Source organism: Pseudomonas fluorescens (genome assembly GCF_902497625.1).
Lineage (GTDB): Bacteria > Pseudomonadota > Gammaproteobacteria > Pseudomonadales > Pseudomonadaceae > Aquipseudomonas > Aquipseudomonas fluorescens_BQ.
In genome coordinates this window covers 113,229-227,523 of the sequence record NZ_CABVGX010000002.1, presented here as the reverse complement: position 1 = coordinate 227,523, position 114,295 = coordinate 113,229, and the positions used below count along the sequence as shown (strand labels likewise).

Annotated in this window: 105 protein-coding genes (2 of these 105 only partly in view); 53 read left to right on the top strand and 52 right to left on the bottom strand. The window is 60.3% G+C overall.

Going from position 1 to position 114,295, the window contains the following annotated elements; all coding sequences use genetic code 11:
* Window positions 1–361: the end of a LysR substrate-binding domain-containing protein gene (locus F8N12_RS02415; RefSeq protein WP_150579004.1), read on the top strand. The gene continues 524 nt to the left of window position 1, outside the view; 361 of the gene's 885 nt are visible here — the last part of the coding sequence; its start codon lies beyond the left edge, outside the window; the stop codon is at window positions 359–361.
* A gap of 79 nt (window positions 362–440) precedes the next feature.
* Complete coding sequence (locus F8N12_RS02410; protein ID WP_150579003.1) at window positions 441–1,361, top strand: LysR substrate-binding domain-containing protein; 921 nt, start codon at window positions 441–443, stop codon at window positions 1,359–1,361.
* Here F8N12_RS02410 and F8N12_RS02405 read toward each other — a convergent pair.
* On the bottom strand, window positions 1,282–1,878 hold the full coding sequence (locus F8N12_RS02405; RefSeq protein ID WP_150579002.1) for a DinB family protein: 597 nt from the start codon (window positions 1,876–1,878) through the stop codon (window positions 1,282–1,284). The genes F8N12_RS02410 and F8N12_RS02405 overlap by 80 nt on opposite strands.
* A 178-nt stretch (window positions 1,879–2,056) precedes the next feature.
* On the opposite strand from F8N12_RS02405, the gene F8N12_RS02400 reads away from it, so the two are divergent.
* Together F8N12_RS02400 and F8N12_RS02395 are read left to right on the top strand one after the other, a co-directional pair.
* Entirely contained in the window at window positions 2,057–3,058 is a 1,002-nt protein-coding gene (locus tag F8N12_RS02400; RefSeq protein ID WP_150579001.1) for a GlxA family transcriptional regulator, read from the top strand.
* 110 nt (window positions 3,059–3,168) lie between these two features.
* Window positions 3,169–3,465, top strand: coding sequence for a DUF2388 domain-containing protein (locus F8N12_RS02395; RefSeq protein WP_150579000.1), 297 nt, complete (start codon window positions 3,169–3,171; stop codon window positions 3,463–3,465).
* A 192-nt stretch (window positions 3,466–3,657) separates the two neighbouring features.
* On the opposite strand, the gene F8N12_RS02390 is transcribed toward F8N12_RS02395, so the two are convergent.
* Entirely contained in the window at window positions 3,658–4,335 is a 678-nt protein-coding gene (locus F8N12_RS02390; protein ID WP_150578999.1) for an HAD-IA family hydrolase, read from the bottom strand.
* A 51-nt stretch (window positions 4,336–4,386) separates the two neighbouring features.
* Window positions 4,387–4,830, bottom strand: coding sequence for a response regulator (locus tag F8N12_RS02385; protein WP_150578998.1), 444 nt, complete (start codon window positions 4,828–4,830; stop codon window positions 4,387–4,389).
* A 216-nt stretch (window positions 4,831–5,046) separates the two neighbouring features.
* Between F8N12_RS02385 and F8N12_RS02380 the strand changes: the two genes are divergently transcribed.
* Window positions 5,047–5,988, top strand: a complete 942-nt coding sequence (locus F8N12_RS02380; protein WP_150578997.1) for a class I SAM-dependent methyltransferase — start codon at window positions 5,047–5,049, stop codon at window positions 5,986–5,988.
* A 385-nt stretch (window positions 5,989–6,373) separates the two neighbouring features.
* On the opposite strand, the gene F8N12_RS02375 is transcribed toward F8N12_RS02380, so the two are convergent.
* Complete coding sequence (locus F8N12_RS02375; protein WP_150578996.1) at window positions 6,374–7,066, bottom strand: GNAT family N-acetyltransferase; 693 nt, start codon at window positions 7,064–7,066, stop codon at window positions 6,374–6,376.
* Between the two features lie 246 nt (window positions 7,067–7,312).
* Here F8N12_RS02375 and F8N12_RS02370 point away from each other — a divergent pair, with 246 nt between their 5' ends.
* The 4 genes from F8N12_RS02370 (at window position 7,313) to paoC (ending at window position 12,015) form a co-directional block, all read left to right on the top strand.
* Window positions 7,313–8,092 carry a carboxymuconolactone decarboxylase family protein gene (locus F8N12_RS02370; protein ID WP_150578995.1) on the top strand — a complete coding sequence of 260 codons (780 nt, stop codon included), beginning with the start codon at window positions 7,313–7,315 and terminating at the stop codon, window positions 8,090–8,092.
* A 151-nt stretch (window positions 8,093–8,243) separates the two neighbouring features.
* Window positions 8,244–8,867: an aldehyde dehydrogenase iron-sulfur subunit PaoA gene (paoA, locus tag F8N12_RS02365; RefSeq protein WP_150579036.1), complete on the top strand. Its 624-nt coding sequence runs from the start codon at window positions 8,244–8,246 to the stop codon at window positions 8,865–8,867.
* A complete protein-coding gene (locus F8N12_RS02360; RefSeq protein ID WP_150578994.1) occupies window positions 8,864–9,820 on the top strand; it encodes an FAD binding domain-containing protein in 957 nt (318 codons plus the stop codon). Before paoA ends, F8N12_RS02360 begins: the two co-directional genes overlap by 4 nt.
* Complete coding sequence (paoC, locus tag F8N12_RS02355) at window positions 9,817–12,015, top strand: aldehyde oxidoreductase molybdenum-binding subunit PaoC (RefSeq protein WP_150578993.1); 2,199 nt, start codon at window positions 9,817–9,819, stop codon at window positions 12,013–12,015. The genes F8N12_RS02360 and paoC overlap by 4 nt, the downstream gene beginning before the upstream one ends.
* A gap of 100 nt (window positions 12,016–12,115) precedes the next feature.
* Here the strand turns inward: paoC and F8N12_RS02350 are convergent, their stop codons facing one another.
* Window positions 12,116–12,592 (bottom strand): cupin domain-containing protein, encoded by a 477-nt coding sequence (locus F8N12_RS02350; RefSeq protein WP_150578992.1) that lies wholly within the window; start codon window positions 12,590–12,592, stop codon window positions 12,116–12,118.
* A 105-nt stretch (window positions 12,593–12,697) separates the two neighbouring features.
* Between F8N12_RS02350 and F8N12_RS02345 the strand changes: the two genes are divergently transcribed.
* Window positions 12,698–13,591: a LysR family transcriptional regulator gene (locus tag F8N12_RS02345; protein ID WP_150578991.1), complete on the top strand. Its 894-nt coding sequence runs from the start codon at window positions 12,698–12,700 to the stop codon at window positions 13,589–13,591.
* Between the two features lie 173 nt (window positions 13,592–13,764).
* On the opposite strand, the gene F8N12_RS02340 is transcribed toward F8N12_RS02345, so the two are convergent.
* Window positions 13,765–14,892, bottom strand: a complete 1,128-nt coding sequence (locus F8N12_RS02340) for a sensor domain-containing diguanylate cyclase (protein ID WP_150578990.1) — start codon at window positions 14,890–14,892, stop codon at window positions 13,765–13,767.
* Between F8N12_RS02340 and F8N12_RS27570 the strand changes: the two genes are divergently transcribed.
* Complete coding sequence (locus F8N12_RS27570) at window positions 14,809–15,033, top strand: hypothetical protein (RefSeq protein WP_191623099.1); 225 nt, start codon at window positions 14,809–14,811, stop codon at window positions 15,031–15,033. The genes F8N12_RS02340 and F8N12_RS27570 overlap by 84 nt on opposite strands.
* Here the strand turns inward: F8N12_RS27570 and F8N12_RS02335 are convergent.
* Window positions 15,024–17,519, bottom strand: coding sequence for a TonB-dependent siderophore receptor (locus F8N12_RS02335; RefSeq protein WP_150578989.1), 2,496 nt, complete (start codon window positions 17,517–17,519; stop codon window positions 15,024–15,026). The two genes, F8N12_RS27570 and F8N12_RS02335, sit on opposite strands and share 10 nt — an antisense overlap.
* 488 nt (window positions 17,520–18,007) lie before the next feature.
* On the opposite strand from F8N12_RS02335, the gene katG reads away from it, so the two are divergent.
* Window positions 18,008–20,272 carry a catalase/peroxidase HPI gene (katG, locus tag F8N12_RS02330; RefSeq protein ID WP_150578988.1) on the top strand — a complete coding sequence of 755 codons (2,265 nt, stop codon included), beginning with the start codon at window positions 18,008–18,010 and terminating at the stop codon, window positions 20,270–20,272.
* 287 nt (window positions 20,273–20,559) lie between these two features.
* Here the strand turns inward: katG and F8N12_RS02325 are convergent, their stop codons facing one another.
* Together F8N12_RS02325 and mqo are read right to left on the bottom strand one after the other, a co-directional pair.
* Window positions 20,560–20,769 (bottom strand): hypothetical protein, encoded by a 210-nt coding sequence (locus tag F8N12_RS02325; RefSeq protein WP_150578987.1) that lies wholly within the window; start codon window positions 20,767–20,769, stop codon window positions 20,560–20,562.
* A gap of 249 nt (window positions 20,770–21,018) precedes the next feature.
* Window positions 21,019–22,665: a malate dehydrogenase (quinone) gene (gene mqo, locus F8N12_RS02320; protein ID WP_150578986.1), complete on the bottom strand. Its 1,647-nt coding sequence runs from the start codon at window positions 22,663–22,665 to the stop codon at window positions 21,019–21,021.
* 383 nt (window positions 22,666–23,048) lie between these two features.
* On the opposite strand from mqo, the gene ilvD reads away from it, so the two are divergent.
* Both ilvD and sodC read left to right on the top strand, forming a co-directional pair.
* On the top strand, window positions 23,049–24,731 hold the full coding sequence (gene ilvD, locus F8N12_RS02315; RefSeq protein ID WP_150578985.1) for a dihydroxy-acid dehydratase: 1,683 nt from the start codon (window positions 23,049–23,051) through the stop codon (window positions 24,729–24,731).
* Between the two features lie 256 nt (window positions 24,732–24,987).
* Complete coding sequence (gene sodC, locus F8N12_RS02310; RefSeq protein ID WP_150578984.1) at window positions 24,988–25,509, top strand: superoxide dismutase family protein; 522 nt, start codon at window positions 24,988–24,990, stop codon at window positions 25,507–25,509.
* Window positions 25,510–25,533: 24 nt separating this feature from the next.
* Here sodC and F8N12_RS02305 read toward each other — a convergent pair whose 3' ends face one another.
* Window positions 25,534–26,292: a DUF72 domain-containing protein gene (locus F8N12_RS02305; RefSeq protein ID WP_150578983.1), complete on the bottom strand. Its 759-nt coding sequence runs from the start codon at window positions 26,290–26,292 to the stop codon at window positions 25,534–25,536.
* Complete coding sequence (locus tag F8N12_RS02300) at window positions 26,289–26,720, bottom strand: DNA methylase (RefSeq protein WP_150578982.1); 432 nt, start codon at window positions 26,718–26,720, stop codon at window positions 26,289–26,291. The genes F8N12_RS02305 and F8N12_RS02300 overlap by 4 nt, the downstream gene beginning before the upstream one ends.
* 158 nt (window positions 26,721–26,878) lie before the next feature.
* On the opposite strand from F8N12_RS02300, the gene F8N12_RS02295 reads away from it, so the two are divergent.
* Window positions 26,879–27,310: a nuclear transport factor 2 family protein gene (locus F8N12_RS02295; RefSeq protein WP_150578981.1), complete on the top strand. Its 432-nt coding sequence runs from the start codon at window positions 26,879–26,881 to the stop codon at window positions 27,308–27,310.
* 115 nt (window positions 27,311–27,425) lie between these two features.
* On the top strand, window positions 27,426–27,854 hold the full coding sequence (locus F8N12_RS02290; RefSeq protein WP_150578980.1) for a nuclear transport factor 2 family protein: 429 nt from the start codon (window positions 27,426–27,428) through the stop codon (window positions 27,852–27,854).
* Window positions 27,855–27,917: 63 nt separating this feature from the next.
* Here F8N12_RS02290 and F8N12_RS02285 read toward each other — a convergent pair whose 3' ends face one another.
* The gene (locus F8N12_RS02285) at window positions 27,918–28,916 is read right to left on the bottom strand and encodes a bile acid:sodium symporter family protein (protein WP_150578979.1); all 999 of its coding nucleotides are present in this window, start codon (window positions 28,914–28,916) and stop codon (window positions 27,918–27,920) included.
* Window positions 28,917–29,120: 204 nt separating this feature from the next.
* Between F8N12_RS02285 and chrA the strand changes: the two genes are divergently transcribed.
* The 8 genes from chrA to F8N12_RS02245 all read left to right on the top strand — a co-directional run bounded on the left by chrA (window position 29,121) and on the right by F8N12_RS02245 (window position 36,073).
* A complete protein-coding gene (gene chrA / locus F8N12_RS02280) occupies window positions 29,121–30,320 on the top strand; it encodes a chromate efflux transporter (protein WP_150578978.1) in 1,200 nt (399 codons plus the stop codon).
* Window positions 30,321–30,436: 116 nt separating this feature from the next.
* Window positions 30,437–30,787, top strand: coding sequence for a DUF6152 family protein (locus F8N12_RS02275; protein ID WP_150578977.1), 351 nt, complete (start codon window positions 30,437–30,439; stop codon window positions 30,785–30,787).
* Window positions 30,787–31,290 (top strand): DUF6644 family protein, encoded by a 504-nt coding sequence (locus tag F8N12_RS02270; protein WP_150578976.1) that lies wholly within the window; start codon window positions 30,787–30,789, stop codon window positions 31,288–31,290. The genes F8N12_RS02275 and F8N12_RS02270 overlap by 1 nt, the downstream gene beginning before the upstream one ends.
* A gap of 182 nt (window positions 31,291–31,472) precedes the next feature.
* On the top strand, window positions 31,473–31,877 hold the full coding sequence (locus tag F8N12_RS27755; protein ID WP_224787660.1) for a hypothetical protein: 405 nt from the start codon (window positions 31,473–31,475) through the stop codon (window positions 31,875–31,877).
* Window positions 31,878–32,050: 173 nt separating this feature from the next.
* On the top strand, window positions 32,051–33,574 hold the full coding sequence (locus F8N12_RS02260; protein WP_150578975.1) for a sensor histidine kinase: 1,524 nt from the start codon (window positions 32,051–32,053) through the stop codon (window positions 33,572–33,574).
* Complete coding sequence (locus F8N12_RS02255; RefSeq protein ID WP_191623095.1) at window positions 33,571–34,215, top strand: response regulator transcription factor; 645 nt, start codon at window positions 33,571–33,573, stop codon at window positions 34,213–34,215. The genes F8N12_RS02260 and F8N12_RS02255 overlap by 4 nt, the downstream gene beginning before the upstream one ends.
* Before the next feature lie 104 nt (window positions 34,216–34,319).
* Complete coding sequence (locus F8N12_RS02250; RefSeq protein ID WP_150578974.1) at window positions 34,320–34,694, top strand: response regulator transcription factor; 375 nt, start codon at window positions 34,320–34,322, stop codon at window positions 34,692–34,694.
* Between the two features lie 176 nt (window positions 34,695–34,870).
* Window positions 34,871–36,073, top strand: coding sequence for an NAD(P)/FAD-dependent oxidoreductase (locus F8N12_RS02245; protein ID WP_150578973.1), 1,203 nt, complete (start codon window positions 34,871–34,873; stop codon window positions 36,071–36,073).
* Window positions 36,074–36,305: 232 nt separating this feature from the next.
* Here F8N12_RS02245 and F8N12_RS02240 read toward each other — a convergent pair whose 3' ends face one another.
* Window positions 36,306–36,527: a hypothetical protein gene (locus F8N12_RS02240; protein ID WP_150578972.1), complete on the bottom strand. Its 222-nt coding sequence runs from the start codon at window positions 36,525–36,527 to the stop codon at window positions 36,306–36,308.
* 173 nt (window positions 36,528–36,700) lie between these two features.
* Here F8N12_RS02240 and F8N12_RS02235 point away from each other — a divergent pair, with 173 nt between their 5' ends.
* Window positions 36,701–39,088, top strand: a complete 2,388-nt coding sequence (locus F8N12_RS02235; protein ID WP_150578971.1) for a DUF3772 domain-containing protein — start codon at window positions 36,701–36,703, stop codon at window positions 39,086–39,088.
* 174 nt (window positions 39,089–39,262) lie between these two features.
* Here the strand turns inward: F8N12_RS02235 and F8N12_RS02230 are convergent, their stop codons facing one another.
* Entirely contained in the window at window positions 39,263–39,916 is a 654-nt protein-coding gene (locus F8N12_RS02230) for a peroxiredoxin (protein ID WP_150578970.1), read from the bottom strand.
* A gap of 100 nt (window positions 39,917–40,016) precedes the next feature.
* Entirely contained in the window at window positions 40,017–40,844 is an 828-nt protein-coding gene (locus F8N12_RS02225) for an AraC family transcriptional regulator (RefSeq protein ID WP_150578969.1), read from the bottom strand.
* 131 nt (window positions 40,845–40,975) lie between these two features.
* On the opposite strand from F8N12_RS02225, the gene F8N12_RS02220 reads away from it, so the two are divergent.
* Entirely contained in the window at window positions 40,976–41,494 is a 519-nt protein-coding gene (locus F8N12_RS02220; RefSeq protein WP_150578968.1) for a carboxymuconolactone decarboxylase family protein, read from the top strand.
* An 86-nt stretch (window positions 41,495–41,580) separates the two neighbouring features.
* Here F8N12_RS02220 and F8N12_RS02215 read toward each other — a convergent pair whose 3' ends face one another.
* From F8N12_RS02215 to F8N12_RS02205, 3 genes are all read right to left on the bottom strand, one after another.
* Window positions 41,581–42,225 carry a glutamine cyclotransferase gene (locus F8N12_RS02215; RefSeq protein ID WP_150578967.1) on the bottom strand — a complete coding sequence of 215 codons (645 nt, stop codon included), beginning with the start codon at window positions 42,223–42,225 and terminating at the stop codon, window positions 41,581–41,583.
* Between the two features lie 35 nt (window positions 42,226–42,260).
* On the bottom strand, window positions 42,261–43,481 hold the full coding sequence (locus tag F8N12_RS02210; RefSeq protein ID WP_150578966.1) for a helix-turn-helix domain-containing protein: 1,221 nt from the start codon (window positions 43,479–43,481) through the stop codon (window positions 42,261–42,263).
* A gap of 617 nt (window positions 43,482–44,098) precedes the next feature.
* Window positions 44,099–44,659 (bottom strand): MarR family winged helix-turn-helix transcriptional regulator, encoded by a 561-nt coding sequence (locus tag F8N12_RS02205; RefSeq protein ID WP_150578965.1) that lies wholly within the window; start codon window positions 44,657–44,659, stop codon window positions 44,099–44,101.
* A 120-nt stretch (window positions 44,660–44,779) separates the two neighbouring features.
* Between F8N12_RS02205 and F8N12_RS02200 the strand changes: the two genes are divergently transcribed.
* The 4 genes from F8N12_RS02200 to F8N12_RS02185 all read left to right on the top strand — a co-directional run bounded on the left by F8N12_RS02200 (window position 44,780) and on the right by F8N12_RS02185 (window position 47,226).
* Entirely contained in the window at window positions 44,780–45,520 is a 741-nt protein-coding gene (locus tag F8N12_RS02200; protein WP_150578964.1) for a hypothetical protein, read from the top strand.
* Window positions 45,520–45,780, top strand: coding sequence for a DUF2024 family protein (locus F8N12_RS02195; RefSeq protein ID WP_150578963.1), 261 nt, complete (start codon window positions 45,520–45,522; stop codon window positions 45,778–45,780). Before F8N12_RS02200 ends, F8N12_RS02195 begins: the two co-directional genes overlap by 1 nt.
* 4 nt (window positions 45,781–45,784) lie before the next feature.
* On the top strand, window positions 45,785–46,063 hold the full coding sequence (locus F8N12_RS02190; RefSeq protein ID WP_150578962.1) for a Rho-binding antiterminator: 279 nt from the start codon (window positions 45,785–45,787) through the stop codon (window positions 46,061–46,063).
* A 767-nt stretch (window positions 46,064–46,830) separates the two neighbouring features.
* Complete coding sequence (locus F8N12_RS02185; protein ID WP_150578961.1) at window positions 46,831–47,226, top strand: hypothetical protein; 396 nt, start codon at window positions 46,831–46,833, stop codon at window positions 47,224–47,226.
* On the opposite strand, the gene F8N12_RS02180 is transcribed toward F8N12_RS02185, so the two are convergent.
* The 3 genes from F8N12_RS02180 to F8N12_RS02170 form a co-directional block, all read right to left on the bottom strand.
* On the bottom strand, window positions 47,217–48,644 hold the full coding sequence (locus tag F8N12_RS02180) for a sigma-54-dependent transcriptional regulator (protein ID WP_150578960.1): 1,428 nt from the start codon (window positions 48,642–48,644) through the stop codon (window positions 47,217–47,219). The genes F8N12_RS02185 and F8N12_RS02180 overlap by 10 nt on opposite strands.
* Window positions 48,613–50,103: an ATP-binding protein gene (locus F8N12_RS02175; protein WP_150578959.1), complete on the bottom strand. Its 1,491-nt coding sequence runs from the start codon at window positions 50,101–50,103 to the stop codon at window positions 48,613–48,615. The genes F8N12_RS02180 and F8N12_RS02175 overlap by 32 nt, the downstream gene beginning before the upstream one ends.
* A gap of 285 nt (window positions 50,104–50,388) precedes the next feature.
* Window positions 50,389–51,861: a sensor histidine kinase gene (locus tag F8N12_RS02170; RefSeq protein WP_150578958.1), complete on the bottom strand. Its 1,473-nt coding sequence runs from the start codon at window positions 51,859–51,861 to the stop codon at window positions 50,389–50,391.
* 276 nt (window positions 51,862–52,137) lie between these two features.
* On the opposite strand from F8N12_RS02170, the gene F8N12_RS02165 reads away from it, so the two are divergent.
* The 4 genes from F8N12_RS02165 to F8N12_RS02150 are packed head-to-tail and all read left to right on the top strand — an operon-like array spanning window position 52,138 to window position 57,770.
* Complete coding sequence (locus F8N12_RS02165; protein ID WP_150578957.1) at window positions 52,138–53,484, top strand: hypothetical protein; 1,347 nt, start codon at window positions 52,138–52,140, stop codon at window positions 53,482–53,484.
* Window positions 53,485–53,519: 35 nt separating this feature from the next.
* Complete coding sequence (locus F8N12_RS02160; protein WP_150578956.1) at window positions 53,520–55,769, top strand: Ig-like domain-containing protein; 2,250 nt, start codon at window positions 53,520–53,522, stop codon at window positions 55,767–55,769.
* Window positions 55,770–55,828: 59 nt separating this feature from the next.
* Window positions 55,829–56,290: a curlin gene (locus F8N12_RS02155; RefSeq protein ID WP_150578955.1), complete on the top strand. Its 462-nt coding sequence runs from the start codon at window positions 55,829–55,831 to the stop codon at window positions 56,288–56,290.
* A gap of 28 nt (window positions 56,291–56,318) precedes the next feature.
* Window positions 56,319–57,770, top strand: coding sequence for a curlin (locus F8N12_RS02150; protein WP_150578954.1), 1,452 nt, complete (start codon window positions 56,319–56,321; stop codon window positions 57,768–57,770).
* 1,077 nt (window positions 57,771–58,847) lie between these two features.
* Here F8N12_RS02150 and F8N12_RS02145 read toward each other — a convergent pair.
* The 20 genes from F8N12_RS02145 to F8N12_RS02050 all read right to left on the bottom strand — a co-directional run bounded on the left by F8N12_RS02145 (window position 58,848) and on the right by F8N12_RS02050 (window position 81,564).
* A complete protein-coding gene (locus tag F8N12_RS02145; RefSeq protein ID WP_150578953.1) occupies window positions 58,848–59,714 on the bottom strand; it encodes a CsgG/HfaB family protein in 867 nt (288 codons plus the stop codon).
* A gap of 31 nt (window positions 59,715–59,745) precedes the next feature.
* Window positions 59,746–60,165, bottom strand: coding sequence for a curli assembly protein CsgF (locus tag F8N12_RS02140; RefSeq protein ID WP_150578952.1), 420 nt, complete (start codon window positions 60,163–60,165; stop codon window positions 59,746–59,748).
* Complete coding sequence (gene csgE, locus F8N12_RS02135) at window positions 60,162–60,551, bottom strand: curli production assembly/transport protein CsgE (RefSeq protein WP_150578951.1); 390 nt, start codon at window positions 60,549–60,551, stop codon at window positions 60,162–60,164. Before csgE ends, F8N12_RS02140 begins: the two co-directional genes overlap by 4 nt.
* Window positions 60,548–61,084: a type II secretion system protein gene (locus tag F8N12_RS02130; RefSeq protein WP_150578950.1), complete on the bottom strand. Its 537-nt coding sequence runs from the start codon at window positions 61,082–61,084 to the stop codon at window positions 60,548–60,550. Before F8N12_RS02130 ends, csgE begins: the two co-directional genes overlap by 4 nt.
* Window positions 61,059–61,433 (bottom strand): type II secretion system protein, encoded by a 375-nt coding sequence (locus F8N12_RS02125; protein ID WP_150578949.1) that lies wholly within the window; start codon window positions 61,431–61,433, stop codon window positions 61,059–61,061. The genes F8N12_RS02130 and F8N12_RS02125 overlap by 26 nt, the downstream gene beginning before the upstream one ends.
* A gap of 2 nt (window positions 61,434–61,435) precedes the next feature.
* Entirely contained in the window at window positions 61,436–61,909 is a 474-nt protein-coding gene (locus F8N12_RS02120; protein WP_150578948.1) for a type II secretion system protein, read from the bottom strand.
* A gap of 2 nt (window positions 61,910–61,911) precedes the next feature.
* Window positions 61,912–63,744 carry a secretin N-terminal domain-containing protein gene (locus F8N12_RS02115; RefSeq protein ID WP_150578947.1) on the bottom strand — a complete coding sequence of 611 codons (1,833 nt, stop codon included), beginning with the start codon at window positions 63,742–63,744 and terminating at the stop codon, window positions 61,912–61,914.
* Window positions 63,741–64,256 (bottom strand): hypothetical protein, encoded by a 516-nt coding sequence (locus tag F8N12_RS02110; RefSeq protein WP_150578946.1) that lies wholly within the window; start codon window positions 64,254–64,256, stop codon window positions 63,741–63,743. Before F8N12_RS02110 ends, F8N12_RS02115 begins: the two co-directional genes overlap by 4 nt.
* Window positions 64,256–64,804 (bottom strand): GspMb/PilO family protein, encoded by a 549-nt coding sequence (locus tag F8N12_RS02105; protein WP_150578945.1) that lies wholly within the window; start codon window positions 64,802–64,804, stop codon window positions 64,256–64,258. Before F8N12_RS02105 ends, F8N12_RS02110 begins: the two co-directional genes overlap by 1 nt.
* Complete coding sequence (locus F8N12_RS02100) at window positions 64,791–65,336, bottom strand: PilN domain-containing protein (RefSeq protein ID WP_150578944.1); 546 nt, start codon at window positions 65,334–65,336, stop codon at window positions 64,791–64,793. Before F8N12_RS02100 ends, F8N12_RS02105 begins: the two co-directional genes overlap by 14 nt.
* A gap of 1 nt (window position 65,337) precedes the next feature.
* Window positions 65,338–66,141 (bottom strand): hypothetical protein, encoded by an 804-nt coding sequence (locus F8N12_RS02095; protein WP_150578943.1) that lies wholly within the window; start codon window positions 66,139–66,141, stop codon window positions 65,338–65,340.
* Entirely contained in the window at window positions 66,122–67,828 is a 1,707-nt protein-coding gene (locus F8N12_RS02090; protein WP_150578942.1) for a GspE/PulE family protein, read from the bottom strand. Before F8N12_RS02090 ends, F8N12_RS02095 begins: the two co-directional genes overlap by 20 nt.
* 82 nt (window positions 67,829–67,910) lie before the next feature.
* Window positions 67,911–68,444, bottom strand: coding sequence for a response regulator (locus tag F8N12_RS02085; RefSeq protein WP_150578941.1), 534 nt, complete (start codon window positions 68,442–68,444; stop codon window positions 67,911–67,913).
* A gap of 221 nt (window positions 68,445–68,665) precedes the next feature.
* Window positions 68,666–69,619: a peptidylprolyl isomerase gene (locus F8N12_RS02080; protein WP_150578940.1), complete on the bottom strand. Its 954-nt coding sequence runs from the start codon at window positions 69,617–69,619 to the stop codon at window positions 68,666–68,668.
* A gap of 13 nt (window positions 69,620–69,632) precedes the next feature.
* On the bottom strand, window positions 69,633–71,183 hold the full coding sequence (locus F8N12_RS02075; RefSeq protein ID WP_150578939.1) for an ABC transporter substrate-binding protein: 1,551 nt from the start codon (window positions 71,181–71,183) through the stop codon (window positions 69,633–69,635).
* Between the two features lie 9 nt (window positions 71,184–71,192).
* Window positions 71,193–71,831: an SCO family protein gene (locus F8N12_RS02070; RefSeq protein WP_150578938.1), complete on the bottom strand. Its 639-nt coding sequence runs from the start codon at window positions 71,829–71,831 to the stop codon at window positions 71,193–71,195.
* Complete coding sequence (locus tag F8N12_RS02065; RefSeq protein ID WP_150578937.1) at window positions 71,828–72,484, bottom strand: SCO family protein; 657 nt, start codon at window positions 72,482–72,484, stop codon at window positions 71,828–71,830. The genes F8N12_RS02070 and F8N12_RS02065 overlap by 4 nt, the downstream gene beginning before the upstream one ends.
* Before the next feature lie 13 nt (window positions 72,485–72,497).
* Entirely contained in the window at window positions 72,498–74,462 is a 1,965-nt protein-coding gene (locus F8N12_RS02060) for a YncE family protein (RefSeq protein WP_150578936.1), read from the bottom strand.
* A 162-nt stretch (window positions 74,463–74,624) separates the two neighbouring features.
* Window positions 74,625–80,456 carry a manganese-oxidizing multicopper oxidase MnxG gene (gene mnxG / locus F8N12_RS02055; RefSeq protein ID WP_150578935.1) on the bottom strand — a complete coding sequence of 1,944 codons (5,832 nt, stop codon included), beginning with the start codon at window positions 80,454–80,456 and terminating at the stop codon, window positions 74,625–74,627.
* Window positions 80,457–80,955: 499 nt separating this feature from the next.
* Window positions 80,956–81,564 (bottom strand): lytic transglycosylase domain-containing protein, encoded by a 609-nt coding sequence (locus tag F8N12_RS02050; protein ID WP_150578934.1) that lies wholly within the window; start codon window positions 81,562–81,564, stop codon window positions 80,956–80,958.
* A gap of 195 nt (window positions 81,565–81,759) precedes the next feature.
* On the opposite strand from F8N12_RS02050, the gene gspG reads away from it, so the two are divergent.
* The 3 genes from gspG (at window position 81,760) to F8N12_RS02035 (ending at window position 84,584) form a co-directional block, all read left to right on the top strand.
* Window positions 81,760–82,194 (top strand): type II secretion system major pseudopilin GspG, encoded by a 435-nt coding sequence (gene gspG, locus F8N12_RS02045; protein WP_150578933.1) that lies wholly within the window; start codon window positions 81,760–81,762, stop codon window positions 82,192–82,194.
* Between the two features lie 14 nt (window positions 82,195–82,208).
* Entirely contained in the window at window positions 82,209–83,396 is a 1,188-nt protein-coding gene (locus F8N12_RS02040) for a type II secretion system F family protein (protein WP_150578932.1), read from the top strand.
* Between the two features lie 213 nt (window positions 83,397–83,609).
* Window positions 83,610–84,584 (top strand): alpha/beta hydrolase, encoded by a 975-nt coding sequence (locus tag F8N12_RS02035; protein WP_224787659.1) that lies wholly within the window; start codon window positions 83,610–83,612, stop codon window positions 84,582–84,584.
* A gap of 210 nt (window positions 84,585–84,794) precedes the next feature.
* Here the strand turns inward: F8N12_RS02035 and F8N12_RS02030 are convergent, their stop codons facing one another.
* A complete protein-coding gene (locus tag F8N12_RS02030; RefSeq protein ID WP_150579033.1) occupies window positions 84,795–85,133 on the bottom strand; it encodes a hypothetical protein in 339 nt (112 codons plus the stop codon).
* Window positions 85,134–85,320: 187 nt separating this feature from the next.
* On the opposite strand from F8N12_RS02030, the gene F8N12_RS02025 reads away from it, so the two are divergent.
* Window positions 85,321–85,557, top strand: coding sequence for a hypothetical protein (locus tag F8N12_RS02025; protein ID WP_150578930.1), 237 nt, complete (start codon window positions 85,321–85,323; stop codon window positions 85,555–85,557).
* On the opposite strand, the gene F8N12_RS02020 is transcribed toward F8N12_RS02025, so the two are convergent.
* From F8N12_RS02020 to F8N12_RS02005, 4 genes are all read right to left on the bottom strand, one after another.
* Window positions 85,554–86,282, bottom strand: coding sequence for a tRNA (adenine(22)-N(1))-methyltransferase (locus F8N12_RS02020; protein ID WP_318189645.1), 729 nt, complete (start codon window positions 86,280–86,282; stop codon window positions 85,554–85,556). The two genes, F8N12_RS02025 and F8N12_RS02020, sit on opposite strands and share 4 nt — an antisense overlap.
* A 181-nt stretch (window positions 86,283–86,463) precedes the next feature.
* Entirely contained in the window at window positions 86,464–89,361 is a 2,898-nt protein-coding gene (locus F8N12_RS02015) for an EAL domain-containing protein (RefSeq protein ID WP_150578928.1), read from the bottom strand.
* A 265-nt stretch (window positions 89,362–89,626) separates the two neighbouring features.
* Window positions 89,627–90,553, bottom strand: a complete 927-nt coding sequence (locus F8N12_RS02010) for a Gfo/Idh/MocA family protein (protein WP_150578927.1) — start codon at window positions 90,551–90,553, stop codon at window positions 89,627–89,629.
* 98 nt (window positions 90,554–90,651) lie between these two features.
* Complete coding sequence (locus tag F8N12_RS02005; RefSeq protein WP_150578926.1) at window positions 90,652–90,888, bottom strand: hypothetical protein; 237 nt, start codon at window positions 90,886–90,888, stop codon at window positions 90,652–90,654.
* A gap of 179 nt (window positions 90,889–91,067) precedes the next feature.
* Between F8N12_RS02005 and soxR the strand changes: the two genes are divergently transcribed.
* From soxR to F8N12_RS01990, 3 genes are all read left to right on the top strand, one after another.
* Complete coding sequence (soxR, locus tag F8N12_RS02000) at window positions 91,068–91,517, top strand: redox-sensitive transcriptional activator SoxR (RefSeq protein WP_150578925.1); 450 nt, start codon at window positions 91,068–91,070, stop codon at window positions 91,515–91,517.
* 89 nt (window positions 91,518–91,606) lie between these two features.
* On the top strand, window positions 91,607–92,032 hold the full coding sequence (locus F8N12_RS01995) for a RidA family protein (protein ID WP_150578924.1): 426 nt from the start codon (window positions 91,607–91,609) through the stop codon (window positions 92,030–92,032).
* A gap of 80 nt (window positions 92,033–92,112) precedes the next feature.
* Entirely contained in the window at window positions 92,113–92,565 is a 453-nt protein-coding gene (locus F8N12_RS01990; protein WP_150578923.1) for a thiol-disulfide oxidoreductase DCC family protein, read from the top strand.
* A 66-nt stretch (window positions 92,566–92,631) separates the two neighbouring features.
* Here the strand turns inward: F8N12_RS01990 and F8N12_RS01985 are convergent, their stop codons facing one another.
* The 4 genes from F8N12_RS01985 to F8N12_RS01970 form a co-directional block, all read right to left on the bottom strand.
* Window positions 92,632–94,254 carry an acyl-CoA synthetase gene (locus tag F8N12_RS01985; protein ID WP_150578922.1) on the bottom strand — a complete coding sequence of 541 codons (1,623 nt, stop codon included), beginning with the start codon at window positions 94,252–94,254 and terminating at the stop codon, window positions 92,632–92,634.
* 96 nt (window positions 94,255–94,350) lie between these two features.
* Window positions 94,351–95,901 carry an aminomethyl-transferring glycine dehydrogenase subunit GcvPB gene (gene gcvPB / locus F8N12_RS01980; protein WP_150578921.1) on the bottom strand — a complete coding sequence of 517 codons (1,551 nt, stop codon included), beginning with the start codon at window positions 95,899–95,901 and terminating at the stop codon, window positions 94,351–94,353.
* Complete coding sequence (gene gcvPA, locus F8N12_RS01975; protein WP_150578920.1) at window positions 95,898–97,301, bottom strand: aminomethyl-transferring glycine dehydrogenase subunit GcvPA; 1,404 nt, start codon at window positions 97,299–97,301, stop codon at window positions 95,898–95,900. Before gcvPA ends, gcvPB begins: the two co-directional genes overlap by 4 nt.
* Window positions 97,302–97,356: 55 nt before the next feature.
* On the bottom strand, window positions 97,357–98,574 hold the full coding sequence (locus F8N12_RS01970; protein WP_150578919.1) for an ATP-NAD kinase family protein: 1,218 nt from the start codon (window positions 98,572–98,574) through the stop codon (window positions 97,357–97,359).
* Window positions 98,575–98,732: 158 nt separating this feature from the next.
* Between F8N12_RS01970 and F8N12_RS01965 the strand changes: the two genes are divergently transcribed.
* The 4 genes from F8N12_RS01965 (at window position 98,733) to F8N12_RS01950 (ending at window position 103,038) form a co-directional block, all read left to right on the top strand.
* Entirely contained in the window at window positions 98,733–99,335 is a 603-nt protein-coding gene (locus F8N12_RS01965; protein WP_150578918.1) for a TetR/AcrR family transcriptional regulator, read from the top strand.
* 247 nt (window positions 99,336–99,582) lie between these two features.
* On the top strand, window positions 99,583–100,536 hold the full coding sequence (locus F8N12_RS01960) for a TAXI family TRAP transporter solute-binding subunit (protein WP_150578917.1): 954 nt from the start codon (window positions 99,583–99,585) through the stop codon (window positions 100,534–100,536).
* Window positions 100,537–100,618: 82 nt separating this feature from the next.
* A complete protein-coding gene (locus tag F8N12_RS01955; protein ID WP_150578916.1) occupies window positions 100,619–102,646 on the top strand; it encodes a TRAP transporter permease in 2,028 nt (675 codons plus the stop codon).
* Complete coding sequence (locus F8N12_RS01950) at window positions 102,643–103,038, top strand: DUF1850 domain-containing protein (protein WP_150578915.1); 396 nt, start codon at window positions 102,643–102,645, stop codon at window positions 103,036–103,038. The genes F8N12_RS01955 and F8N12_RS01950 overlap by 4 nt, the downstream gene beginning before the upstream one ends.
* A gap of 17 nt (window positions 103,039–103,055) precedes the next feature.
* Here the strand turns inward: F8N12_RS01950 and tspO are convergent, their stop codons facing one another.
* Together tspO and F8N12_RS01940 are read right to left on the bottom strand one after the other, a co-directional pair.
* Window positions 103,056–103,496: a tryptophan-rich sensory protein TspO gene (gene tspO, locus F8N12_RS01945; protein ID WP_150578914.1), complete on the bottom strand. Its 441-nt coding sequence runs from the start codon at window positions 103,494–103,496 to the stop codon at window positions 103,056–103,058.
* Between the two features lie 140 nt (window positions 103,497–103,636).
* Window positions 103,637–104,077, bottom strand: a complete 441-nt coding sequence (locus tag F8N12_RS01940; protein WP_150578913.1) for an Rrf2 family transcriptional regulator — start codon at window positions 104,075–104,077, stop codon at window positions 103,637–103,639.
* Window positions 104,078–104,219: 142 nt separating this feature from the next.
* On the opposite strand from F8N12_RS01940, the gene F8N12_RS01935 reads away from it, so the two are divergent.
* The 8 genes from F8N12_RS01935 to F8N12_RS01900 all read left to right on the top strand — a co-directional run.
* Window positions 104,220–105,104: an NAD(P)/FAD-dependent oxidoreductase gene (locus F8N12_RS01935; RefSeq protein ID WP_150578912.1), complete on the top strand. Its 885-nt coding sequence runs from the start codon at window positions 104,220–104,222 to the stop codon at window positions 105,102–105,104.
* 26 nt (window positions 105,105–105,130) lie between these two features.
* Window positions 105,131–105,808 carry a class I SAM-dependent methyltransferase gene (locus F8N12_RS01930; RefSeq protein ID WP_150578911.1) on the top strand — a complete coding sequence of 226 codons (678 nt, stop codon included), beginning with the start codon at window positions 105,131–105,133 and terminating at the stop codon, window positions 105,806–105,808.
* Between the two features lie 75 nt (window positions 105,809–105,883).
* Window positions 105,884–106,945, top strand: coding sequence for an SDR family oxidoreductase (locus F8N12_RS01925; RefSeq protein ID WP_150578910.1), 1,062 nt, complete (start codon window positions 105,884–105,886; stop codon window positions 106,943–106,945).
* Window positions 106,946–107,293: 348 nt separating this feature from the next.
* Complete coding sequence (locus F8N12_RS01920) at window positions 107,294–108,661, top strand: MFS transporter (RefSeq protein ID WP_150578909.1); 1,368 nt, start codon at window positions 107,294–107,296, stop codon at window positions 108,659–108,661.
* A gap of 42 nt (window positions 108,662–108,703) precedes the next feature.
* Window positions 108,704–110,056: a glucarate dehydratase gene (gene gudD / locus F8N12_RS01915; RefSeq protein ID WP_150578908.1), complete on the top strand. Its 1,353-nt coding sequence runs from the start codon at window positions 108,704–108,706 to the stop codon at window positions 110,054–110,056.
* 214 nt (window positions 110,057–110,270) lie between these two features.
* The gene (locus F8N12_RS01910; RefSeq protein ID WP_150578907.1) at window positions 110,271–111,299 is read left to right on the top strand and encodes a D-cysteine desulfhydrase family protein; all 1,029 of its coding nucleotides are present in this window, start codon (window positions 110,271–110,273) and stop codon (window positions 111,297–111,299) included.
* Window positions 111,300–111,481: 182 nt separating this feature from the next.
* Window positions 111,482–113,659, top strand: coding sequence for a TonB-dependent siderophore receptor (locus F8N12_RS01905; protein ID WP_150578906.1), 2,178 nt, complete (start codon window positions 111,482–111,484; stop codon window positions 113,657–113,659).
* A gap of 240 nt (window positions 113,660–113,899) precedes the next feature.
* A protein-coding gene (locus tag F8N12_RS01900; RefSeq protein ID WP_150578905.1) for a manganese catalase family protein crosses the window boundary here: on the top strand, window positions 113,900–114,295 show its beginning. Its footprint extends 486 nt past the window's final position; the window shows 396 of its 882 coding nt (coding positions 1–396); it begins with the start codon at window positions 113,900–113,902; its stop codon lies off the right edge, out of view.

Here is a 114,295-nt window from a genome sequence, read left to right as displayed (position 1 = left end):
GCATCATCCGCTGGCGCAGCAGTCAACACTGACACCTGCGGACCTGGCGCATCAGGAATGGATCGGCGTGCAGCATCGCCAGAATGCAGCCAGCCGCGACGATTTCTTCAGCGCCTGTATTCGCGCCGGTTTCACCCCGGACATCCGCATGGAGGCCAGCGAACCCTTTACCGCGCTGGGCCTGGTGGCGTCGGGACTCGGCGTCGCAATGATCCAGAAAGGCCTGAGCCGCAACGCACCGCCGGGTGTGGTCTTGCGGGAAGTGCCGTGGATTTCCTTCACCACACCCCTGTGGGCTGCGTGGCACCGGATCAATCTTCGACCGTTGGTGGAGACGTTTCGCAAGGTGTTGACGGAGTGAAGCCTGGTCATTCGAGCCTGCGTGACTGCGGGTTTTCCTGCTTTACTGAACAGACCCTGAAGTCTGCGAGTGGCCCGCCATGAACCGCAACGACCTGCGCCGTGTGGACATGAACCTGCTGGTGATTTTCGAAACCCTGATGTTCGAGAAAAACCTGACCCGCGCCGGGGAAAAGCTGTTCCTCGGCCAGCCTGCAGTCAGTGCCTCACTGGCGAAACTACGTGATCTGTTCGACGACCCTTTGCTGGTGCGCAATGGTCGCAGTCTGGAGCCAACACCCCGCGCACTGGCGATTCTCAAGGAACTGCAGCCGGCGATGGACACTATCTCCGGTGCGGTCAGTCGGGCCAAGGATTTTGATCCATCGACCAGCCGTGATGTATTCCGCATCGGCTTGAGCGACGATGCCGAATTCGGCCTGTTTCCACCGTTGCTCAAGCAGATCCGTGAAGAGGCACAAAACGTTGTGGTGGTGGTGCGCCGGGTGAATTTCCTGCTGATGTCATCGATGCTCGCCAGCGGCGAAATTTCTGTCGGGATCAGCTACACCACGGAGTTGCCGGCCAATGCCAAGCGCAAGAAACTGCGCGACCTGAGCGTGAAGATCCTGCGCGGCGATGACCGTCCGGGTGCGCTCACCATGGATGACTATTGTGAGCGTCCGCATGCGCTGGTGTCGTTTTCCGGGGACCTGAGCGGGGCGATCGACAGTGACCTTGCGCGCATCGGCCGTTCGCGGCGAGTGGTGCTGGCAGTGCCGCAATTCGCTGGCTTGCGCGCTTTGCTTGCGGGCACCGATATGCTTGCCACCGTGCCGGATTACGCCGCGTGTGCGCTGATCGAAGGCAGCAGCCAGTTACGCGCCGACGATCCGCCATTCGACATTGTGCTGTCGGAACTGTCCATGGTCTGGAACGGCGTCAACGATAACGATCCGGCAGAACGTTGGTTGCGCTCGCGTATTTACCAACACATGTCGGCTCCATTACCGGTCGATTGAGTGAGCCGAAAGCACCAGGATCGGCTTCGCGCAAGTACACCGGCAAGTCAGTCACCGGCGGCATGGCCGGTATCTCGAAATACATCTGAATCACCCAGCCACGGTGATAGCTGGCGTGATTGACCACGTGCATGAGCATCGCGCCAGCGCTCATGGTACCGCGCTCGCCGGAAACAAAAGCGAATTCGACCGGATGGTCCAGCGATGCATCGGTCTGCCGGGCCGTCCATTTGCAGTACCACTGATCGATGTCATTTTGCGCCAGGCGCAGCTCTGGCAAATGCGGGTGGAGCAAATCGTGTGAGGTCTCGAAACCGTGGTGACGTCCTTGCAGGTGTGCCTGCCAGATGCAGTCCACGACGTAGATATGATTGAGGGTGCCGATCATGTTCTTGAACACCGAGACGCGCTCTTTATTGACCTCACCCGGCGGCAGGGCTGCCAGGCTATCGAAAAGGCGCCGGTCGGCCCAGCGTTTGTAGTCAGTCAGCATGCGGGCAGTGCGTACGTTGATCATTGCAGGTATCCCATGGTGATGGGCGCACTGCCAAGCATAGCCCGCATGACGCCTGCCGGCGCAGAGGCTGACCATCGGTCGGGATTTATTTACGTGATGTGAAGGCTTGTAACCTGCCCGCCCAAATGCCATAAAACCCGGAAATCCTGCCGGTTGCTTCGGCGCATCGGGAATTTTCATGAACGACCTCAGACCTGGCTCCCCTCTCCCGACGCGTTCAGTGGTCTTCGTTGCCTTTCCGGAAATGGGCCTGCTTGACCTGACGGGTGCGCAAACAGTTTTCTGGGCCGCATCCAAAGCCATGGCCGCGCGCGGTTTGCCGGGTTACGAGCGGCATACGGCGAGCCTCACTGGCGGCATGATTCAGACAGCTGAAGGCCTGGCGGTGGAAACCCGGGCCTTGAGTGAGTTCGCTGGTCAGTCGATCGACACGCTGATGGTGCCCGGCGCGCCTGACATTCTTCAGAACGTCGACCAGTGTACCGAGCTGATTGCCTGGCTGAAATCAGCATCAGCTGACGCCAGGCGAACGGCCTCGGTGTGCAGCGGCGCATTTCTGCTGGCACAGGCAGGCCTGCTCGACGGCCGACGTGCAGCGACGCACTGGTTGATGTGCGATGTACTCAAGCGGGATTTTCCGCTGATTGAGGTCGACAGCGACGCGATCTACATTCAGCAGGGCTCGGTGTGGACATCGGCCGGTGTCAGTGCTGGCATCGACCTGGCGTTGGCACTGGTGGAAGCCGACTGCGGCCGTGAAGTGGCACTGGAAGTGGCTCGCGAACTGGTGGTATTCCTCAAACGCCCCGGAGGTCAGGCGCAATACAGCCAGCTACTGCAAGCGCAAACCGGCGACAGCGCCGCTTTCGACGACTTGCACCTGTGGATAGCGCACAACCTCGATCATGCCAACCTCTCGGTCGACACACTGGCCCAGCAGGTTCAAATGAGTCCGCGCAATTTCGCTCGTGTTTATAAAGCGAAGACCGGACGCACGCCGGCCAAAGCCGTAGAAGTATTACGGCTGGAGGCGGCCCGGCGGTTGCTGGAAGAATCCGAACGCAACATCGACCAGATAGCCCGGCAGTGCGGCTTCGGCGATGAGGAACGAATGCGCTTTACCTTCCAGCGTAATTTGGGCGTTTCGCCACGGGAATACCGTCGGCGATTTTCGCGGTGATGCAGTTGGCAAAATTGATTATTTGTGTGGTCTGGAACTACAGACCTGCAGAATCGATCCTAAGCTATGTAATACATCCCTTACGCTTCATGCTGTCGGAGGACACCGTCATGCGCCGTCTGTTACTCATCTCTTCGCTCGTGCTGTGCTTGCCAGTGAGTTCGGCCATGGCCGATGTGGACGCAAAAGATGTCGCCACGTCGGCGGGTGTCTCGGCGTCCCTGTATTCGACGTTCAAGGATGACAAAATGATGATCCCCGCTCGTGATGACGCTTCCAGTTTCGTGGCCAGTGGCGGCACGATTCGCGGCGTTTACCTGGAGTCGGTAATGCAGGACATTCGTCAGAAAAACCCGGGGTTGACGGCCAGCGACGAAGAACTGGCTCAAGCCATTCTCGCGCAATAACGTCATCCGTCCGCCGTCGTATACGATCCAGTAGGAGCAAGCTTGCTCCTACTGCGGGTCTGCGGCGTACAGGTGATTGGCGGTCGTATACGATTCCAAAGGAGTAAGCCTGCTTGCGAGGCGGCCGGCACAGACAGCATCAAGTGGCCTGTCCCACCGCCATCGCAAACGTCGCCTGCGAGGCTACCGGTTTTAATCCATACGGTTTGGGGTGAGGCGTAGTTGGCCGTCGGAATCTGTGGCCGTGCTGACCGATGCGTAATCGGCAAGCGTCGCATGCGTGGTTTCAAGAGGGTGAACATGGGTCGAGGTGATAATGACAAGGTCTGCACCTGCCGCTTCGGCCGCCTGAATACCTACAGTTGCATCCTCGAAGATAAGACAGTCCGTTATTCCGACGCCCAGACGCTGTGCAGCGAGGTTGTAACCAGCGGGATCAGGCTTGCCGGCACTGACGTCTTCGGCGGTAATCATTACCGCAGGCTCGGGAATGCCAGCTGCAGCCATTCGACGCAGCGCCAGCGATCTCGGCGCAGACGTCACAATGGCCCACCCGTGCGCAGGCAACGACCGCAGAAAAGTTGCCCCATTCGCCACTTCAACGACGCCCTCCACATCTTCGATTTCCGCGTCGGTAACCCACGCCGCTTCCGCTTCGGCATCTATACCGGGCAGCGCCAGTCGGGTGATCGTGTCGATGGCCCGCGCACCGTGAATAGTTGGCAGGAATGACTCGACGTCAACGCCATGGCGCAATGCCCAGGTAGTCCAGATGCGCTCCGCAGCAGCAATCGAATTGAGCACGGTACCGTCCATATCAAACAGAAACGCGCGGTAGGACTTACTGAAAACAGATGCATTAGCTGACAAGAGCGGACTTCCTTACGCAAGAGACGGACAACCCTGCCCGGCAATGTAGCATCAGCGCGGTGCTGTGACCGTACCACTGGCAATATTTCGACCACCCGCCTTCGAGGTATAGGCTGCTTCCACCGTGTCCAGCAACTGTCCGATCGCCCACGGTTTTTTGATGAACTTGACGTCGTGCCGCACGCCCGACGTCTCCGGAGTTTCGTAGCCGGACATGATCATGATCGGCTTGTCGGGCCAGCGATCGCCAAAATGGTTGGCGAGGTCCGCACCATTCTTTTCACCCGGCATGGTGATATCGGTGAGCAACAGATGCACCTTGTCTGCGTGCGCTTGCAGATAAACGCACGCTTCATCTGCACTGGCCCTGGATTCGACTGCGAAGCCTTCGTCCACAAGGATTTCGATCAGAAACTCCAGGATCAATGGGTCATCTTCGACCACAAGAATCAATCCCTCAGGTCGGTTCTTGCCCGCCATGGATACTGGACACATACGATGCCACTCCCTGATAACTCGAAAAATGTTGCGGCTCAAATCCGCTGCTTATGAGGTATGAGCAGCGCGCTTCGTGGAAATTCACTTTTGATACAAGCAACTGATAAAAAGTGACGTCTGCCCCCTCAAGAGAGGTCCTGCTGAAGCTTTGCGCAGTCACGCCAGCGCAATTATGGGTAAAATGCCGTCCCCTTGAATTGCCGACGCCACCCGATGAATTCTGACGCCCTTTCCACCCTTCATGATCATCTGCTGAAGGCATTGGCAGATGCACCGGATGAAACGCGCCGACTGTTCCATGGCCGCGGCCGTTGCTGGCCGGATCTGGAGCAAGTAACGGTGGACTGGCTGCAAGGCGTGATGCTGGTGTCACTGTTCAAAGAGCCGGAAACGAAGCAACTGGACGCGCTGAAGCAGCTGCTGACGGCGATTTCTACCTCACCAGAGTGGCAAAACTCCGGCGCGCATACCCTGGCGTTGCAACACCGCTACTTGTTGCAAAGCACGACTGAATGGCTGCTCGGAGATGTCATCGAAGACATGACCATCACCGAGGGCAGCCTGCGTTATCGTGTCGATCTGGGCAGAAAGCAGAACACCGGGCTGTTCCTCGACATGCGTTACGGTCGCGACTGGGTGCGCGCCAAAGCGAAAGGCAAACGGGTTTTGAATCTGTTTGCCTACACCTGCGGATTTTCCGTGGCAGCCATCGCGGGCGGCGCCGAGCATGTAGTCAACCTGGACATGTCGAGCCCGGCGCTCAGCCGTGGCCGCGATAATCATCGCCTTAACGGCCATGACCTGAGCAAGGTGACTTTCCTTGGCCATGACCTGTTCAAGTCGTGGGGCAAGGTGATCGGCAAGGGCCCCTATGATCTGGTGATCATCGATCCACCGTCCTTTCAGAAAGGCAGTTTCCTGCTGACCAAGGATTACCAGCGAGTATTGCGTCGCTTGCCTGAGCTGCTAGGCCCGCAGGGCACGGTGCTCGCCTGCATGAACGATCCGGCACTCGGTGCAGATTTCCTCATCGAAGGCGTGATGCGAGAAGCGCCGGGGTTGCGTTTTGAGCAGCGACTGGAAAATCCGCCGGAGTTTCCTGACGCGGATCCGGAGTGTGGGTTGAAAGTGCTGGTGTTCACGTCGGGTGATTAAGCTGCTCAATGTGGCTACCCCGCTGCAACACCAACACCAACGCAAACCACCGCACCGGGCGCCCCAGTAGCAGCTGTCGAGCAGCGCGAGGCTGCGTCTGCGACCTCACCAACGCAATCCGGTTTCCAGGTCTACGACGCGCCCCCGGACGCAGCCTCGCAGGCTCGACAGCTGCTACAGGAATGGCGTCGCCTGGAGCATGGTTGCACCGAGGTCTCGTACGAAGGGACGCAGCCTCGCAGGCTCGACAGCTGCTACAGGAATGGCGTCGCTTGGAGCATGGTTGCACCGAGGGCTCGTCCGAAGGCGTGAGCTGCCTGCAAATGAAGCGCCGTGACTTGGGTTTCAGGTGAGCAAGCTCCGAGCCCGCAGGCACCTTGCAGGCTCAACTGATCCCGTCGCCCAGCCGCTGCCGCACAAACTCATTAGCGCGGTGCGTCATCTGATCCAGATGCCGGTCGCGCTGTTTTTCCGCATCAAGCATGGCCCGCTTGCCATGCTTTTGCAGCAGATACGTGTGGATCTGCCGCACCTCCAGCGAGCTGTAGATCGACGCCACGTCCAGCATCCCGATCAACCCGTCGCTGGCATGATCGTGCGTGTTCATCAGCACCTGCGTGCCGCGCACGCCCGTCACCTGGAAACCCGTCGCTTCAAAATACGGCACCTTGGCAACTGCGCAGCTCAGCTCCGCATGGGGGTAACGGCCGACCATCTCGCGCAGCATCCGCCGGGCAATGCCCTGTCGGCGATGACCCGCGTCCACCGCCATATACGCCACACCGCACGCATCGGGATCGTCCTGCATTGGCAGGTACAACAGAAAACCGACGACCTTTTCCGGGTCGTCGTCATCCGTCGCCACCAGCAGCTCCACCGCAATACCTTTTGTTCCGTTCAGCGCTTCCAGATAGAGATGCACCTCGAAGCCGATCGCGTACTGATAGACGTTGTACAACAGGTTGCTCGGCGGGATCGCGACCATGCTGATGTCGGTCAGGTTATCGACCACCAGCTGCAGAATCTGGCCATTAACGGGCTCAGGGCACGGAGTTTTGTAGTGGGTAATCTGGGGCATGAGGCTCTCTGAAACACTGTCGGCGGTTTACAAAGCTGCGCTGATCCCTGTAGCAGCTGGCGAAGCCTGCGTAACGATCCCGCAGATACGGCGCGCCCATCATAACGTGCGTCGGCGACCCGCTTGAAGGTAAACGCTGCCATTAGTGAATTCACCTCATGACTTCATGCAGTTTCATGCACTTAATCGATTCCTCAAAGCTTCCTACTATGTGAAAGATGAACCCTTGCGCTTGAGGAAATGACCATGAAGCTGTTCACCGCCACACTCGCGACACTGTGTTTCTCCGCGTTGGCCGAGGCGGATCAGGGGGGCGGCCGACCCGCGCCGAAGCCCTCGCCAGAGGTTCAGGAGGTGACCCCGCAACTCTACGCCTACACCACCGAATTGTTATTCGGCGAAGTCTGGAAGCGCGAGCAGCTGGCTCCGCGTGACCGCAGCCTCATCACGCTAGCCGCACTGGTCGCCGGCGGCCAGACCGCGCAGATGCCCGGGCATTTGAAGCTCGGGCTGGACAACGGCCTCAAGCCCAGCGAAATAAGCGCGCTGATCACCCATCTCGCGTTCTATGGCGGTTGGCCGAACGCGATGTCGGCAGCCAACGTGACGCACACAGTGTTTACCGACCGCGGCCTGAAAGCAGAGCAAATCATTGCGCCGCCTTCTGCCCCATTGACCCTCGATCCTGAGCGTGAAACCCAACGCAAGGCTGCGGTCGAGGCCGCGGTCGGCGGCGTAGCGCCGCAGCTGGCCGAATACACCAACGAAGTTCTGTTCGGCGACCTGTGGCGCAACACCGACCTGACACCACGAGATCGCAGCCTGATCACCGTCGCAGCGCTCACCGCGCAAGGGCAAGTGGCGCAGTTGCCCTTCCACCTCAACCGAGCGATGGACAATGGCCTGAGCCAGACCCAGGCCGCCGAGGTCATTACGCACTTGGCATTTTATGTCGGCTGGCCGAAAGCAATGTCCGCGGTTCCGGTGTTGAAGGACGTTTTCGAGGCGCGAAAAACCCAAGGATAAGAGGCTGGCCGGCCTATTCATGAGCCTGGCGCATAACTCTATAGCTCAATAACGCAAAAACATTCCGCGCGCGCATGGGTCACTCTTTTGATGAGGACTGGCAACGCCCAACAAAACCAGAGGAATCGAACCAATGGACGACCGTGACCTGATGTCGATCTCCCGGCGCAAATTTTTGATTGTGGGCGCAGTGACGGCGGCCGCCGTTGCGCTGCCGCCTTTCATTTCCGCGCGGGCGTCTGCCGCCAACGCAGCCCGTCCAATCAAGGAAAAAGTCTCGTTCGAGGTGAATGGCAAACAACAATCACTGGACGTCGACACGCGCACCACGCTGCTCGATGCGCTGCGCGAAAACCTGCAACTGACCGGCACCAAAAAGGGTTGCGACCACGGTCAATGCGGCGCCTGCACCGTGATCGTGGACGGCCGGCGCCTCAATTCCTGCCTGAGCCTGGCGGTGATGCACGAAGGTTCGAAAGTCACCACCATCGAGGGGCTCGGCTCGCCGGACCAGCTGCACCCGATGCAGGCTGCATTTATCAAACACGACGGCTACCAGTGCGGCTATTGCACGCCGGGACAAATCTGTTCGGCAGTCGCCATGCTTGGGGAAATCCGCGACGGTATTCCCAGCCACGTCAGCCCCACGCTCACTGACCAGCCGCAGTTGATCGCCAGCGAATTCCAGGAGCGCATGAGCGGCAACATCTGCCGCTGCGGTGCCTACTCCAACATTATCGATGCGATCAGCGAAGTCACGGAGGTCAGCGTATGAGGCCCTTCAGTTATCTACGCGCCAGGTCACCGGCCGAAGCCGCTGCGCTGGCCGCCCAGGTCGAAGGCGCCCGGTTCATTGCCGGCGGCACCAATCTGCTGGACCTGATGAAGCTCGACATCGAGACGCCGACGCATCTGATCGATGTTAATGGCCTGGCCCTCGAGCGGATCGAAGCGACGCCCGAAGGCGGCCTGAAAATCGGCGCGCTGGTGCGCAATACCGACCTTGCCGCCGACTCCCGCGTGCGCAAGGACTACGCCCTGCTCTCCCGCGCCCTCCTCGCCGGCGCCTCGGGTCAATTACGCAACCGCGCCACCACGGCGGGCAATCTGTTGCAACGCACCCGTTGCCCGTATTTTTACGACACGAACCAGCCGTGCAACAAGCGCATGCCCGGCAGCGGCTGTTCGGCGATTGGCGGATTCAGTCGGCCATTGGGCATTCTCGGTGTCAGCGACGCCTGCATCGCCACGCATCCAAGCGACATGGCGGTGGCCATGCGCGCCCTCGATGCACAAATCGAAACCGTCCGCCCCGACGGAACCACACGCACCATTGCGATTGCCGATTTTCATCGTCTGCCGGGCAACACGCCCAACATCGAAACCGCACTGGCCGTGAACGAATTGATCACCGCCGTCACCCTGCCGCCACCGCTGGGCGGCACCCACATTTATCAGAAGGTCCGCGATCGCGCGTCTTACGCCTTTGCACTGATTTCGGTGGGCGCCGTGATTCAAGCGGACGGCTCCGGTCGCGTCGCACTCGGCGGTGTTGCGCACAAACCGTGGCGGGTGGAAGCGGCTGAAGCGGCGATGTCCAAGGGCGCTACAGCGGTGTCCGAACAATTGCTCGCTGGCGCGAAAACCACCGAACAAAACGCATTCAAACTGACCCTGGTCGAGCGCACGCTCGCTTCGGTGATGGCGCAATCGAGGGCTCAGGCATGAAATTCGACACTCCCGCGACAACCAACCCGATCGATCAGATGAAGGTGGTCGGCAAGGCCACGCCGCGAATTGAAGGCCCGTTGAAAACCACCGGTCACGCCCCGTACGCCTATGAACATCACGACGCTGCGGCGAATCAGGCCTACGGAGCGGTCGTCGGCTCGGCCATCGCCAAGGGCCGCATCGTCTCGATGGATCTGGCTTTGGCCGAGTCCGCGCCGGGCGTGATTGCCATCGTCACCGCCGCCAATGCCGGCAAACTCGGCAAGGGCAAATACAACACCGCGCCCCTGCTCGGCGGGCCTCAGATCGATCACTATCATCAGGCCGTGGCGCTGGTGATCGCCGAGACCTTCGAACAGGCTCGCGCCGCCGCCGAACTGGTCAACATCTCCTATGTCGTCGGCAAAGGCGCCTTCGACCTCGCCAGCTCGCGCGCCTCGGGCGTCGAAGCCAAGGATCAGATGGCCGACACGGTACACGGCGATTTCGCCGGCGCTTATGTGGCCGCGCCGGTGCAACTCGATGAGACTTATTTCACGCCCGATCAGGCCCACGCGATGATGGAACCGTTCGCCTCGATGGCTTCCTGGCAAGGCGACAAACTGACGTTGTGGACCTCGAACCAGATGATCGACTGGTCTGTCACTGACCTGGCGACCACCCTCGGCATGCCGAAGCAGAACGTGCGACTGGTTTCGCCGTACATCGGCGGCGGCTTCGGCGGCAAGCTGTTCATTCGCTCCGACGCGCTGCTCGCGGCACTCGGCGCACGCCTGGCAAAGCGGCCGGTGAAAGTCGCGCTGTCGCGGCCGTTGATGATCAACAATTCGACGCACCGACCGGCAACGATTCAACGCATCCGTATTGGCGCAAACGCTGACGGCAAGATTACCGCGATGGCTCACGAAGGCTGGTCCGGCGATTTACCCGGCGGCAAAGTCGAACGCGCCGCGCAGCCAAGCAAGATGCTCTACGCCGGTGAGAACCGCCTGGTGACCATGCGCCTGACCACGCTCGATCTGCCGGAAGGCAACGCCATGCGCGCACCGGGGGAAACGCCCGGTTTGATGGCGCTGGAGATCGCCATGGACGAGATGGCGGAAAAGCTCAAACTCGATCCGATCGAATTCCGCATTCTCAATGACACTCAGGTCGACCCGACCAATCCCGACCGACCTTTCTCCAAGCGCCAGCTGGTTGAATGCCTGCGCACCGGCGCCGAGCGTTTCGGTTGGGACAAACGTCATGCGCGACCCGGTACGCAACGGGACGGGCGCTGGCTGATCGGCATGGGCGTCGGCGTGGCGTTCCGTAACAACGCCTTGGTGAAATCCGGCGCGCGGGTTCGCCTCAGTGATCAGGGCATCGTCACGGTGGAAACCGACATGACCGATATCGGCACCGGCAGCTACACGATCATCGGGCAGACGGCGGCGGAAATGATGGGCGTGCCGCTTGATCAAGTGGTCGTGCGTCTGGGCGATTCGAGCTTTCCGGTGTCGGCGGGTTCTGGCGGCCAATTCGGAGCCAACTGCTCGACGGCGGGTGTGTACGCGGCGTGCGTCAAACTGCGTGAGGCGGTGGCGCAGCGCTTGGGCGTGAGCGTCGAAGACGCGGTGTTTGCCGACGCAGAAGTGCGATCCGGTGGCAAAAATTTCCCTTTGCGTGACGCGGCCCAGGGCGGGGAAATCGTTGCCGAGGACACCATTGAGTTTGCCGAGCTGAGCAAGAAATTTCAGCAGTCGACCTTCGGCGCGCATTTTGTCGAAGTGGCGGTCGACAGCGCGACCGGTGAAACACGGGTGCGACGAATGCTGGCGGTATGCGCTGCAGGACGGATCCTCAACCCGACGTCGGCGCGCAGCCAGGTGATCGGCGCGATGACCATGGGCGTCGGTGCGGCATTGATGGAAGAACTGGCGGTGGACACGCGCCGCGGCTTTTTCGTCAATCATGACCTGGCCGGCTATGAAGTGCCGGTGCACGCCGACATCCCGCATCAGGAAGTGATTTTTCTCGATGAAACCGATGCGGTGTCGTCGCCGATGAAGGCCAAGGGTGTCGGGGAGTTGGGCCTGTGCGGGGTCAGTGCGGCGATAGCCAATGCGGTCTACAACGCTACGGGCATTCGCGTTCGCGAGTACCCGATCACGCTGGACAAAATGCTGGATAAATTGCCGCAGATGATTTGACCAATTTCGTCTATCCGGATTGGCTGTTTACTTTGTGGGAGCAGGTATTTCCCTGTGGGAGCAAGCTTCGCTCCCACAGGTTGCAGGTGATTCAGTCGGATTAGTGCGCGGCTGGATATTGCTCGGCGCTGACCTGTTCCATCCACTCAACGACTTTGCCATCGAGCACTTCGGCGATGGCGATGTGGCTCATGGCGGTGGTCGCTGTGGCGCCATGCCAATGTTTGACCTGGGGTGGAATCCAGACGGTGTCTCCCGGCTTGATCACTTTCACCCGTTGGCCGAATTCCTGCACCCAGCCCGAACCGGCCGTGACGATCAGCGTCTGGCCTAGCGGATGCGTGTGCCACGCAGTGCGCGCACCCGGCTCGAAGGTGACCGTAGCTCCACTGACCCGCGCAGGCTCGCTGCCTTTGAACGGCGCATCAACGCGCACGCTGCCGGTGAAATACTCTACGGGCCCCTTGGCCGAGGGTTGAGAGCCGTTTGGCATGACGGTGAGCATCGGGTCGTCCTGGGCCTGGGCTTCAAAGGCCAGTAGTGAAAGCGATAGCGCGGAGGCTGCAAGGTTCTTCATGGCTGTTCTCGATAGATGTCATGGGTACTCACTTTTAATTTAACGTTTACGCGTTTGCCCGATAAGCCACTAGAATCGGTTTAGACCTATGAGGGAGACTCATGAATGCTTCGGCAAAATGCCAATGACCTGCTGGCCTTTCTGGCGGTAGCGCGCGAGCGGAGTTTTACCAAAGCGGCCGCGAAACTGGGGGTTTCCCAATCGGCGCTGAGCCATACCATCAGAGGTCTGGAAGCCCGACTCGGTTTGCGTTTGCTGACCCGGACCACGCGCAGCGTATCGCCGACCGAAGCTGGCCAGCGCCTGCTGGAGAAAATCGGTCCGCACTTCGAAGAGATCGAGATCGAGCTGGCGGCGCTCAGCGATTTGCGCGACACGCCGGCCGGCAATATCCGCATCAATGCAATGGACCATGCGCTGGAATACATCCTGTGGCCGGTGCTGAAACCGTTCCTGGCGCAATACCCGGACATCTCCGTGGAGGTGTGCTGTGACTACGGTTTTGTCGACATCGCCGCGCAGGGCTTTGACGCCGGTGTGAGACTCGGTGAAGACGTCGCCCAAGGCATGATCGCCACCCGCATCGGCGCGGACATGCGCATGCTGGTGGTGGGTTCACCGGAGTATTTCACCGATCGTACCCAGCCGCTGACCCCACGGGATCTGACTGATCATGCGTGCAACAATTTGCGCTTGCCCACCAATGGCGGGCTGTACACGTGGGAGTTCAAAAAGGATCAGCAAAGCCTGAATGTGCGGGTTTCGGGTCAAGTCACGTTCAATGGTGTGTATCAGTTGTTGCAGGCGGCGCTCGACGGTTTCGGCTTGAGTTACATTCCGCAGGACCTGGTAGCGCCACATATTGAGGCTGGACGATTGGTGGCTGTGCTGGACGACTGGTGCGCGCCGTTCACCGGGTTTCATTTGTATTACCCGAGCCGGCGCCAGGCATCGCCTGCCTTTGCGTTGTTTCTGGAAGCGGTGCGGTATCGGGGGTGATTGCGCGGTGTCGGTTTGGCAGGCGGCGGGTTCGCTACCGTCATCGCGGGCAAAGCCCGGCTCCCACAGGATTGCGGGCGATCCCGAACTGCGCGAACAACACAAAAACCTGTGGGAGCAGAGCTTGCTCGCGAAGAGGCCGGCCCGCACATCACAGAAACCTCAAACCGGCCTCACTCCGCCACTGCCACCTGATTGCGCCCGCGCGCTTTCGCCCGGTATAACGCCCTGTCCGCGTTGTTCAACAAGCTATGCAGGTCATTGTCATTCACCTCCATTGCCGCCACGCCCAGGCTGGCGGTAATGCGGTGCACCGGCCCGGTCATCATTGCAGAAATGGAACGCGTCAGTTGCTCGGCAATGGCGGTGGCTAGATCGATCGAGGTATTGGGCAGCAGCACCGCAAACTCCTCTCCGCCCATTCGACCGGAAACATCGTTTTCGCGAAAGCACTGGCCGATCAGCACGCCCATCTGCCGCAGTACCTGATCGCCGGCCTGATGCCCGTAGGAATCGTTGATCTGCTTGAAGTGGTCCATATCCAGCATCACCGCGCACAACGGCACCCGATTGACTTTGCAATAGCTGAACAGCGTGTAGGCCTCGGTAAAAAACGCCCGGCGGTTTTTCAGGCCGGTGAGTTCATCGGTCTGCGCGGCGTGCAGAGACAGGCGATGGGCGAGCTCCATTTCACGGGTCAGACGAAAAGCGGTTTCCAGCGCGTCGGACATCTTGCGCGTGGCGTTGGCCACAAAAGAGGTGAACACCAGCACGGCCACAGCCATGCCGAACTGGACGGTGGTGGGCTGGAACAACAGCCAGAACGTGCACGGGAAAAGCACCAGCCCGATCGATACCAGCGTCATGTACCGATACGCCGAGTACCGCGACACGGCACTTACCGACATGCCGACCGTGAACAACATCACCAGCGCCTGTGCCAGCACATCATCCGGGGGCATCAATGCCAACGCACCAGCACCCCAGATCCCCGCGGACAGGACCAGCGTGATCCAGTAGATGCGCTCCCAGCGTTGCGGATCCAGACCACCGGCACCGTGCCGGAAATACAACGCGAACATCAGCAGGCGCAACAAGGCTGATGCCGTCAGGATCGCCAGCCACCAGGTGAGAACATGGTGATCGAAGCGGTCCCAGCACAACCAGCACATCATCACCGCAGCGAGGAAACTGCCGAACACCGCGGAAAATGACTGATGGAAAAGCTGATGCAAGCGGTCGCTGCGGACCTGCTGTGCGATAAACATTTGCTGGTCGTACCGAAATCCCTGGTCACCCATCTGATCCGCCTGATCGAGCCGCTGCGACAAAGCACTATTGTGGCAGTCGCAGCGGACGATGGCGACAGGGACAAGCACATCGCGTCACCGTATCCGAGGCGCTGGCCGGCAACGCGTGACCCGGTTCTCATTTACCACTGATAGGTTGCGCTCGCCTGGACCGTGCGCTGCGCACCGTACCAGCACCAGGAGTACGAATAGCAGGACGCCACGTATTCCTTGTTGGCAAGGTTGCTCGCGTTGACCGCCAGGCGCAGGTTGTCCTTGAGGCTGTTGATACCCGGTATGTCGTAATGCATCGACGCGTCGAACAGCGTATAGCCCGGCACCTTCAAGGTGTTGGCAGTATCGCCCCAGGACGAGCCGACATAACGCGCGCCGGCACCGACACCGAAGCCCTTGGCTACGCCGTCGTGGAACGTGTAATCCGCCCACACGGAGGCCGTGTGCCGTGGCACGCCATAGTTGGTCGTGCCTTTGGCGGAAACCGCCGGTCCCACGGCAATATCGGTGAGGGGCGCGTAACTGACGGTGCTGTTGGATTTGACGATGCGGTTGTCCAGATACGCGTAGGCAGCGGTGATGTCGAGATTGTCGTCCAGGCTGGCCTTGCCTTCCAGTTCGAAACCACGGGAGCGCACTTCACCGGACTGTTCCTGGCAACGCCCGGTACCGCAGATGTGGGACGGGTCCGGATCAAGCGTCGGCACGTTGCTCTGACGCAGGTCGAAGATCGACGCGGTGATAAAGCTATTGCTGCCCGGCGGCTGATACTTGATGCCGATCTCGTACTGTTTGCCCTCAGTAGGTTTGAACACCGAACCGCCAAAACCGGTGCCCGACTGCGGCTCGAATGACTCCGAGTAGCTGACGTAAGGTGATAGGCCGTTATCGAACAAATACACCAGACCGACGCGCCCGGTAAACGCTTCGCTGTCCAGCGAGGTTTTTCTCTTGATATGGGTGCGCAAGTCGACTGTGCTGTTGTTATTGTCGGCCCAGTCATAGCGGCCGCCCATCAGCAGTACCCACTTGTCCCACTTGATCTGGTCCTGCAGGTACAAGCCTTTTTGCTGGTTGCGTTGCGTGCCGTCGCTGGTAAAAGCCGGAGTAGCGACCGGCAGGCCATAGACCGGCTCGAAAATATCCAGCGTCGGCCCGCCGGCAGAACCGGATTTGGTGTCAGTGCTGGTGTTCTGGTAATCGCCGCCGAACAGCAGGGTGTGCTGCAACAGGCCGGTGTCGAATTTGGCCTGGGCCTGGTTGTCCAGGGTGTAGGACTCGAGGTTGACGTCGGCAGCGATGGTCGAGCGATTCGAAGTGCGGTAGTCGGCGCGCAGGTTGCTGTGGTAGAGGCTGCGGTAATCGCCTTCGCTGCGCAGGTAACGGGCGTTCTGGCGCAAGGTCCAGACATCGTTGAGGTGGTGCTCGAACAGGTAACCGAGGGAGAAATACTCGCGGTCACTCCTCTCGAAATCCTTCTCGCCGTCGTAAAAATCGACATCGATATCGCGCCCGATCGGGCTGTCCAGCACCGAGCCCCACGCCGGCGTCGAGCCGTACGAAGCAGCTTTCGGATCTTTCTGGAAGTGCCCGAGCAAGGTCAGGGACGTGTCGGTATCCGGCCGCCAGGTGAACGCGGAAGAGATTGACTGGCGCTGGGTTTCGGTGTGTTCGAGCTGGCCATCGGCTTCGTCGTACAGACCGGCGAGCCGGTAGGAATATACGCCTTGATCGTCGATAGGTCCGCTGAGGTCGAACGTGGTGCGTTTTTTATCGAAGGTGCCGTACTCGACGCCGATCTCGTGGAACGGTGTATCCAGCGGCCGTTTACTGACCATGTTGACCACGCCACTCGGGCTGGCCTGGCCGTAAAGGACCGACGAAGGGCCGCGAAGAATGTCGACACGCTCCAGGTCAAAGGCATCCTTTTGTGGCGAGGCATCGCGGCTGCCGGGCATGCGCAGGCCATCAAGGTACACCGCCGGGGAGAAGCCACGGATGGTCATCTGGTCCAGGCGAGAAGCTGTTGAGCCGCGGGATTCCGGGACCACGGCAGCGGTGTAGCGCAAAATCTGGTTGAGGCTTTCCGCACCCTGGGCGCGCATCTGGTCCCTGGTCACCACGGAAATCGACTGCGGCGTTTCATTGAGCGCCGTGTCGGTTTTGGTCGCGGACAACGAGCGCGTGGCAACGTAACCGTCAACCGGGCCGGTCGGACTTTCGCTCGGGTAACCACCGTTGATGTTGGTCGCTTGCAATTCCAGAGTGCCTTCGGCCGCTTCGGCCATCGGCTCGATGCGATAGCGTGTGGACGATAGAGCAATGGCGCTGAGGCCGCTGCCGCGCAGTACTTGCGCGAGGGCCTCAGGCGTGGCGAATTGGCCGTTCAATCCTGCGCTGGTTTTACCGCGGGTCAACGCTGGATCGAAGGCTAATGTCAGCCCCGATTGTTCAGCCAGGCTGTTGAGCGCGCGACTCAGATCTCCGGCCGGGATCGAAAAACTGCGCACTGCGCTGGCGGGTGCGTCCACAGATAATGGCTCAGCGGCAGACAGCGGCATGGCGACAAAAGCCATCGCCACCGAGAGCGCCAGTGGATGCAACGGACGAGCAAAGCGTGACATGGGAAATCCTGCGAAATGGAAGACGTTACTAACCATGACGTGTACGGCGGGAAAACAGACAACGAATGGTAGCGATTCGCATTGGATTTATTTTTTGATGGGTTCAGCTCCCCTCCCTTGGACCTCTGCGGGCTGGAACCTGTGGGAGCACAGCTCGCTCGCGATGGCGGGGAGCGAAAGATTCTGCCTATCACTCCCTAACACTGCCCCTATTAGCTGACTCCCGGAGTCGGGTCTAACCTTATCCCGGCGCTGGCATCATAAGCTGGCCGGTGTAGTGCTGATAAGGAGACAGGAATGAGTCCGAAGCCGGACCAAGGCCGCCCGTGGGGCAACTCGATTGCGTTTGTGAATACGGTGCGTGTTCAACGAATCAATTGCTCAAAATGCCGGGCTACAGCTTGTGTCGTCGACTTCGCTTGTTGCTATTCAAACGCCCATATCGGGCCGTGTAGTCGAATGAATACGACCAAAAAGGTAGCTCGCACATGGCAAACGAATCGAAATGCCCGTTCAACCACGCCGCAGGCGGTGGCACGACGAACCGCGACTGGTGGCCTGACCAGCTGAACCTGAAGATCTTGCACCAACACTCGTCCCTGTCAGATCCCATGGACGAGAGTTTCAGCTATGCCGAAGCGTTCAAGACCCTCGATTTCGAAGCGCTCAAGCAAGACCTGCGCGCACTGATGACCGATTCGCAAGAGTGGTGGCCGGCGGACTTCGGCCATTACGGCCCCCTCTTCGTGCGGATGGCCTGGCACAGCGCCGGCACCTACCGCACAGGCGACGGTCGTGGCGGCGCCGGTTATGGACAACAGCGTTTTGCCCCACTCAACAGTTGGCCGGACAACGTCAGTCTCGACAAGGCCCGGCGTTTGCTGTGGCCGATCAAGCAAAAATATGGTGCAAAAATTTCCTGGGCCGACCTGATCGTTCTTACCGGCAACGTCGCGCTGGAGTCGATGGGCTTCAAGACCTTCGGTTTTTCCGGTGGGCGTCCGGACGTCTGGGAGCCGGACGAGTCGGTTTATTGGGGCTCGGAAAACAAGTGGCTGGGTGGCGACACCCGTTATGGCAAAACCGACGAGCCGATGCAGGAACCTGGCGAAGGCCCACTGGTAGCGGAGCCTGGCGAGAACGAAGAAAGCCGCACCGACAAGGGTCGCAACCTGGAAAACCCGCTCGCCGCCGTGCAAATGGGCTTGATCTACGTCAACCCCGAAGGACCGGAAGGCAACCCCGACCCGCTGGCCTCCGCAAAGGATATTCGCGAAACGTTCGGCCGTATGGCGATGAATGATGCAGAAACCGTCGCGCTGATTGCCGGCGGCCACGCCTTTGGCAAAACCCACGGTGCCGGCCCTGCCGATAACGTCGGCGCAGAACCCGAAGCCGCCGGCCTGGAACTGCAGGGTCTGGGCTGGAAAAACAGCTTCGGCACCGGCAAGGGTCCGGACACCATCACCAGCGGCCTGGAAGTCACCTGGACCACCACGCCAACCCAGTGGAGCAATAATTATCTGGAGAACCTCTTCGGTTTCGAGTGGGAACCGAACCTGAGCCCGGCCGGCGCCAACCAGTGGATCGCCAAGGACGGTGCCGGGGCCGGCACCATTCCGGATGCCCACGACCCGAACAAGCGCCGCAACCCGACCATGCTGACCTCCGACCTGGCATTGCGTTTCGATCCGGTCTACGAACCGATCGCCCGGCGCTATCTGGAGAATCCGCAGGAGCTGGATGATGCCTTCGCGCGCGCCTGGTACAAATTGCTGCACCGCGACATGGGCCCGCTCTCGCGCTACCTCGGCCCGGAAATGCCCAGCGAAGAACTGCTCTGGCAAGACCCGATTCCGGACCTCGACCATGCCTTGGTCAACGACAGCGATGTCGCCGCACTGAAGAGCAAACTGTTGCAGTCCGGCCTGTCCGTTTCGCAACTGGTCTCCACAGCCTGGGCGGCAGCCTCGACATTCCGCGGTTCGGACAAACGCGGCGGCGCCAATGGCGGCCGTTTGCGCCTCGCGCCGCAGAAATTCTGGCAGTCCAGTCAACCCGAGCAACTGTCTAAAGTCCTCGATACCCTCGAACGCATTCAGAGCGAATTCAACGGCGCACAGGGTGGCGGGAAGAAAATCTCGATGGCAGACCTGATCGTGCTGGCCGGTAGCGCCGGCGTCGAGCAGGCCGCAAAAAATGCCGGCCACAGCGTCACGGTGGCGTTCACCCCGGGGAGGATGGACGCCTCGCAGGACCAAACCGATGTCGAATCTTTCGGATTTCTCGAACCGATCGCCGACGGCTTCCGCAACTACACCAAATCGCACTACAGCATCCCGGCCGAGCACTTGTTGATTGACAAGGCCCAGTTGCTGAACCTCACCGCCCCGGAAATGACCGCACTGATCGGCGGCATGCGCGTGCTGGACACTAACGTTGGGCAAACTCGTCATGGTGCGTTTACGACGCAGTCGGAAGCGCTGACCAATGATTTCTTCAAAAACCTCCTGGACATGGGCGTCGAATGGAAACCGACCTCACCGGACAACACGGAATTTGAAGGAAGGGATCGCAAGACCGGGGAAGCGAAGTGGACGGCGACGCGGGTGGATCTGGTATTCGGCTCGAATGCTCAGCTGCGCGCATTGGCCGAGGTCTATGCGAGTGCGGATTCGCAGGAGAAATTCGTCAAAGACTTCGTCGCTGCCTGGACTAAAGTGATGAACCTGGATCGGTTCGACCTTCAATAACCGCTGTCGCTGACACTGCAACGCCTCCCATATGGAGGCGTTGTGGTTTGCTGGCTCGGTGCTGAGAGACTAGACGGGAGAGATAGTGGCCAGCGCACCTATCAAGATGGTCAACACCAAAAATCCACCAAGGAATATCGACATCTTGGCCATCGCTGCCTCCTGCTTCTGAAAGAGCTGCCAGTGTGAGCCACTGGCCGCGAGCGGAACAGATGCAGGTCAAGCGAAAAAATACGGATCAGCCACAGCTTATTGACGTTGCGACCATGCCATAAGGTCGGTGATTCTCACTCTGGAACCGGGGTCAATACCGGGTCAGGTGAGTTGAGAAATTCGTTCCACCCTTCACAGGCATTGTGATGCCGCAAGGTCGCCTCCTCCCACGCCGGGCCTGAAACACATCGGGATGAGACCAGCACCATCATTCCCATCGTCGCGGCGTCCATTTCGATCAGCAGTTCGTGAGATTTGATCCTGAAGTCTTCGATTGAAATCATTGAAATGTCCCCCAGCGGAATACACCGCCATCGAAGAGCAAGTGCTCCTCAAACTGTCGAGTTGTGCAAGATGAAAAAAATTCAGGTGAACTGACCGCCGGTTGGCGAGTTTGGCTTGGTGGTAAGGCTCGGGTTGAAAAACCTGGCATTGAGTTCACAAGCGCCATATCGGTTCTGGCGATTGACGCCATTCGCAAAAAAGCCCGCTGACCGTCACCGGTTCAGCGGGCTTTCGAACAACTCGACTATTTACAGAGCCATATCACTCGAAGCATTAGCCTTCGGAGCCTGGGGCGCTTCAGTCGGTGCAGCGGCCGGAGCCACTGCCTGATCGATGGCCGGTGGCGGAGTCAGTTCCAGCACCTTGGCGGTGTAGGCCCACTCTTGCGCCACCTTCTCAGGATTGCCGTTCAGCTGCGTGCCGTAGCTCGGCACGATCTGGTGCAGCTTTTCCTGCCAGGCCGGCGATGCAACCTTGTCCTTGAACACTTTCTGCAGCACGGTCAGCATGATTGGCGCCGCGGTCGAGGCACCCGGCGAAGCGCCCAGCAGACCGGCAATCGAACCGTCAGCGGAAGCGACGATCTCGGTACCCAGTTTCAGCACGCCACCGGCTTCTTCATCACGCTTGATGATCTGCACACGCTGGCCGGCTTGCCACAGGCGCCAATCTTCAGCTTTGGCGTTCGGGAAGTATTCTTTCAAGGCGTTGAGGCGGTCTTCATCGGACAGCATCAGCTGGCCAGCAAGGTACTCGACCAGTGGGTATTCCTTGATGCCGACCCGGGTCATTGGCCACACGTTGTGCGTGGTGGTAGTGCTCAACAGGTCAAGGTAGGAACCTTCCTTGAGGAATTTGGTGCTGAAGGTGGCGAACGGGCCAAACAGGATGACGCGCTTGCCGTCCAGAACCCGGGTGTCCAGATGCGGAACCGACATCGGTGGTGCGCCAACCGACGCTTTACCGTAAGCCTTGGCCAGGTGTTGCTGGGCGATGGTCGGGTTTTCGGTCACCAGGAACGAGCCGCCCACCGGGAAGCCTGCGTATTCCTTGGCTTCAGGAATGCCGGACTTCTGCAGCAAATGCAGTGCACCGCCGCCCGCGCCGATGAAAACGAACTTGGCGTCGGTTTCGGACTTGCTGCCGTCTTTCAGGTTTTTGTAGCTGACGCGCCAGGTACCGTCGTCGTTCTTGGTGATGTCCTGCACTTCGCTGGACAGCTTCAAGTCGAACTTCGGGGTGGTTTGCAGGTGCGCGACGAACTGGCGGGTGATTTCGCCGAAGTTGACGTCGGTGCCGATCGGCGACCAGGTGGCTGCGATTTTCTGGTTCGGGTCACGCCCTTCCATCATCAGCGGAACCCACTTCTTGATCACAGCCGGGTCTTCGGAGTATTGCATGCCGGCGAACAGCGGGCTCGCTTGCAGGGCTTCGTAACGTTTTTTCAGGAACTTGATGTTGTCGTCGCCCCACACGAAGCTCATGTGCGGTGTGGAGTTGATGAACGAACGCGGATTTTTCAGCACGCCCTGTTGAACCTGCCAGGCCCAGAATTGACGGGAGATCTGAAACGCTTCGTTGATTTCAACGGCTTTCGGGATCTGAACGTTGCCCTTGTCGTCTTCCGGGGTGTAGTTCAACTCGGCCAGTGCGGAGTGACCGGTACCGGCGTTGTTCCAGCCGTTGGAGCTTTCCTGGGCGACGCCGTCGAGGCGCTCGATCATTTCCATCGAAGTGCCGGGTTCCAGCTCATTCAGCCAGACGCCGAGCGTGGCGCTCATGATGCCGCCGCCGATCAGCAGGACATCAACTTTCTTTGCCTCTTCCGCCTGAGCGGAAGTGATCCCCATCGACAAAGCCAGCCCCAACAGGGCCGTGTTCATTTTTCTAAACATCTGTTGCACCTATGATAAAACGCCATCCGCCCTGCCGTACTCATGACGAGGCCCTCGTTTCACGGCATTCAGGCAGGATGTCGTGGGGCAGCGTCAAAAATCGGAGGGGTGGGCACACAAGGCCGACGTGTTGATCGACCTCAATTTATATGTCCCTGCTGAACTGACTTTTTATCGTTTTTGGCCTCAGCTACTTGAGCGACAGTGATTCTGCTGGCGCGTCTCGAAGACACGCTAACTGAATAGGTCAAACCAAGTTGTTGCAAAGAATATCACGACAAGGCAAACCCGCGCGTCTGTTCCCGACTTGATAGTCCGGGCATGCGTAACGACCGCCTCTATACTGAGCTTTGATTTGCGCGACATAACGGTGAGTAAAAGTCATGAGCGAGAACGATCAGCTACGCAAGTATTCCTCTCAAGTAGTCGACGGAATCGAGCGCGCACCCGGGCGCGCCATGCTGCGGGCCGTCGGCTTCACCGACGAGGATTTCAAGAAGCCGCAGATCGGCATTGCCTCGACCTGGGCGATGGTCACGCCGTGCAACATGCACATCGACAAGCTGGCGCAGGAAGCTGAAAAAGGTGCCAATGCCGCCGGCGCCAAGGGCGTCATCTTTAACACCATCACCATTTCCGACGGCATCGCCAACGGCACTGAAGGCATGAAATATTCGCTGGTGTCGCGCGAGGTGATTGCTGATTCGATCGAAGTGGTTGCCGGGTGTGAAGGTTTCGATGGCCTGGTCACCGTCGGTGGTTGCGACAAGAACATGCCGGGCTGCCTGATCGGCATGGCACGCCTCAACCGCCCTTCCATCTTCGTCTACGGCGGAACGATCCGCCCGGGCGCCGGCCACACCGACATCATTTCGGTGTTCGAAGCAGTGGGCCAGCAAGCGCGCGGCGACATCAACGTAATCCAGGTCAGGCAGATCGAGGAAGTGGCAATTCCCGGCCCCGGCTCGTGCGGGGGTATGTACACGGCCAACACCATGGCGTCGGCTATCGAGGCGCTGGGCATGAGCCTGCCCGGATCGAGTTCGCAGGATGCCGTCGGCAGCGACAAGGCCTCGGACAGTTTTCGCGCTGGCCAGCAGGTCATGGAGCTGCTGAAGCTGGACCTCAAGCCGCGCGACATCATGACCCGCCAGGCCTTCGAGAATGCAATTCGCGTGGTCATTGCCCTCGCCGGCTCGACCAACGCCGTGCTGCATCTGCTGGCCATGGCGCATGCCGTGGATGTCGAGCTGACGCTGGACGATTTCGTCGAGCTGGGCAAAATTTCGCCGGTGGTTGCCGACCTCCGCCCCAGCGGCCAATACATGATGAGCGAATTGGTGGCCATCGGCGGTATTCAACCGCTGATGAAACGCATGCTCAACGCCGGCATGTTGCACGGCGACGTGCTGACGGTGACTGGCAAGACCCTGGCGGAAAACCTCGCCAACGTCGCTGACTACCCTGACGGTCAAGACGTTATTCTGCCGTTTGATCGGCCGGTCAAAGAGGATTCCCATCTGGTTGTGCTGCGCGGCAACCTGGCGCCCGGCGGAGCAGTGGCGAAAATCACCGGCAAGGAAGGCCTGCGCTTCGACGGCACCGCGCGGGTTTATCACGGTGAAGAAGGTGCATTGGCCGGCATTCTGAAGGGTGAGGTCCAGGCCGGCGATGTGATCGTGATCCGCTACGAAGGGCCAAAGGGCGGCCCGGGCATGCGCGAAATGCTCTCGCCGACGTCGGCAGTGATGGGCAAAGGGTTGGGCAAGGACGTGGCGCTGATCACTGATGGCCGATTCTCCGGCGGCTCGCATGGGTTCGTGGTCGGGCATATCACACCGGAGGCTTTCGAAGGCGGGCCGATTGCACTGATTGAAGACGGCGACAGGATCAGTATCGATGCCGAAACGCGGCAGATTACCGTGCAGGTGTCCGATGCCGAACTGGCGGAACGCAAGACCCGTTGGGTGCGGCCGGAATCGAAGTACAAGCGCGGGGTATTGGCCAAGTATGCGAAGACGGTCTCCAGTGCGTCCGAGGGGGCTGTTACTGATAAATATTTGTAGAGAGGTGTGGTCAGGGCGGACGCCATCGTGGGCAAGTCGGATCGCCGCCCGATGGCTCCTGCAGGTTCAGTGTCGAAATCATCGATCAGTCCAGTTCAAACGCGTCTGGTAACAAATACACCTCAACACCGTTAAAACTTCTGTAACCCTGATCGACTCTCACCTCTACACAGGCGATACCGACTCGCCCTGTTCGATTCATCCTCAGTTAATGCCGTCAGGCTATCAGCTTGTCCTTTCAGATCAGGAGTAACCCATGAAGCGTTCCCTATGGATTGGCGTAATCGGTTTTCTCGCGGCGGGTACTGCCCAGGCTGCGTCGCAGGAAGTATCGATGAACCTTGTCAGCGCCGACGGCGCGCCGCAAGCGATTGGCACCGTTAACGTCAGCGAGACGCCGTATGGCCTGCTGTTCACCCCGAACCTGAAATCCCTGCCGGCCGGTGTCCATGGTTTCCACGTGCACGAAAACGGCAGCTGCGAGGCGGGCACGAAGGACGGCGTCAAAGGTGCAGCGCTGGCGGCGGGCGGGCATTTCGATCCGCAGAAAACCGGCAAGCACCTGGGCCCTTATGCCGAAGGTCATATGGGCGATTTGCCGGCGGTGTACGTGACCGCCGATGGCATCGCCAACTACCCGGTGCTGGCGCCGCGCCTGAAAAAACTTTCCGAGATCAAAGGCCATGCGCTGATGATCCACGCGGGCGGCGACAACCACGCGGACATGCCAAAACCCTTGGGCGGTGGCGGCGACCGAGTGGCGTGCGGGGTGATCTGACCCGGTTGGCGCAGCGTTTAACTTTCAACAGATAGACGCTGCAGCGCTGTTCAGCAGTTGGCGCAACGTCAGCGCATTACCCAAGGCAAAGCCGCCGGCGGTGTTATCGAAAATGCACCAGGTGGCGATGCCGGCTTGCGCGCTGATGTGCGCCTGGCGGGCCAGCGCTTGCAATCGCTCCAGATCATAGTCGCTGTAATAGATACGCGGTGAGCCATGCCAGCGCCAATAGTGAATGCCCGGCCAGCCACCTGGAGCCCCACCGCCACCGATAACTGACGGATCGGCGGCCACCCGCCCCACTCGATGTTCAATCAACAGCTCTTCAGCCTGTAACCAGCTCTCATGCCGAGGCTCAAGCACCACTGCTCCAGCGTAGCGATGCCGCAATGCCTCGAAAAACCCCGTGGCGATGGCCTCCTCGTACTTCAGTGACGGCGGTAATTGCACCAACAGACACCCCAGTGAATCCCCCAGCATCGTGCACTGGAAGAGGAAATCGTCCAGCAGCTGATCGCATTCCTGCAACTGCTGAACGTGAGTAATCTGCTTGGGCATCTTCACCGAGAAGCGAAACCCCGGCGGGACCGATTGCCCCCAGCGCGCATAGGTTTGCGGCTGATGCGCTCGATAAAACGAGCTGTTGATTTCCACTGCACTCATCTGCGAGGCGTAGCGCTGCAGATGGGTGCCATGCTCGGTAAACAACGGCCAGTGTTCCCGCGGCAAATTCCAGCCGGCGCAACCGACATACACCGCTGGCCGTGCGCCAAGGCCGTTCAATAGAGCACCGCTGCAGCGTCGCGCATGAAAATTTCTACGGTCTTGGGCCCCACGCCTTCGAATTCGCTCAAGCGCTTTTCAAACGCCAAACGGTCTTCACTGGCAACGCGGATGTTGAGGATCCTGCAAGCATATTCATCAATCATTTTCCTGCTCAGATTCAACAGGCGCGCCGCTGTGGTCTCGTCGTAGCGCACATAACGCGCTTCACCCAACATCAAAACCAGTTCACGGTGAGTACAGCCTGCCAACTTGCGCGCAGTGTCGCGCGCGTGTTTCTCGACGATCACGCGGTAAGCTTGCACGGCGATGTCAGCCTGGATGCGCTTGCCCATCAGGAAGCTGGCAATAAACCACTTGAACAAGGCGCTTTCATCGTCGCGTTCGAGGGCAATGCCCAGATCGCTGGCACTGATCGTTTTGCTCATCGTCAGGCGCTCCTCCGCGAAGTCTTGACTCCATTGCTAGCTTCGAGAAAACACCGCACTGCAAGTTCGTTTTTTTATCGAGGCATGCTAGGTTGTACGACGACCGACAAGCTGGTGATGGCGGTCGTTCAGAATTAAACAACAATAAGGAAACACCCATGACAAACGTGAAAGTGCTGGTCGGTTTTCTCTGCCTTTTCAGCGGTTACGTCGCAGCAGCACCAGGCGCCGCCGTGAAGGATGTCGAGCAAGCCGTTGATCATCTGACTCAAGCGATGTTGAAAAAGAACATTCCAGAATTGAATAAGCTGACGGCCGACAACCTGACTTACGGTCACTCCAGCGGCACTATTCAAAACAAGAAGGAATTCATTGCCGACATTGAAACCGGCAAAAGTGCCTTCAAGACGCTCGAAATGCAGAAACAGACCGTCACCCTGTCTGGCGACACTGCGCTGGTGCGTAATCACTTCTCGGCCCAGGCGCTCAAAGGCACCGAAGTTGTTCCGACGGAAATCGAAAATTTCCAGATCTGGCAAAAGCAGAATGGCCAGTGGCTGCTGATAGGTCGTCAGGCATTCAGGTTCTGATTGTTGTTGCATACACAGGATGACCGTAGCCCGGACATCATCTAGTCTCTGTCCGGGTTTCAACGATCACCCTTGAACAACAACAACAACAACAACAACAACTCGGGAATAGACGATGTCAGAACTGAACCTGCACCCCGCCGCCGCTGCCACTTTGAGCCAATGGCACGAGATGATTCGCAAGGGCGACTTGCAAGCTCTCCCAGGCTTGCTCGACCCGCAAGCGGTATTCCGTTCACCGATGGCTCATACGCCCTACCCGGGTGCTCCCGTGGTCACGATGATTCTCAACACAGTGTTCAACGTCTTCGAGGATTTCCGCTATCACCGCGAGCTGGCGACGGCGGATGGTTTGAATGTGGTGCTGGAGTTCAGCGCGAAAGTTGCCGGGAAAGAATTGAAAGGAATCGACATGATCCGCTTCGATGAACAGGGAAAAATTGTCGAGTTCGAAGTAATGGTCCGTCCTCTCAGTGGCTTGCAAGCATTGGGCGAAGAAATGGGCCGTCGCCTCGGCGCCTATCTGGCGGCCAGCAAGGCCTGATCGCCAAGGCAGCGCCGGCTGAATTGGCGGCAAGCGCGATGCCCCACCTCAGCGCGAAAACCGTCAAGGATCAACCTGCGCCATCAGCTCGGGCACGGTTTCGGGACGATTGGCGAAGCGCTGCGCCAGCACTGCACAGACCATCAACTGAATCTGATGGAACAGCATCAGCGGCAGAATCAGCACGCCAATCGTGCTGCCGGCGAACAGCACTTGCGCCATGGGCACGCCGGTCGCCAGGCTTTTCTTCGAGCCGCAGAACAGGATGGTGATGCGATCCTCCTGATTGAAGCCGAACATTTTGCCCAGCACTGTTGACGCCACCAATATCAGCGTGAGCAGGATGCAGCACGCGAGCACCAGCCCGGCCAGCTGCCACGCCGGAATCAACTGCCAGATTCCCTCGTTTACTGCCTCGCTGAAAGCGCCGTACACCACCAACAGAATCGAGCCCTGATCGACAAATTTCAGCCAGCTCCTGTTGCGCCCCACCCACGCGCCGATCCAGCGTCGCGCAATCTGACCGGCAATAAACGGCAATAACAGCTGCACACTGATTTTCACAATCGCGTCCAGTGTCGAGGCACCATCGCCGTGCACGTTGAGCAACAGCGTCACCAGCAAGGGCGTGAGGAAAATCCCGAACAGACTGGACGCAGCGGCGCTGCAGATAGCCGCCGGAATATTCCCCCGGGCCAGCGAGGTAAAGGCAATCGCCGATTGCACCGTGGCCGGGAGCGCGCACAGATAGAGCATGCCCATGTACAGGTCGGCGCCGATCATCGGTGACAGCAAGGGTTTCAGTGCCAGCCCCAACAACGGAAAGAGCACGAATGTAAGGCCGAATATCAACAGGTGCAGCCGCCAGTGCCCCGCCCCGGCAATCACCGATTCACGCGATAACTTTGCCCCGTGCAGAAAAAACAGCAGGGCAATGGCGCTGTTGGTCAGCCAGCCGACACCCATGGCCACCTGGCCGCTGGCTGGCAGCAAACTGGCGATGATGACGACGGCGACCAGTGTCAGCGTGAAGTTGTCGGGGAGGAAACGTGGGCGTGTCATAAAAATGTCCGAAGTTGCCAAGGCGTGGCGACGACTGTAGCGCGACTGATGATTGCCGACTAACGCTAACAAGCCAGTGGATGTCTCTAAACGGACATACGTCAAGTGAAGAGTGCCAGGTCGTTGCCCTCTACGAACAGGCGTCGCCATGGGTAGAATGGCGATCCGCGACAGTAAGCCTGTTCGTTTCAGGAAGGCACCTGCATGACCGATTTGCGCACTGATGACCGCAATGGCTGGGCAATATTTCTGATCTTCCTGCGGCTTGGGCTGACATCCTTTGGCGGCCCAATCGCACACCTTGGCTATTTCCGCGATGAATTTGTGACACGACGGCGCTGGCTCAGCGAGCGCAGCTACGCCGACCTTGTGGCGCTGTGCCAATTCCTGCCTGGGCCGGCCAGCAGCCAGGTCGGAATCGCGCTCGGCCTGTCACGGGCGGGGTATGCCGGTGCAGTGGCTGCCTGGGCGGGGTTCACCCTGCCGTCGGCTGTCATCCTGATCCTGTTTGCCCTGGGTCTGGCGCATAACAGCAGCTTGATCACGCCCGGCGCCCTGCACGGTCTGAAAATCGTTGCCGTCGCAGTGGTTGCGCAAGCGGTCTGGGGCATGGCGCGCAGCCTGTGCACGGACGCCCTACGCGTCACCCTCATGGCCCTGGCGGCCGCCATCGTCCTGCTGCAGCCGTCCGCGTGGAGCCAGGTCGGTGTGATTGTCGCTGCCGGGGTGGGCGGCCTGCTGTTGTTCAAACCCGGGCAGGATGCCGAACATGAGCCGCTGCAAATCCCCGTCAGTCGGCGGACCGGGGCCATTTGCCTGACGCTGTTTGTCGTCCTTTTGCTGGGGTTGCCCTTACTCGCTCAATGGCTGCCTTATCAAACCGTTGCTCTGGTGGATGCGTTCTACCGGGCCGGCTCGCTGGTGTTTGGTGGCGGTCATGTAGTCTTGCCGTTGTTGCAGGCCGAGGTGGTGCCCGGTGGATGGGTCGGCGATCAAACTTTTCTTGCGGGATACGGTGCCGCCCAAGCGATGCCTGGCCCGCTGTTTACCTTCGCCGCTTTCCTGGGCGCTTCAATGAACACGGCCCCCAATGGCTGGACGGGAGGCCTGGTCTGCTTGCTGGCGATCTTCGCGCCGGCCTTCCTGCTGATAGTCGGCGCATTGCCTTTCTGGGAGCAACTGCGCCGCAACAAACGCGCGCAAGCTGCCCTGATCGGTGTCAATGCAGCAGTGGTCGGCCTTTTGCTGGCTGCGCTTTATCAACCGGTCTGGACCAGCGCCATCATCGAACCATCAGACTTTGCCTTGGCCTTGTTGGCGCTGGTAGCGCTGATGTTCTGGAAATTACCACCATGGCTGGTAGTGATGAGTTGCGCAGGCATCGGCTGGCTGTCGGGCTTGTAAGCGAACCACGCCGTCCACCACTTTTTCTGAAACACAAACCTGACGACTTGGGCCCCCTACTGAAAATCTGCCGACTATTCTTGAACGGAATCTGCGCTGAAAACAGGAGAACTGTCATGAAAGGCATACTCGGCGGCATCGCGTTGTCCGCTCTGCTGACGGCAACGGCAGCATTCGCTCATCACGGCTGGAGCGAATACGATTCCAACAACGAAATGGAGCTGAAGGGCACGATAGAAGAGACCGGTTATTCGCATCCTCACGGTTTGATCAAGCTCAAGACTACGGAAAAAACCTGGAATGTAGTGCTTGCTCCGCCGTCACGCATGGAAAACCGTGGGCTGTCGCAAGAGATGCTGAAAGTCGGGCAAATGGCGACGGTGGTTGGCTATCCCAATCGCAAAAATGCCGATGAATTGCGCGCCGAGCGCATAACCATTAACGACAAGTCCATCGAGCTGCGCTGATGCAGTCCGGTGACAGCGCCGCCGGAGCACGCTGGCTGGACTGGCTCGACGACTCGGCGCTGGGTGCGGCCATGCGTGGGGATCTGTGGCTGTACCCGCTGGTTGAAGTAATGCACATCATCGGGTTCTCGGTGCTGGTCGGCTCTGTGGCGATGTTCGATCTGCGTGTGCTTGGGCTATCCAAAGGCATCGCGGTGACGGCGCTGGCTCGCCACTTGCTGGTCTGGTCCTTGGGGGCGCTGCTGCTGATCGTACCTGCCGGGCTGATGATGTTCAGCGCTCATCCTCACGACTTCGCCAGCAACAATGTTTTCATCTTGAAACTCGGCCTGATTGCCACGGCGGGCATCAATGCCGGGCTGTTCCACGTCGGTGTATATCGCACGGTCAGCCGCTGGGATATCAACGCATCAGCGCCAGCAGTCGCCAAGGTTCAGGCGCTGTTGTCAATCGCCCTTTGGTTCTCAGTGATTTTATGCGGCCGCTTGCTGGCTTATACCTGACCCTCTCATACCAACGTATGGCGCGTTAATACCTAGATGCCCGCCCCGGACAACCTTCGCATGAGTGACGGGATTTTCAGGCCCATTAACATGCATGGATCAATGCCGGTGTTGGGACGGACTGCATTTTTGCCTGCCTGCTGGTTGCTTGAAATATCCCATGAAGTAATAAGGTGCACCTGATGAAAACACTTCAATACGCATTAGGCAGTGCGCTGCTCGCCGCCAGCGCTTTCGTCGCGATCGCCGCCCAGGCCGATGAAGCAGGAATCGGGTCCGCCAAGGGCGGTAGTCGTGCCGGTGGCGATCGCGATGCTGTCGCGCCGCTGGTGCAGCACGCGCCGGAAAAACTGGCGCCGGATCACGTTGCCGAAGGCGGCGCTGACCGTCTGCGCGAACGCCAGCTCGCCGCCGATGGCTCCGATCGCCTCAAGCAGAATCAACTCGCCGGCCACAACCCCCTGCGCGGCACCCGAGTGGCGGAAGGCGGCTCGGACCGGCTGATCGAAAATCGGCTTGCCGATGGCGGCTATGGTTACGATTCCAGCTCCGAAGTCATGCCCTACTTCTGTATCGCTTGCCGCTGAGCTCAGCGACCACCACCTCGCGCCGTCGCGCACGGCCACCCGGTGCGCATCCAAGCGGGATGCGCACATCCTGACTGGCGTTAATTCCGGGTTTTTTGTCCTGTCGGCTGACAAGCATTGCTCTTAGGATTTGCACCGTTACCAAGTTGCCCCCTGGAGGAGTGCCTGTTCGAATGATCAAAGCTGCGTTGAGCAAAAAGCACTACACCCCCGGCCAGATCACCCCGCGGCCACTGATCAGTATCAGTCACAAGCCACTGGAAAATGCCTTGGGCTGGATCATCGGTCTGGTGGTGGCGTGCGGCATCGTCATCATCAATTCGCACACCCATACCGACTACGCACCAACGATTCTTTACATCACCTTGTTGTTGATGGCTGCCAATCTATTCTCGATCAATGTGGTGATCCTCGTTGCGCTGATGTGCATCGCCCTGCTGACCGCACTGTTCGTTTATCACGGGGGATACCAGCAGTGGGAGACCACCACTGGTTTTTTCCGCTGCCTCACGGCGCTTTCGGCAATTACCTTTCTGGCGCTGCGCAGCAAATACGCGGCCGACCGCCTGCGCCACAACGAGGCCTATCTGACCGGTGCGCAACGGCTGAGCCAGACCGGCAATGTCTGCTTTTGTGCGTATATGGACCGTATTTCCTGGTCCGCCGAATCGGCGCGGATCTATGAATACCCACTGGACGAAAATCCCACGTTTGCGATGATCCTGGAGCGCACCCATCCCGATGATCGGGCACTGGCGCTGGAGGTGCTCGACAAAGCGGCGCGACACGAATCGCCGATCGAAATCCGCCACCGTCTGCTCTTGCCCGATGGCCGCATCAAACATGTGCACATGATCGCCAGCCCGCTCGACAGTCGTCACGGGCGCATCGAATACCTCGGCGCATTGCAGGACGTCACCGCCAGTAAACAGGCCGAGGAGGCGCTGTTTCGCGCTCAGTGTGAACTGGCCCACGTCGCTCGGGTGACCTCGCTGGGTGAACTGGCGGCGACCATTGCCCACGAGGTCAATCAACCGCTGACGGCCATCACCAGCAGCGGCGAAGCATGCCGACGCTGGCTCGACCGGCCGGTGCCGGACCTGGAAGAAGCACGCCAGTCGCTGGACCGGATCATCGCCAGTTCGTGCCGGGCCAGCGGCATCATCAGCCGAATCCGTGCCATGTCACGCCGCAGCGATCCGACGCGCCAGCCCGAGCCGTTCGACGACATCGTCAACGAATCGCTGAGCCTGGTGCAGCGGGAAATAGAGTTACACACCATCACTGTGATATTGGAGATGGATACACCGACGGCGATGGTCTGCGCCGACCGCGTGCAGCTGCAGCAAGTCATCATCAACCTGATCATCAATGCCGGCCAGGCGATGCAGATGCTGCCGCTCGCCGAGCGCGTGCTGCGAATCCGCACCTGGGTGGAAAACAGCAAAGTCGTGCTGGAAGTCGCCGACGGCGGTTCGGGCATTTCAGCAGACCTGCTCCCGTTCCTGTTCAACCCGTTTTTTACCACCAAGGAAAACGGCATGGGCATGGGCCTTTCGATCTGCCGCTCGATCATCGACTTCCACGGTGGGCGGATCTGGGCCAGAAGCAACGAGGGCCAGGGCACCTCATTCCTCTTTGCGTTGCCTCTGCTCGACGCAAGTCACCGTGAGCCGCTGCAGGGGACCGCTTCATGAACGAACATCACCCCATGAACAAGCCGGCACATCACGAACCGCTGGTGTACATCGTCGACGATGACGCGCCGCTGCGCGAATCCCTCGGCAGCCTGCTGCGCTCCCTTGGATTGCAAGTCAAGTTGTTCGCCTCAGTGACGGAATTCATGCAGTACGAGCGCGCCGATCTGCCCAGCTGCCTTGTTCTGGACGTACGCCTGCGCGGTATCAGCGGGCTGGACTTTCAAAATGATCTGGCAGCGGCGCACATTCATTTGCCAATCGTGTTCATGACCGGCCACGGCGACATTGCCATGACCGTGCGGGCCATGAAGGCCGGCGCGGTGGATTTTCTGTCAAAGCCCTTTCGCGAGCAGGACCTGATCGACGCGGTGTCGACGGCCCTCGCTCGCGACAAGGCGCAACGGGAGAGCCGCCGCTGCACTGATGAGTTGCGCGGGCGTTATGCGACCCTGACCCCGAGAGAGAAAACCGTGATGGCACTGGCTGCGTCGGGGTTGATGAACAAGCAGATAGCCGGTGAAATCGGCCTGAGTGAAATCACCGTGAAAATTCATCGCGGCCAGGCCATGCGCAAGATGTTCGCACGCTCTTTTGCCGATCTGGTGCGAATGGCAGAAGCACTTCGCGTCGATCAGTGAAAAAACGGTTTTATACGCACGTATGATTTTCCCGCTGACATGACGGCGTATCTTCCAGTGATATCGGGCAAAGGATGGCAGCCCGCTATCACGGGGGTACTGACATGAACGCCAACACCGTTATTTCCATCGTCGATGATGATGAATCCGTTCGAACGGCTCTGGACAGTTTATTGCGGGCCAATGGATATACCGTTCGCACCTACGCCAGCGCTGAAGCTTTTCTCTGCTCTACGGGCCCGGGCAACACCGGCTGCCTGATTTCCGACATTCAAATGCCGGGGCTATCCGGTATTCAGATGGTCGCCGTGTTGTCCGCGATGGGCCTGCGTATCCCGGTCATCTTTATTTCCGGCGACCCGAATGCCCCTGCCCAGATCAATGCAAAAGGCCAGTTGCCCATCAGATTGTTCCCCAAGCCCTTTCACTGCGGCGAGTTGATTGCCTGTATCGACGTCCTGCTTCCGTGCCATTCCTGAACAAATCCCATAATACCTTCGGATAGGTTCCCAACACCTCAGCGTGGGTGTTTCAACCCGATGTAGAAGTGCTGTCGGCGATTGACCTGAATAGAATTTACGCAGAACAACACCCCATGAACGCGTTCGCCGGATCACTTACCGGACGTGCTCAATTTTGTCTTCTGGAGATAACCGTGAAACAACACATTCTGATTATTGGTGCAGGGTTCGCTGGCGTCTGGAGTGCCTTGAGCGCGGCGCGTCTGCTCGACCAACATGATCGCAATGACGTGCGGATCACGGTGCTGGCGCCCCAGGCGGAACTGAGAATCCGGCCACGATTCTACGAAGCGGATGTGCACAAGATGATGGCCCCGCTGGACGCGTTGTTCGACGCGGTGGGCGTGCAATTCGTCCAGGGCACTGCTGACCGCATCGACCAGGGCAGCAGGCAAGTGACCTACCGTGATGCCTGCGGCACCCAAGGCACCTTGACCTTCGACCGCCTGGTGCTGGCCGCAGGCAGTCAGGTCATTCGTCCTGACTTTCCGGGCCTGGCCGAGCACGCGTTCGATGTCGATCAGATCGAAAATGCCGTTCACCTCGAAGCGCACATCAGGTCGCTGAGGGATCGCCCGGCGAGCACGGCCCGCAACACCGTGGTCGTGGCAGGCGGCGGCTTCACCGGGATAGAAACCGCAACCGAAATGCCGGCGCGCCTGCGTGCTGCGCTGGGTGATGACGCCGACATTCGTGTAATTGTTGTCGACCGCAGCCCGGGCATCGGTTCGTCAATGGGCGAAGGCATCCGCCCGTCCATCATTGAAGCTTCGCAACAGCTCGGCGTCGAATGGGTGCTCAATGCCACGGTCGCTTCGGTCGATGCCGGCGGCGTCACGCTTGCCGACGGCCAGCACATCGAATCCAGCACGGTGATCTGGACAGTTGGCGTGCGCGCCAATCCGTTGACCGAACAGGTAGACGGCACCCTTGACCCGCAGGGCCGTTTGCACGTTGACGGCCATTTGAAGGTGCTCGGCCAGGAAGCGATTTTCGCCACCGGCGACGTCGCACATGCTGTCACCGACACGCTGGGGAATCTGGCGGCGATGACCTGTCAGCACGCTATCGCCCTGGGCCGCTATGCCGGCAATAACGTTGCCGCCGATCTGCTGGGTGTCGCGCCCATGCAGTACAGCCAGCCCAAATACGTGACGTGCCTGGACCTCGGTGCCTGGGGGGCCGTCTATACCGAAGGCTGGGATCGCCAGGTGAAACTGGTCAAGCACGAAGGCAAGGAATTGAAGACGCAGATCAATAGCGTGTGGATCTACCCACCAGCCGCTGATCGCGCGATCGCCCTGGCGGCGGCTGACCCCCTGATCCCAGTGGCCTGATCTGATAATCGCTAAGTTTGCGAACCAAGGTCGCCGGGCCGCAACTCGGCAACTGCGCAGGTAACGAGCGTCGTGCATCACTGACGCTCGGCTTTATCCAGGCCAGCTCCCTCCTTGCTGCGCCGAGCCTTCCCAAACGCCCGCCACTCGATTTCTGGCGGGTTTTTTTTGTCCACTGCGCAGAGAGCTGACATTCCTGTTCGAATCAAGGTAATGGGATTGAACGCATACGCTATGTGCCGCCTTCGACTCCTTCAGTAGCATTGGCGAACGCCAGCCCTGCTTCACGAACCAGATGACGCCATTCAGCGCCATTGATTATCCCCAGCCGCTCCATTTCATCAGCCGCTTTAAGCAATTCGTCATATTGGTCCTCACAATCCATGCGGATCAGCGGTTCGTTTAAAAGCTGATACCAAGCTGCGAGGGCTTGCTGCTTCCGTTCGCTATTCATGCTCAAACTCCACCCAATGGACTGTCTCGTTTGGAAATTCACGGGGCGCGAGCGTTCCTCAGATCCGATATACGGCACAGGCAGAGTTTTTGCGCCACGGACAAACTTTTATCCTGGCCCTGACAGCTTGACCTAACCTCATAGGCTGGGTGATCAACAAGTCGAGCCATTCCATGCGTCCTGCATTGAACGCCATGATGTTTGTCGTATTCACGCTGTTCGGGATGATCGCCGGACCGCTGTCAGCGGCTGATTTACCTGAAACCGCAACGCCCCGGGCTGCAATCGCGGCATTAGCGGTCTCGCCGGGCGAGTTGCAGGCATTGCAGCTGCGCCTGGACACCCTCAAGCAGCAAATCTCGCTGGTCGACAATTACAACCAACTGGAGGGGCCACAGGATCTGGTGCAGCTATTCATCCTTGATGTAGATCGGCTGGCGGCGGCGCTGCTGCCAGTGCAAAACCAGCTGGGCGCGCAACTGAGTGTACTCGGCCCGGCACCGGACGATGAGGTGGCGGCGGAACAGTCGGATATCGCCGCACAACGGGTCACACTGACCGAGCAGAAAAACAAGGTCGACTCCACCCTTAGAACCCTCACCGCGTTGAAAGGCAGCGCCACTGAACTCATCACTCAAATCGCCGGAATCCGCCGCAATCTGCTGGAAAGCGAACTGACGCTGAGCACCCGCAGTATTCTCAACCCGGGCTTCTGGTGGCCGGTCCTGACTCCTTCAGCGGATGACCGACAGCGCCTTGGCGTGTTCTTTGTACAGGCCAGGCAAGCGCTGCGGCCCGCCTGGCAACCTGGCCAACGTTTGTTTACTTGTGTTTTGTTGATACTGGCGCTTGTGGTGTGGACCCTCGGCCGTCGACTGGCGGAACAGGGTCTGACATGGTTGTGCATTCATCGCGTGCCGGAAGGACGTTTGCGTCGCAGTGCCCTCGCCCTTGCCTGTGTGGTTGCCACGGTGTTGACGGTGGGTGTGGCGTTGCACGTGCTGTTCTACGCGCTCACCCGGGACGATCCGCTGCCGCCGATGCTCACGACGTTTTCCCAGGAGTTCGAAAAACTCGCCTACACCTGCGTACTGATCAGCGCACTCAGCCGCGCGCTGCTCTCGACGCAACATCCGTCCTGGCGTTTGCCGACGATCGCTGACTCGGTGGCGCTGACGCTCAAGCCCTACCCGGACCTGCTCGCCGGGGTGCTGCTGGTCCTGGTAGCGATCATTCAAGTGACCAACGCTGCGGGCGTGAGCAGCGGTCTGGTGATTGCCGGGCGCGGCATCGTGGCATTGATTGTGTTGTCGATTCTGGTGGCTCTGCTGGTGCGGACCGGCAAGGCTCGCCGCCAGGCGGTGGCGTCAGGTGAAACCGCCGAGGCCAGCACCACCTTCGCCGGCCTGCTGTACACCTTCACCGCATTTGCCACGGTGATTGCCCTGTTGGCACTGCTGACCGGCTATATCTCGCTGGCGCGTTTCATCAGCTATGAACTGGTGTGGGGGTTCATCGTTCTCTGCGGTTTCTACCTGCTGATGCAGGTGACCAAGGATGCTTGCGAATACCTGTTCTCGCCAAAGAGCCCCAGCGGCAAATCCGTCAAGCAGGTCATGGGCATCGAGGACCGTCGGCTGGAGCAAATCTCGACCGTGCTCTCGGGCGTCAGTCGGGCCGGGTTGTTGCTGTTGGCTATCGTCACGTTGGTGGTCGGCGGGGTCGGCACGACGCTGGGGCAATTATTGAACAATGTCTTTGCGATCCTTGGCGGCGGAGGCCTGCGCAGACTCAACATTATTCCCGGTCATCTGCTCAATGCGGTGCTCGCGCTGCTGGTGGGCGTGTGGCTGATCCGCTCGCTGGGACGCTGGCTGGATAACGAGTTTCTGCCGAAAACCGATATGGACCCGGGCATGCGCGCCTCGCTCAGCACGTTGTTCGCCAATATCGGTTATGCCCTGGTCATTCTGATGACGCTGTCGTCGCTGGGCGTTGAGTGGACCAACCTGGCCTGGATCGTCAGCGCGTTGTCCGTGGGCATCGGCTTCGGTTTGCAGGAGATTGTGAAGAATTTCGTCTCCGGGCTGATCCTGCTGACCGAACGCCCGGTGAAGGTCGGCGACCTGATCAGCATCAGCGGTGTCGAGGGTGACATTCGGCGAATCAACGTGCGTGCCACGGAAATTCAGCTGGCTGACCGCTCGATCGTGATCGTGCCGAACTCGCAACTGATTTCGCAAAACCTGCGCAACGTCACCCTGGGTGGCAGCGCTCAAGGCGTGGCGTCGCTCGATCTGACGTTCGCGCTGGACATCGATCCCGAGCAGGTCAGGATGCTGCTGTACGACGCGTTCTGCGAACATGAAACCATCCTCGACAAACCCGAACCAATGGTCCGCTTCAGCAAACTTTCGCCTGATGGCATTACGTTGACTGTCACCGGTTACGTCGCCAGCCCGAGAATTGTCGGCACGACCAAGAGTGATTTGTTGTTTGAGATTTTGAAGCGTCTGGGTGCGGCGGGAATTGAGCTGGCGAAACCGGCGGCGATGGTTTGACTATCCACGAACGCCTATAACCCACTGTAGGAGCAGAGCTTGCTCGCGAAGACCGACTGTCAGGCACCCACAAAGTTGAATGCCCTATCGCCTTCGCGGGCAAGCCGGATCGCCGCCCGCGCGCTCCTGCAGGTTTCCCCTGCGTTCACATCATCAGCGCCCGACAGTACGTGATTACTCGGGCTGGGGCACCGTGCGCAAGTACGGTTTCACCGTGGTAAAACCCTGCGGGTATTTCTGTTTGGCATCCTCATCGGACACCGACGTCGGGATAATCACGTCGTCCCCCGGACGCCAGTTCACCGGAGTTGCCACGGTGTGTCTGGCGTTCAACTGAATCGCATCGAGCAAACGCAAGACCTCATCGAAATTGCGTCCCGCGCTCATCGGATAGACCAGCATGGCCTTGATCTTTTTGTCCGGGCCGATGATGAACACCGAGCGAACAGTCGCGTTGTCCACGGCGGTCCGCGCGCCACCGCTGGCATTGGGGTGGATCATGTCGTAGAGCTTGGCCACCACCAGATTTTCGTCGCCGATCATTGGATAGTTGACCGCATGGCCCTGGGTTTCTTCGATGTCCTTGGCCCAGCGGGAGTGATTGCTGACCGGGTCGATACTGAGGCCGACGATCTTGGTGTTGCGTTTGTCGAACTCCGGTTTCAGCCCGGCCATGTAGCCCAGTTCCGTGGTGCAGACCGGAGTGAAATCCTTCGGATGGGAAAACAGGATGGCCCAGGAGTCGCCGATCCACTGGTGGAAATGCAGCGGCCCTTCAGTGCTTTCAACGGTGAAATCCGGTGCCTCGTCGCCAATACGTACCGTCATGCTCGCGCTCCTCGCTCTCTACGGTTGGGAAAACTGCGGAACACCAGTATAGAAGACGTTGGCGCGTTCGCCGGACGAACTGCCAGGTTGCGTGTGAACGTTAGCGGTTCCTCGCATCCTGCGCCCATTCTCGCGGACTTACTCCGGTTTTGCGGCGAAATGCGCGGGCGAGTGCAGAGGGGCTCTCGTAGCCGACCTCGCCTGCGATGAGCGCTATCGATCGCCCTTCGCGCAGGCGTTTCTGCGCCAGACTGACGCGCCAGCTCAGCAGGTAATCGGCCGGAGTCTGCCCGACGACCTGGCGAAAGTAATCGGCAAAACTGGCGCGAGACATGTTCGCGGTGGCCGATAATTCCGCCACCGTCCAGGGCTTGGCAGGAGAATCGTGTATGGCGTTCAGGGCTCGCGCCACCCGCGGATCCGCCAGTCCGGCCAACATGCCGGCCGATTGCACGCGGTGGGTGAGCAGGTGCCGCAACAGCTGGATCACCAGCACTTCGAACAAGCGATCCATCATTGCTTCACGCCCGCAAATGCCGTCGAAGGCTTCTTTGAATAACCACTCCAGTGTGCCGGCGAGTGTCGGCACGTCTTGCAGGTTCAGAATCAGATAATCGGGCAACGCCGCCGCCAGCGCGTTGCCGGCGCCGCCGTCGAACGTCAGCGAGGCGCAGACCAGTTGAGTATCAGTGTGCTCTGATGCAGACAGCCGATGCCGATAAGGCCGGGGGAAAAAAATAAGTGTGGGGGTAGTGAGGGCAATTTCACGCTCATCGGCCAGTTTGACGTTGAGCTCACCGCTGCGCAACAGGTGCAGATGCCCGCCTGATTGACTGCCGTCAAACGCCGTGACGCCGCAGAAATCGCCGCTATGAAAGGTCCCGGCGCTGACGCCGAAATGGCTGAGCAAAGTGGACAAGCGATCCATTGATACAACCCCGAGAGCTTTCTGGACGATCTGTGGCATATCTTCGACGATTTGCAGCCAACAGGCCAGCACCCGTCATTAGGATGAAGCCGTATCCAGCGCATCCCGCGCCTTCATTCCGGAGAATCCCCATGAGCCGCATCCCTACCCTGAACCTTGAACACGCCACCGAGATCACACGCCCCTTGCTGGAAGGCGTGCAGAAGAAAATCGGTTTTTTACCCAATGTTTTCCAGACACTGGCCCATGCGCCGGCCGTGCTCTCGTCTTATATGCAGCAGTCGGCAACGCTGGGTAAAACATCGCTGAGCGCCACTGAGAAAGAGGCGATTTTTCTCGCCACTTCTCAGGTTAACGGCTGTGATTACTGTCTGGCGGCGCACACGATGTTTGCCGGTAAAGCCGGGTTGTCCACCCAGGACATCCTCGCTGCGCGCCAAGGTCATTTGAACGCTTACGCCACCCTCGCCCGGCAGATTACCGAGAGCCGCGGCCATTTGAGCGCTGAACAGATTGAAGCCGCGCGAGCAGCGGGCATCACTGATGCGAAGCTGATCGAAGTGATCGCGCATGTGGCCTCGCAGACACTGACCAATTACCTCAACAACGTCGCATTGACTGACATTGATTTCCCCGCGATCGTTGCCTGATCCGAGCGACATCCCGGAGGCAACTGCCGAAGGCTGCGTCCGGCTCGGATCTTGACCGGGCGCAGCCACCTTGCAGCAACGCGATGTCAGTCCTGCGTAGACCTGGGCCTGCGAACCGCTCTTACTTTTCCACTGCTGCCGCCACCGCAAAAAAACAGCTCTGCGCCGTCGGATTCAAGGCCTGACACACCGATTCCTGCCGGCATCACCAGGCTTTGCAGCACATCGCCAGTCTTGCTATCAAGCTGGCGCAACTCACTCTCTTCGCCTTCCCACGTGCCGTGCCACAAGTGCCCGTCGACCCACGTCACGCCGGTGACAAAGCGATTGCTTTGCAGGGTGCGCAAAATGACGCCGGTGTGCGGGTCGATCTGATGAATCGTGCGATCGCGAAAGCCGCCGACCCACAGCGTTCCCTCAGCCCACGTCAGCCCCGAATCATTGCCACCGCCCGGCGCCGCAATCGTATTGAGCACCTCGCCCGACTGCGGGTCTATTTTTTGAATGCGGTCGGCGGCGATCTGGTACAGAAAGCGTCCATCGAACGCCGTACCTGCATCGGCCACGACGTCAATGAAACGCACTGTCTCGCCGTTGGCCGGGTTGAGTGCGATGAGCTTCTCTCCATTGGCAAACCATACGTACTGCCCGTCCCACGTCACACCGTGCACGGCGTCGACGCCGGCAAAGGGCCCGTACTCGCGGGTGATCTCTGCGCTGGAATGTTTCATGACGACTTCCTCTCTCAGGGTTCGAGGCGCTCATCCTAGTCACTCGGCAGAGGTGCCGGGAGTAACAAGGTCGTCGCGAAACCAGGTATCGGCGGGATCAGCCAGCGCCGCCCTCGCCCGCGTCCCATCGACTGTACCCGACCTGTCTGCGCCATTGCCTCAAGTGCACGCTGCACGCTGCGTTGGCTGATGCCTAGCGCCAGCGCCAAGGCCGAACTGGCCCACGCTTGACCGTCACACAGCAGCGCGAACACCCCGGCGAATTTCTCTTCCACCGGCTGCGCCAACACAATCACCTCTGTCGAGACCAGCGCCACGAGTGCAAAACCGCGCGGGGTCGCATGCACACCCGCCAAAGGTTTGAGCAGCGCCCGCAGTCGACCGATCTCTACCCGCAATCGCGCACGATGGGAATCATCCGTTAGCTTCAAACGAAAGGCTTGAGCAACAAGAATCTCTCTTGACACCTCGCCGGGCCAGGCTGTTGCCAACGTTCGCAGCAAGGTGAACAGGACCGGACGTTGCGCCAGGGAAACCGACATACCCACCCCACGCACCGCGTAACGACACGCATCGACCACCAGCGCGCTCGAGCCCAGCACGCCTTCGACCTCCTCCAGCAGCAGCGACCGCTCCTGCCCCTTGCAGATCAGTCGCGCAGCCGGGCTGGCTAAAATGCTTGCCGCGTTTTCGACCTCGGCCGCCAGCGCCGGAATCCCCGCCTGAGCGGCGGCCTGCGCAGCGCGTGCCAGGGCGGCGTGAGCCGAATGCGCATGCAGACGTCGGATGGCGATACCAACCAGAACCAATTCGTGTGCGGCTCGCAGTACCGGAGGCAGAAATGCGGGGTATTGGGCGGCCAGCAACATCTCCGCTTCATCAAGCCGACCGATCAACAGCAATCGACGGATCTGTAAATACCGTGCCTGGGCAGCGTTGACGCAGTCTCCGTGGGCTTCAAGCGCGACCCGTGCGGCTTCCAGTGTTTTGATCGGCCAGGTCAGATCCCGTGCTGCGAGGGCGATTTCAGCTTCAGCCACAACACACCTCGCCCGCGCCACGATTTCTCTGGGCGAGAAAGCCTGGGCAGCACGCTTGAGCAGCGTTTTGGCGCGCAGCAGGTCGCCCAGTTGTGCCATGGCGATACCGCGCAAAGCCAGCGCGGGCGCATCGTCGCGCAGTGCGATCCGGTCCAGGGCTGCAAGCGGGTCGCCCTTCGCCAAGTCCCGCGCCGCCGCTGTAATCAACGAGTCCATTGCCATCTCGCCACGCTTGTCACTCCCGCTAGCTCTTGTTGAGTCTAATCGACGATTTCAAAACAGGAACGCTGGACGGGGATGAGCGCGGTTTCTCGGTTTCTCTCGACGATTTACGGGGGCAAGCCCCCTCGCCACAAAAGCTCTCAAGCATTCTGGCGGGGACGCATTCCCGTAGCAGGTGGCGAAGCCTGCGTCTGAGCCAGCCAATTTCCTGTAGCAGCTGGCGAAGCCTGCGTCTGAGCCAGCCGAATTCCTGTAGCAGCTGGCGAAGCCTGCGTCTGAGCCAGCCACATTCCCGTAGCAGCTGGCGAAGCCTGCGTCTGAGCCGGCCACATTCCTGTAGCAGCTGGCGAAGCCTGCGTCTGAGCCAGCCAAATTCCTGTAGCAGCTGGCGAAGCCTGCGTCTGAGCCAGCCAATTTCCTGTAGCAGCTGGCGAAGCCTGCGTCTGAGCCAGCCAAATTCCTGTAGCAGCTGGCGAAGCCTGCGTCTGAGCCAGCCAAATTCCCGTAGCAGCTGGCGAAGCCTGCGTCTGAGCCAGCCAAATTCCTGTAGCAGCTGGCGAAGCCTGCGTCTGAGCGGACGCAGGCTTCGCCAGCTGCTACAGGGTGTAGTTTTATTCTTCGCTCGTTTCCGGCAACCGGTGTTCGCGACAGATCAGGTCGACTTCGATCATTTCCAGGGGCTCCTCGGTCAGCCCGCAAAAAGATCCGCCGGCCACCGTGCGATGAAAGCGGCAACTGCGGCAGAGCCCGAAGCTGGGCACATTTTCGCCGCGCTGGATGTTCCTCAACAGGTCCAGCAGCAAGCCCTCCAGCTCCTCCGAATGCGTGCCCATCCGCCGGGCTGCAGCGACCAGGAAATCGGGCGGTATCACCGCGTCCAGCAACGCCCGGGCGGGCGGCGTCAGGACCAGATGCACACTGCGTTTGTCCCGGGCATCCTGGGTTTTGGTCAGCAGTCCTTTGGCTTCCAGTGCTTTCAGCGATTGCGACACCGTGCCTTTGGTCAGACCGAGGTACTCGGTGACCGCCAACGGAGTGTTCGAATAGCGATTGCAGCGCCCGAGGTACATCAGCGCACTCAGCTGAATCGGCTGCAATTCAGACAACTGCGGATGCTCGCGGAACCACACACGCGTCAGGCTTGAGAGCCTTTCCAGCAAATCGAATAGCACGGTGACGCCCCAATCAAAAACATTGATTAATAGTATCGGATAAAAACCATATTGACAAAATCCGGCGATTCCGTAGGATTTATTGTGTCGATTCGAAACTTAATCCGAGACGGAGCAATCATGAAAACCACACTCGCAGTGACCCTCGCCTCCCTGCTGGCTTCGCAGGCATGGGCCCACGACTCAGGCGGCATCCACAGTGAAAAGGGCAAGGCAGACGCCGCGTTCGACCTGGTGCATACGCGGGTCTTCACGGAAGGGAACAATCTGGTGTTTGAGCAGTTGGTCGACGGCAAGGCCGGGAGTCGGGTGCCGGCTGCCAAGGGCGCTTTTGCCGGTGCCGAAGTTTACAGCTATGTCTGGCCCACCAGCCTGGACAGCTCCGCAGTCGGCTTCGAGGCCAAGTCGGGCATTCTCGCGTTGGCCCTGACCTCGCACCCGGACTTCGATGACACGCCGCAGCTGGACGAAAACAAGGACGGCAAGAAAGACAACGACGGCGGTCTCTGGCACTCGCACTGGGTGGTGCTGACCAAGGACGAAAGCTGCGGCCCCGGGGGTCTCAAGGTGCGCGACATTGCCAAAGACGCCAAACCGAAACTGCCGGCGACCTGGCCGGGCGCGCCGATCTACATCGACTCTCCGGGCTACGACCTGAGCGTGGCGAAAGACGCCGCGCAGATCCGCGTACCGCTGGCCGCCGTGGGTTTCCCGGAAAGCTTCAACTATGACGGCGTTACTGCCGCACTCAAGGTCAACGCCGACCTGCACAACCCGCTGCTCTGCGTCAGCAGCGTCTACGACGTCGCCTCGGGTGACCTGTCCCTGCCGGGCACCTGGAAACTGAAGGAGAGCAAATAATGACCGTTAAAGTATTCGACACTCACGTGCGCACCAAGGAAGGCCGCTATCTGCATTTCGATGTCCTGATCGCCAGCAATGACACCGAACTGGCCAAATCCTACGCGCGCAGGTTCCTTGATGAACAAGGCGTACAGGAAGAAGATATTGCGCTGAATGAGTGCCGGTTCTGCCACGTCGAACCGACCAATCCGCTGGTGGCCGAGGCGATCAGCAAGCACGGTCACTTCATCATCAAGCTGCAGGGTTGCCGGGAGTAACGTCATGAACGCGTATCAGCCTTTGAATTGCGACCTCCACGATTACCTGGAAATCGCGTGCCTGCGCGGCTATCGACTGGACATCGAGTTGATCGACGGCGCTCGTCTGGTCGCCAAAGCGCTGACTACGCGGACTTCCAGTACGAAAGAGGAATTCCTGTGCCTGGAGACGGTGGATGGCCCGGCGGAGATCCGCCTGGATCAACTATTGGCCATCACACCGTTGAATGACAACGCACAGTTCAAGCGTGTGGAACTTGCGGGTGCCAGCTGTTCTATCTAGCGTTTGCCATGCAACGGACTCCAGCCCGCCTCCAGATTTTGGAGGCGGGCTTTCTTGCGAATGCGATTGGGGATTCAGCTTTGTGGGTGCCTGGCAGTCAGTCATCGCGGGCAAGCCGCGCTCCCACAAGAATTTTATGCCGACCACTCCATGCTCCGACCCAAATCTCCTGTGGGAGCGTGGCTTGCCCGCGATGGCATCGACGCGGTCCGGTTGATGCACCGCGGCGCCTGCATCGCGAGCAAGCTTCGCTCCTGCAAGAATTTGATGCCGATCACTCAACTATGCTCCGATCCAGATCTCCTGTGGGAGCGAGGCTTGCCCGCGATGGCATCGACGCGGTCCGGTTGATGCACCGCGGCGCCTGCATCGCGACCAAGCTTCGCTCCTGCAAGAATTTGATGCCGATCACTCAACTATGCTCCGACCCAGATCTCCTGTGGGAGCGTGGCTTGCCCGCGATGGCATCGACGCCATCTGGTTGATGCACCGCGGCGCCTGCATCGCGAGCAAGCTTCGCTCCTGCAAGAATTTGATGCCGATCACTCAACTATGCTCCGACCCAGATTTCCTGTGGGAGCGTGGCTTGCCCGCGATGGCATCGACGCGGTCCGGTTGATGCACCGCGGCGCCTGCATCGCGAGCAAGCTTCGCTTCTGCAAGGGGCCATTGTGGAATGGGCGGCCATTGCAGGCATCGCCGGCGGCGGCGGTCTATAGTTAATGGCCTTGGGGAAACGCGCAAAATCCGATGCCGCAGGTGCTGCCATGAAACCCACTGAACTGACGTTGCTGCTTGCTTTCACCTTGAGCACAACGGCCACCGCATACGCTGGTGAAAGCCTGACACCGACGACTGACTACAGCAGTGACTTCCTTTATTACGGCGACAACCAACCCTTCGCTCACCCCGCTCCGCCGAGCCTGAGTACTGTGCCGCCGCGCACGTACATTCCGACGGCGCCGCAGGATTTCACCCCGATTGCCAGTGAGCACGTATTCACCGATTCACGTCTGCCGACGGTGGCCGACACCAGCGTTCGCGTGTTCATTCGTTCCTACGACGTGGAGCGCGGCGTGTACGTCAACGAAGAGGTCGTCGAGCCGGCATGCCTGCTGGCGTGCCTCAGCCGCCAGGGCCCGGTGGATCCGGTTTACCACTGACGTTTGTCCGGGCGCGCGAGGCCGAGTTTTTCGATGCGATAACGCAGCATGTCGCGACTCAGGCCCAGCAGCCGTGCGGATTTGGTGACGTTCCAGTCGGTCTTGTCGAGCATCTTGCGCACCATGTCGCGCTCGACTTCCGGCAGGTTCGTCGATTCGTTGCCGGTGTACACCGGACGTGGCTCGTGGTGCTGGGCTTCCTGCATCACGGGCGGATCGTCCACCAGGCTCAGGCAGACGTTCAACTGGTGCGCGGCGATGGTATCGCTCTGCGCCAGCAGCACGGTTTGCTCAAGCATGTTGCGCAATTCGCGGACGTTGCCCGGCCAGGTGTAGCTGAGCAGCAGCGATTCGGCCTGATCGCTGAAATGCAGGTGCGGTTTGCCATACCGTTTGCCGTGGATCGCCAGGAAATGCCGGGCCAGCACCAGAATGTCTTCACCCCGCGCGTATAGCCGCGGCACTTTGATCGAGATGATGCGCAGGCGGAAGAACAGGTCACGACGGAATTTGCCCTGCTGGACCATTTGCTCAAGATTACAGTTGGTGGCGCTGATCACCCGCAAATCGACCTTGCGCTCCTTCACCGAACCGACCCGGCGGATGGTCCGGTCTTCCAGCAGCTTCAGCAGTTTGGCCTGCAGGAGCAGGTCCATCTCGCCCACTTCATCGAGAAACAGCGTGCCGCCATCCGCCGCTTCGACCAGTCCCACGCGACGGTCCTTGGCATCGGTGAATGCACCTTTCTCGTGGCCGAACAGCTCCGACTCCACCAGATTGGAAGGGATCGACGCGCAGTTGAACTCAATGAACGGGCCTTTGCTGCGCGGACCGTCAAAGTGCAAAGCGCGGGCGACCAGTTCCTTGCCGGTGCCCGTCTCGCCTTCCACCAGCACGGGCGGCAAATCGGTGTTGGCCATCCGCCGCTCTGCGTCGAGCAATTGGCCAATGGTGCTTTTCAGGTATTGCATGGGCGCCGAGTCGCCGATCAACGCCTGGATGCCCGACTTCTGCGCCTCGCGCTCCTGATAAAACGACAGCGTGCGTTCCATACGCTCGGTGGCCAGGGCCTTGTCCAGCAACAGCTTGAGCTCCGGCAGCGCCACCGGTTTGGTGACGTAATGGAACGCGCCTTCTTTCATCGCCACCACGGCGTCTTCGACATTGCCGTAACCGGTCATCATGATCACTTTCAGATCCGGCGCGCTGATGCGCAGCTTCTGGATCAGGTCGTGGCCGCTCATGCCTGGCAGCGAATTGTCAGTCAGCACCACGTCGGGCGCGAAGGTGTTCAATTGCTCCAATGCATCCTCAGCCGAGTGGCAAACCGTGACCTCGAAGTCTTTGCGCTCCAGGTAGGTCTGAATGTTCTCGGCGAGCAGTTCGTCATCCTCGACCAGCAATATGCTGCGCTCCATATTCCCCTCCCGTTGCCACCATAAAATTGAGACTGACGCGGGTTCCTTCCTGCTCCTGGCTGGTCAATGCGACCGAGCCTTCGAACCGCTCCATGATGCGTTTGACCAGGGCCAGGCCAACGCCCAACCCGCCCTGCTTGGTCGTGAAAAACGGTTTGAAGACCATCTGCTGATGCTGTTTGCTCATGCCTTTGCCGGTGTCGCTCAGGGTCATGCTCACCTGCCCCGAATGCGCAGCATGGACCGTGATGGTCAGCACCCCACCGTCGGGCATGGCTTCCAGCGCGTTGGCAAACAGGCTGTTGAGAATTTGCGTGAGCAGCACGCGCTGGCTGACCACCGGCGGACAGGCCTGCGGCGTGAAGCGCACTTCGACGTTCGAGCGTTGAATCAGCGCCGTGAAGGCACTCAGGGTGTCTTCGATGGCCAGCACCAGATTGACCGCTTCGTGGTCGTCGTTCATCGGTCGCAGCGACACCAGCAGCTCGCGAACCCAGCGCGACATGCGATCGACCTGCTGGATGATGTCGCCGATATTCTTCTGTGAGCTCTGGCTGGCGATCTCCTGAGCGAGTTCGGCGCTCGAACGAATGTTCGCCAGCGGATTACGCAAACTGTGCGCCACCGCCGAGGACATCTCGCCCAGCGCTACAAACGTCTCATTGGTGATCAGCTGATTCTGCTGGCTTTCCAGCAGTTTGGCGGCGCGCCGGACAATCCAGAACAGCGCCAGGTAGATCGCCGCACCGCCGAGCACGGTCGCGAACCAGATCGCCTTGAACCCACGCTGGATGCGCGCGACCAGGTCTTTGGGCTCCTTGTAGATTTCGACCATCGCCATCACTTTGCTTTTGTCGGCGTTGAACATCGGAATGTAGTTTTCGATGAACAGATAATCCGGTTCGCGCAACAGCCGCTGTTCGGGGCGGTCATCGACGATTTCATGGTAGCTGGTGGAGACCGATTCTTTCATGGCGAAGGACTCCTCCAGCTCTTCATCGTCCTTGATATGCAGGCCAATCAACTCAGGGTTGGTGGACCAGACAATGGTGCGATCTTGTGCATAAACCGTCGCCAACAAAATGTCCGGCAGGTGTTCCACATGATCGAGAAACTCGATGCGGGCGGACGCGCGGTTGGCCGGTTCGACGTCGGGATAATCATGGTCGTTGCGAGGGTCGAGCATTTCGCCCATGGTTCTGTCGGGGCTGATCGCGGCATGCCGGATTTCGGCATCGCCCATGGCCTGGATGAATTGCGCGGTCAACATGGAGTCGCGCTCGACGCTTTCGGTCACCACGAAACGCGTGGAAATGTAGCCGAGGCCCAGCGCCACGGCGGCGATGATGAAAAAGCTGCCGAAGGAAAACCAGCGCAGCAGATTGAACCGTCCACACCAGCCCGGGCCTTGGGCCATCAGCCTGGCAAACGCAGGAAATCGTCGTTCCAGTCTCTGCATGAGGTGTGTCCTGAATGCGCTATCCAAACCCTTGCAGCCTTGTTTCGGTTCAGTGTAGGTGGCATTTAACGTGACGGACGGTTCAAATGATGGTATTTCGCCGCTATCGCTCACCCGGTAGGCACCAGTCGAAACAATCGATTGGAGAGCGCTGGCTTGCTGAGACGCTTGCAATTCCCTCGCCAAGCGGCAGACGCGCTTTTGAAATGAATTAATTTCAAGGCAAACAGTGGGTTATGGAATCAACGATCGCGTGGCCCCGCATGATCGGGGCTGGATTCCCCACTATCGGGGCAAACCTGACCCGTTTTCAGGGAGGCGTTTGAACGTCAGTTGCACACGGGTTCCCTCACCTTCACTGCTTTGCAGGCTGACCGTGCCGCCGCAGCGTTCCATGATCCGCTTGACCAGCACCAGACCGACGCCGAGACCGCCCTGTTTGGTGGTGAAAAACGGTCGGAAAGCCATGCGGCGTTGCTCTTCGTTCATGCCTTTGCCGGTGTCGCTCACTATCACGCTCACGTGCTGGGCATCGCTCGATTCCAAGGTGATGGTCAGCGTGCCGTCCTTGTCCATGGCCTCCACTGCGTTGGCCAGCAAGCTGTTGAGAATCTGTGTCAGTTGCACCTGCTGACTGAGGACCATCGGCGTCTGTTCAGGCTCAAAGACCACCCGCACCCCGGCCTTGGCGATCTGCAGTTCGAAGGCCATCAGGCTGTCGTGCAGCGCCGCCACCAGATTGACCGGTTCAGCCTCGTCATGCATCGGTCGCAGCGACTGCAACAACTCCCGGACCCACTTCGACATGCGATCAACCTGGCCGATGATGTCGTTGATGTTTTTCTGTGCCGGGCCGCTGTCGAATTCAAGGGCCAGCTCGGCGCTGGAGCGAATGGTCGCCAGCGGGTTGCGCAAACTGTGCGCGACCGCGGAGGACATCTCGCCGAGCGCGACAAAGGTTTCATTGGTGATCAGCTGCTTTTGTTGCGCCGCCAACAACATCGCCGCGCGCCGCACTATCCAGTACAGCCCCAGGTAAATCAGCCCGCCGCCCAGCGCGGTGGCGAGCCAGATCAGCACCAGGCCGCGCTCCATGCGATCAATCAGGTCCTTGGGCTCCTTGTAGATCTCGACCATCGCCGTGACCGTGTTGCCGTCGGCATCGAACAGCGGAATGTAGTTCTCGATAAAGATGTAGTCCGGCGGGGTGACAAACTTCTGCTCCATGCGGGTTTTGTCGATGCTGTGGTAACTGGCCGACACGGCGGTTTTCGAAGCAAACGCATGGTCGAGGTCTTCATCGGTATGAATCGTGGTGCCCATCAGCGCCGGATTGGTCGACCAGATCACCATGCGATCAGGCGCGTAAATATTGGCCAGGATTACGTCCGGCAGGTGTTCGATATGGTCGAGAAATTCACCGCGCGCACTGGCGCGGGCCAACGGGTCGACATCGGCATAATCGCGATCTTTGCGCGGATCAAGCAATTCACCCATCGTGCGGACGTTGGGAATCGACACATGGCGCACTTCCGCCGACGCGATGGCGCCGATGAACTGTGAAGTGAGCAACGCATCACGCTGCACACTCTCGGTGATTACGAACCGCGTGGACACGGCGCCCAACGCCACGGCCACCGTACCGATCACCGCCATGCTGATCAGCGAAAACCAGCGCAACAGATTGAACGGCTGCTTGCTCGGGCTCAGCTGATGGTCACGCTCACCGGAAGGCAGCGCTTGCGTCGACGTATTCATGGTCGATGTTCCCGACGATTCCCCAATAGGGTTATAGCCCAGAGCCGGGTTTTTGCCCGGTTATGGGATCGCCGACATTCCCCACCCTCCCCACCTGACCCCAACCCTGGGGCCAATGGCCCGTTCGGACCAAGCGTAAAACTGGACCCACATCAGCCGCGCACGCCTCTGTTCCGCGCCTTGAACAGCCGTTTCGCGCGGTTGGTATGGAAGTTGCCGATACCCTCGCAACTGGCCCATCCCCACGGGACAGGCATTCCGATAGAGGGAATACACATGCACCCTTTACTGTCCAAAACTGCGCTCGCTGTTGCCGTGACCGCGCTGACCCACGGGGTGGCCCAGGCCGCTTTGTTTGCTGTCGATCCCGGACCTTATTTGCCCGCCAATGGTTCTTTCGCCGCCTGGTATCAGGACACCCACGGCCGGACCCTCGATTTGTGCCTGTCCAAAGCCGTCAGCTCCCGGGCACCCGGTGTGCCAGGCGCCCCGTCCTACATGTGCACGCTGCTGCCGACGCCAGGCGTGTTTGACGACACACAGCCGATAGCTTTCCCGACCAACTTCCCCGATGAAGCCTTTTGGTTTACTGCCGACGCGACGATTATCGACGCCGGCCGAGGCATCGACCTTGAATTCGGCACCGCCATCGAAGCGGCGTTTGCCGCTGAAGAGCCGATAGAAGGCGATCAGGTCAGCTTTGCCCGTGTGCGCATTCGGGCCGACGTGCCCACCGCCGGCACCTACGTGGTCACTCACCCCTACGGCGTCGATGTCTTCGACGTACCCGCAGGTGGGCGCCGCGCGATCAACATGACCCGCGACATCGGCATCGGCACACCGAAAACCTACGACGGCGCCTTGCGCGGTGATGTCGGGCCGTTCCTGCGCAGCGTCAACGGTCCTTACACCGAGACCAATCCGTTGACTGGTGCGGCCGAGCAATACATCGGCGACCCGAATCTCGTGGAAGCTGTGACCGGCAGCCCATTCAACACCAACTTCGTGCGCATCGAAGGCCCCAACGGCCTCGACTTGCGGACCACGTTGTTCGGGATCTCAGGCAAGTTGTCGACGGTGGTGCGGCCTACACCCATGATCACCGAGCGCAGCACGTATTCACGCAAGGCCGGCGACAGCGCGCCGGTGGCTCAGCAAGACGTGTTCGTGAAAGCCCCGCCGCCACCGGCTACCGTCGCCCTCACCAGCAACGACCCGGTGCTGAACCTGACCGAGGCCGACACCACCGGCAATTGGTACGCGCAGTCCTCGGTCAATCCGAGTCTGCCGAGCAGCTTGCAACTGACTGCGGATAACCACGTGGCCATCCCGACCAGCACTCCGACCACCCTGTCGATGGCCCTGACCGACCTGGTGGTGATCCAGCGTGCCGAATACAGCCTCAGCTCCGGGCAACTGACGCTCGTGGCTTCCACCAGCGACGAAACCTCACCACCCGTGCTCACCGCCACATCCGGCAGTGGCGCCGCGATTGGCGCCCTCAGTGGTGAAGGTGCGGTGAAAAGCCTGGCCACCGGGATCTCGCCGATCCCACCGGCCAAGGTTCGGGTGACGTCATCCAATGGCGGCAGCGATACCGAAGAAGTGGTCATCGTGCAATGAACACTCACATGCCCAGATTCGTATCAGGAGGCATCATGAACAATTGGCCACGCCTGGCGCTCAACGCCCTGGGACTGACGCTATCGCTCTCCGGCAGCGCGTTCGCGCAGCTTGCCGCCGTCGACCCCGGTCCCTACACCTTCGCCACCGGGAAATTCCCGATGTGGTTTCAGGACAACAACAATCTGTCGATGGAACTGTGCCAGTCGCGCGCCGCAAGTTCGCGCGTGCCAGCCACGGTGCCACCGTCCTACATGTGCATTTTGCTGGCGGAACCGGGCATCTACGACGATGCCCAGCCGATGATTTTCCCGGACAACTGGCCGCCTGAAGCGTTCTGGTATGCCGCGGAAACTTCGATCCCGCAAGTCGGCAACAGCGGTTACGAGATGGAAGTCTATGTCGCGGCGATCGAAGCGGCGTTTGCTTCCGAGGTGCCGGTCGAGGGCGATCAGGTCGCCTTCGCACGGATTCGTCTGCGGGTTTCAGTACCCACCGCCGGGATCTACACCATCACTCACCCGTACGGCGTGGAAACGGTCAACGTCACTGCGCCCGGGCGTCGTGCGATCAACATCACTCGTGACATCGGCATCGGCGCTCCGGGCAATTTCAGCGGTGTATTGGGCGGCAACATCGGGCCGTTCCTGCGCAGCGTCAACGGCCCGTACACCGAAGTGAACCCGGACACCGGCGCGGTGGAAACCTTCGTCGGCGACCCGAATCTCACCGAACAGGTGACCGGCAGCCCCAACAACACCAACTTCGTACGGATTCAAGGGCCGGCCGGCACGATTCAAACCAACCTGTTCACCGTGTCTGGCAAAGTCCTCGACAACCGTGCCCAGACCCCGGTGGAAATCGGCCGCGCCACCTACCGTCGCACCTCCTCCGGCCCGGGCACCAGCAACACCCGGGTGGAGGTCTTTGGTAGCTCGAGCAACAGTTCGAGCCTGTGCTTCCGTGAAAGCGTCGCCCTGGTCCCCGGACCACCGCTGTCGCCCTGCCTGATCAACATGACGGGTGATAACAATGGTCTGTTCTTCGGACAACGGCAGATTACCGGTGCCGTGCCTCCTGTGGTCGTGATCACCGCCAGCAATGCCACCGGCACGACCCGGCCTACCGCCGTGTCGAGCAAGCTCACCGACCTGGTGAAAATCCAGACCGCTCGCTACAACTGGAGCAACAACAGTTTGCTGATCGAGGCCACGTCGACGGATGAAGTGGCCGTGCCGGACATGGTTGCTCAAGGTTACGGACGGCTGTCGAAATCCGGCACACTGCAACGCCTGACCATCTCCGACCTGGCGCAACCGCCAGCCTCCGTCACGGTGAAATCTGCCGCCGGCGGCAGCGACACCGAGCCTGTTGTAGTGGTGGGAACAGCACCGAACAGCGGTGAAAATCAGGCGCCAGTGGCAGTGGCCGACAGCGGCAGCACCAGCTTCGGCATTCCGCTGACCCTCAACCTGCTGACCAACGATGACGATCCCGATGGCGACACGCCGCTGAGCATCACCGCACTGACCCAACCGGCCGCGGGCCAAGGTACGGTGGCGTTGAGCGGCAGCACCGCTGTGGTCTACACGCCACCTGCCGTGGTCAATGCACCGCTGACCACCACCTTCACCTACAAGGCGCAAGACATCAAAGGACTGGCCTCGGCCACCCCGGCGACCGTGACCATCACCGTGGCGCCTAACCAGGTGCCTGTGGCGGTCAACGACAGCATCGCGACGCTGGGAGTGGCAATCCCGATCAATGTGCTCGCCAACGACACCGATCCGGAAGGCAACGTACCGCTGACCATCGCCAGTGTGACCCAGCCTGCGGCAGGTCGCGGCACCGTCAGCTCCAACGGCACGGTGATCACCTATACACCACCGGCCACCGTCACGACGGCGTTCACCACCACCTTCACCTACATCGCCAGGGACAGCGTGGGTGCCTTGTCGACCCCGGGAACGGTCACGGTGCAAGTCTCGCCACGGCCAGCCGCCGAGACCTTCACGGTGACAGCGGCTACGGTGACGGCGCGCTCCAACAATCGCTTCAACTGGGACTTCAGCGGTACCTCATCGGTGACCACCGGCAACACCATCACTGTCGAGGTTTCGACCCCGACCGGACCGGTGACGCTGGGCACCACCACCGTGCCATTGACCGGACGCTGGAGGCTGACGGTGCCCAACAGCACCACGGTGGTTCCATCGGCCAATCCGACTGCAACCATCCGCTCGTCACAGGGCACGGTGCGCTCGGTCACAGTCATCGCCAACTGAGCCATCGCCCCCTCAATCGCATCGGTTGAGGGGGCGAGCGCTTGCCGGAGGATATCGCCATGAAAACGTCGACCGCCGCCCTGCTCTGCCTGCTCCTGTCGTGCAGCAGCGCCGGCCTGCGTGCCGACGATTTGATGGAAAACGAAGACATCGCTCCCGGCGCCGACCTCGGCGAGTTGCCAGCGCCGATCGGCCAGCAAGCCCTGATCGAACAGATCGGCCAGGCCAACTACGCGTTGCTGCAGCAAAACGGCCAGTCGCTGCTTGGCAGCATCGTCCAGGCCGGCAGCAATCAAGAGGCATTCATCCTGCAACAAGGCAGCGACCTGATGGCAATGATCACTCAGCAAGGTTCCGGCAACGCCGCATCGATCACCCAGAACGGCGACCACAACCGCGCGCAGATTTCGCAGAACGGCAACAACAACGACGCCAGCATCGACCAGGCGGGTACGGGGCTTTCCAGCGCCGTCAACCAGGCTGGGAACGGCATGAGCGTTTCGGTCAAACAGTATCGCTAAAGCACTGCAACAGCCCGGAGGTTCCATCATGTTCAAACTGACGCCCCTCACCGCCGCCATCCTGGTCATTGTCAGTGCCCAGGCCATGGCGGACGACAGCGTTTCAAGCCAGAGCCAGCTCGGCACCGCCAACATCGCCGATGTGAAGCAAAGCCAGGCCAGCTTCGCCAGCGCCACCCAGCAGCAACTGGGCGGCGGTAACGACGCGGCGGCGGTCCAGGACACCGCCACCAGCGTCATCACCCAGGATCAGGCCGGCGAATTCAACGCCGGCTATGCCGAGCAGTTGTTCGAAAACGGCAGCACCATCACCCAGCAGCAGGCCGGCAGCTTCAACACCAGCCATGCCAGCCAGTCGATCGGCGCAGTGGGGAGCAACCAGGCCCTGCAACAGCAGCAAGGCACCGGCAACTTCTCCTTCGTTTATCAGGAATCCCAGGACGCCAGCTCGGGTACCACGTATCAGGTCGGTGAAGGCAACGAAGCCAACATCGAACAGTTCATTTTCGGTGCCGGCAACAACGCGACGGTCATCCAGTTCGGCACCGCCAACTACGGCACCGCCGAACAGATCGGCCACATGGCCGGCCAGATCAACATCAACCAGGCCGGCGAAAGCAACTACGCCTACGGTGACCAGAGCTTCGGCGATGGCGGCACCATCACCATCAACCAGCTCGGCGGTTTCAACGGCACCGAAGTCTGGCAGGATTCCCAAGCCGCCAGCCAGGCCACTGTCACCCAGAACGGGCAAACCAACGAAACCGTGGTCGATCAGAGCTTCGGCAGTAACAACGTTGCCCAGGTGCTGCAAGTGGGCGACCTCAACGCAATTTACGCCGACCAGTTCGAGTCGGTCGGCTCGACCCTTGCGCTGTACCAGCAAGGGACCAATAACGTGCACTTCACCTACCAGACGGGCGACAGCCACGTGCTCAACGCCACTTCGGTGGGCAACGGCAACAAAGTCCACGCCAGCAACTGGAAGGGCCCGGACTCCGGCGGCCAGTTCGGCAGCAATCAACGTGCGACCGTCAACCAGGCTGGCAACAACAACATCGCCAACTTCACCCAGGATGGCGTCGGCCATGTCATGACCACCAACCAGACCGGCACCGGCAACAAAACCACGGTCACCCAGGCCGACTCCTACAACGAGCTGTACTTCGACCAGAACGGCAGCGACAACATCCTCATCGCCTCGCAACGCGGCACCACCAACCTGGCGCAAGGCTCCTCCACCGGGTCGGGTAACAGCACCGAGTTCGACCAGTCTGGCACCGGGAACCAGGCGTTCACCAACCAGGTGTATGGCAGTGACAACCAGATCACTGTCAAGCAGACCGACAGCATGAACGTGGCTTATGTGACCCAGGGCGGGACGGGGAATACGGCCAGTGTCGATCAGAGTGGCATGACGCAAATGGCGACCGTGCAGCAGTTTGGCGCGGATAACCGGGCGACTGTTTTGCAGCAGTGATTACGGGGTAAAAAAACGACCGCGGCCCTTTTGGGGGTCGCGGTTTTTTTTCCTGAGAGAGGGGCTCTTCCCGTTGGACTGCGAAGCGGGCCTGTTCGGCTACACCGCATTCGCTGATCTGCGACTGCTTCGCAGCCGAACGGGGGCAAGCCCCCTCACCACAAATGTGTGGGTATCAACTTTTAATCATCGTTTCTGGTCAGCGCACGCAGCTCGGACTCAATCCGCCTGTTGATACTCTGTTGCCGGACAAGCTTTCAGCAGGTGCTGCTTGCGAGCAAGCTTCGCTGCTACAAAAAAACCGGCGCTCACCGTTCGCTTCCACCACCCAAGGCCGAGCGCTGGCTCACCTGCGGTTGATCCTGTGCTTGCACCACCCAAGGCCGAGCGCGAGCTCGCCTGCGGTTGATCCTGTGCCTCCACCACCCAAGGTCGAGCGTTAGCTCGCCTGCTTTTGATCCTGTGCTTTCCACCACCCAAGGTCGAGCGTTAGCTCGCCTGCTTTTGATCCTGTGCTTTCCACCACTCAAGGCCGAGCGTTAGCTCGCCTGCTTTTGATCTTGACCCACCCGCCCCTTCGGGAGGCTGAGTGGAGGTGTGCATCCGGGGAGTGGCGCGTAGCGCCGTTCGACGCAGTCGAACACGCTGCATGTAGGTCGTAGCGAAGCAGACCGGAGGGCAGTGTCCCCGGATGGATGCCGGAGCGAAGGAACGCCGAGCCCCAGCGAGGGGCCGGACGCTCGGGGCGAGCCTTTTTTTGCTTACTTTTTTTTGGCGTTTGAAAAAAAAGTGAGTCGCCGTAAGGGCGAAACCGCCAGCCGCCGTTACCGCAGAAATGGATATGTATTCAGGCAGCAAGAGCCAGGTCGGCCCGAAGGCCGCCTTCGCGAGCAGGCTCGCTCCTACAGGGATTTGGGTACACCGCGGAAATCGGGCTGGAATGAGGGCCGCCTTCGCGAGCAGGCTCGCTCCTACAGGGATTTAGGTACACCGCGGAAATCGGGCTGGAATGAGGGCCGCTTTCGCGAGCAGGCTCGCTCCCACAGGGGTTTGCAAGACTTCCGCCGACCTCGCCGATCACTCACCTGCTTCCTCAGGCACAATCTTACTCTGCGCCAGATACCGATCCAGCGTCTCATTCTGCGCCGCAGCCGAATTATCCCCCGCCACCGCCCACAACCGCCGCTCAATCCCCTGCGCCAGCAGATGCCCCACCGCCGACTCGATCGCCGACAGCACACATAGCTGCGCCGGCTCGTTAGTGGTATAGCCCACCTCAGCCTCGAGCAACTTCTTGAACTCGATAAACTTGAACACCCCGGCACTGCGCCCGACCGAATAAATCGTCTTGCTGGTCATCACATTCGCCAACACCTGGCCACTGCGCACATCCACCGCGCGAAGGTTCACCGAAACCTGGTCCACCCGGTACTCCCGGGAAATATCGATCCCCAGATACCGCGCCCCCTCGCCGCCACTGCGCACGTTGGTGTCATACGCAATGATCCCACCCTCGAGCATCAGATTCGCCGCCTGCAACGGCGGCAACTCACCCTGGATATTCACCGGCGTATTAGCCTTCTTTTGCGAGGCGCGAATGATCTTGCGCTCGGTCAGCAGGTTCTGCAGCCCCTCGCGCTCCAGCACCACAAACCAGCCACTGGCCTGCAACGCATCCATCAACATGCTCGCCGCGCCCTGGGTCACGCTGGTGGAAAAGGAACTGGCCGGGGTCGGCTTGTATTGCCCGGTCTGATCGCGGAAACCGTAGACCACTGCCATCAGTCGCCCCTTGGGCCGCGGCATGTTGATCAGGTCGTAATAGGTCGACGCGCGCGGTGTCAGCGTCGGTGATTCGGTGTCCTGCTCGGCGGGCATCGGCTCACGCAGACTGCAACCCTGCAACGTCGCCAGCAGCATCCCAACCAGTATTATTTTTTTCATGTCCGTCACTCCCCATCGACCCGTGTCCCCTTCAAGGGGCCAGTCCATTCACCTGGATTTCCGAAATTTCACCCGTCACCCGATCGGTTACTACAATCGTCAGCGCCCCCGAATCGTCGAGCACGTCGACGATGAATGCATCGGTGGACAGGCTGCCGGTGTTGCCGGTGGAGATGTTGTCCAGCAATTGCCCGAGCAAACGTGATTCCAGTTGATTGCTGAAGCGTTCGAGGGCCGAGGTGCCGGCCAGCGATGAGCGGCTGCGCAAATCGGGATCGTCGTAATCGTTTTGCGACTGCGCGTTATTGAGTAGCCAGGTGCCGTTCAACGGGTTGCCGCCAAACGAGGGGTTGATCGGCGTGTAGACCAGCTCCGTGGCCTGGACCAGGCCGCCACTGGCGAGGCCGAGCAACCATAATCCGGTGCACTGCGAGAGCGTTTTCGCTTTCATAATTCGTCCCTCTCAAGGTCCGTGGTGTCCTGCAACAAGGCTTCCAGCTTGCGCTGAACAATCTGTCCGCGAACCCAGTCGGCGGCGTCGGAAGCCTCCTCCTTGAGCTCGACGGTGTTGGGCGGCAGAAAGCGCCGGTAAACCAATCGCTGCTGATATTCCACAGTCACCAGGCTGCCCCAGCGCGCTGAAGGCCGTTCGCGCACCACCAGGTTGAAATCCATCGGGCTGGTGGCGCGCAGGCGTTCGGTGAACGCGTAATAAAAGTCGTGGCCGATGTGCGAAATCGTGTCATCGACGACGAAGCCCAGCAGTTCGTCCTCTTCCGCGGCCGAGGCGGACCAGGCGCTCAAGATCAGGATCAAGGCCAGACAGAATCTGTTCATGGCTGCACTCCCGGCGCTGCACCAGGCTGGGCATTCGGTCCGGGCGCACCTTCGAGGAAGGCCTTCTCGGCAACGAACTGCCAGTCCGCGTAACTGGCCATCCCGGTGAAATCCGACCATTGCGCGGGGAAGTCCGCCTGCTTCATCGGCTTATCCGTGGACGGGCTGTTGAGGCCGGTGATGCGCCCGTCAAACCCGCGCATCAAGGTCCATTCACCGCCGCCAACCGGGTCCGGGTACAGCTGCCGAATATGGTGTTTGGCATTGGGAAAACGCTCGTCCTGCAACAGGTCCGCCAGCTCTCTGGGGTACTGTGCCAGCCCTGGCGAACTGCGGTAATAGCTGCGCAACGCCTGGGCGTATTGCGTGCCAACCCAGAGCAACTGGCGCTCGCGATCACGCTTGGAGGCGGTCGACCACAATTGGCCGGCACTGGCCAGGCCCATGCCCATCAGCACGATCAGGAACAGCACGCCGAGGTAGGTGAAACCCTCCTCACCCGCCGGCTTACCACTCGGAATAAAGGCTGCCATCACGCGCCCTCCCGGTGGCACCGCTTTTGATATCGGCCACGCCGCCTGCCACGCCGTCCGGCGGCGCGACCAGCACCCATAGATCCTTGCGCTCGGAAATCGGGTCGGTTGGCGGGTTGCGCAGGTAGCGCTGCTCGACCAGTTGTTCGATGGAATCGGGATAGCGCCCGGTGTCGCCGTAATAGTGATCGAGCGCCTCACGCATGGCTGACAGGCTCTGACGCAATGTGGTTTCTTTGGACGCCTCGAGGCTGTTGAAATAGCGCGGCAAGGCGATGGTCATCAGGGTGGCGATGATTGCCATGACCACCATCAGTTCGAGCAAGGTAAAACCCTTTTGCCGAGTCATGATCACCACTCCCGATACGCAATGCCGTTGAGCCCTTTGCCACGCGCTTGCGAGTAAACGTCGAAGACGTCCTCGCCCTCGCGAGGGTTCAGCGCCGTGCTGTCATAAGAGCGCACGCCCCAGCCGCCTTCGTCGTCACGCTTGACCGGCGCCAGCGGATCGCGCGGCACCCGGCGCAGGAAATAGAACTTCGCTCCCTTGGCGCTGCGCACATCACGCACGCCTTCGACCAGCACCTGCAGGTTCGGCGGGTAACCGCTGCTGTTCAGCGACTTCTCGATGTAACCGGCGTCGAACGCACGTTTGTAGGCGTCGATGGCGTCGCGAATCTGGTACAGCGCGGTGCGCAATTGCTGCTCTTTGCCCCGGCGCACCACGGTCTCGGTCAGCGGCGCGGCCATGCCGGCCAGCAGGCCGATCAGGGCCAGCGTCACCACGACTTCGATCAAGGTAAAACCGCGCTGGGAGGCGTTCATGATCAAGGCTTCCCGATAACGACTGGAGTGTTGACCGCAACCGGATGGTCGAGGCCAGCAGGCTGAGTCGAGGTCTGCATGCGCCGGTCCGGGGCCTGAATGTGCAGACTGGTTTCGGTGCCGGTGGGGAATTCCATGTCCGACGGGCTCTGGTACGGCAGGTTGCGTACGATGCGCGGCGTGATCGACAGCACCAGCTCGGATTTGCCGACGGTGTCCTTGTTGCTGCCGAACAGGCGGCCAAGCCCGGGGATGTCGCCAAGGCCAGGAATCTTGTTGCCGGTGGCGCCGTGATCGTTGCGCATCAGCCCGGCGAGGATCTGCGTTTCGCCGTCATGCAGACGCAAGGTGGTCTGCGCATTACGGGTGTCGACCTGCACCGGAATCGTGCCTTGGCGGGTCGGCTCCAGCGGCGTTGCATTGCTGACCTCCAGCGCGATCTTGATGGCGACTTCGCCGTTGAGGTGCACGGTTGGCTGCACTTCCAGCTTCAGACCGACATCCAGGTAAGTCACGCTCTCGGTGATCACCGGCCCTTGGGTAGAAGGCACCGACGTGGCGCTGATGATCGGCACACGCTGACCAATGTGGATACGCGCCTGTTCACGGTTGCTGACGCGAATCACCGGGCTGGCCAGCGTGTTGATGTCGTTGTCCTGCGCGTTGATCTTGGCCTGTGGCGACGGCGAAATACTGATCCGGCTGGAGTTGATGCCCTTGAGTTGATCCAGGATGGTCACCGCCGAACCGTCACCATTGACTACGCCAAAGGTATTCGGCCATTGCAGACCCAGGTCGAGAATGCGCTGGGTGGCGACCTCCATCACTTCCACTTCCAGCACCACTTCGGGGTTGGACTGGTCTTGCGACTGGAGGAGCTTTTCCGCCATGCGAATCGCGTCTTCGCTGTCGCGCATGGTCAGGGTGTTGAGGCGTTCATCGACGAACACGTCGCGGGTCTTGAGCATGGTTTTGATCATGTTCAGGGCCGTATTGGCGTCGATGCTCGTCAGGTAGAACGTGCGCATCACCAGCTCTTGATAATCCTTGAGCTTCTGCGGCGAGTCCGGGTAGATCAGCAAGGTATTTTCGTTCACCACTTTCTGATGCAGCTGGTTCTGTTGCAGCAGCAGTTCCACGGCGTCTTCGATGCGTACATCACGCACAAAGATGGTGGCCTTCATGTCCGGGCGCAGGTCTTTGTCGAAAATGAAATTCAGCCCGGCGACCTGCGACAGCACCTCGAAAATGGTCTTCAGATTGGCGTCGCGAAACTCCAGGGTCACCGGCCGGTCCAGGCGTGTGCGCAGCTGCGGGTAAGGGATGACGTTGCGGCTCTGCACCAGGCGAATATTGCCTTGCAGTTCCAGCGCACCGTCGTTTTTCGGGTCCAGTTCGAGGATCTGTTTGACCTGGCGATCGGCGCCGTAAATGTCGCCGCGACGCAGGTCGCCACGGGCCAGTTCGAGCTTTTCATCCATGCTGCGCAGGTAGTCAAGCTGGCGCAGGGCATCCTGGGCGCGCCGGTTGTTCGGCTCGATGGTCAGCACCCGGCTGTAACCCATGCGCGCCTGGGGAAAATCACGGTGCGCACGGTCGGCATCGGCTTGGGTCAGCAGTGCGGTAATCGCCTTTGCGCGGCCACTGTTCAAGGCCAGATGCAACTCCGTGTCGCGGGGGTTCTCACGCAGTCCATCGTCGATCCGCGCCAGCCCGGCTTCGTACTGGCCCTGTTCGATCAGGTCAGACGCTTCCTTATTGGCGACCTGGGCCGAACTGCACGCCGCCAGCGCGGTACACAGGCACAAGCTAGTAAACAACCGGGATCTGTTCATTGCGCGCTCCCCACAGACAACGTCTGGGATAAATGCAGAGGCAGGTAGACCAGACTCAATTCCACATCGGAAATGCCCTCGATCCGCCAGGTGTCGTCGATCACATCCCCTTTGCGTACGACGTATATTTTTTCGCCGTTCTGCAGAAAAACCTGCAAGTCGGAACGGTCATCCATGCGGCCAACAAACTGGAACGGCATCGGCGGTGCAGTGGGGACTTGCACCACCGGGGCGACGCTGACGGGTTGTTCAGTGACGGTGGCGATCTTCGGCGCGGCCTTCCAGCTGCGCGCCGCGAACAGGTCGCCGGCCGGACTGAGATCCTTGACCACGGCGGCTTTCGTGCTGGCAGAAGCCGCCGGCAGCGTGCCGACGTTTTTGCCTTTGGCGGGGTTCGCCATCACGGCGACCACATCGAGGTCGTCCGTCGGCATCAGGTAGTCGGGCAACCAGGCCAGCGCTGCCGCGATAGCAAAAAAACCGAGCCATGCTGCTACGCGCTTGTTATTCATCATGACCTCGACAGGTAAAGGGTCATGCGGATCCGGCCGGTCAGGTCGGTGTCGGCGATCTTCTTGCGCTGGAACTCGACGTCTTCCACCACCACGGCCGGCAGTTGCAACAGCAAGGCATGCAGGAAGCGCCGCAGTTGCGGGTAGCTGCCGCGCACGGGCAGGAGAATCTGATAGCGCGCCAGATGGGTCTTCGGGTCGATGCCCAAGGCGTATTCACCACGGGCCAGGTTGATGTGTTCCTGCGCCGCCAACGCATAAATCTTGTCGATGGCGACGGTGGCCTGCGGTTGGGACGGCAGCTTGCTGCGGAAGTCATCGAGCTGGCGCTGCGGCACCACCGGCGCGGCGACACTGCCGTCCTCGACCCGGGCCAGGTATTCACCGGCTTCACGGGTCTGCTGGCTGAGCTGTTGCAGCGACTGCCAGTCCGGCATCAGCCCCGTCAGGCCATACACCAACGCCACCAGCACCATCGCCAGCCCCGCCAGCCCGGGCACGCCGAGCCCTTGCAGGTATTCGTGGACGATCAATTCAGGGATTCGCATCGCCAATCTCCCAAGTAGCCGACAGGTTGAATTGCACCGGGCGTTCCGCCACGTTGACGACAATTTCGTGGCTCAGCAGCGAGACATCGGAGAGCTCGTCGCTGGCCTCGAGATTGCGGTGAAAGCCGAGCATCGCTTCCAGGTCTTTCGCCTCGGCGCTGATTCGCACCTGACCCTTGCGCGCATCCGGGGTCAGCGCCAGCAGCGCGATGTTGTCCCGTGGCAGGCTCTCAAGCATGGCGAACAGATGCTCCCACGGCCGCCGCAGCTGCTGCGAGACCTTGCGCATTTCCGCGAGGTTCTGTGCCTGCTCACGGATTTGCGCCGGGGTCAGGCTGGTCTTGCTGCCACTGTCACCGGTCAGCACACGCTGCGCGGTTTGCAAGTGGCCTTGCTGTTGTGCCGCCTGCTCACTGAGGTGGTGCTGAACGAACAGGCAACCGAGGGTCAAAACGGCGCCGACGGCGAGCAGGCTCCAGCCCAAGGGACCGGAGCGGCGACGTGGCTGGAAATCGAGCATCAGCGGGCGCATGTCAGGCCACCGCCCGGGACATCACGTACAGGCAATCGCGCACGTGGGTGCGGTCTTCTTCGAGGGTGCGCAACTGCACACCGGGCACGTCGGGCTGCACGTCGACACGTGCCGGCGCATGCAGGTAAAGGTTCAGCGGCCGCTCGCTGGTCGAGGCCTGCAACTGACTTTCGCGGCCGATCAGCGCGCTCAGGGCCACGTCGCTGTCACCCGTGCCCACCGAACGTACCGAGGCCCAGCGCCCTTCGCGAGCGACCAGCAGCACGCTGCGCACCGGCTCGGCGACTACGAACAGAAAGTCGCCAGTGTCGAAACTCTTGTCAAAGTGATTGAAGGCCGCCATCAGGTAGGGTTGCACCGAGCCCAGACGGACCTTGCGCGCGCTGGCGAGGCTGCGCAGACGCTCCAGCAACTCCTGCGGCAGCGCGGTGGCGATGCGGTCAAATCCCGCAGGCTCGGGCGACAGCACCACGCTCCAGGGCTGGGTGGGTACGCCATACAGGTCTTCGAAACACAGCGTGGCGAAACCGAGCAACTCGGCCGGGCTGCTGATCTGGTCGCTCCAGGGCACCAGGCAAAAACGCCCGAAATGCCCGGAAACCACCACGCTCAACTCCGCCCCGGGACACGTGTGCTCGGCGAGCAGGCGGTCGAGGGTTTCCAGCGCCACTGACCAGGCATGGAAACCTTCGTCGATGAAACCGACGCTGCCCAGCCACAGGGTTTCGCTGCCCTTGCGCTGGCCGAGACCGACGCCGCTGGCGCCGAGCACGGCGATAAAACGATCACGAGACAAAAGTGACACGATTGATCTCCTCGAGCGTAGTCCGCCCTGCCTGCACCAGTTCCAGCGCCGACTCGCGCAACAAGCGCAAGCCTCGTTTGCACGCGTGGGCCTTGATCTTCGAAATCGGTTGGCGCTCGACAATCATCTGCCGCAGTTCATCGTCCAGGTGCAGCAATTCGGCAATCGCCGTACGACCGCGATAGCCGGTGCCACGGCAATGGCCGCAACCCTTGCCATGCACGAACTGGTAGTGATCGACCTGGCGTGGATCGAGCCCCGACGCCTGCAATTCTTCATCGCTGGGGTTACCTGGCGTACTGCAGGTGGCGCAGACCAGGCGGATAAGCCGTTGCGCCAGCACCGCATTGAGCGCCGAGACCAGGCTGTACGGGTCGATTTCCATCTGGGTGAAACGGCCGATCACGTCGAACACGTTGTTGGCGTGAATCGTGGTGAACACCAGGTGGCCGGTGAGCGCCGATTGCACGGCGATCTGCGCGGTGTCTGGATCGCGAATCTCGCCGACCATGATCTTGTCCGGGTCATGGCGCAGGATCGAGCGCAGGCCGCGAGCGAACGTCAGGCCTTTTTTCTCGTTGACCGGAATCTGCAGCACGCCCGGCAACTGGTATTCGACCGGGTCTTCGATGGTGATGATCTTGTCCACACCGTGGTTGATCTCGGTGATCATCGCGTACAGCGTGGTGGTCTTGCCGCTGCCGGTCGGGCCGGTCACCAGCACCATGCCGTAGGGTTCGGCGGCGAGGCGGCGCAGTTGGCGCAAAGTTTCGTCTTCAAAGCCCAGCGCCTGCAGCTGCACGCCGCAGACCTTGTCCGCCAGGTCCTGTTTGTCGAGCACCCGCAGCACTGCGTCTTCACCAAAAATGCTGGGCATGATCGACACCCGAAAGTCGATCTGCCGCCCGCTGATGCCGATCTTGAAGCGACCGTCCTGGGGCACGCGCTTTTCACCGATGTCCAGCTCGGCCATGACCTTGACCCGCGACAGCACCTGTTCGGCGAACTCGCTGCCCTGAATCTTGCTGATGTTATTGAGCACGCCATCGATCCGGTATTTGATCACCAGACCGCTGCCGGTGGTGCCGAGGTGGATATCGCTGGCGTGCATTTTCAGCGCGTCGTACAGGGTCGAGTTGACCAGCTTGACGACGACGCTGGCGTCCTCACTGATGCTGGTCAGGGACAGGCTTTGCAGGTTGTCGATTTCGATATGGGCGCCGGCCTGGGTGTTGAGCGATTCCACCGCGTGGAAGCTTTCTTCGTGACGTGCCAGATAGGCTTTGAGGTCATCGGCATGCACCAGGTACAACGGCGCGCCGTGCAGGCAGTCATCGATCCAGGCGAGACGCCCGCTATCAAACGGGTCGGCAAATACGCCGATGACCGCGTCGTCGTGGCGCAGCAGGATGAATTCGCGTTTGAGGCATTGGGCCAGGGTGACCCGGTCGAACACCGGGGTGGCGCTGAACAGGGTGTCGGTGTCGAGCACCGGGTAATGCAGGGTTGCGCCCAGGCACTGGATGAACGGCATAGGCGCCAGTTCGCAAAGCACCCCGAGGGCTTCGAGCATGCGCTCGCCGGACGTGGCGGCACGGGCACGGGCCTGGGCCAATTGTTCGCTGGTAAAACGGGACGGTGTGCAGTCCAGCAGCGCCGGTTCTACGGCAAGGGATAGACGGTCCATGGCTTGCTCTCCAACGCCGGGGCTTGATGCCCTGTCGACGCGGCGAGCAATTACGGCGTGAGCCGAACCGCTTGTCGCGTCACTAATCCCCGGTGAGCAATTGTTCGTCGTCTGGTGCCATGGAAGTCGATGGAGTGCGTCGACGATCTGCCAGCACCCAACTGCCGTCGTACAACTGCAGCGGGAAACTCTCGGTCCTGCTCTGGCGTCGTTCGACGAAACCTGCGGATGAGCTCATGCCAGCTCTGGGTTCGCGCCTGATTCCCAGAAGATCACAAACTGCACGGGCCAATTCCGCCAATGGAAAGGGTTTGAACAGGATATGGCTGACACCCTTCTGGCGCGCCCGTTCGCAAACTTCTGCGGTCGGGTGCCCGGTGATCAGCACAAAATGACACTTCCCGTTCTGGCGGACGGCATCGAGCACCTCGAAACCTTCCCTATCAGGCAAGCGGTAATCGAACACCATCACATCAGGTGCAAAACGTTCGGCTAACCCGATTCCCGTCGCACCGTCATGTGCCATCCGGACGTCCAGACCTTGCGCTTCAAGGTAATCCTTGAGGTTTTGGGCAAGGAGTTGTTCGTCTTCAACAACCAGTACTTTGTTTACCAAGGTGGACTCCTTGAACCGCAGGTCCGAGAAACGAACCTGGCGGAGTGCGCGCCTTAATGAGGCTAACGCACACTTCATGCCAGGCTGAGCACCGGATCGATTACCGCTGCATATCGTTGAAATTCATGGGAAAGCCATTAGGTGCTGGCATTCCGCCCCCCAACATCGGGGAAGCGCACGGAGGGGGTCGAATGCTTTCCCCCACTATTGGGGGGGAAACTTCATTGATCGTCAATCCGTTCGATTCGATTGCTTGAGCGCAATCGGGCCAAGACCTGTTGCCGCACTTGAGACTGTTGCTGCCGGGCAAGAAACGCCCTGACTGTTTCCAGCCCCTGTTCTTCTGGGACATCGGCAGCCCGCAAGTGGTTCTCAAGAATAATCAGATGCCAGCCCACTGCCGTGCGCACGGGCTCACTGACGGCACCGGGGGTGAGCGCAAACGCGGCGGCGTCGAACTCCGGCAGCATGCGGCCGCGCGCGAAGTAGCCGAGATCACCGCCATTGCTGGCCGAGCTGTCTTCGGAACCGCTGCGAGCCACGCTCGCAAAGTCCGCACCCTGGCGGATTTTTTCCTGCATTTCTACCAGGCGCAGCCGCGCTGCTTCAACTGTCGCGGCATCGGCACCGGCCGGCACTTTGACGAGGATGTGGCGGGCTTGAATCTGCTCGGGCCGGCTCATCTCGGCGCGATGTTCGGCGAAGAACGCACGCACCTGCTGCTCATCCGGTGCGCTGCCCTTGGTCAACTCGGCGAACACTTGCTGCGCGGCGAGTTCGCGGCGGGTGTACTCGACAAATCCCGGCTCGTCAAAACCGGCATCGCTCAGGCGTTGGGCAAATTTGTCCGCGCCGCCGATGGCCTGACGGGTTTGCTCAACCTGGGCCTGCACCGTGGCATCGCTAATCACCACCCCGCGCTTGACGGCTTCCTGCCACAGCAATTCGCGGTCGATCAAAGTGTCGAGCGCGGCCCGGCGCAATTGCTTATACGCCTTGGGATTGCGGATGCTCGCGACGGCCCGACCCTGATCCTCGAGGAATTCAGCAAAGTAGCGCTCGAGGCGCATTTCGGAGATTTCCTCGCCATTGACCCGCGCAGCCACTGGGCCATTGCTGGCGAACGCGGCCGGCAGCCACATCGCAAACAGGATCAACACGCGGGTGATTTTCATGATCGACCTCCGCTCAAGGCATCGCGGCAATGGGTTTATAAGGGGCGACGCGGTAGAAGCGCTGGTCGGGCAGGTCCACGGTGACGATGTGCGCGCCACTGAGGCCGAGGCGTCGACCCGGGCCGAAGCTGATCAGCGGGGTCAGGCCGGTCTCGAAGTCATGCAGCCCTTCCAGGGCGTTGACCAGCTTCTCGCGGCTGGCGTCGCGCCCGGCCTGTTTCATGCCCTCGCTCAACAGCAGCATCGAGGTGTAGGCGCCGACTTGCAGCACGGCGTGCTCGCCGCCCAAACCTTGATGTTCGCGCAAACGGTTCAGGGCCGTGCGCCCGGCCAGGGTCCAGTCGCTGGGTACAAACGGGTAAGCGAGAAACACCCGTCGGGAAAATCCACTGGGCACCTGCATCAGGTCGCCCGCCACCTGGTTCGAGGCGGCAAACAAATACGGCACCTGCCCGGCGCTTTGCAAGCGTTCGGCAAGCTTGCTGAAGCCGCCGCTGCTGCCCAGGTAAAACACCGAGCGCGAGCCCAGTGGCAACTCGTCCTGCGCCGAGTCATAGGTTTGCACGCTGACGTTTTGCCAGGCGCGATCCTGCAAGTACTGAGCGAGGTTCTGTGCGGCCAGGCGCTGGGTCGCAACATTGGGATGGATGATCAAGGTTGGCCCTTGCAGTACGCGCAAGCGCTCGGCGGCGTAATCAGCGAGCGCGATCATCTGTTCGCGCAGGCCTGGCAGCAGTTCGAAGATCTGCCGGTTGCTTTGCGCGTTGCCTAGCAGCGACAGCGGGCCGATCAGTGGAATGCCAGCGCTCTCCAGTCGCTGTGCCAGGTCCGCGTTGAGTGCCGGTGCCAGCGGTGCGATCAGGGCAAACACCTGTTCCTGTTCGATCAAGCGTTGTAAGGCCTGTTCGGCGCTGGCGCGGTCCGGGCCCGGATCGACAATCGTCAAAAGCACTTGCCGGCCATGAAGGCCACCGGCCTCGTTGATGCGCGCGACGCTACCCTTGAGCACCGCTGCGACGGTGGCACCCTCCTCTGCCAACGGCCCCCGGCTCGGCAGCAAAGTACCCAGGTGCAGACTGTCCGCGGTCAACCCGGGATCACGATCATCAGCGATCCGTTTCAGGTAGGCGCTGAGGTTGCGCTGGTCGTTCATCGACAGGACGAACCGTGGCATCGCCGGGTCGAGCCGATGATCACCCGGATCCCGTCCCTCCTGAATCGCCCGCACCAGGCTGCTTTCAGAATACGCCGGGTAATCTCGGCCGTTGATTTGCTGCTGACCGTAGGTGCTGCTGAGTCGCGACCAACTGATGTCAGGCGGACGCACGCCTCCTTCGGGCCGCCCGAGGCCATCGGCGCCGTGGCAGTTGGCGCAGGGCAGACTGGTGGCGGGCAGCAGCATGTCTGCCGCACCGACCCGCGCCATGATCGGTTCACCGCTGGCTGACACGCCCTCCCGGTACAGCCGCTTGCCCGCGCTTTCGCTGGGGCTGAGGGGCAGCGCGTGCACGGTCAAACTGAGGCCGCCGAGCATTAACAGGCAAAGGACGAGGGAAGTTTTCATGGCCCCGGCTCAACGGCCAGCCACGGGCATTGCCAGCAGCTGCAAGCGCTGGGCAATGGCAGCGGCCGGGGCGTCGGGGCGAATCTTGCTCCAGCGTTTGTTGGCCACGTCACCGACGATCAGCTGTGTGGAGTGCTGTTCGGGGCTCGGTATGATCTGGCCGATGCGGCTCAATACAAGGTCCATGTGTGCCTTGTCACCGGTCAGAAAAAGCCAGTGGGGGCCATCGACGCCCTGCTTCAAGGTGTAAGCCTTGAGCACCGCCGGGGTGTCCCGCAGCGGATCACTGGTAAGGGAAATAAAAGTAATGCCGTCCGCCTTGTCGCCCAGGACTTCACGCACTTGCTTGAGCTTTTGAGTGATCAGCGGGCAGGCATCCGTGCAACTGGTGAAGATCACGTTCAACAGCACGATACGGTTCTGCAAGGCATCGCTGTAGAAGCGCAAGGTCTCGCCGTTCTGATCCTGTAGCGGCGTGTCAGTGAACCAGGTTTTTGCGTCACGGGTGCCGGCGGCCGGTTGCGCCGCCGTCGCGGCTTCTGCCGGTGGCTCTGTAGACGCGGCTGGCTGATGCCCTTCGTGGGAAAACGCCAGAAAGCTCATCACGCAAAAACACATGGTGAGGAAGATCAACGCGAGCGCTTTCATGGGTGATGCTCCATGGCAATGGCGGTGTGCGCGGCGTGGCTGTTGCGCAGGTTGCTGAGCTTTTCCACTTCACGGCTCAAAACCGCCGGGTCGGTAAAACCGTAATAGCGCGTCCAGTTGCGGCTGTTGCCGTCGCCGACCAGGATCAGCGGCTGATGACTTTTGAAGTCGCCACTGAAACTGCCCAGACCCTTGAGGGTTTCGTTGACCGATTGCGTGGTACCGGTCAGCCAGCTCCAGCCCGGACCGTTCTGAAATGCAGAGGCGTAGTCATTCAAACGGCCGGGGTCATCGCGCTGCGGATCGATGCTGATCGACACCAGCTGCACCTCGTTGCCGACCCGGGCGCCGAGCTGTTTCTGCACCTTGCCCATGATCGACGACACCACCGGGCAGACCGTGGTGCAACTGGTGTAAATGAAGCTCATCACGACGATTTTACCGCTCACCAGATCCTTCTCCAGACGCACCGCTTTGCCGCTCTGATCGAGCAGTGCGACATCGGCGAATTTCACCTCGGCGCTTTCGGAACTCGCGCTTTTGGCGGGCATGTCGTGCCCGGCGTGTTCGTCCGCCGAGTGCGCCAGGGCTTGACCGATGCCAGCGGCCAGGAGGCAGAAGGTGAGCAGTCCACGGTGTGCGGATCGGTTCATGTCGATTTCCTCTTCAGTGAACGTCGCCGGGCAGGACCCGAACGCTGGCAAAGTTCTTGTCATCGAAACTCGCGCCGAGCGACTCCGCTCGCACGTGCAGGTACCAGGCGCCGTTCTGGTCAAGGGTCACCGGGGCTTCGTAGATGCCGTTGCCGACTTCAATTGCGGCGACTTCCTGAGCCCGAGAAGTCGGCGCGCGGAAGTACCGCACCTGCACGTCCTTGACCCCGCTGCGGCGGGCTTTCTGCTGGCCCTGGACGATGCGAAAACGCACTACGTACGGGTTGCCTGTGGACGCAGTGTATTTGTCGAGCATGAACTCGACCTTCGGCAGACCGGCCAGTGGGCTGAGGTTTTTGTCTGCCTCCACCGAGGCGCTAAAGCAATGGATGATGTTCGGTTGATTGAGCAGAAACGCCACGTCGAAACGCCCGCCTGCCGGCAGTTTCACCCGCGCGCTGTAGACCCCCGGTTCCACCTCGCGCAAGCTGCGATCGATGACCAGCGCCGCCCGCGCCACTTGCCCGCGATTGGGGTAGCCGGACATCGGTGCGTTCATGCCTTCGGCGTAGAAGTACGTGGTGTTGTCCACCGGATTGACCACGAACACCGCGTTGTCATCGCGCGACACCGCCAGGCTCGACGCCAGCGGCAAGTCACCGGCCAGGCGTGGCGCCTGGGGTCCGGCTTCAAAACCCTGGCTGATCGGCGTACGGCCCTCGCCCAGCGACGACAGATTGATCATGGTGACCTTGGCCGAAGCCAGACCGCGTACGTAGGCATAGGCCTTGGTGAACACCACTTGATAGGGTTCGGCAGAGACGTCCAGTTGATGGATCAACGAGTCGGTGGCGGCGTCGATCACCGACGCCTGGTTCTCCAGGGTATTGAGGACGATGCCGAAACGTCCATCCGCGCTGAAGGCCATCGGGCCGAGGCCCTGATTGACGTTGATGACCTTGCGCACGGCATGGCTGGCAGTATCGACGACGGTCACGGTGCCGTCCTTGCCATCCGCCACGTACACCGCCTGGGAGAGCGGCGAATAGGCGACTGACAGCGGGTGCGAACCGGTCTTGAGTTGTTTGCTGATGGTGAGGGTCGCAATGTCGATAATGCTCAGGGTGCCGTCGTCGCGGTTGGTGACGAAGGCATGTCGGCTGTCCTTGCTGAAGGCGATTTCGTGGTGGCCGGGGCCGGTGGCGAGGGTTTTCAGGGGTTTGAGACTCTGTGCGTCGATCACGGTGACGCCAGATTCTTCGGCCTTCGCGGCATTGTTGCCAACCCACAGCAGGCGTTCGTCCGGTTGCAGCGCGACGCGGACCGGGTTGCTGCCGGCGCTGACCGAGTCGATCAATTTGAATTGCTGACTGTCGATCACCGCGACCTCGCCGGCGGTGGGCATCGAGATGAACACGCGTTTGTTGTCGCGCGGCGTGACCCAGTCCATCGGTGGTTGCTTGATCGCGATGCGCGCCATGGTGCTGGTGACGCCGCCCACCGAGACGGTCGGGTCCACTATCGAGACGCTGGCGTCGCGGTCCATCACCATCACAAAGTAGCTGTTGAGGTCCAGCAGTGGCCGTGCGCCGATGTTCGATTTGAGGAACACCCCGATACGCGATTTGCAGCTTTGCTCGCGGCCCTGGGCCTTGTCGGCGGCGACGGTTTCCGGGTCGAGCCAAGCGCCGGGAGCGACGCCGGAGAGTGGCTGGCCGGAGGTGCTGTCTTTAATGCGGAAACGCACGTCGGCGAATTCGCCTTCGCGCAGCACGCCGTCCTTCGCCAGGGAATGCATTTCGAGCGCGATGGAGACCCCGTCGCGGACCAAAGTCTGGTCGTTGGCGGTGACCGGCATTGCGGCGGGTGCAGTAGGTGCGAGCCTGGCCGGCGCGGTAGTCGTCTGCCCCACCGTCAGCCATATCAGTCCAAGCCCGGCCAGCAACGCGCCAGTGGTGAATTTGATGGTCCTGTTCATGATGTTTCTCCCCTCATCAATCTGCCATGGCGCGCCTCTGTGGGAGCGAGCCTGCTCGCGAAGAAATCACCTCGGTTTGCAGTGAGGCGAATTACGCTTTCGCGAGCAGGCTCGCTCCCACAAGGTGTGCGGCGTCTCCCGCCACACACTCAAGCTTCCTTTCTACGGAGCCGGGGCCGGCTCCGGTTCATTGGTCACCCGCAGCAAGCCCCACAACCCGGCGGTGTTGCCATAGGCCCCGTAATCACGGAACAGGTAGTCGCCCGGTATCGCATTGCTGCCCCCGGCGCTGGGGTGAATGAAGCTGAAGTGCGCCGCCGGTAGAATGCTTTCCCGCGCGCCGATGTACATCGACATCGGGTTATACCCAAAGCGCACCGAACCCACGCCTGGCGTACTCATCGGGTAGCCACCGGTATCGCTCTTCTCCGACTGGAACGGGTTGACCGACCAAACGTGACCATCGAGCTGGAAGGTCGAGCCGCGGCTGCCACCGGTTGGCAACAGGATGTGCGTGCGGAACGGTTGCCCCGGTTTCACATACAGCACCGGAGTCTGCGGATCGCCGCCGATCAGCGCATTGCTGTAAGCCATATGCGCGTTGGGCATGTCACCGTAACCGGCGCCATCGGCTCGGCCGAACGGCGCATCCGGCGCCAGGCCAAAGCGGAACCACATGGGTTCGGCCTTGTAGTTGATGGCCATGCTCGAGTTGTCCTGTGGATCGGTCGGAACACCGAAGCCCTCCGCAGCAATGCCTTCCACCGGCCGCCCATTGGCCCAGCGAATGTTCAACGCTTTCTGCCAGACCATCGCAAAGTCGCGGTAAGAGGTCTGTCCTGGAGCCGTGACGGTGGCGTTGGTCTTGCGCGCATCTTCCACCCATGTCGCGCCACTCGGCAGAATGCTCATCGCGCCACCCAGGCCTTTCTGCGGTTGTTTAATGACATCCGCCGGGGTGATATTGAGTCCGCCGAACTCCACCGCCGTGGCATTGATGTTGTCGACACTGCGCCCCAGCTGGGTCACCGGTTTGCCTTCGCGCTCCAGGTGCCCGGCGTAGTACTGGTAAGTACGGGTCGGGTACGCACCGCTGCTGCCGGCACGTGGCGGCACGGTCTGGGTCGGGTTGGCGCCGACGTTGACGCCGTCGGATTTGGTGATGTCATACGCCAGCAGTTGCGCGTGCAGGCCGACATGGCTGGATGGCCGCAGCAGGTTGTTGCTGAAGATGGTAGAACCCTGTCCACTGTTGCGATCACGCTTGACCAGGCCTTGCATCACTGCTGTCTGGGTCAGGTCGGGCATGATCAGCGGCAGACGGTTCTCCAGCGTGACGTTGATGCAGTCGCCGGCTGCCGCGCGCAGGACCAGCGGCTCTACCGGAACGCCCGGTTTCAGTTTGCCGGTGGCCGGATCGAGGTCCGATTTACGCACGTACAGGATCGCGGTCGGGTCATGCAGTGGGCCGCTCTGCCCGCCGATGGTGATGGTTTCGCCATCTTCAGGATCGGTCACGGTGACCTGTGGGATGTTCACCGGTCGCGAGTTGAACACCAGGGTGCCGCCCGCCGGATTCAACGGTCCACCCACATGTTGCCCAAGCCCGGCGGGATCGCCGATGGTCAGGTTCAACGGGTTGCGCAGGATGTCGTTGGCCAGCGCCGCAACCACTTCATAGTTACGTTGCACGGTCGGACGGGTGCCAATGCCGTTGGGATTGGCGCTGATTCGCGGGCAGGAACCATCGAACGCCACTGTGTTGCGCATCCCCGTTGGTTTCGGATTGTTCGGCACCGGGAAAAGGTCGTTGCGTTGGGCCGTGTAGTTGCGCATCACGCCCCAGATACCGTTCCAGTAACCTTCGATGGAAGCGTCCATGGAGTATAGGTAGTCCCCGGTGGTCGCGGCCGAGCTGGAGAGCATCGAAACGGGCGCGTTGAAGCCCATCTGTTCAGAGATGCCGACCATTTGCGAGGCCCGCCAGCCAGAGTTGGAACTGTTGCCGAACCCCGAACCGCTTTGCAGCCATTTCACGCCATGCAGGGTCACGTTGTGCTCTTCTTCGTGCCCGCCCGCATGCACCCTCAGGCGCACATTGTCACCGGTATAGGTACGCAACATCGGAGTGAACGGATCTCCCGGTTCCGCGCCACCACGGTTGATGTGAGGCGGGAACAGGGTCGTGCCGCCGGTCGGCCCGGTCGCTGCAGTGACCAGGTTAGGTGCCAGGTTCATCGCCGGGATCGCACGGTCGGTACGGCTTTGCATGGCGTACGCGAGGTCGCCGCCGAGGCCGTCGGCCTGCATGCCGCGCTTGCCATCCGGGCCCACCTTGTTCGGGTCGTACACCCGCAGTGCCAGCGGTTCGTTGCGGTAGTTGACGACGAACATGCCAGGGTCATCGACCGAAATCGCTTGTGGGCATGGTCGGGTCGGGCAACCCGGCACCATACCGCCCTGCACTTCAATGATGCCGTCCAACAGAGTGCTCGCGTTATTGCGCACCGGTGGGTTGATGGCGTAGCGGAAGGTATCCGCAGTGGCCGGGAATGCTTGCGGATTGGGCACACCATTCGGCCCGGCGCCGACGTACACACCGGCTTCATAGGCGTGCTGGAAATCGCTGTATTCGAGGAAGAACTCACGGAAGCTGTCGTTCTTGCCGTCACCGTCCAAATCACCGGTAGTGATGACTGCTTGCCATGACGTCGGCCCGCCATCCTGCCGCCCACCGCTGTACAACTGCTCGCCGGTTTCGGCGTGGAACCAGCTGGAACCGGCGGGTTCAGCCAATACGGTGGCGTACAGGCCAATCTGCTGGTGCGTCGATGGGCCGAGGTGGTCGTGGGTGAAGATGGTGCCCAGGCCACGGTCGACGCCTTTGATGTTTATCACCGGATCGACGAACCAACGTTGCATGGCCGTCCGCGCCCCTACCCAGTCGGCGCGGCCGAACTGACCGAAGTACGGATGGTTTTTCGCTTTCGGACAGGCTGGAGTGCCGTCACGCGGGTCGGCGCCTTGGCACTGGTTGAACTCGCGAATGGCGTGGATGCGTTCCTGCACTGCGCCGGGTGAAAGCACGCCGTCTTCATAGTTCCAGCCGTTGGCCGAGCCATCGGCAGCGGTCAGGTCCCATTTCGGCAAGTGAATGTGCTGACCGATCACATCAGTCGGTGTGCGCACCTGATAGTCATCCATCTCATAGATGGCGGGCACCAGGTTGGTTTGCTGGTATTGCACGCAGTCGAAGGTGTTCATGCGCATCACCAGCGGCTCTGGCGGACGCTGCTTGGTGATCACCGGCCAGGCGTCTTCCCACAGGGCGAGAATGCGCGCTTGCGGGAAGTGGTAACCGACTTTGTTGTACACGGCGTCAAACTGGATATTGGCCGCCTTGTAGACCCGTGGACGATCCGCAGTGAACGTCGAGCTGCCCACGAACGACATGCCGTCGGCGCGCTCGCCACTGGCAAACTCACCGGTGCCGGCGCTGCTGGTCAGGCGTTTTTGACGGTCATCCATGCACGGTTCGTAGTACGGAGCACCGGCCATCGGCAGTGCGCCGTTGGTGCGGAAGTTGCGCGCCACGATTTGATTGCCGGGCAATACCGCAAAGCTCGGATGGTCTTTTTTGGCATGGAACGCCATGGCCGCCTGTTCGACCTCAGTGCCTTCCTCAGGCATGTAAATGGGTTTGGCGCGGGTCACTTCCTTGGAGAAATCCAGCGACGTGGTGACGGTGAGAGCCTCGCCACCGGCGGAATAACCGTCCAGGGTATGACGCCCCAGGCCGCCATCCCAACCACCGGACTGCGCCGGGTCAAGGTTGGCCCACAGCGCTTTACCGCTGGCCTTCAAGGCCTGCGCGGTAGCGGCATCGAGCATGTCCAGAGGCGGCGTTGGTGGGCGCTGGCCGACCGAACTTTCCATGCCGCCAATCCAGAATGGATAGCCAGGGTTTTTCAGGGTGCCATCGGCACTACGGTTGGCTTCGCTGCGATCCACCAGCGCCAGAGACCCGATGGCCTGCGCAACGCCAGCCTGATGTTCGCCGTCCTCACCGTCATCGTCGTCGCCGTCATCACCGGCCACCAGGGTCTCGCCAATTTTCGGCACGATGGCGACTTTGCCAGGCATGGGTGCCATCGCTTTGCCCGGCAGAGGCACGACGGCAGGAATGGGCGTGCCCGCGACGATTTCGCCGTCCGGCAAGGCCCGGGCGCCAGCAGCCGGTTTGCCGCTGCGCAGGGCGAACGGCTCGCTGTGGAAACCATCGCTGCCTTGTTGCGACACTTCCAGTTTTGTCCCTTCCTCAAACACGTCGTGAACGCGCCACATGGACCACATGCCTTGGGCAAAATGCGGGTAGAAATGGCAGTGATAGATTGCATCACCCGCCACCCGGTTGCGATTGCCTGACCCACCGTTGGCGATTTCATAGGTGTAGCCGGCACCCGGCCCGATGCCTTGTGCGTCGACATAGTCCGAGTTGTCGTCATTGGGGTTGAACAACCACTGGTGACCATGCAGGTGGAAGATATGTTGTTCGTGGCCGTTGTGGGTGTTGCGGAATTTGACGAAATCCCCAATGTAACTGTGGTTGACGTTGGAGGGCTCGGACGGGTAAAGCGCCATGGTTGCCTTGACGCCAATCTGGTCGGCACTCGGCGTTTCGCCCGGGCGAATGTTCTCCAGGCCGCTGTTGGCCGGTACATCCACCAGCATTGCCACGTCACCGACGGTGTGGGAGCTGAGGAAGAATTCCTCGTAGGCACACGACAGGCAGTCGTGCATCGGCCCGACGCCCAAGCGGTTCGCGATCACCTCGGCGCCCATGCCACCGGACCCATAGTTGATCATGAACGAGTCGCGGGTCGGCTCCAGCACGTGGGCCATGACCGGGTCTGCCCAATACGCGGGGAACGCCTGGGTCGCGGCAGTTTCATCCTGGAACTGCGAAGCGAAATCGCGGAACGGTTCCAGCCGATTAGGTAACGCAGGGTTGCGCTTGCCGACCGATTCCAGCGGATAGGTCGACGCCGGGAAACTGCCGTCGGCGTTGCTGCCCATCACGATCGCATCGCTCTCGCTGGAGATGATTTCATTGCCGTCGACCATATTGATGATTGGTGTGCCGGCCTTGCCCTCACGAACCCACGGTTCGCGCTGAGGATAGCGCGCCTGATAATCGACGATCGGATGACCCGCAGGTGTGCGGCCACTGCTGGCCAGGCGCATTTCCTCTTCCGTGACGGTGTTGCGATAGGTGCGGCCGCCTTTGGGCACGACCACCACTTCGGCGAACAATCCATTGGCCACGTTCCCGGCATCACCTTCGCCGCCGAAGGTTGCGCCACGGCTGCTGGCGGCGAACGCGCCTTCGCGCTCGGCGTACAAGGTGTACGAGCGGCTGGCACCGGGGGCGATCAGGGTATTGGCGTTGCGTCCGGTGAATGACGCGATATCGTCAATGCTGTTGACCGCTTGCATGCCGTTGACCTGGAAGCCGACATGGCGGTCCCGGACCTGCTCATCGACCTTGAACTCGTCAACCGCGCCGACTTCCACTTCACCTTCGATTTCTCCTTCCTCTTCTTCCTCACCCCCCTCGTCCGATGAGTTGGGATTGGCCTGATAGGCCAGCAGGTTTTGCAGATTGACCGTCAGACAGTCACCAGCAGCAACCCGTAACACCAGCGGGCGCGGACGCTTGTCCGGCCGCAATGACACTTTACCCGGCACCGCCGCGCCGCCCTGGGCCAGCGACTTGTCGTGGTCGTCGACCACGTCGCGGCGCAGGGCAAACATCATGCCGTTGGCGTTCTGCGCCCCCAAGCGGTTGAACATCAGTGGCTGGTCCAGCGCCACGACGTTGGCGACCAGGTTGCGCTCACAGCGCAGGGCTGCTTCGGCCTGACTGATGCCGAGCATCGAGGTCACCAACAGCAGCAGGTGGAACAAAGACTGAGCGTTGGATTTGCCGGTCATGATGACGGACCTCGCAGTGGGTGCTCATGGGAATGGTTCACGACAATGTCGCTGGAGCAATCGGCATGCCATAAAAAAAAGTGTGGTTACTCAGCAAGTTGCGAACCGATTTTGATGACCCGGGGAATATTCCCCACCCAATCCCCCCATTCCGGGCGCATCCTGTCCAACGTGCTCTGTAACGCTGGTGAACGCTGCCCCCATCCCCGTAGCAGCTGTCGAGCTTGCGAGGCTGCGTCCATTCCCGTAGCAGCTCGCCCATCTCCGTAGCAGCTGTCGAGCTTGCGAGGCTGCGCCCACCTCCGTAGCAGCTGTCGAGCTTGCGAGGCTGCGCCCACCTCCGTAGCAGCTGTCGAGCTTGCGAGGCTGCGTCCATTCCCGTAGCAGTTGTCGAGCTTGCGAGGCTGCGTCCGGCTCGGGCCGCGTGCAACATTTGCATTGAGCCAAGCGCCGGGCGGGAATGCAGGCGTGCGTTCCCCACATTCGGGGCACCCCCCGATCACAGCGGCGCATCCACCGCCAGGCCTTGCAAACGCCGGTATTGGCGCAGCACATTCGGCACATAACGCTGTGTTTCGGCGAACGGCGGGATGACGCCGCCGCGGCTCAGCACCGCTTGCGGCCCGGCGTTGTAGGCGGCCACGGCGAGGCTGATATCGTTGTCGAACAGGGTCATCAGGCGCTTCAGATAACGCGCCCCACCCTGTATGTTCGCCTTGGGGTCGTAGACATCTTTGACCCCCAGCTCGCGGGCGGTGTCGGGCATCAATTGCATCAAGCCGCCGGCGCCTTTGGGTGAGGTCGCGCCAGTGTCGTAACTGGACTCGGTCTGGATCACCGCGTGCAATAACGCGGCAGGTAATTGATTGGCCGTGGCGGCCGCTGACACCAGTTCGGCATAGGGCTGCGCGGCAATCATCTGCGGTTGCCGATCGAGCCCGACCAGCGCTGATTCGGGCTCGCGGATCACCCGTTCATAGGTGCGGCCGGGACGGTGGACATTGGACAGCACGTAGCTGCCCTTGGCGTCCACGGAAACGAACACATCGGCCTGAGCGATGCCGGTCAGCAGCAGACAACCAAGCAGTCCGGTGGTGAGTGTTTTCATTGTTGTGCCTCCCCTGACCGCCCCCGAAAAATGGGGCTTATGCCCCAATGGACGGTCGTGGATCAGCCATACGCAAGCACTGTGCCGCATCCGCAAAGCCCGTAACTCAGGGGCTTGAGGAAGATGTCGAAACCTGAGCATGGCAATTGCATAGGCCCTCTCAGCGACCCTTCTGCCTAACTGTGTGAGGTCATCATGAATCAGCGTCTGAGTTGTGCTGCGCGTCGGCAACGCGGGTTTACCTTGCTCGAACTGTTGGTGGTGCTGGTGGTGCTGGGGCTGTTGGCCGGCATCGTCGCGCCGAAGTATTTCGCTCAACTCGGCCGCTCGGAAGTGAAGGTGGCCAAGGCGCAAATCGAAGGCTTGAGCAAAGCGCTGGATCTGTATCGCCTGGAAGTCGGCCATTACCCCTCGACCGAACAGGGTTTGCAGGCGCTGGTCACCGCCCCCAGCGATGAAACCCGCTGGACGGGCCCGTACTTGCAGAAAAAACTCCCGCAAGATCCTTGGGGTCGTGACTACGCCTACCGCCACCCCGGCGAAAACGGCGAGTACGACCTGTTGTCGATGGGCAAGGACGGCCAGCCCGGCGGTGAAGGCGAGAACGCTGAAGTGACCAGCTGGCAATAACGGGAGTGTCGAGCATGCGCTTTCATCTCAAAGCCGTGGGCAAAGCCGGCGTGGTTTCGCTGACGGTCGATGCACCCGGGCACAGTGAGGCCCGGCGCATCGTCGAGGATCAGGGTTTGCGCGTGGTCAGCCTGCACGTCGAGCGGCACTGGCGGGCGCTGCGGTTGCGCAAGAAGGAAACCTTCAACCTCGTGCTGTTCAGCCAGGAACTGACTACGTTGCTCAACGCCGGCCTGCCACTGATTGACGCGTTGGAGAGCCTGGCGGAAAAGGAAAGCGCGCCTCAGGCGCGCAAGACGCTGAGCGAATTGGTACGACTGCTTTATGAAGGCAAGTCATTCTCCCAAGCGCTTGGGCAGTTGTCCGCGGTGTTCCCGCCGCTGTACGTCGCACTGGTGCAATCCAGCGAAAAAACCGGCGCTATCGGCGACGCGCTGGGCCGTTACGTCAGTTACCGCCAGCGCATGGACGAGGTACGGCAGCGCATCGTCAGCGCCTCGATTTATCCGTTGCTGTTACTCGTGGTTGGCGGTGGTGTGGTGCTGTTCTTGATGGGTTACGTGGTGCCGCGTTTCAGTCTGGTGTTTGAAGGGCTGGGTTCGAACCTGCCGTGGTTGTCACAGATCCTGATGAGTTGCGGCATGTTCCTGCATGCGCATCAGGGTGAATTTTTCGCCACACTGGTGACGATCATCGTCGGCCTCGCCTTCCTCCAGCGCCAACCGGCCTTCCGCCGTGGCGTCGACCGTCTCATCGAAAAACTCCCGGCGGTGCACCAACGCATTTTCATGTACGAGCTCGCCCGCTTCTACCGCTCACTGGGGATCCTGCTGCAAGGCGGTATCCCGCTCGTCACCGCCATGGGTATGGTCCGCAATCTGCTCACCGTCGGCTCGCGCGTGCGCCTCGATCAGGCTTGTGAACGTGTGCGCGAAGGACAATCCCTGTCGGCCGCCCTCGAACTCAACCACCTCGTCACCCCCGTCTCCCTGCGCCTGCTGCGCGCCGGCGAACAGTCGGGCAACCTTGGGCAAATGATGGAACGCAGCGCCGACTTCTACGACGAAGAAATCAGCCGCTGGATCGAATGGTTTGTGCGCCTGTTCGAGCCGTTGCTGATGACGTTTATCGGTTTGTTGATTGGGGTGATCGTGATTTTGATGTACATCCCGATCTTTGAGCTGGCGTCGAGCATTCAGTGAAGGCCGACGCTGTACGGCGAGACTCGCCCGCGAAGACAGCGTGCCGGTAGCAGACGCTTTGAACCCCAACACCCGTCAAACAGGCATAATACTTTCCAATAGGGTGGGTTCTCCGGGCGTCTCGGTGATAGGTTGGCGTCGGGGCCGGCGCATGAGCGCGAGACAGATCGCGACGCGCCTGAGTGCCCCTCAGCCCAACCAGAGCGTGCCGAATTGGATAGCAAAACCTCAGTGACATTTGATGCGCATGAGTTAGCGCAGGTGCGACGATTCAACAAAACGCTCGCCTGGTTGCCGCGGTTCCGCATCCGCAACCGCTTCACTCCCCGGTTCATTCAAGGGCTGTTGCGCCTGGGCCAGATCGGCGGCGCAGGCAAATTGGCCCGGGTGGGCCTTGAAGCTGAAACACGGCTGGTCGACATTGATGGGGTGGCTGTTCGTTTGCGCATCATAAGGCCGAAAGGACCGCCCGAAGGCGTCGTGCTGGACTTCCACGGGGGCGGATGGGTGATCGGCAACGCACAGATGAATGATGCCTTCAACGCGGGCATGGTCAACGCGTGCAATGTGGCAACGGTATCGGTGGATTATCGGCTGGCAGTGACCACGCCGATCGAGGGCCTGATGAGCGATTGCCTGGTCGCCGCCCGATGGCTTTTAAGTGACGGCTGCGAAGAATTTGCCGGCCTGCCGGTGATCGTCGTCGGTGAATCCGCTGGCGGGCATCTGGCCGCTGCCACCCTGCTGACGCTCAGGGCGTGGCCGGACTTGCTTCAGCGGGTGAAGGGCGCGGTGCTCTATTACGGCGTCTACGACCTGACCGGATCACCCAGCGTGCGTGCCGCAGGTGCCGACACCCTCGTACTGGACGGCCCCGGCATGGTCGAGGCCTTGCGCATGCTTACCCCGGATTCGAGCGACGAGCAACGTCGGCAACCGCCGCTGTCGCCGCTGTATGGCGACTTCGACGGCCTGCCTCCAGCGCTGCTGTATGCAGGCGAACTTGACCCGTTGCGCGACGACACACTCGACCTCGCCGAACGCTGGAAGTCGTCTGCGCAGGTGGATGTGCATCTACTACCGGCGTGCCCGCACGGGTTTATCCACTTTCCGACGGCGGCGGCCGACAAGGTGCTCGCGCACAGTCGGGAGTGGGTCAGTGAGCGAATTCATGCTCTGAGTCGGTGACGGTGACGACCGGTTCCATCCCTACTTAAATGCGCAGCGTCCAGGTGCTCAGATCTCAATCGGCCTGCAGGGAAGTGTCCAAACGCAAATCCGCGTCTTTCGGCCTCAAAGCCGACAGGTAAAAAAAACCCCGCAACCCAATCAGGGGCGGGGTGAAATTTGGCTGGTTGCGGCCAACCAAAGGAGCTCGGTCAAATGATCAATGGCCGGTCAGATGCATTCCTCGGCGGCACGTTGAAAACTGGAAGGAAGAAAATTCGAGGCCAGCAGATGCCGCTCGTAAATAAACACATGGCCGCCGCTTCCAGACTTGTAGGCTTCCAGCACATTGTCCGCCGAGATTTTGCTCGGCACTACAATTCGATAGCTACGCTGGGATTGCGACACGGTCGGGTTCAACGCACGGTCCTGCAGCTTGGGCACTACGCATTCGGCGTATTGAGCGGGTGTCTTGTGAGTCTGCAGAGTCAGGGTCGGGTCATTCGGCGCAGAAGCACAGCCGGCAATCAGCGTCACAACTGCCAATACAGGCACACATAACAAACGCATTGGTTTCATCCTGCAAAGAAGGTTTCGACTCAAAGCTTGAGTCGCCTGTTCGATGGAGGTGATTTTCCGGTTATTACCGACAAAGCAGAACTTGTGTTTGGTAATGGTCACTATTATCTCTAACGATAGTTGCGCTGCGCACCGGCGACTGCGCACTCCATCACAAAAGACAAACGAGGATCCCTCCTTGAGAACGTTTGACCTGATCCGCGACGCTGTCCTGCCCGAATTTCGCGAGCGGGTTGCCGAGTACCTGACTCAATACGAAGACGTGTTGCTGAGCGAACACAGCCCTGACCCTGAGCTGGCTCGAGCAACCGCCAATCAGTTGCGTGGCTATCTGCGTGGTTTGAATACCATGCGAGTGTTGGGCATGGCTGATTGGGAGGAACTTGATCGGCGTGTGGTGAACACGTGGCTCTAGCAATGCCCGTGCAGGACTGAATGGTCGATGGTGCCCAGCAGCTCACTGATCCACCGGACTTCCTGAGAGAGTTCCTGCACCTTCTCTTCGGGTATCGCCTGCCGCGCGCGGCCCAAATGGATCAGGGTTTTCTGTTTCTCGCGCAATCGGCGTTGCCACTTGTCGAGGAACACTGCGCTGCGTGCCTGCATCTGCAAGGGTCCGAAGTACAACTGCTCAGGGCTGTAATCCACGGTCCCGAGGTATTCAGCGACGATGATCTCGTAATCGAAACGATTTTCCCGCAACAGTTCCTCACAGAGGATGCGGTAACCGTTGTCCATCAACCAATGGCGCAAGGGTGGTTCGCCGCCGTTGGGCTGCAGGATCAGGCGTTCGCGCCCGCTGAGGCGCGCCTTGCCGCTCTCCAGCAGGTCGCGAATGGTTTCGCCACCCATGCCACAAACGGTGATGGCGGTAATCCCGTCGCCCGGCTCGATTGCCGCCAGACCATCGGCCAGCCTAACGCTGATTTGCTGGGTGAGACCGTTGTCGCGCACCGTGCGTTCGGCCGCGTGGAAAGGCGTCAAAGCCACCTCCCCCGCCACCGCCGCGGCGATGACGCCCCGGCGCATTAACGCCACCGGCAAATAACCATGATCCGAGCCGATATCGGCCAGCCGCGCACCGGCAGGCACATGCGCCGCCACCCGTTCCAGGCGCAATGACAATGTGTGTTGGTTCAACGGTATGTCCTTTTGACGTGGTGCGTAGGGCGACAGCACAGGCGGGCTATGGTCCATGGAGCTTGAGCCGGATTCAACTGGTGAATGATTTTTCGACTGACCCACGCCATCGCTGGCAAGCCAGCTCCTGCAATTTCACGGCGGACATGATTTCTGCGTACCTGCACAGAACCCTCTGGGCTCAGCGAGTCAGCAACGACGTCGCCAGGAGCGCCTGCAACCCCATCGGCTTGGCGAAGTAATAACCCTGAGCCTGCCCGGCGCCCATTTCGCGCAGCAAAATCAGCGTCTCTTCGTCTTCAACGCCCTCGGCCACCACACTCAGGTCCAGCGATTCGGCCATGCGCACAATCGCCCGCACGATTGCGCGGCTGCGGGCGCTGGTGGTCAGTTCGAAGATGAAGGACTTGTCGATTTTCAAGCCGCTGAAGCGGTATTGGTGCACATAGCTGAGGGAAGAGAAACCTGCGCCGAAATCATCGAGCACCACCGACATGCCGTTGTCAGCCAATTGCTGCATGGTCAGCCGGGCCATCGCCGGTTCGGCAACCAGCGCGCCTTCAGTCAACTCCAGGCAGATCCGCGCTGGCGCGACATCATGCCGGGCCAGCAGGGCCAGCACGTCACTGGCGAAATCCGCACGGGTCATGCTGTAGCTGGAGCAATTGACGTGCACCGGCGGCCAGTCGGCGTGTTCGGGCAGGGCCAGAATTTCGGCAATGCTGTTGAGCATGTACAGATCCAGCCGACCGATCAGCCGCAAACCCTCGACATCCGGCAAAAACTCACCCGGTGCGATTACCCGGCCACCCGGTTGATGCCAACGGATCAACGCTTCCAGGGCGAGCAATTCACCGCTGTCTACGCTGACAATCGGCTGGAAATACGGCAGCAGTTCGTCAGTGCGTTTCAGCGCGTTGCGCAACGCCCCCTCTCGCTCGACCTGATCGGACACCTCGCGGCGCACTTCCTGATTGAACACTGCGTAACTGTCGCGCCCGGCACTCTTGACCCGATACATGGCAGCATCGGCGTCGCGCAGTAAATCGGCTGGTTCGTCATGGAATTGACTATCGGCACCCACAATACCGATGCTGCAGGACGAAAACACTTCGTGGCCATTGATAAGGAACGGCAGATCGAAGGCGACCAGAATCCGCTCGGCAATCTCGACCACCGACTCCAGTGGCGCCGCCGGTGCGAGCACGGCAAACTCGTCGCCGCCAAGGCGTGCGAGCATGTCGGTTTCGCGCAGACAACCGCGCAAACGATGTGCCGCCTGCCGCAACAGCAGGTCGCCAAAATGATGGCCAAGGCTGTCATTAACCATCTTGAAGCGGTCAAGGTCGATGAACATCACTGCCAGATGCCCGCCGTCGCTGCCGAACTGCGCCCAGGCCAGATCAAGGCGTTGTTGCAAGTAGGTGCGATTGGGCAATCCGGTCAGCGCATCGTGAAAGTTTTCGTGCTGCAGCCGTGCATTGACGTGATCGAGTTCACGGGTTCGGCTCTGCACTCGCGCCTCAAGCTTGAGGTTGGCGGCGTGAATCGCTTCGGCAGCCGTGCGCCGGGACAACGCGGTGTCGATATGACGCGACACGAACGTCAGCAATTCCTGGTCACGCAACGTGTAGCGCACCTGCGAGGTATAGCTTTGTACCGCCAGAACGCCACGCACGGCATCGTCTTCGAACAGCGGGATGCCCAGCCATGAATAGGATCGGACGTGCTCGTCGGCCAGCTGGATTTCTCCGAGTGCAGACAACCGCTCAGCCTCGGCAACATCGATCAGGCAAGGCCGACGCTGACGGATGATGTACTCGGTCAGGCCTCGACGGCCACGCCGCGCGGCCGGGCAAGTGGTCAGACGCTCATCGACGTAATAAGGAAAGGTCACCTCCCCGGTCGCTTCGTCGAACAGCGCGATGTAGAAGTTTTGCGCGAACAACAACTCGCCGACGATGCCATGCAGGGTCCGAAACAGTTCGGTCATGTCGCCTGGCTGACTGGACAGTTCGGCGATCTGAAACAGCGTGCTCTGCAAATGTTCGGCGCGCTGGCGGTCGGCGACTTCCTGGCGCAGGGCGTCGTTGAGTGCCGACAACTCGAGGGTGCGGCGCAGCACCGTTGCTTCCAGGTCGGCACGGTGCAGGATACGGTCGAGCGCCATGGCAACGTGGCGCGCCACCACCAGAAAAAGCGCGCGGTCTTCGGCGCTGTAGGTGCGGGAAACGTCGTAAACCTGCATCGCCAGCATGCCGAACACATCGTCCGAGGCATTCTTCAACGGCGCGCCCATCCAGAACTCGGGACGGTCACCCACGCAGTGAAAACGTCCTTCGTCCTGTGCCGCGCAGATGCCCGCCGCGTCGATCAGCAAAGGCTGGCCGGTAGTCAGCACTTGCGCGGTCAGCGACAGATGCGTCGGGTCAAGGTATTCGTAATGTTCGGACTCCACGGCGTCAACGTCGATGATGTCGACGTAATACGGATAATCGATCTTGCCGGTGTGCGGGTCGTACAGCGCGAGGTAGAAGTTCTCGGCATCGATCAGGCTGGCCAGCAGCCGATGAACGCCGACCAGAAACACAGAGCGATCGCGGGTCGAACTGGCCAGGTAGGTGATTTCATAAAGCACACGCTGGGTGATTTGCGCGCGGGCCAGGGTGTTGGTCTGCACCTGAATGCCCAGGCGCTGGGCAAACCCGGCGAGCGCCGGTTCCGCTGCATCGTCGAGGGGGGCGAGTAGCCAGCCCAGCACGGTTTCGCCAGTGCCAGTCGGCCAGCGATGCAATGAGCGGGACTGGCAAAAACCTTCAAACGCTTCATTGGTGATGCTGGACGGCCACTGCATGCGCGGATCGCCCTGCCCCATCAAATGCATTTGTTCACCGGCGCGATACACCACCCATGCGGTGGTGTGGACCCAGTTTCGTGCCGAGTCCAGCAGGAGTTCAACCGTTTCTTCGTTGCCAGCGTAAGCCATGCCGACCCTGCCCAGATTCCCTTTCGCTTGAGATGCAGCAACCTCGCAATCGTTCGATCGCGGCGCTGAGTCCGTCAATGGACAAACACTCATCAACGCTCCCGGAGCCAGAGACTGGCGATGCTATTTTATGATTTGCCAGCAGAGTGCCAGTGAACATCCCGTTTAAAGCTTATGGGAGTTTTTTTCAATGGGTTTTTTTTGATTTATGGGTAAGTGTGACAAGTTTCGAGGGTGTTAGTCATTTACGGCGTCGCAGATAGCGACGCGGAGCGTCCCGGGAAACGTTCCCACGCGGAGCTAGGGAACGATCATTAACTGCAGGACGCAGGCTTCGCCAGCTGCTACAGGGTTGCGATCAATCAAAAAACGGTGCAACCAAAACCCGACTCCCCACAAAAAAACTGTCCGCCACCAACCGCAACGGCTGCAAATCCAGGTCACTGACCCCATCGGCAATCAACTGCTCAAAATGCCGATACACCGCCGCGTACTCGCCCTCCTCCGATACAGCCTGACGAACCCCATCAATACTCAACAGCGCGCCACCATTATCCAGTCGCAAAACCCCTTCGCTGCAGCGGATCTCGATGCTCCAAAGCTCGTCGTGACCATGATCAAAATCGAACTCGGCGAGCACTTCCAGGTGCTGCGCATCCGACATTTTGATCGATGCAGCAATCGGCGACTGACAATTGTCGGGGACACGCAACTCTGCCGCCTCGACAAACAGCGGCAACGCTAGCAAATGAGTAACAATCGACAGCGCATTGATGCCCGGGTCGAAAACCCCCAGACCACCCGGCTGCCAGATCCACGCCTGGCCAGGGTGCCACTTGCGCACGTCCTCCTTCCAGTCGATCTGCACGCTCTGCAATGTGCGGCCGGCCAGCCAGTCACGGGCGGCAGCGATGCCCGGCGCATAGCGCGAATGCCAGGCGAACAACCCGCTGACACCCTGCTGCGCGACCTGATCCACCAACGCCATCGCTTCACCGAGCGTGGCGCACGGTGGTTTTTCGACCAGCACGTGCTTGCCCGCCGCCAACGCTTGTTGCACCAAGGCAAATCGCCCTTGCGGCGGCGTACAGAACGCAATTGCATCCACGTGCGGACCGCTTGCAAGCAGCTCGGTCAGCGAGTGAAAATTTTCCACGCCAGCGCAGGGCTGCCCTTGCGTCGCGACAGCCACCAGGTCAAAAGCGGGATTGGCCTTGATGGCGGGCACGTGTTGATCTTGGGCAATCTTGCCGTAACCCACCAGACCGAGACGGATCGGTTGCATCAATGACTCCTGTTGTTTTTCTTGTCTAGAGAAACGAATGGGCGAGATTACGTTTCTCTGGACAAGAAGTCATTGGTTGCGTGGTCAGTTACGCATCGTCAAATCACTTGATCGACAACCTCAATCTGCGTCAAACCAACCAACTCGGCCTGCTCCACGATCTCTTCCGGCGTTGCGTCTGCATTGGGCATGATCAGGCTGTTTTCGCTGTCGCCGAAATGCAGCTGCAGCAGATGCATCGCAGCCTCATGAACAGGCAGCTCAGTGTCTTCAAGCTCGAAGGTATGCTCGCGCGGTTCGCCGTTAAACAGGTATTCCACGGTGTAATCATGCATGTCGGGTTTCCTCTGAATGGGATGTGTGCAGTTCCATATCCTGACTTGCTGGTCAGTTTTTAGTTCAACTGGAATCGTGAGTACTCAGTGCAGAACATGCGCGATATCGTGGATTGCGGTGCGCGGCTGGTAGGCTACCGGCCCTGACACGACTTTGATGGATAGAGGCTGGAGCGAATATGGCCGTGAACAACTTGAGAATGCTGTCGGTCGGTGAGGTCGCACGGCGCGCCGGGGTGGCTGTTTCTACACTGCACTTCTACGAGAGGAAAGGGTTGATCGCCAGCGTCCGCACCAGCGGCAATCAGCGCCAGTTTCCGGCGCACGTGCTCAGATACGTCGCCGTGATCAAGGTCGCGCAGCGCGCCGGAATTCCGCTCAAGGAGATCAAGCAGGCGCTGGATGCGTACCCATCGGACAGTAAACTGTCGGCCGGGCAATGGCGCGATATCTCGTCGCAGTGGCGAGACAACCTCAACAATCGCATCGTCATGCTTACGCGTCTTCGCGATGAGCTGGATGGCTGCATCGGCTGCGGTTGTCTGTCGCTGGAAGACTGCCCTCTGCGAAATCCTGCGGATAAGTGGGGTGAGCAAGGTCCGGGCGCCGGCCTGCTGGAGCGTGATTAAGTGGCAAACACACGTTCGGCAAAGACGGGCTTGACCTAAACAAAAGTTAAGGTCTGACGATGCAACTTCAATCACTTGGAGAGTCGTTCATGCCTTCACAAATTTCCTCGCCCGCGTTAACCCTGTCCAACCCTGCCGGCCTGTACGACCCGACGGACAACGCCTATTCGCATGTCGCTCAAGTCCCCCTCAATGCGCGCATCGTGCACCTCGCCGGCCAGGGCGGGCAGGACCGCGAGGGCTACCTCGCGCCAGGCTTCGCGGAGCAAGTGCGGCAAACGCTCGCCAACGTCGAGATCGGCCTCGCGGCGGCCGGCGCTACGCTCAACGACGTGTACAAACTCACCATACTGGTGGTCGATCACTCCGAATCCCGCCTCGCCGAATGGGCAACTGAGGCAAAACGGGCGTGGGGATCGCACCTGCCCACCGGCACACTGATCGCGGTCCCGCGGCTGGCGCTGGACGGCATGCTGGTGGAGGTCGAGGCGATTGCCGCACTGCCTGCGGCCTAGGAGTCAATGCGATCCTGAACAGACGTTCAGGGGGTTAGTGGGTATGATCCGGGAACCCCGTTCATTGTGGATCAACGTTCATGCCCACATCCCTCACCCGCCCCTTCCGCGCGCCAATGCTCAAGCCAGGCGAGACCGTGGTCCTGTTCGACGGCGTGTGCAAGCTGTGCAATGCCTGGGCGAGATTGCTGATCCGTCATGATCCCCAGCAGCGGGTGCGAATGGCGACAGTGCAATCGCCTGAGGGGCAGGCACTGCTGGCCTGGGCCGGGTTGCCGCTGGATGAGTTCGACACCATGGCGGTGATTCGCGATCAGCACTATTGGGTGCGCTCGGAGGCCTTTTTTGAAATCATCGACCAACTGCCTGCTGCCTGGTCGGCGCTGAAACTTCTGCGCTGCTTTCCCCGCGTAATACGCGACTGGTGCTACGACCGCATCGCGCTGAATCGTTATCGGATTTTCGGAAAGTACGACACCTGCCTCCTGCCTGAGCCCGATCATGAGCGGCGGTTTCTGAAGGCGCCGGTCTGAAGGCACTGGCGCATCACTGGATCGCCCGACGCGGCGCACAATGCCCAGGCACGGGCCGCCACAACCTCATAGCGCCTTGGCCCAATCGCGCAGCAAATACTTCTGGATCTTGCCTGTCGAGGTTTTCGGCAACTCGCGGAACACCACGGTTTTGGGCAATTTGAAACCGGCCAGATGCTCACGACAGAACCGAATGATGTCAGCCTCGCAAGTGACGGCGCTGTCGACCTTGAGGGTGATGAAGGCACACGGTGTTTCTCCCCATTTCTCGTCCGGGCGGGCGACCACTGCCGCTTCCAGCACAGCCGGATGGCGATAGAGAACATCTTCGACCTCGATGGTGGAAATATTCTCGCCACCGGAAATGATGATGTCTTTGAGGCGGTCCTTGATTTCGACATAGCCGTCCGGATGCCTGACCGCCAGGTCGCCTGTGTGAAACCAGCCGCCAGCAAAAGCCTCGCGAGTCGCTTGCGGGTTCTTCAGATACCCCTTCATCACCGTGTTGCCGCGCATGAAAATTTCGCCAATGGTGAGCCCGTTGCTCGGCACCGGTTGCAGGGTTTGCGGATCGGCCACCATCAAGCCTTCCAGCGTCGGATAACGCACACCCTGGCGCGACTTGATCCTGGCGCGCTCGTCGAGCGGCTTTTCATCCCACTCGCCATGCCATGCGCATACCGTCACCGGCCCGTAGACCTCGGTGAGCCCGTACACATGAGTGACCTTGATGCCCATTTCCTCCACCGCGCCAATCACTTTCGCCGGCGGTGCTGCGCCGGCCACCATGGCATCGACTGGGTGCTCGATCAGCGTTTTGACCGTCTGCGGCAGATTGACCAGCGCGTTGAGCACGATGGGCGCGCCGCACAGGTGGCTGACCCGGTGCTCACGAATCAACGCCAGAATGTGCAGCGGCTCGACGCGGCGCAAAAACACGTGTGTACCGGCCAGCGCGGTGACCGTCCACGGGTAGCACCAGCCGTTGCAGTGGAACATCGGCAACGTCCACAAGTACACCGGATGATTGCCCATCGCCCAGGTCATCTGGTTGCCGAGCGCATTCAGGTAAGCGCCGCGGTGATGGTAGATCACGCCCTTCGGATTGCCGGTGGTGCCCGAGGTGTAGTTGAGCGAGATGGCTTGCCACTCGTCATCGGGCCATTGCCAGGCGAAGTGCGGATCGCCCTCGGTCAGTAACGCTTCATAGTCCAGATCGCTGAGCGCGCTGCCTTCGCCGTACTCCGGATCGTCCACGTCGATCACCCAAGGCGGATTTTCCAGCAGCGCCAGTGCTGCGCGAACCACGTCGTGAAATTCACGATCGGCGATCAGCACTTTGGCCTCGCCGTGTTCGAGCATGAACGCAATCGCCTGCGCATCCAGACGCACATTGAGGGTATTGAGCACCGCACCGATCATCGGCACGCCGAAGTGCGCTTCAAGCATCGCCGGGATGTTCGGCAGCATCACCGCCACCGTGTCGCCTTTTTTGATGCCACGGCTGTCGAGGGCGCTGGCCAGGCGCCGACAACGCTCGTAGGTGTCCCGCCAGTTGCGGCGCAGCGAGCCGTGAATGACGGCTGGGTAATCACCGTAGACCGAGGCCGTGCGCTCGATGAAACTCAGCGGCGAGAGCGCCATGTGATTGACCGGCAACGGGGCCAGGTCCTGTTCGAAAATAGACATGAGTTTTCCCTGTGGGCAAATTGCCGGCCAAGCACTCCGGGCCGGCAAAATACCGTGGCTGATTGTTAGCTCTGTTCAGGCACGCTTAATGTTCTTTCAAGTGTTCTGACGTTTACGCTGGAACGCCCGCCATGTCATTGCCCAATGTTGTGGATCATCCATGTTGGCGCTTTTGAGCCGATGAATCGCCTGGTTATGCGGGGATGTTTTAACGATCTGCGGATTGGAATAGGCCTCGGCGGAAATCTGCGCGAGTACCGCAATCCAGGTGTCCAGCGCCTCTTTCCCGTACATCTCGCCAGGCTCCGGGGTAAACGGCTCTTCCACCAGCCACGGATGATGGCTGCTCCACATCGGGTCGATACCGAAATCGCTCATGCGATTCTGCACGTCGTGCACATCCACGCCGGTTTCTTCCTTCATTTGCTGCAGGCTGTAGCGGGTCATTTCCAGGCGTGGGCTGGTGGCATCCGGATGTGAGCGGGTCACGCCACGGATGGCCAGCAGGCCTTTTTCCATGTAGTTGTTGGCCAGCACCGAGATGTCCGAGGCTTCGGCCATGCCCTCTGCGCCCATCGCGCGGGACCACGCGTAGGCTTTAAGGATCACCGGCACGTTGCCCCAGAACTCGCGGATCTTGCCGCAGCTCTGCGGCCGGTCATGGTCAAGACTGTAGCGCTCACCATCGAACGCCACCACCGGTGCCGGCAGAAAAGGCGCCAGCTCGGCGGAGCAGCCATAAGCCCCGACAGCAGGCCCGCCCACGCCACTTTTCGGCGCGCCGAAGGTTTTGTGCAGCATGAACATGCAAGCGTCAAAGCCGAGTTCGCGGGCGCGGATTTTGGTCATCGCACCATTGAAGTTGGCGTGATCGTAAAAGCACAAACCGCCCGCCTCGTGCACCAGCCGCACCCATTCGCGAATCTCGGGGTTATAAACGCCCATGTCGTCGGGGTTGTTCACCATCAACGCCGCGGTGCGACTGGACACGGCCGCCTTCAGCGATTCCAGCGATGGATAGCCGTTCTCTTCGATCATCAGCGTGATGACCTTGAAGCCGGCCGCCGCTGCCGTTGCTGCGCTGCTCGGGTGAGTCTGGATGGTCGTGATAATTTCGTTGCGCTGTTCCAGTTCACCGCGCGAAGCGTGATAAGCGCGGGTCACCGCACAACTGGTGTACGCCGCATCCGCACCGCCGCCGGCCTGGAAGATGAACTGATCCATGCCGGACAATTCGCGCAGAATCGTGTCCATGCCATGAACGATTTCAAGCGCGCCCTGCAGGGTGTCCTCGTCCTGGTAAGGGTGGACCTCGGTAATTTCGGCACGCCAGGCCATCGCTTCGTTGATCTGCGCGTTGTACTTCATCGTGCAGGTGCCGAACAGGCTGATGCCCATCATGCCCAAGGTCTGCTGCGACAGACGCAGGTAGTGATAGAGCACCTCGGGTTCGGACATTTCCGGTAATGCCGGTTTCCGGCCGCGACGCATCGTCACCGGCACCAACGCTTCAACGCTGCCGACGGCCGTTTTCACGTCTTCCTCGACCTCGGAAAAAATCACCCCGCGACGGCCCGGATAGCCCATTTCCATGATGACCGGCTCGCTCCAGACCGGAGCATGGTATTCCCTGAGTGTAGTGCTCATTGTGCGATTACCTCTTTGAGTGCGGCGGCCAGACGCTCGAGATCGGCCTGGGTGTGAACCTCGGTGACGCAGTAAAGTGCGCTGGCGCCAAGCTCCGGGAAGTCCCGGGTAAGGTCTTTGCCGCCGAAGATCCCGAGGTCGAGCAGACGCTTGTTGATGTCTGCCACGCTGTGCCCGGTGGTGTCGAAATTCACCACGAATTCCTTGAAGAAACCCGACGGGAAGGTCACCCGTACGCCGGGAATCTGCCCGAGCAGTTTTGCCGCGTAATGCGCCCGTTGCAGGATCACGCCGCCGACATCTTCAAAGCCTTGTGGCCCCATCATGGCCATGTACACCGCATTGGCGATGGCCCACATGTACACCGAGTGGCCGGTCCAGTCGTTGCCCTTGTCACGCAAGCCATAGGACGATTGTTCGAACAGGCTCAGGCCAAATCCGTATTCACCGGGCTTGGTGGTGGGGGCGATGCTGATGAACAGCGTCGGGTATTGATGGGCGTAGCGCTCTTCATCCCGTGAGGCGATGAAACCACTGACGCCTCCTCCGCAGTTCATGTGCACGCCCAGTGGCTGCGTGGTGCCGACCACAATGTCCGCGCCAAAATCGATGGGCGCCGCGAGCACGCCAAGGGAAATCGGGTCGACCCCGACAATCACTTCGGCGCCCGCCGCGTGAGCGATGGCGGCAATTTCAGCGCCCTGATGTTCGATGACACCCAGGTACGACGGGGTTTCGAAATAGACCGCAGCGGTGTTTGCGCCGACGGTCGCGCGCAGATGCTCCAGATCGATCAAGCCGGTGGCCGGGTCGTAATCGATCAGCCGTACGGTGATGTGGCTGGGCATTTCGACGGGTTCGCAGTAATTGCGAATGACCGAGAGTCGCTCCGGATCGATGGCGCGCACGATCGCAACCTCATTGCGCCCATTGATGCGCGTGGCCATGCGGATCGCATGCCCGGCGGCGCAACCCCAACTGCGCACGGGCAGGCCGACCAGGTCCATATTGAGCAGCTCGCCAAGCTGGCTGCAGAATTCGAACCAGGCCTGATTGCGCCCGTGGTCAGAACTCGGCTCGCCGAACACCGACGTCAGCCATTCATTGCGCCGCACCACCTCATCGCAGGCGGCGGGCACATGGTGTTGCCAGCTGCCGGCGCCGAGAAAATTGAGGTACTGCTCGGTGGTCTTGTTCTTCGACAGGATGCTCAGCAGGTGCCGACGAAGCTGAGTCTCGTTGAGTGCCGGCGGCAAATTTATGGGCCGCTTGAGACGATGCTCGGCAGGAATTTGCTGGAACAACTGCTCAATGCTGTCTACACCGATCGAGTCGAGCATTTCCTGTTTGAGTGCGGGTACGGAATTCGCCATGTAGGGATGGGCGACATGAAGACTCATGGGATTAACCTCGTTCTTTGTTCAGGGAGGAAGGCTGATCAGGTGGGACGGCTGATCAGGATGTAACCTTGAAGAAAACCGACCGGTCAGGTCCGGTGTGCACGCGCCTGTAGCCGCTGAGCATGGCGTCGACTTCGGCCTCGCCGGTGTCGACGCGCAAACAACCGGCTTCCAGGGAAAGAAGCTTTTCAACGGTGGTGATCACGATGATGTTGTCCGCGCCTGTGCGGCGTAGGATCTCGGCGCTGATCTGTTGATTGCCGCGGCCGAAGAGGCTGCCATGGCCACCGAGCACGCCGACAATGATTCGCGCCTCACGCCCCTCCATCAGTTGCAGGATTTCGCGTTCGTTGAGGTCGGCGCCGACGCGCACGCCGTTCAGCACCGCATCGACCCCCAGCAGCGTCGAAGGAAGACCGAGGGCTGACATGACCCGCCGCGTCGTGGTGCCAGGCCCGATGATGTACAGACAGCCTGCGTGCATTTCGCGGACGATCTGCCGACTCGCGGCATCCAGCGTGGCGTTCTCGCCGGGCCCGGAACCGGCCTTGGCGTTTTGCACCAGGTGACGTTCATACGGGCTGCGGGCATAGCCGTACAGGCGTGTCGACACCTGGTCGTTACGAATTGCCGCCTCGTCGATGTCCATCACTTCCGCTTCGCGCAAGCGCAGGGAAGCCGCATCGGCGATGAATCTCGAAGCCAGATGCCCGGCGCTTTCCGGGGTGGTGCCAAACACCGCCGAATACATTTTGACCCCGGTGGGAATGCCGAGGATGGGCACGCGGTCGTTGACCATACCGAGCACATCACGTGCCGTGCCATCGCCGCCGGCAAACAGCAGCAGATCGACCGAGGCGCGAAGCATGGCGCGGGCGGCATTTCGCGTGTCTTCCGGCAAGCTGCGGCCGCTGCGTGTGCGGTACACCACGATCGGCTCAAGACCGGCAGCACGCGCCACGTCTTCGCCCAGTTCGCCGGAGCCGGTGACAAGGTGGAACGGCGAATTCGAATCCGCCAGGCGTATCAGCGCCTGTAACGCACGCTCGCTGGACAGCGGCCGTGCACCGCGTCTTTTGGCTTCTTCGAGAACCCCGGCACCATCGGTACCTTTGAGGCCGACCCGACCGCCCATGCCGGCAATGGGATTGACAATAAGCCCGACGGTTATGCGCCGATCGGCCGTCGTGGATTGGCCTGCTGAAGCGAGTTCGGCAACTGCTGCCACAGGGGTATTTACGTCTGGAAGATCAAGATCGGCGGGCGTGTGCATGTGCTGAATTCCTCTGCCGAATGCGGCCTAGCGGATCGAATCACGCCTATGCCGTCAAATTGCATACGCCGTGTATGTCGGCTATATTAGGACATGCATGGCGTATGTCAACTGGCATACGTCGCGTATAAAAGTAATTTTTCGAGAACGGAGTTCTGATGGCACAGAAGCGCGCGGACATGATTGTGGAAACTCGCGGCAAGCTGATAAAGGCTGCACGAGAGGCCTTTGCGAAGAAGGGATATGCAGACAGTTCGATGGACGAACTGACGGCTGAGGCAGGTCTGACGCGGGGTGCGCTCTACCACCACTTCGGTGGCAAAAAAGGCTTGCTCGAAGCGGTGATTGCGCAGATTGACGGCGAAATGATTGAACGCCTGAGCGTGATCATCAATGAGGCCAGCTCGACGTGGGAAGGTTTTATCGACGAGTCCATCGCCTATATCGAAATGGCGCTCGAACCGGAATTCCAGCGCATCGTGCTGCTTGACGGGCCCGCGGTACTGGGCGACCCAGCCGGCTGGTCGAGCCAGAACGCGTGCATGCAAAGCACTCAGCGCAGCATTCAGAAACTGATCGAGGAAGGCACGGTGCACGCAGTGGATGCAGAGGCGATGTCGCGCCTGATTATGGGCTCATTGCTCGGTGCTTCCCTGTGGATTGCCAATGCCGACGATCCTCAGTCCGCGTCGCGCAAGGCAGTGGAGAGTTTCGTGACACTGGCTTCGGGGTTGCTGCTGGAGAGCGGGAAGAAAAGCTGAGGCACGATGACTGTGCCTTGCTCCCGGAATCTTGTGCGACCGCAAATTCTGTATACGCCGCAGATCCGCCGTAGGAGCAAGCTTGCTCCTACGCAATTGTGCGTAGACGTGCATTGCCAGGCGATCGGTTGGCACCACGGGCAGGCCCGTGGCGCGCGAACATAGCCCCGCCCCGACGCGCATTACGCCTGCATCAACTACAGTGGAATGACTCTGCACAAAGCCAATAAAAGACGGAGCCTTTCCCATGCGAGTGATCAACCGCTTAACCCTTCTGACCGCTGCCGCCGCATTCGCCGTGTCGACCGCCGCACAAGCCGCCCCGGTATTTATCAACATCCTCACCGGCGGCACCAGCGGGGTTTATTACCCGATCGGGGTGGGCCTGTCGCAGATCTACAGCGACGGCATTCCCGGGGTCAAGACCTCAGTGCAGGCCACCAAGGCTTCGGTGGAGAACCTCAACCTGCTGCAAGCCGGTCGCGGAGAGTTGGCGCTGGCCTTGGCCGATTCGGTAGCGGATGCCAAAAACGGAGTGGAAGATGCCGGCTTCAAGGCGCCGCTGACCAAACTGCGCGCCATCGGTGGCGCGTACCCCAACTACATCCAGATCGTTGCCAGTCAGGAGTCAGGCATCAAGACGCTCGCGGACCTGAAGGGTAAGACGATCTCGGTGGGCGCGCCGAAGTCCGGCACCGAACTGAATGCGCGGGCAATTTTCAAAGCAGCGGGCCTGACCTATGAAGACATGGGCAAGGTGCAATATCTGCCGTTCGCCGAGTCGGTCGAATTGATCAAGAACCGCCAGCTCGATGCGACTCTGCAGTCGTCCGGTCTGGGCATGGCGGCCATCCGTGACCTGTCCTCGGTGATGCCGCTGAACTACGTGGCCGTGCCTGCCGACGTCGTCAGCAAAATCGGTAACCCGGCGTACCAGAGCGCGATGATTCCCGCCAATACCTACGACGGCCAGCCCGAGGCCGTGCCGACCGTGGCGATCACCAATATTCTGGTGACCCGCGCCGATGTGCCGGATGACGTGGCGTATGAGATGACCAGACTTATGTTCGAAAACCTCACGCGCCTGGGCAACGCTCACTCGGCGGCGAAAGATATCAAGCTGGAATCAGCCAGCAAAAACCTGCCAATCCCGCTGCACCCGGGCGCCGAACGCTACTACAAGGAAAAAGCCGCGCTGTGATGACATGCGGCGCAGCGGCAGTCCCAGCCGCTGCGCCCGTGCATCACCCTCCTTTGCTATGTGATCATGAGGCAGGCAGCCAATGAGTGAAGATCAGCACGGTATTCCGGCGAACCCGCGGGACTGGCCAAAAACCCTGTTTTACGTGGCGCTGGCGTTTTCAGTCTTTCAGATCGTCACCGCTGCGTTTTCGCCGGTGTCCAGCCAGGTGTTGCGCGCCGTGCACGTCGGCTTCCTGCTGTGGGTGGTATTTTTGAGCTACCCCGCCTACGGCAGAAGTCGGCCGTGGCAACCGCTGGCCTGGCTGCTGAGTCTGGCCGCTATCGGCACCGCGCTTTATCAATGGGTGTTCGAGGCGGACCTGATACAGCGCTCGGGCGACCTGACGCCCAGCGACATCGTGGTGGGGCTTGTCCTGATCATCCTGGTGTTCGAAGCCGCACGCCGGGTGATGGGCATCGCGCTGCCGATCATTTGCGGGCTGTTCCTCGCCTACGGTTTGCTCGGTGAATACCTGCCGGGCGAGCTGGCTCATCGGGGGTACGGCTTCGACCAGATCATCAATCAGCTGTCTTTCGGCACGGAAGGTCTGTACGGCACGCCGACCTACGTGTCAGCCACCTATATTTTCCTGTTCATCCTGTTCGGTTCATTTCTCGAGCAAGCCGGCATGATCAAGCTGTTCACCGATTTCGCCATGGGCATCTTCGGCCACAAGCTCGGCGGTCCGGCCAAGGTCGCAGTGGTTTCATCGGCGCTGATGGGCACGATCACCGGTTCGGGGATTGCCAACGTCGTCACCACCGGGCAGTTCACCATTCCACTGATGAAGCGCTTCGGTTATCGCGCCGCCTTTGCCGGCGGCGTCGAAGCAACGTCGAGCATGGGCAGCCAGATCATGCCGCCGGTCATGGGCGCGGTGGCGTTCATCATGGCCGAGACCATCAATGTGCCGTACGTGGAGGTAGCCAAAGCGGCGTTGATTCCTGCGATGCTCTACTTCGGCTCGGTCTTCTGGATGGTTCACCTCGAAGCCAAGCGCTCCAACCTCAAGGGTTTGCCCAAGGATCAATGCCCGAGTGCACTGGGGGCGATCAAGGAAAACTGGTACCTGCTGATCCCGCTGCTGGTTCTGGTCTACCTGCTGTTTTCCGGGCGCACGCCGTTGTTTTCGGGCATGGTCGGGCTGGCGCTGACGTCCATCGTGATCCTCGGTTCGGCGATCATTCTACGGGTCTCCAGTTTTGCTTTGCGCTGCGCCTTCTGGGTAGCACTCGGCGTGCTCTGCGTAGGTTTCTTCCAGCTCGGCATTGGCGTGATTTTCGCGGTGATTGCCGCACTGGTGCTGGTGTGCTGGTTCATCAAGGGTGGTCGCGAGACACTGGAAATCTGCCTGTTCGCGCTGGTCGACGGCGCGCGGCACGCGGTGCCCGTCGGGATCGCCTGCGTGCTGGTCGGAACCATCATCGGCGTGGTGTCGCTGACCGGCGTGGCGTCGACGTTCGCCGGTTACATATTGGCGATCGGGCGCGACAATTTGCTGCTGTCGCTGATCCTGACGATGATCACCTGCCTGGTGCTGGGCATGGGCATTCCAACCATCCCCAACTACATCATCACCAGCTCCATCGCTGCGCCCGCGCTGCTGGAACTCGGCGTGCCGCTGATCGTTTCACACATGTTCGTGTTCTATTTCGGCATCCTCGCCGACCTCACGCCGCCGGTTGCACTGGCCTGCTTTGCCGCCGCACCCATCGCCAGGGAATCAGGATTCAAGATCAGCCTGTGGGCGGTACGGATTGCCTTGGCCGGCTTCGTCATCCCGTTCATGGCGGTCTACAATCCGGCGCTGATGATGCAGGGCGGCAGCCTGTGGATGACCGCTTACATGTTCATCAAGACTGTTCTGGCAGTCGGCTTGTGGGGTATGGCTTCCACTGGTTTTCTACAACAGAGAATGCCGTTGTGGGAACGCCTGGGGAGTTTCGCTGCGGGGGCGTTGCTGGTGGTCGCGCTGCCGCTGACCGATGAAATCGGTTTCGCCCTCGGCGCGTTGATCATCGCCCAGCATCTCTGGCGCTCGCGTCAGATCCGGGTGGCGCAGGCGTGATCGGATTGTGCCTGGGGCTGGCGGGTGTGGTCTGGGCTCAGCTCCCCGTCGCCACCTTCACCCTCGCGTGGAATCACACCATTGAAAAAATCCGCTGGGAGGAAGACTACCGCGTGACGGCGCAAGGGTTGGTATTGGGTGAAGCTCGAGTGCGGGGAAGTGGCGCCGGCATGGAAATCCCGGCCGATGCTTATCTGGTCAACGGCAGCTGGCACTACCGCCGCGTATTGCCGCCGTTGCCGGCGTTGAATCTTGGGCGCACGCCTGAAGCGGGTGATTACCAGCTGTGTTTCGACGGTAGCTGTGATCCGTTCAGCAAATGGATCGGCGCGCCGGACGGCAACCAGCCGTCCGTGCAGCTGTGGGGCTGCGAGATTGTCGCTCTGCGCTGAACAGAGCGACACAGGACTCAGCGATTATTACGCAGGATCGAAAAATTCAATGCGGCAGCCACCGACAGCCACGCGAGGTACGGAAACAGGATCAGACCGGTCACCAGATCGAAACGCAACGCCATGACCACCATGAACGCGACCACCAACCAGAGAAGCACAAGGATCACCAAACCGGCGAAGATTCTGTGCGCGCCGAAAAACACCGGAGTCCATAGTGTGTTGAGGGCTATCTGGGCTGCCCATAATGCCAACAGCAATTGGCTCCCGGGCATCAGCGTCAAGCGATACCCGACCCAGGCGAGCAGCAGATAAATGATCGTCCAGGCCACCGGAAAAAGCCAATTGGGTGGCGTGAAGCCGGGCTTCTTCAGCTCGTTGTACCATTGACCGGGCTGGAACATGATGCCGGTGCTCGCCGCGGCACCGCAGGCAATCAGAAAAATGAAAAAGGTCATCGTCCGTCCTTAGCTGAAGCCAGCTGTCTTGAATTGGGAAGCCACATTGGCCGTCTCAGGCTTGGACGTCAGGGGAAGCAAAAAGTCGCCCGTCCGTGAAGTTTTCTCGCTTGACCGGGCGCACATCCGGCACGGCCGAGTCAGACCTGTTTCTCCACATCTTTGAAACGCGCTTCAAAATCCTCCGCCAACTGCTCCAGCGTGACGCTTCCCAGTTGCGCAATCAGCAGCGCCTGGGCGGCATCGAATGCATCGGTGAGCGCAGCATTCACCGCTTGCTCTACCAGACATTCGGGGTGATCTGTGGACAGGCCGATGGCGAACAGCGACGACGAACCCAGCGCCCGGTGAATATCCAGCAAGGTTATTTGCGTCAACGGCTTGGCCAGCGTCCAACCACCACGATGGCCCTTTTCCGAACGGACGTAACCCTCCTCCTTGAGCAACGCCATGGTCCGGCGCACCACCACCGGGTTGGTGCCGAGCATCTGCGCGAGGGTATCGGAGGTGGCGGGCTGATCGTGACGTGCGATGTGAATCAGCACGTGAAGCATCCGTGACAGGCGGGTGTCGGTTCTCATAGACGACGAATCCGGGCAAAAAGATGCGCCGAGTATGAATCGCCACATCGAAAGTTACGAGACCATTGACAGGCTACTTTCACGTAACTTACGGTGTGTCGAGAATTTTTCAAGCGCTCTTGAAGAGCACGGAGTGGTCATCATGGTGTACGACATCATTATCGTCGGTGGCAGTTATGCCGGTATTTCCGCAGGCCTGCAGGTAGCCCGCGCACGCCGTAAAGTATTGGTGATCGATGGCGGTCAGCGACGCAATCGCTTCGCCCACCATTCCCACGGTTTCCTTGGACAAGATGGGCGAGACCCGGCCCTGATCGCCAGCGACGCGCGCACGCAGTTACTGGCGTATTCCAACGTTGAATGGGTCTCGGAGTTGGCGGCCCGGGCGATCAAGCGTGGCGATGCGTTTGAGATCACCCTCGCAGAGGGCCGATCTGTCACCGGGAGACGGGTGATCCTGGCGACGGGCGTAACGGACGAGTTACCGGCCATTGCAGGTTTGGCGGAGCGCTGGGGCACATCGGTTTTCCATTGCCCGTATTGCCACGGGTACGAGTTGAACGGAGGACCGATCGGGGTTCTCGCGACCGGTCCGCTGTCCATGCACCACGCCCTGATGCTGCCCGACTGGGGGCCAACGACGCTGCTGCTCAATGAAGCGTTCGAGCCAGACGTCGAGCAGTTGGCCAGCCTGCAACAACGCGGCGTGGCCCTGGAGCGCGAACCGGTGAAATCCCTTAGCGGGCATGCCGAGGTGACGTTGAGCAGTGGGCGGATGCTGCAACTGGCGGGGGTGTTCGTGCTGCCGCGTTGCCATATGGCTGCGCCACTGGCCGAGCAACTGGGCTGCGAATTCGAACCCGGCCCCATGGGCGATTTCATCAAGGTCGACGCGATGCGTGAAACCAGTGTGCCGGGCGTGTTTGCCTGCGGCGATGCCGCGATGGCGGCCGGCAATGTCGCCATCGCCGTGGGTGACGGCGCACGCAGCGGTGGCGCAGCGCATCAATCATTGATTTTTCGCTGATTCCCGAATCCCATTGGAGGATCTGTATGTCTTTTTTCTCTGACCCTGACGCCGTCGCAAACTACGCCGAGCGCCCGGTAAAGCAAGTTCCGGGTTTTCAAGCACTGCAGACAATGGCCACTTTGCTGCTGGCCGAGCGAGCCCCCACAGATGCCCGCGTGCTCGTCCTGGGCGCAGGCGGAGGGCTGGAGTTGAAGGTATTCGCCCAGGCCAGGCCCGACTGGAGATTCGTCGGTGTCGACCCTTCAGCCCCGATGCTGGCGCTTGCACGCCAGACATTAGGCGCACTTGAGACCCGCGTGGATCTCCATGAGGGCTACATCGACGACGCCCCTGACGGCCCATTTGATGGCGCGACGTGCCTGTTGACCCTGCATTTCCTCACGGTGGAACAACGGTTGCACACGCTCAAACAATTATTGCTGCGGTTGAAACCCGGCGCGCGACTGGTGGTGGCTCATCACAGCTTCCCGCAAACCCGGGCTGAAAAAAATCGTTGGCTCAAGCGGTACGCAGCTTTCGCGGTGGCCTCGGGAATTCGCCCTGCCGATGCCGAACAGGCAATCACCGCCATGGACAGCCGCCTCGCGCTGTTACCGCCGGAACAAGACGAAGCATTGCTGAGTCAGGCCGGATTTAGCGACGTGGAACTGTTCTACGCCGCGTTCACGTTCAAGGGCTGGGTCGCTTGCCGGCCCGGCTGAAAACGTTTCACTGACGGATCCGGTTGAACCTCCGCAAAGCGCGCGGGCTCAGAAAACTACTTACCGGAGAATCTTATGACCCAGACAGCATTGATCGTGGGCGCCAGCGGCATCGTTGGCAGCGCCATCACCCAGTTACTGATCGACAACAAATGGCAGGTGGCCGCGCTTTCCCGAGACCCCGCGCCGACACCGGGAGTGATTCCGGTGGCGGCAGACCTGCAAGACCCGTCGTCGCTGAGGCGAGCGCTGGCGGATCTGAAACCGACTCATGTGTTCATCACCACCTGGTCGCGGCAGGCCACCGAAGCGGAAAATATTCGCGTCAACGCCGCCATGGTGCGCAATGTCCTCGACGCCGTTCGCCCGGCGCAAAGTGTCCAGCATGTGGCGCTGGTGACGGGCTTGAAGCACTACCTGGGGCCTTTCGAAGCCTATGGCAAAGGCAGCCTGCCACAGACACCGTTCCGTGAAGAACAGGGTCGGCTGGACATCGAAAACTTCTATTACGCCCAGGAAGATGAAGTGTTTGCCGCGGCTGAAAAGGATGGCTTCACCTGGAGTGTGCACCGGCCACACACCGTTACCGGTGTCGCCGTGGGCAACGCGATGAACATGGCAACCACCCTCGCCGTCTATGCCAGCATCTGCAAACACACCGGCCGCCCTTTCGTATTTCCTGGCTCCCGTGTGCAATGGGAAAGCCTCACCGACATGACCGACGCCCGACAATTGGCGGCACAACAGCTATGGGCCGCCACCACCCCTGAAGCGGCCAACCAGGCGTTCAACGTTACCAATGGCGATGTGTTCCGCTGGAAATGGATGTGGGGGCAAATTGCCCATTATTTCGCAGTGCATCCTGCCGACTATCCCGCTGCCGTCTCACCACTGGAAACACAAATGGCGGATGACCAGGCCGTTTGGCAGCAGATCGTGGCCGAACATGGGCTGAAAGAATCGGACATCAACCGTCTGATTTCACCATGGCACACCGATGCGGATCTGGGTCGCCCGATCGAGGTCGTCACCGACATGTCGAAAAGCAGGACCCTGGATTTTACTGGCTATCAAGCGAGTGATCGAGCGTTTTTTGATGTGTTCGACAAATTACGGGCATCCCGCCTGATCCCCTGACTTGTCTGGAATAAGGCCGTCTCGAACCCGGGGCGGCCGCATCCCGAATGGTCCTGCAATGCAATTTCACACCGTGGGACATTTTTTAAGAAACCGTCCAGCTTGTATGACAACACATGATCAGTCTGGTGCAAAGAATATTCCACCACCTCCTTACCTGCCGCCTCGCAACACTAAACTCCTGCCCCACGCTCCCTGCTTAGAGAGCCTAAATAACCAATAGCGCCGTAAAACTCCCTCTTTTATGCACATAAACTTTGCGGCGCACGTTGCGAGGTTAAATAAGCACTTGTATGATGACTGACACCATAAACCCGCATAAAAACAAATCAGTGGGAGTTTTGAATTGTGAACAATTCAAGCAATGCGTCTGTCGCTCCGGCAGAAGATTCAGTCCTGGCTCGCGCCGTCAGCAAAGTGAAGAGACACGTCCTCCCGCTTTTCGTCATCATGTTCATCCTCAACTATATCGACCGGGTCAACATCGGATTTGTGCGTACGCACATGGAGCACGATCTCGGCATCGGTGCCGCCGCCTACGGTCTGGGTGCGGGTCTGTTTTTCATCGGCTACGCCCTCTTCGAAGTCCCGTCGAACATGCTGCTGCAAAAAGTCGGCGCGCGAATCTGGCTGACCCGCATCATGTTTACCTGGGGCATCGTTGCGACGATGATGGCGTTCATCCAGAACGAAACCCATTTCTACATTCTGCGTTTCCTGCTGGGCGTGGCCGAAGCCGGCTTCTTCCCAGGCGTGATCTATTACTTCACCCGCTGGCTGCCAGGCGTGGAGCGCGGTAAAGCCATCGCGATTTTCCTCAGTGGCTCGGCCATTGCCTCACTGATTTCCGGACCGCTGTCGGGTGTCCTGTTGCAGATCGACGGCTTCGGCTTCAAGGGCTGGCAGTGGATGTTCGCCATCGAAGGCCTGGCCTCGGTATTTCTGGGCTTCTTCGTATGGTTCTGGCTCGATTCCAAACCCCATTATGCCAAGTGGCTGAGCCGGGAAGAGCAGGATGCACTGGTAAACGCCATCGACCAGGAACAGCGTGAGCGTGAAGCGCTGACCACGGTCAAACCCACCATCGGAAAATTGCTCAGAGATCGACAGATCGTGCTGTTTTGCGCGCTGTATTTCTGCATACAACTGACGATCTATGCAGCAACGTTCTGGCTACCGAGCATCATCAAGAAAATGGGCGACCTGAGCGACATCCAGGTCGGCTTTTTCAACTCGATTCCCTGGCTGATTTCCATCATTGCGATGTACAGCTTCGCGGCGTTGTCCGGCAAGTTCAAATTCCAGCAGGCCTGGGTTGCGACAGCCTTGTTGATTGCCGCTGCGGGGATGTTCCTCTCGACCACCGGCGGGCCAATCTTTGCCTTCGTCGCCATTTGTTTCGCCGCCATCGGCTTCAAATCGGCATCGTCGCTGTTCTGGCCGATTCCTCAAGGCTACCTGGATGCCCGGATCGCCGCGGCCGTGATCGCGCTGATCAACTCGATCGGCAACCTCGGCGGCTTCGTGGCACCGACGACCTTCGGTTTTCTCGAGCAGACCACCGGCTCCATCCAGGGCGGTCTCTATGGCCTGGCCGGCACGTCGATACTGGCCGCGATCCTGGTGTTCTTCGCCAGGACCTCGCCGAAATCGTCGTCCCTGCTGACCCCGCCGATTGCCGCAGCACCCACAGTGACCGTCAGCAAATCTCACTGACTTTTATTGATCGCTGAATGAACTCATTTGCAGGAATTTGCCATGAACGCTGAACACGCTGCCAACACCACCAAGTCACCTGTTATCACCAGTTTTCAAGTCATCCCCGTCGCCGGTCACGACAGCATGCTGCTAAACCTGAGCGGCGCCCACGGGCCGTTCTTCACCCGCAACATCGTCATTCTCAAAGACAGTGCCGGCAATACCGGCGTGGGCGAAGTCCCGGGTGGCGAGCGGATTCGCGAAACCCTCGAAGACGCGCGCGGGCTGGTGATCGGCCAGCCAATTGGTCAGTACCAGCGCATCCTCAACCAGATGCGCACCACGTTCGCCTCGCGGGACGCCGCCGGTCGCGGCCTGCAGACCTTCGACTTGCGCATCACCATCCATGCCGTGACCGCAATGGAGGCCGCCCTGCTCGATCTGCTGGGGCAATTCCTTGAAGTACCGGTGGCTGCACTGTTGGGCGAAGGGCAGCAACGCGACGCGGTGAAAATGCTCGGCTATCTGTTCTACATTGGTGATCGCAACGTCACTGATCTGGCCTATCGCAACGAGGCGGATGCGAGTGACGACTGGTTCCGCCTGCGTCACGAGAAAGCCATGACTGCTGAAGCCGTGGTGCGCCTCGCCGAAGCCGCAAAAGCCAAATATGGCTTCAACGATTTCAAGCTCAAAGGCGGCGTGCTCAGCGGCGATGCAGAGATCGAAGCCGTCACCGCACTGGCCGAACGCTTTCCCGATGCGCGCATTACGCTCGACCCGAATGGTGCATGGTCACTCAAAGAAGCCATCCGTTTGTGCCGTGACCAGCACCACGTGCTCGCCTACGCGGAAGATCCCTGTGGCGCGGAAAATGGCTATTCGGGTCGCGAAGTCATGGCTGAATTCCGCCGCGCCACCGGGCTGAAGACCGCGACCAACATGATCGCCACCGACTGGCGCGAAATGGGTCATGCGATTCAGCTGCATTCGGTCGACATTCCGCTCGCCGACCCGCATTTCTGGACCCTGCAGGGCTCCGTGCGTGTCGCGCAGATGTGCCATGAATGGGGCCTGACCTGGGGCTCTCACTCCAACAACCACTTCGATATTTCCCTGGCTATGTTCACCCAAGTGGCAGCCGCTGCACCGGGTGAAATCACCGCGATCGACACCCACTGGATCTGGCAGGACGGTCAACACCTGACCAAGGACCCGCTGAAAATTGAAGGGGGTTACGTCAAGGTGCCGACCCGTCACGGTCTGGGCGTAGAAATTGACATGGACGCCGTGGCGAAGGCGCATGAGTTGTACAAAGGCATGGGGCTCGGCGCCCGCGACGACAGCGTGGCGATGCAGTTCCTGATTCCAGGCTGGCGCTTCAACAACAAGCAACCTTGTCTGGTGCGTTGATTCTCGCCCAAGGTTTTTGGCACGTAGCTAAAGGCCGCCCGGCTCATTCATCAGTTACATCAGGTATCAACTGTTTTGTCAGAGAGTGCATAGATAGGAGCGCCGGGCTTGCCTAGAGTGGGCCCAATCCGCTGGAAGCCCGGCGCTCCCTTTTGGTCACCGCAGCACGTCCCCTTGCGCTGCGGTGACCGTTTTTATCTGGCAGGTAAACGTGATGCCCCCCTCTCTTGACGCTCTGCAATCAGCCCTGTCGAATTTCCCGCACATGCAGTTGCTGGAAGGTGTCACGCCCTTGCAGAAACTACCGCGACTGAGCGCGATGGCCGCCATGAACGGTTGCAACATCTACGTAAAACGTGATGACCTCACGGGGCTGGGAGGCGGCGGAAACAAGCTGCGCAAGCTGGAATTCCTGCTCGGTCGCGCGCTGATCGAAGGCGCCGACACCTTGATCACCTGGGGCGGGCTGCAGTCCAACAACGCCCGGCTCACTGCCGCGGTTGCTGCGCGTTGCGGCCTGCGTTGCGTGCTGATCCTCACGCCCTCTTCGGTGCGCGAAGACGACGATTACCGGCTCAACGGCAACGTTCTCCTGAACACAATTTTTGGCGCCTCCGTCCACCATTTACCCCAGGGCATCACACCAGCGGCGTACGCCGATGAACTGGTTGATCACCTTCAACGCCAAGGCCGAAAACCGTTCCTCATGCCTCTGGGCGGGTCCAGCCCTGCTGGCTGTCTGGGTTACGCCGCCTGCGCGGCCGAAGTCTTGTCCCAAGCAGCAGCGCTTGAACTCGATTTCACTCGAATCGTCGTGCCCAATGGCAGCAGCGGCACCCATTCCGGGCTGTTGGCGGGCCTGACCATGGCCGGCTCCGCCACCGGTGTATCGGGCTATTCGGTACTCGCCGGCGAAGAACAAACCCGTGACGCGACCCTGGAGAAAACCCGTGAGGTTTTGCAGTTGCTGGGCAGTGACGCCCGTCTCGACGACGGCGCTGTCGTCGTCGATGGCTCACAGCGTGGCGCTTCGTATGGTTCGCCTACCCCTGCGATGCTGGCCGCAACACGGACCATGGCGACGCAGGAAGGCTTGTTGATCGATCCTGTATACGGAGGCAAAGCGTTCGCCGGATTGCTCGCCTCGGTGGCACGAGGTGACTATAAGGCCGGGTCGAATATCCTGTTCATCATGACCGGCGGCACGCCCGGGATTTTCGCTTACCGCAGGGCTTATGACTAATCGGTCACGCCTTATCTGCAGTACATCATCCGGCGGGCCAACCCGAATTCGGTGTGAAAATTTTGTTAACTAACTGACTGGTCTATCTTTCTTCAGGTGTAACGATCTGAGACACTAATGCGAATTATTATTAGATGCGCTTGCATTCGATTCGTTTTGGTATCGCTTGGGGAATCAGATTGATGTCGTTTCACACCACAAATCGCCGTTGCAACTTCGCGCCCGGCCTGTTGGCATTAGCCATCGGCCTGGCAAGCATTCCGCAGGCTTCAGCCGATGAGACGCCGCCCGCGACGGGCGTTACAGACGCTCCACCCAGCACTCTGGAACTGGGCGCGACCGAAATCAGCGCCACCGGCTTGGGCAGCACCACCGAAGACACCGGGTCCTACACCACCGGTCCCATGCAGACCGCTACCAAGCTGCCGTTGACCATGCGCGAAACACCTCAAGCGGTTACCGTGATTACCCGTCAGCGCATGGACGATCAGGCGATGACCAGCATCAACGATGTGGTGAGGGCCACGCCGGGGCTGTTCCTCAGCCAGGCAAGCGGACCGGGGCGGCAGACTTACAGTTCGCGCGGTTTTGACATCGACAACATCATGTACGACGGACTGCCCAGTTCGTACCAGCCCTACTCGATGGCGGTGCAGCCGAACCTGGCAATGTTCGACCGCGTCGAAATCATTCGCGGTGCAACCGGTCTGGTGACCGGTGCCGGCAATCCTTCGGCCGCCATCAACATGGTGCGCAAACGGCCCACGGCAGACCAGCAAGTGACCCTCACGGGCGCCGCCGGCAGCTGGGATGATTATCGCGGTGTGTTCGATGCGTCGAGCCCACTGAACGAAAGCGGCACGCTGCGCGGTCGTGTAGTGGGTTCCTATCAAGGCGCCGACAGTTTTCGCGACGAGGAAGAAAACGATCACGGCCTGTTCTACGCCATCGGTGAAGCCGATCTGAGCGACAGCACAACGGCGACTTTGGGCTTTTCGCGCCAGAACGAGCAGACCAACTATTTCTGGGGCGGCTTGCCGATTGGCACCGACGGCCACCACCTGGACCTGCCCCGCTCCACCTACCCGGGCACGGATTGGGAAAACAAGAAGCTGCAGATCGACACGTTGTTCGGTGAAGTGGAGCATCGCCTCAACAACGACTGGAAGCTGCACGCAGCGGCCTCGGCTTCGACACTGGACGGCGAGTTCTCCGGCACTTACCAGTCACGCTACGCCGGACCGCTGGAAACCACGGCCTATCAATCGCATCACACTGACAAACAAAACGCCTTGGACGTGTACGCGAGCGGCCCGGTCGAAGCCTTCGGCCGCACCCACGAAGTGGTCGTCGGCGCCAGCAACCGCGCTTATGATGCCACCACCAAAGAGTACAGCCCGTACACCACCGCGTGGCCGATCGGTGCGCCGAAGCCGGACTTTGTCCGTGACGGCAAAACCCATAATGTCACCACCCAGGATGCCGTTTACCTGACGACCCGTCTGAGTCTGGCCGATCCGCTGACGCTGATCCTCGGCAGTCGCCTGGACTGGTACGACTACGACGACCGCTCCGGCGACGGCGATTACAAGGTCACCCGCAACCTGACGCGCTACGCCGGCCTGATCTACAAACTGGACGACCACCACTCCGTTTACGCCAGCTACACCGATATCTTCACCCCGCAAACTTCGCAGGACATCTCCGGCAAACTGCTGGAACCGATTGTTGGCGAGAATTATGAAGTCGGCATCAAGGGCGAGTACTTCGACGGCGCCCTCAACGCCAGCCTCGCGGTGTTCCAGATCGACCAGAAAAACCGTGCCTCGCTGGCGGACAGCCAACTCGGTTGCCCGGTCATGACCTGCTACGAGACCTCCGGCAAAGTCCGCAGCCAGGGCCTGGACCTGGAACTGCAAGGCGCGCTCACCGAAAACTGGCAAGTGGGTGCCGGCTACACCTACACCCGCGCCCATTACATCAAGGACGAGAACCCGGAAAACGAGAATCAGCGTTTCGACACCGACACGCCTGAGCACCTGTTCAAGGTCTCGACGATGTATCGCCTGCAGGGTCCGCTGGAGAAATTCCGCGTCGGCGGCAACGTCTATTGGCAGAGCCGCATGTACAACGACGTGCCGCTCACCGCAGGTAGCTATCGTCTCCAGCAAGGCAGCTACGCCATTACTGATTTGATGGCAGGCTACGAAGTCAACCAACACCTCGACCTGCAAGTGAACGCCAACAATGTGTTCGACCGGGTCTACTACTCCTCGATCGGCTACAACACCACCTGGGGCTCGACCGATAACTACGGCACTCCACGCAGCTACATGCTGACCGCCAAATACAAATTTTGAGTCATTAATACGCAGCATGGCCTCGCTGCAGACACTAAGCGTGTCTGCAGTAACGGTCGATCAAACGGTCGGCTCGTGATCGCCAGCCCCGCGTAAATTACTTGAACTATTGAACTGATACCGTCCGTCTCGCGTGGCGGTAAAAAACGAAATTCCCCCGGTTTCTGCCTCTCACAACTCATGCACGCGCTAACGCCCGAAGTGGTGAATGCGCTTTTAGCCTGCATGAGGAATGACCCAATGTTTTTACATAACAAACGCCTTCAGTACACCGTGCGAGTGGCACAACCCAACCCGGGGCTGGCCAACCTGCTGCTTGAGCAATTCGGCGGTGCCAATGGTGAACTGGCCGCGGCAGCTCGCTATTTCACCCAGGCATTGGCGGAAGAAGATCCGGGTCGCAAGGACCTGTTGATGGACATTGCCACTGAAGAATTGAGCCACCTGGAAATCGTCGGTTCGATCATCGTGATGCTCAACCGGGGTGCCAAAGGCCAGCTGGCGGAAGGCGTGCAAGAGGAAGGTGAACTGTACCGGGCAATCAACGGCGCCGGTAACGACTCGCACATCACCAGTCTTCTGTACGGCGCAGGCGCGCCACTGGTCAACTCCGCCGGCGTTCCATGGACAGCGGCT

What these genes read in the sequence shown, in the direction of transcription:
- F8N12_RS02410 (WP_150579003.1), top strand. Translation starts at nt 441, where the DNA reads ATGAACCGCAACGACCTGCGCCGTGTGGACATGAACCTGCTGGTGATT.
- F8N12_RS02405 (WP_150579002.1), bottom strand. Translation starts at nt 1,878, where the DNA reads ATGATCAACGTACGCACTGCCCGCATGCTGACTGACTACAAACGCTGG.
- F8N12_RS02400 (WP_150579001.1), top strand. Translation starts at nt 2,057, where the DNA reads ATGAACGACCTCAGACCTGGCTCCCCTCTCCCGACGCGTTCAGTGGTC.
- F8N12_RS02395 (WP_150579000.1), top strand. Translation starts at nt 3,169, where the DNA reads ATGCGCCGTCTGTTACTCATCTCTTCGCTCGTGCTGTGCTTGCCAGTG.
- F8N12_RS02385 (WP_150578998.1), bottom strand. Translation starts at nt 4,830, where the DNA reads ATGTGTCCAGTATCCATGGCGGGCAAGAACCGACCTGAGGGATTGATT.
- F8N12_RS02380 (WP_150578997.1), top strand. Translation starts at nt 5,047, where the DNA reads ATGAATTCTGACGCCCTTTCCACCCTTCATGATCATCTGCTGAAGGCA.
- F8N12_RS02375 (WP_150578996.1), bottom strand. Translation starts at nt 7,066, where the DNA reads ATGCCCCAGATTACCCACTACAAAACTCCGTGCCCTGAGCCCGTTAAT.
- F8N12_RS02370 (WP_150578995.1), top strand. Translation starts at nt 7,313, where the DNA reads ATGAAGCTGTTCACCGCCACACTCGCGACACTGTGTTTCTCCGCGTTG.
- paoA (WP_150579036.1), top strand. Translation starts at nt 8,244, where the DNA reads ATGTCGATCTCCCGGCGCAAATTTTTGATTGTGGGCGCAGTGACGGCG.
- F8N12_RS02360 (WP_150578994.1), top strand. Translation starts at nt 8,864, where the DNA reads ATGAGGCCCTTCAGTTATCTACGCGCCAGGTCACCGGCCGAAGCCGCT.
- paoC (WP_150578993.1), top strand. Translation starts at nt 9,817, where the DNA reads ATGAAATTCGACACTCCCGCGACAACCAACCCGATCGATCAGATGAAG.
- F8N12_RS02350 (WP_150578992.1), bottom strand. Translation starts at nt 12,592, where the DNA reads ATGAAGAACCTTGCAGCCTCCGCGCTATCGCTTTCACTACTGGCCTTT.
- F8N12_RS02345 (WP_150578991.1), top strand. Translation starts at nt 12,698, where the DNA reads ATGCTTCGGCAAAATGCCAATGACCTGCTGGCCTTTCTGGCGGTAGCG.
- F8N12_RS27570 (WP_191623099.1), top strand. Translation starts at nt 14,809, where the DNA reads ATGGAAAAGCTGATGCAAGCGGTCGCTGCGGACCTGCTGTGCGATAAA.
- F8N12_RS02340 (WP_150578990.1), bottom strand. Translation starts at nt 14,892, where the DNA reads ATGGGTGACCAGGGATTTCGGTACGACCAGCAAATGTTTATCGCACAG.
- F8N12_RS02335 (WP_150578989.1), bottom strand. Translation starts at nt 17,519, where the DNA reads ATGTCACGCTTTGCTCGTCCGTTGCATCCACTGGCGCTCTCGGTGGCG.
- katG (WP_150578988.1), top strand. Translation starts at nt 18,008, where the DNA reads ATGGCAAACGAATCGAAATGCCCGTTCAACCACGCCGCAGGCGGTGGC.
- F8N12_RS02325 (WP_150578987.1), bottom strand. Translation starts at nt 20,769, where the DNA reads ATGATTTCAATCGAAGACTTCAGGATCAAATCTCACGAACTGCTGATC.
- mqo (WP_150578986.1), bottom strand. Translation starts at nt 22,665, where the DNA reads ATGTTTAGAAAAATGAACACGGCCCTGTTGGGGCTGGCTTTGTCGATG.
- ilvD (WP_150578985.1), top strand. Translation starts at nt 23,049, where the DNA reads ATGAGCGAGAACGATCAGCTACGCAAGTATTCCTCTCAAGTAGTCGAC.
- sodC (WP_150578984.1), top strand. Translation starts at nt 24,988, where the DNA reads ATGAAGCGTTCCCTATGGATTGGCGTAATCGGTTTTCTCGCGGCGGGT.
- F8N12_RS02300 (WP_150578982.1), bottom strand. Translation starts at nt 26,720, where the DNA reads ATGAGCAAAACGATCAGTGCCAGCGATCTGGGCATTGCCCTCGAACGC.
- F8N12_RS02295 (WP_150578981.1), top strand. Translation starts at nt 26,879, where the DNA reads ATGACAAACGTGAAAGTGCTGGTCGGTTTTCTCTGCCTTTTCAGCGGT.
- F8N12_RS02290 (WP_150578980.1), top strand. Translation starts at nt 27,426, where the DNA reads ATGTCAGAACTGAACCTGCACCCCGCCGCCGCTGCCACTTTGAGCCAA.
- F8N12_RS02285 (WP_150578979.1), bottom strand. Translation starts at nt 28,916, where the DNA reads ATGACACGCCCACGTTTCCTCCCCGACAACTTCACGCTGACACTGGTC.
- chrA (WP_150578978.1), top strand. Translation starts at nt 29,121, where the DNA reads ATGACCGATTTGCGCACTGATGACCGCAATGGCTGGGCAATATTTCTG.
- F8N12_RS02275 (WP_150578977.1), top strand. Translation starts at nt 30,437, where the DNA reads ATGAAAGGCATACTCGGCGGCATCGCGTTGTCCGCTCTGCTGACGGCA.
- F8N12_RS02270 (WP_150578976.1), top strand. Translation starts at nt 30,787, where the DNA reads ATGCAGTCCGGTGACAGCGCCGCCGGAGCACGCTGGCTGGACTGGCTC.
- F8N12_RS27755 (WP_224787660.1), top strand. Translation starts at nt 31,473, where the DNA reads ATGAAAACACTTCAATACGCATTAGGCAGTGCGCTGCTCGCCGCCAGC.
- F8N12_RS02260 (WP_150578975.1), top strand. Translation starts at nt 32,051, where the DNA reads ATGATCAAAGCTGCGTTGAGCAAAAAGCACTACACCCCCGGCCAGATC.
- F8N12_RS02255 (WP_191623095.1), top strand. Translation starts at nt 33,571, where the DNA reads ATGAACGAACATCACCCCATGAACAAGCCGGCACATCACGAACCGCTG.
- F8N12_RS02250 (WP_150578974.1), top strand. Translation starts at nt 34,320, where the DNA reads ATGAACGCCAACACCGTTATTTCCATCGTCGATGATGATGAATCCGTT.
- F8N12_RS02240 (WP_150578972.1), bottom strand. Translation starts at nt 36,527, where the DNA reads ATGAATAGCGAACGGAAGCAGCAAGCCCTCGCAGCTTGGTATCAGCTT.
- F8N12_RS02235 (WP_150578971.1), top strand. Translation starts at nt 36,701, where the DNA reads ATGCGTCCTGCATTGAACGCCATGATGTTTGTCGTATTCACGCTGTTC.
- F8N12_RS02230 (WP_150578970.1), bottom strand. Translation starts at nt 39,916, where the DNA reads ATGACGGTACGTATTGGCGACGAGGCACCGGATTTCACCGTTGAAAGC.
- F8N12_RS02225 (WP_150578969.1), bottom strand. Translation starts at nt 40,844, where the DNA reads ATGGATCGCTTGTCCACTTTGCTCAGCCATTTCGGCGTCAGCGCCGGG.
- F8N12_RS02220 (WP_150578968.1), top strand. Translation starts at nt 40,976, where the DNA reads ATGAGCCGCATCCCTACCCTGAACCTTGAACACGCCACCGAGATCACA.
- F8N12_RS02215 (WP_150578967.1), bottom strand. Translation starts at nt 42,225, where the DNA reads ATGAAACATTCCAGCGCAGAGATCACCCGCGAGTACGGGCCCTTTGCC.
- F8N12_RS02210 (WP_150578966.1), bottom strand. Translation starts at nt 43,481, where the DNA reads ATGGACTCGTTGATTACAGCGGCGGCGCGGGACTTGGCGAAGGGCGAC.
- F8N12_RS02200 (WP_150578964.1), top strand. Translation starts at nt 44,780, where the DNA reads ATGAAAACCACACTCGCAGTGACCCTCGCCTCCCTGCTGGCTTCGCAG.
- F8N12_RS02195 (WP_150578963.1), top strand. Translation starts at nt 45,520, where the DNA reads ATGACCGTTAAAGTATTCGACACTCACGTGCGCACCAAGGAAGGCCGC.
- F8N12_RS02190 (WP_150578962.1), top strand. Translation starts at nt 45,785, where the DNA reads ATGAACGCGTATCAGCCTTTGAATTGCGACCTCCACGATTACCTGGAA.
- F8N12_RS02185 (WP_150578961.1), top strand. Translation starts at nt 46,831, where the DNA reads ATGAAACCCACTGAACTGACGTTGCTGCTTGCTTTCACCTTGAGCACA.
- F8N12_RS02180 (WP_150578960.1), bottom strand. Translation starts at nt 48,644, where the DNA reads ATGGAGCGCAGCATATTGCTGGTCGAGGATGACGAACTGCTCGCCGAG.
- F8N12_RS02175 (WP_150578959.1), bottom strand. Translation starts at nt 50,103, where the DNA reads ATGCAGAGACTGGAACGACGATTTCCTGCGTTTGCCAGGCTGATGGCC.
- F8N12_RS02170 (WP_150578958.1), bottom strand. Translation starts at nt 51,861, where the DNA reads ATGAATACGTCGACGCAAGCGCTGCCTTCCGGTGAGCGTGACCATCAG.
- F8N12_RS02165 (WP_150578957.1), top strand. Translation starts at nt 52,138, where the DNA reads ATGCACCCTTTACTGTCCAAAACTGCGCTCGCTGTTGCCGTGACCGCG.
- F8N12_RS02160 (WP_150578956.1), top strand. Translation starts at nt 53,520, where the DNA reads ATGAACAATTGGCCACGCCTGGCGCTCAACGCCCTGGGACTGACGCTA.
- F8N12_RS02155 (WP_150578955.1), top strand. Translation starts at nt 55,829, where the DNA reads ATGAAAACGTCGACCGCCGCCCTGCTCTGCCTGCTCCTGTCGTGCAGC.
- F8N12_RS02150 (WP_150578954.1), top strand. Translation starts at nt 56,319, where the DNA reads ATGTTCAAACTGACGCCCCTCACCGCCGCCATCCTGGTCATTGTCAGT.
- F8N12_RS02145 (WP_150578953.1), bottom strand. Translation starts at nt 59,714, where the DNA reads ATGAAAAAAATAATACTGGTTGGGATGCTGCTGGCGACGTTGCAGGGT.
- F8N12_RS02140 (WP_150578952.1), bottom strand. Translation starts at nt 60,165, where the DNA reads ATGAAAGCGAAAACGCTCTCGCAGTGCACCGGATTATGGTTGCTCGGC.
- csgE (WP_150578951.1), bottom strand. Translation starts at nt 60,551, where the DNA reads ATGAACAGATTCTGTCTGGCCTTGATCCTGATCTTGAGCGCCTGGTCC.
- F8N12_RS02130 (WP_150578950.1), bottom strand. Translation starts at nt 61,084, where the DNA reads ATGGCAGCCTTTATTCCGAGTGGTAAGCCGGCGGGTGAGGAGGGTTTC.
- F8N12_RS02125 (WP_150578949.1), bottom strand. Translation starts at nt 61,433, where the DNA reads ATGACTCGGCAAAAGGGTTTTACCTTGCTCGAACTGATGGTGGTCATG.
- F8N12_RS02120 (WP_150578948.1), bottom strand. Translation starts at nt 61,909, where the DNA reads ATGAACGCCTCCCAGCGCGGTTTTACCTTGATCGAAGTCGTGGTGACG.
- F8N12_RS02115 (WP_150578947.1), bottom strand. Translation starts at nt 63,744, where the DNA reads ATGAACAGATCCCGGTTGTTTACTAGCTTGTGCCTGTGTACCGCGCTG.
- F8N12_RS02110 (WP_150578946.1), bottom strand. Translation starts at nt 64,256, where the DNA reads ATGAATAACAAGCGCGTAGCAGCATGGCTCGGTTTTTTTGCTATCGCG.
- F8N12_RS02105 (WP_150578945.1), bottom strand. Translation starts at nt 64,804, where the DNA reads ATGCGAATCCCTGAATTGATCGTCCACGAATACCTGCAAGGGCTCGGC.
- F8N12_RS02100 (WP_150578944.1), bottom strand. Translation starts at nt 65,336, where the DNA reads ATGCGCCCGCTGATGCTCGATTTCCAGCCACGTCGCCGCTCCGGTCCC.
- F8N12_RS02090 (WP_150578942.1), bottom strand. Translation starts at nt 67,828, where the DNA reads ATGGACCGTCTATCCCTTGCCGTAGAACCGGCGCTGCTGGACTGCACA.
- F8N12_RS02080 (WP_150578940.1), bottom strand. Translation starts at nt 69,619, where the DNA reads ATGAAAATCACCCGCGTGTTGATCCTGTTTGCGATGTGGCTGCCGGCC.
- F8N12_RS02075 (WP_150578939.1), bottom strand. Translation starts at nt 71,183, where the DNA reads ATGAAAACTTCCCTCGTCCTTTGCCTGTTAATGCTCGGCGGCCTCAGT.
- F8N12_RS02070 (WP_150578938.1), bottom strand. Translation starts at nt 71,831, where the DNA reads ATGAAAGCGCTCGCGTTGATCTTCCTCACCATGTGTTTTTGCGTGATG.
- F8N12_RS02065 (WP_150578937.1), bottom strand. Translation starts at nt 72,484, where the DNA reads ATGAACCGATCCGCACACCGTGGACTGCTCACCTTCTGCCTCCTGGCC.
- F8N12_RS02060 (WP_150578936.1), bottom strand. Translation starts at nt 74,462, where the DNA reads ATGAACAGGACCATCAAATTCACCACTGGCGCGTTGCTGGCCGGGCTT.
- mnxG (WP_150578935.1), bottom strand. Translation starts at nt 80,456, where the DNA reads ATGACCGGCAAATCCAACGCTCAGTCTTTGTTCCACCTGCTGCTGTTG.
- F8N12_RS02050 (WP_150578934.1), bottom strand. Translation starts at nt 81,564, where the DNA reads ATGAAAACACTCACCACCGGACTGCTTGGTTGTCTGCTGCTGACCGGC.
- gspG (WP_150578933.1), top strand. Translation starts at nt 81,760, where the DNA reads ATGAATCAGCGTCTGAGTTGTGCTGCGCGTCGGCAACGCGGGTTTACC.
- F8N12_RS02040 (WP_150578932.1), top strand. Translation starts at nt 82,209, where the DNA reads ATGCGCTTTCATCTCAAAGCCGTGGGCAAAGCCGGCGTGGTTTCGCTG.
- F8N12_RS02030 (WP_150579033.1), bottom strand. Translation starts at nt 85,133, where the DNA reads ATGCGTTTGTTATGTGTGCCTGTATTGGCAGTTGTGACGCTGATTGCC.
- F8N12_RS02015 (WP_150578928.1), bottom strand. Translation starts at nt 89,361, where the DNA reads ATGAGTGTTTGTCCATTGACGGACTCAGCGCCGCGATCGAACGATTGC.
- F8N12_RS02010 (WP_150578927.1), bottom strand. Translation starts at nt 90,553, where the DNA reads ATGCAACCGATCCGTCTCGGTCTGGTGGGTTACGGCAAGATTGCCCAA.
- F8N12_RS02005 (WP_150578926.1), bottom strand. Translation starts at nt 90,888, where the DNA reads ATGCATGATTACACCGTGGAATACCTGTTTAACGGCGAACCGCGCGAG.
- soxR (WP_150578925.1), top strand. Translation starts at nt 91,068, where the DNA reads ATGGCCGTGAACAACTTGAGAATGCTGTCGGTCGGTGAGGTCGCACGG.
- F8N12_RS01995 (WP_150578924.1), top strand. Translation starts at nt 91,607, where the DNA reads ATGCCTTCACAAATTTCCTCGCCCGCGTTAACCCTGTCCAACCCTGCC.
- F8N12_RS01990 (WP_150578923.1), top strand. Translation starts at nt 92,113, where the DNA reads ATGCCCACATCCCTCACCCGCCCCTTCCGCGCGCCAATGCTCAAGCCA.
- F8N12_RS01985 (WP_150578922.1), bottom strand. Translation starts at nt 94,254, where the DNA reads ATGTCTATTTTCGAACAGGACCTGGCCCCGTTGCCGGTCAATCACATG.
- gcvPB (WP_150578921.1), bottom strand. Translation starts at nt 95,901, where the DNA reads ATGAGCACTACACTCAGGGAATACCATGCTCCGGTCTGGAGCGAGCCG.
- gcvPA (WP_150578920.1), bottom strand. Translation starts at nt 97,301, where the DNA reads ATGAGTCTTCATGTCGCCCATCCCTACATGGCGAATTCCGTACCCGCA.
- F8N12_RS01970 (WP_150578919.1), bottom strand. Translation starts at nt 98,574, where the DNA reads ATGCACACGCCCGCCGATCTTGATCTTCCAGACGTAAATACCCCTGTG.
- F8N12_RS01965 (WP_150578918.1), top strand. Translation starts at nt 98,733, where the DNA reads ATGGCACAGAAGCGCGCGGACATGATTGTGGAAACTCGCGGCAAGCTG.
- F8N12_RS01960 (WP_150578917.1), top strand. Translation starts at nt 99,583, where the DNA reads ATGCGAGTGATCAACCGCTTAACCCTTCTGACCGCTGCCGCCGCATTC.
- F8N12_RS01955 (WP_150578916.1), top strand. Translation starts at nt 100,619, where the DNA reads ATGAGTGAAGATCAGCACGGTATTCCGGCGAACCCGCGGGACTGGCCA.
- tspO (WP_150578914.1), bottom strand. Translation starts at nt 103,496, where the DNA reads ATGACCTTTTTCATTTTTCTGATTGCCTGCGGTGCCGCGGCGAGCACC.
- F8N12_RS01940 (WP_150578913.1), bottom strand. Translation starts at nt 104,077, where the DNA reads ATGAGAACCGACACCCGCCTGTCACGGATGCTTCACGTGCTGATTCAC.
- F8N12_RS01935 (WP_150578912.1), top strand. Translation starts at nt 104,220, where the DNA reads ATGGTGTACGACATCATTATCGTCGGTGGCAGTTATGCCGGTATTTCC.
- F8N12_RS01930 (WP_150578911.1), top strand. Translation starts at nt 105,131, where the DNA reads ATGTCTTTTTTCTCTGACCCTGACGCCGTCGCAAACTACGCCGAGCGC.
- F8N12_RS01925 (WP_150578910.1), top strand. Translation starts at nt 105,884, where the DNA reads ATGACCCAGACAGCATTGATCGTGGGCGCCAGCGGCATCGTTGGCAGC.
- gudD (WP_150578908.1), top strand. Translation starts at nt 108,704, where the DNA reads ATGAACGCTGAACACGCTGCCAACACCACCAAGTCACCTGTTATCACC.
- F8N12_RS01910 (WP_150578907.1), top strand. Translation starts at nt 110,271, where the DNA reads ATGCCCCCCTCTCTTGACGCTCTGCAATCAGCCCTGTCGAATTTCCCG.
- F8N12_RS01905 (WP_150578906.1), top strand. Translation starts at nt 111,482, where the DNA reads ATGTCGTTTCACACCACAAATCGCCGTTGCAACTTCGCGCCCGGCCTG.